Source organism: Frankia sp. BMG5.23 (assembly GCF_000685765.2).
Classification (GTDB): domain Bacteria; phylum Actinomycetota; class Actinomycetes; order Frankiales; family Frankiaceae; genus Frankia; species Frankia casuarinae.
The window spans coordinates 56,894-167,339 of the sequence record NZ_JDWE01000001.1; the positions used below are offsets into that span (position 1 = coordinate 56,894).

121 protein-coding genes, 4 tRNA genes and 1 riboswitch (2 of these 126 cut by a window edge) are annotated in these 110,446 nt (G+C 69.5%); of the genes, 89 read left to right on the forward strand and 36 right to left on the reverse strand.

Annotation, left to right across the window (positions count from 1 at the left end; translation table 11 throughout):
- Positions 1-368 carry the 3' portion of a demethylmenaquinone methyltransferase gene (locus BMG523DRAFT_RS00265; RefSeq protein ID WP_035940880.1) on the forward strand. The gene continues 355 nt to the left of window position 1, outside the view, so the window shows 368 of its 723 coding nt (coding positions 356-723); its start codon lies off the left edge, out of view; its stop codon occupies positions 366-368.
- 74 nt (positions 369-442) lie between these two features.
- Here the strand turns inward: BMG523DRAFT_RS00265 and BMG523DRAFT_RS00270 are convergent, their stop codons facing one another.
- A complete protein-coding gene (locus BMG523DRAFT_RS00270) occupies positions 443-1,162 on the reverse strand; it encodes a dienelactone hydrolase family protein (RefSeq protein ID WP_011434996.1) in 720 nt (239 codons plus the stop codon).
- A gap of 571 nt (positions 1,163-1,733) precedes the next feature.
- Here BMG523DRAFT_RS00270 and BMG523DRAFT_RS00275 point away from each other — a divergent pair.
- From BMG523DRAFT_RS00275 to BMG523DRAFT_RS00350, 16 genes are all read left to right on the forward strand, one after another.
- Positions 1,734-3,038 carry a geranylgeranyl reductase family protein gene (locus BMG523DRAFT_RS00275; protein ID WP_011434997.1) on the forward strand — a complete coding sequence of 435 codons (1,305 nt, stop codon included), beginning with the start codon at positions 1,734-1,736 and terminating at the stop codon, positions 3,036-3,038.
- 118 nt (positions 3,039-3,156) lie between these two features.
- Positions 3,157-3,519 (forward strand): NADH-quinone oxidoreductase subunit A, encoded by a 363-nt coding sequence (locus tag BMG523DRAFT_RS00280; RefSeq protein ID WP_011434998.1) that lies wholly within the window; start codon positions 3,157-3,159, stop codon positions 3,517-3,519.
- Positions 3,510-4,325, forward strand: a complete 816-nt coding sequence (locus BMG523DRAFT_RS27140; protein WP_011434999.1) for an NADH-quinone oxidoreductase subunit B family protein — start codon at positions 3,510-3,512, stop codon at positions 4,323-4,325. The genes BMG523DRAFT_RS00280 and BMG523DRAFT_RS27140 overlap by 10 nt, the downstream gene beginning before the upstream one ends.
- Before the next feature lie 3 nt (positions 4,326-4,328).
- A complete protein-coding gene (locus BMG523DRAFT_RS00290) occupies positions 4,329-5,039 on the forward strand; it encodes an NADH-quinone oxidoreductase subunit C (RefSeq protein ID WP_043590055.1) in 711 nt (236 codons plus the stop codon).
- Positions 5,040-5,127: 88 nt separating this feature from the next.
- Positions 5,128-6,576 (forward strand): NADH-quinone oxidoreductase subunit D, encoded by a 1,449-nt coding sequence (locus BMG523DRAFT_RS00295; RefSeq protein WP_043590057.1) that lies wholly within the window; start codon positions 5,128-5,130, stop codon positions 6,574-6,576.
- A complete protein-coding gene (nuoE, locus tag BMG523DRAFT_RS00300) occupies positions 6,576-7,364 on the forward strand; it encodes an NADH-quinone oxidoreductase subunit NuoE (RefSeq protein WP_011435002.1) in 789 nt (262 codons plus the stop codon). Before BMG523DRAFT_RS00295 ends, nuoE begins: the two co-directional genes overlap by 1 nt.
- A 2-nt stretch (positions 7,365-7,366) precedes the next feature.
- Entirely contained in the window at positions 7,367-8,698 is a 1,332-nt protein-coding gene (nuoF, locus tag BMG523DRAFT_RS00305; protein WP_011435003.1) for an NADH-quinone oxidoreductase subunit NuoF, read from the forward strand.
- Between the two features lie 5 nt (positions 8,699-8,703).
- Positions 8,704-11,211, forward strand: coding sequence for an NADH-quinone oxidoreductase subunit G (locus BMG523DRAFT_RS00310; RefSeq protein WP_023839798.1), 2,508 nt, complete (start codon positions 8,704-8,706; stop codon positions 11,209-11,211).
- Positions 11,208-12,557, forward strand: a complete 1,350-nt coding sequence (nuoH, locus tag BMG523DRAFT_RS00315; RefSeq protein ID WP_011435005.1) for an NADH-quinone oxidoreductase subunit NuoH — start codon at positions 11,208-11,210, stop codon at positions 12,555-12,557. Before BMG523DRAFT_RS00310 ends, nuoH begins: the two co-directional genes overlap by 4 nt.
- 3 nt (positions 12,558-12,560) lie before the next feature.
- On the forward strand, positions 12,561-13,214 hold the full coding sequence (nuoI, locus tag BMG523DRAFT_RS00320) for an NADH-quinone oxidoreductase subunit NuoI (RefSeq protein ID WP_011435006.1): 654 nt from the start codon (positions 12,561-12,563) through the stop codon (positions 13,212-13,214).
- The gene (locus tag BMG523DRAFT_RS00325) at positions 13,211-14,014 is read left to right on the forward strand and encodes an NADH-quinone oxidoreductase subunit J (RefSeq protein ID WP_011435007.1); all 804 of its coding nucleotides are present in this window, start codon (positions 13,211-13,213) and stop codon (positions 14,012-14,014) included. The genes nuoI and BMG523DRAFT_RS00325 overlap by 4 nt, the downstream gene beginning before the upstream one ends.
- Entirely contained in the window at positions 14,011-14,310 is a 300-nt protein-coding gene (gene nuoK / locus BMG523DRAFT_RS00330; protein ID WP_011435008.1) for an NADH-quinone oxidoreductase subunit NuoK, read from the forward strand. The genes BMG523DRAFT_RS00325 and nuoK overlap by 4 nt, the downstream gene beginning before the upstream one ends.
- A gap of 190 nt (positions 14,311-14,500) precedes the next feature.
- Entirely contained in the window at positions 14,501-16,486 is a 1,986-nt protein-coding gene (nuoL, locus tag BMG523DRAFT_RS00335; RefSeq protein WP_011435009.1) for an NADH-quinone oxidoreductase subunit L, read from the forward strand.
- 1 nt (position 16,487) lies between these two features.
- A complete protein-coding gene (locus BMG523DRAFT_RS00340; RefSeq protein WP_043590058.1) occupies positions 16,488-18,176 on the forward strand; it encodes an NADH-quinone oxidoreductase subunit M in 1,689 nt (562 codons plus the stop codon).
- Between the two features lie 41 nt (positions 18,177-18,217).
- Positions 18,218-19,753: an NADH-quinone oxidoreductase subunit NuoN gene (nuoN, locus tag BMG523DRAFT_RS00345; protein WP_011435011.1), complete on the forward strand. Its 1,536-nt coding sequence runs from the start codon at positions 18,218-18,220 to the stop codon at positions 19,751-19,753.
- 7 nt (positions 19,754-19,760) lie between these two features.
- Positions 19,761-20,777: a polyprenyl synthetase family protein gene (locus BMG523DRAFT_RS00350; RefSeq protein ID WP_011435012.1), complete on the forward strand. Its 1,017-nt coding sequence runs from the start codon at positions 19,761-19,763 to the stop codon at positions 20,775-20,777.
- Positions 20,778-20,866: 89 nt separating this feature from the next.
- Here the strand turns inward: BMG523DRAFT_RS00350 and BMG523DRAFT_RS00355 are convergent, their stop codons facing one another.
- From BMG523DRAFT_RS00355 to BMG523DRAFT_RS00365, 3 genes are all read right to left on the reverse strand, one after another.
- Positions 20,867-22,063: a hypothetical protein gene (locus tag BMG523DRAFT_RS00355; RefSeq protein ID WP_051623720.1), complete on the reverse strand. Its 1,197-nt coding sequence runs from the start codon at positions 22,061-22,063 to the stop codon at positions 20,867-20,869.
- Positions 22,064-22,470: 407 nt separating this feature from the next.
- Positions 22,471-23,532: a 2-oxoacid:ferredoxin oxidoreductase subunit beta gene (locus BMG523DRAFT_RS00360; RefSeq protein ID WP_011435014.1), complete on the reverse strand. Its 1,062-nt coding sequence runs from the start codon at positions 23,530-23,532 to the stop codon at positions 22,471-22,473.
- On the reverse strand, positions 23,529-25,415 hold the full coding sequence (locus tag BMG523DRAFT_RS00365) for a 2-oxoacid:acceptor oxidoreductase subunit alpha (protein ID WP_011435015.1): 1,887 nt from the start codon (positions 25,413-25,415) through the stop codon (positions 23,529-23,531). Before BMG523DRAFT_RS00365 ends, BMG523DRAFT_RS00360 begins: the two co-directional genes overlap by 4 nt.
- A gap of 561 nt (positions 25,416-25,976) precedes the next feature.
- Here BMG523DRAFT_RS00365 and BMG523DRAFT_RS00370 point away from each other — a divergent pair.
- Together BMG523DRAFT_RS00370 and htpX are read left to right on the forward strand one after the other, a co-directional pair.
- Positions 25,977-27,053 (forward strand): Rossmann-like and DUF2520 domain-containing protein, encoded by a 1,077-nt coding sequence (locus BMG523DRAFT_RS00370; RefSeq protein WP_011435016.1) that lies wholly within the window; start codon positions 25,977-25,979, stop codon positions 27,051-27,053.
- Positions 27,054-27,093: 40 nt separating this feature from the next.
- A complete protein-coding gene (gene htpX, locus BMG523DRAFT_RS00375) occupies positions 27,094-27,966 on the forward strand; it encodes a zinc metalloprotease HtpX (RefSeq protein ID WP_011435017.1) in 873 nt (290 codons plus the stop codon).
- 214 nt (positions 27,967-28,180) lie between these two features.
- Here the strand turns inward: htpX and BMG523DRAFT_RS00380 are convergent, their stop codons facing one another.
- Positions 28,181-28,669, reverse strand: coding sequence for a YajQ family cyclic di-GMP-binding protein (locus BMG523DRAFT_RS00380; protein WP_011435018.1), 489 nt, complete (start codon positions 28,667-28,669; stop codon positions 28,181-28,183).
- Positions 28,670-28,855: 186 nt separating this feature from the next.
- On the opposite strand from BMG523DRAFT_RS00380, the gene BMG523DRAFT_RS00385 reads away from it, so the two are divergent.
- Positions 28,856-28,940 (forward strand) — tRNA-Tyr (locus tag BMG523DRAFT_RS00385).
- Positions 28,941-29,068: 128 nt separating this feature from the next.
- Here the strand turns inward: BMG523DRAFT_RS00385 and xerC are convergent.
- The 20 genes from xerC to BMG523DRAFT_RS25095 form a co-directional block, all read right to left on the reverse strand.
- Positions 29,069-30,568, reverse strand: coding sequence for a tyrosine recombinase XerC (xerC, locus tag BMG523DRAFT_RS26080; RefSeq protein WP_235462769.1), 1,500 nt, complete (start codon positions 30,566-30,568; stop codon positions 29,069-29,071).
- Complete coding sequence (locus BMG523DRAFT_RS26085) at positions 30,565-30,867, reverse strand: AlpA family transcriptional regulator (RefSeq protein ID WP_235462770.1); 303 nt, start codon at positions 30,865-30,867, stop codon at positions 30,565-30,567. The genes xerC and BMG523DRAFT_RS26085 overlap by 4 nt, the downstream gene beginning before the upstream one ends.
- Positions 30,868-30,950: 83 nt before the next feature.
- Complete coding sequence (locus BMG523DRAFT_RS00400; protein ID WP_051623721.1) at positions 30,951-32,261, reverse strand: DUF3631 domain-containing protein; 1,311 nt, start codon at positions 32,259-32,261, stop codon at positions 30,951-30,953.
- On the reverse strand, positions 32,258-33,190 hold the full coding sequence (locus BMG523DRAFT_RS00405; RefSeq protein ID WP_043590061.1) for a bifunctional DNA primase/polymerase: 933 nt from the start codon (positions 33,188-33,190) through the stop codon (positions 32,258-32,260). The genes BMG523DRAFT_RS00400 and BMG523DRAFT_RS00405 overlap by 4 nt, the downstream gene beginning before the upstream one ends.
- An 85-nt stretch (positions 33,191-33,275) precedes the next feature.
- Complete coding sequence (gene ssb, locus BMG523DRAFT_RS00410; protein ID WP_043590062.1) at positions 33,276-33,755, reverse strand: single-stranded DNA-binding protein; 480 nt, start codon at positions 33,753-33,755, stop codon at positions 33,276-33,278.
- A gap of 207 nt (positions 33,756-33,962) precedes the next feature.
- Positions 33,963-34,241 (reverse strand): hypothetical protein, encoded by a 279-nt coding sequence (locus BMG523DRAFT_RS00415; RefSeq protein ID WP_043590064.1) that lies wholly within the window; start codon positions 34,239-34,241, stop codon positions 33,963-33,965.
- 71 nt (positions 34,242-34,312) lie between these two features.
- Complete coding sequence (locus BMG523DRAFT_RS24030) at positions 34,313-34,510, reverse strand: hypothetical protein (RefSeq protein ID WP_043590066.1); 198 nt, start codon at positions 34,508-34,510, stop codon at positions 34,313-34,315.
- A 44-nt stretch (positions 34,511-34,554) separates the two neighbouring features.
- Positions 34,555-34,797: a hypothetical protein gene (locus BMG523DRAFT_RS00425; protein WP_043590068.1), complete on the reverse strand. Its 243-nt coding sequence runs from the start codon at positions 34,795-34,797 to the stop codon at positions 34,555-34,557.
- A 60-nt stretch (positions 34,798-34,857) separates the two neighbouring features.
- Positions 34,858-35,124 carry a hypothetical protein gene (locus tag BMG523DRAFT_RS00430; RefSeq protein ID WP_051623722.1) on the reverse strand — a complete coding sequence of 89 codons (267 nt, stop codon included), beginning with the start codon at positions 35,122-35,124 and terminating at the stop codon, positions 34,858-34,860.
- Positions 35,125-35,147: 23 nt separating this feature from the next.
- Positions 35,148-35,387, reverse strand: coding sequence for a hypothetical protein (locus BMG523DRAFT_RS22385; protein WP_083494690.1), 240 nt, complete (start codon positions 35,385-35,387; stop codon positions 35,148-35,150).
- Between the two features lie 142 nt (positions 35,388-35,529).
- A complete protein-coding gene (locus BMG523DRAFT_RS00435; protein ID WP_235462772.1) occupies positions 35,530-37,827 on the reverse strand; it encodes a cell division protein FtsK in 2,298 nt (765 codons plus the stop codon).
- A gap of 92 nt (positions 37,828-37,919) precedes the next feature.
- Positions 37,920-38,126, reverse strand: coding sequence for a hypothetical protein (locus tag BMG523DRAFT_RS00440; protein ID WP_043590071.1), 207 nt, complete (start codon positions 38,124-38,126; stop codon positions 37,920-37,922).
- Complete coding sequence (locus BMG523DRAFT_RS00445; protein WP_043590072.1) at positions 38,126-38,479, reverse strand: hypothetical protein; 354 nt, start codon at positions 38,477-38,479, stop codon at positions 38,126-38,128. The genes BMG523DRAFT_RS00440 and BMG523DRAFT_RS00445 overlap by 1 nt, the downstream gene beginning before the upstream one ends.
- 76 nt (positions 38,480-38,555) lie before the next feature.
- A complete protein-coding gene (locus tag BMG523DRAFT_RS00450; RefSeq protein ID WP_043590073.1) occupies positions 38,556-39,740 on the reverse strand; it encodes a hypothetical protein in 1,185 nt (394 codons plus the stop codon).
- A complete protein-coding gene (locus tag BMG523DRAFT_RS00455; RefSeq protein ID WP_043590074.1) occupies positions 39,737-39,928 on the reverse strand; it encodes a hypothetical protein in 192 nt (63 codons plus the stop codon). The genes BMG523DRAFT_RS00450 and BMG523DRAFT_RS00455 overlap by 4 nt, the downstream gene beginning before the upstream one ends.
- Complete coding sequence (locus BMG523DRAFT_RS00460; protein WP_043590075.1) at positions 39,925-40,365, reverse strand: hypothetical protein; 441 nt, start codon at positions 40,363-40,365, stop codon at positions 39,925-39,927. The genes BMG523DRAFT_RS00455 and BMG523DRAFT_RS00460 overlap by 4 nt, the downstream gene beginning before the upstream one ends.
- A complete protein-coding gene (locus BMG523DRAFT_RS00465) occupies positions 40,362-40,877 on the reverse strand; it encodes a hypothetical protein (protein ID WP_043590076.1) in 516 nt (171 codons plus the stop codon). Before BMG523DRAFT_RS00465 ends, BMG523DRAFT_RS00460 begins: the two co-directional genes overlap by 4 nt.
- Positions 40,878-41,016: 139 nt before the next feature.
- On the reverse strand, positions 41,017-41,217 hold the full coding sequence (locus BMG523DRAFT_RS00470) for a DUF6284 family protein (RefSeq protein WP_152987800.1): 201 nt from the start codon (positions 41,215-41,217) through the stop codon (positions 41,017-41,019).
- Positions 41,218-41,291: 74 nt separating this feature from the next.
- Positions 41,292-41,708, reverse strand: coding sequence for a hypothetical protein (locus BMG523DRAFT_RS00475; protein ID WP_152987801.1), 417 nt, complete (start codon positions 41,706-41,708; stop codon positions 41,292-41,294).
- 169 nt (positions 41,709-41,877) lie between these two features.
- Positions 41,878-42,018 carry a hypothetical protein gene (locus BMG523DRAFT_RS25095; protein WP_160323692.1) on the reverse strand — a complete coding sequence of 47 codons (141 nt, stop codon included), beginning with the start codon at positions 42,016-42,018 and terminating at the stop codon, positions 41,878-41,880.
- 289 nt (positions 42,019-42,307) lie between these two features.
- On the opposite strand from BMG523DRAFT_RS25095, the gene BMG523DRAFT_RS22390 reads away from it, so the two are divergent.
- Complete coding sequence (locus BMG523DRAFT_RS22390; RefSeq protein WP_235462774.1) at positions 42,308-43,582, forward strand: XRE family transcriptional regulator; 1,275 nt, start codon at positions 42,308-42,310, stop codon at positions 43,580-43,582.
- Here BMG523DRAFT_RS22390 and BMG523DRAFT_RS22395 read toward each other — a convergent pair.
- Both BMG523DRAFT_RS22395 and pyrE read right to left on the reverse strand, forming a co-directional pair.
- Positions 43,535-43,921 carry a GntR family transcriptional regulator gene (locus tag BMG523DRAFT_RS22395; RefSeq protein WP_160323693.1) on the reverse strand — a complete coding sequence of 129 codons (387 nt, stop codon included), beginning with the start codon at positions 43,919-43,921 and terminating at the stop codon, positions 43,535-43,537. The genes BMG523DRAFT_RS22390 and BMG523DRAFT_RS22395 overlap by 48 nt on opposite strands.
- Positions 43,922-44,306: 385 nt before the next feature.
- Positions 44,307-44,843: an orotate phosphoribosyltransferase gene (gene pyrE / locus BMG523DRAFT_RS00480; protein WP_011435019.1), complete on the reverse strand. Its 537-nt coding sequence runs from the start codon at positions 44,841-44,843 to the stop codon at positions 44,307-44,309.
- A gap of 91 nt (positions 44,844-44,934) precedes the next feature.
- On the opposite strand from pyrE, the gene BMG523DRAFT_RS00485 reads away from it, so the two are divergent.
- Entirely contained in the window at positions 44,935-45,387 is a 453-nt protein-coding gene (locus BMG523DRAFT_RS00485) for a gamma-glutamylcyclotransferase family protein (protein ID WP_011435020.1), read from the forward strand.
- 33 nt (positions 45,388-45,420) lie between these two features.
- Here BMG523DRAFT_RS00485 and BMG523DRAFT_RS00490 read toward each other — a convergent pair whose 3' ends face one another.
- Both BMG523DRAFT_RS00490 and BMG523DRAFT_RS00495 read right to left on the reverse strand, forming a co-directional pair.
- Positions 45,421-45,978, reverse strand: a complete 558-nt coding sequence (locus tag BMG523DRAFT_RS00490; RefSeq protein WP_011435021.1) for a hypothetical protein — start codon at positions 45,976-45,978, stop codon at positions 45,421-45,423.
- Positions 45,979-46,156: 178 nt separating this feature from the next.
- Positions 46,157-47,647, reverse strand: a complete 1,491-nt coding sequence (locus BMG523DRAFT_RS00495) for a GH25 family lysozyme (RefSeq protein WP_011435022.1) — start codon at positions 47,645-47,647, stop codon at positions 46,157-46,159.
- A gap of 417 nt (positions 47,648-48,064) precedes the next feature.
- Between BMG523DRAFT_RS00495 and BMG523DRAFT_RS00500 the strand changes: the two genes are divergently transcribed.
- The 5 genes from BMG523DRAFT_RS00500 (at position 48,065) to BMG523DRAFT_RS00520 (ending at position 49,805) form a co-directional block, all read left to right on the forward strand.
- Positions 48,065-48,140: transfer RNA gene (locus BMG523DRAFT_RS00500), tRNA-Thr, on the forward strand.
- Between the two features lie 99 nt (positions 48,141-48,239).
- Positions 48,240-48,316, forward strand: a tRNA-Met gene (locus BMG523DRAFT_RS00505).
- 127 nt (positions 48,317-48,443) lie between these two features.
- Positions 48,444-48,575, forward strand: a complete 132-nt coding sequence (gene rpmG / locus BMG523DRAFT_RS00510) for a 50S ribosomal protein L33 (RefSeq protein WP_070131962.1) — start codon at positions 48,444-48,446, stop codon at positions 48,573-48,575.
- A gap of 230 nt (positions 48,576-48,805) precedes the next feature.
- On the forward strand, positions 48,806-49,267 hold the full coding sequence (locus BMG523DRAFT_RS00515) for a MaoC family dehydratase N-terminal domain-containing protein (RefSeq protein ID WP_011435023.1): 462 nt from the start codon (positions 48,806-48,808) through the stop codon (positions 49,265-49,267).
- Positions 49,268-49,376: 109 nt separating this feature from the next.
- The gene (locus BMG523DRAFT_RS00520; RefSeq protein WP_011435024.1) at positions 49,377-49,805 is read left to right on the forward strand and encodes a MaoC family dehydratase; all 429 of its coding nucleotides are present in this window, start codon (positions 49,377-49,379) and stop codon (positions 49,803-49,805) included.
- Positions 49,806-49,849: 44 nt separating this feature from the next.
- Here BMG523DRAFT_RS00520 and BMG523DRAFT_RS00525 read toward each other — a convergent pair whose 3' ends face one another.
- On the reverse strand, positions 49,850-51,058 hold the full coding sequence (locus tag BMG523DRAFT_RS00525; protein ID WP_011435025.1) for a pyridoxal phosphate-dependent aminotransferase: 1,209 nt from the start codon (positions 51,056-51,058) through the stop codon (positions 49,850-49,852).
- Positions 51,059-51,369: 311 nt separating this feature from the next.
- Between BMG523DRAFT_RS00525 and BMG523DRAFT_RS00530 the strand changes: the two genes are divergently transcribed.
- The 10 genes from BMG523DRAFT_RS00530 to BMG523DRAFT_RS00575 all read left to right on the forward strand — a co-directional run bounded on the left by BMG523DRAFT_RS00530 (position 51,370) and on the right by BMG523DRAFT_RS00575 (position 65,070).
- Positions 51,370-51,442: transfer RNA gene (locus tag BMG523DRAFT_RS00530), tRNA-Trp, on the forward strand.
- 61 nt (positions 51,443-51,503) lie between these two features.
- Entirely contained in the window at positions 51,504-51,752 is a 249-nt protein-coding gene (gene secE / locus BMG523DRAFT_RS26090; RefSeq protein ID WP_011435026.1) for a preprotein translocase subunit SecE, read from the forward strand.
- A gap of 155 nt (positions 51,753-51,907) precedes the next feature.
- On the forward strand, positions 51,908-52,723 hold the full coding sequence (gene nusG / locus BMG523DRAFT_RS00540; protein WP_035908458.1) for a transcription termination/antitermination protein NusG: 816 nt from the start codon (positions 51,908-51,910) through the stop codon (positions 52,721-52,723).
- 35 nt (positions 52,724-52,758) lie between these two features.
- Entirely contained in the window at positions 52,759-53,193 is a 435-nt protein-coding gene (gene rplK, locus BMG523DRAFT_RS00545) for a 50S ribosomal protein L11 (protein ID WP_011435028.1), read from the forward strand.
- 137 nt (positions 53,194-53,330) lie between these two features.
- Positions 53,331-54,047 (forward strand): 50S ribosomal protein L1, encoded by a 717-nt coding sequence (rplA, locus tag BMG523DRAFT_RS00550; protein WP_023839793.1) that lies wholly within the window; start codon positions 53,331-53,333, stop codon positions 54,045-54,047.
- 386 nt (positions 54,048-54,433) lie between these two features.
- Positions 54,434-54,997 carry a 50S ribosomal protein L10 gene (gene rplJ, locus BMG523DRAFT_RS00555; RefSeq protein WP_011435030.1) on the forward strand — a complete coding sequence of 188 codons (564 nt, stop codon included), beginning with the start codon at positions 54,434-54,436 and terminating at the stop codon, positions 54,995-54,997.
- Positions 54,998-55,100: 103 nt separating this feature from the next.
- Positions 55,101-55,493 carry a 50S ribosomal protein L7/L12 gene (gene rplL, locus BMG523DRAFT_RS00560; protein ID WP_011435031.1) on the forward strand — a complete coding sequence of 131 codons (393 nt, stop codon included), beginning with the start codon at positions 55,101-55,103 and terminating at the stop codon, positions 55,491-55,493.
- Positions 55,494-56,376: 883 nt separating this feature from the next.
- The gene (gene rpoB / locus BMG523DRAFT_RS00565) at positions 56,377-59,802 is read left to right on the forward strand and encodes a DNA-directed RNA polymerase subunit beta (RefSeq protein WP_011435032.1); all 3,426 of its coding nucleotides are present in this window, start codon (positions 56,377-56,379) and stop codon (positions 59,800-59,802) included.
- A 105-nt stretch (positions 59,803-59,907) separates the two neighbouring features.
- Positions 59,908-63,795, forward strand: a complete 3,888-nt coding sequence (locus BMG523DRAFT_RS00570) for a DNA-directed RNA polymerase subunit beta' (RefSeq protein WP_011435033.1) — start codon at positions 59,908-59,910, stop codon at positions 63,793-63,795.
- Between the two features lie 348 nt (positions 63,796-64,143).
- Positions 64,144-65,070, forward strand: a complete 927-nt coding sequence (locus BMG523DRAFT_RS00575; protein WP_051623725.1) for an RluA family pseudouridine synthase — start codon at positions 64,144-64,146, stop codon at positions 65,068-65,070.
- Here the strand turns inward: BMG523DRAFT_RS00575 and mug are convergent.
- The gene (gene mug / locus BMG523DRAFT_RS00580) at positions 65,047-65,634 is read right to left on the reverse strand and encodes a G/U mismatch-specific DNA glycosylase (protein ID WP_043590082.1); all 588 of its coding nucleotides are present in this window, start codon (positions 65,632-65,634) and stop codon (positions 65,047-65,049) included. The two genes, BMG523DRAFT_RS00575 and mug, sit on opposite strands and share 24 nt — an antisense overlap.
- Positions 65,635-66,187: 553 nt before the next feature.
- On the opposite strand from mug, the gene rpsL reads away from it, so the two are divergent.
- From rpsL to truA, 36 genes are all read left to right on the forward strand, one after another.
- Positions 66,188-66,562, forward strand: a complete 375-nt coding sequence (rpsL, locus tag BMG523DRAFT_RS00585) for a 30S ribosomal protein S12 (protein ID WP_009740532.1) — start codon at positions 66,188-66,190, stop codon at positions 66,560-66,562.
- Positions 66,562-67,032: a 30S ribosomal protein S7 gene (gene rpsG / locus BMG523DRAFT_RS00590; protein WP_011435036.1), complete on the forward strand. Its 471-nt coding sequence runs from the start codon at positions 66,562-66,564 to the stop codon at positions 67,030-67,032. Before rpsL ends, rpsG begins: the two co-directional genes overlap by 1 nt.
- A gap of 6 nt (positions 67,033-67,038) precedes the next feature.
- Positions 67,039-69,135: an elongation factor G gene (fusA, locus tag BMG523DRAFT_RS00595; protein WP_011435037.1), complete on the forward strand. Its 2,097-nt coding sequence runs from the start codon at positions 67,039-67,041 to the stop codon at positions 69,133-69,135.
- 73 nt (positions 69,136-69,208) lie between these two features.
- Entirely contained in the window at positions 69,209-70,402 is a 1,194-nt protein-coding gene (gene tuf, locus BMG523DRAFT_RS00600) for an elongation factor Tu (protein ID WP_011435038.1), read from the forward strand.
- 298 nt (positions 70,403-70,700) lie between these two features.
- Positions 70,701-71,009: a 30S ribosomal protein S10 gene (gene rpsJ / locus BMG523DRAFT_RS00605; RefSeq protein ID WP_007514815.1), complete on the forward strand. Its 309-nt coding sequence runs from the start codon at positions 70,701-70,703 to the stop codon at positions 71,007-71,009.
- Positions 71,010-71,026: 17 nt separating this feature from the next.
- Positions 71,027-71,734: a 50S ribosomal protein L3 gene (rplC, locus tag BMG523DRAFT_RS00610; protein WP_011435039.1), complete on the forward strand. Its 708-nt coding sequence runs from the start codon at positions 71,027-71,029 to the stop codon at positions 71,732-71,734.
- A complete protein-coding gene (gene rplD, locus BMG523DRAFT_RS00615; protein ID WP_011435040.1) occupies positions 71,731-72,468 on the forward strand; it encodes a 50S ribosomal protein L4 in 738 nt (245 codons plus the stop codon). The genes rplC and rplD overlap by 4 nt, the downstream gene beginning before the upstream one ends.
- Positions 72,465-72,761, forward strand: coding sequence for a 50S ribosomal protein L23 (rplW, locus tag BMG523DRAFT_RS00620; RefSeq protein WP_011435041.1), 297 nt, complete (start codon positions 72,465-72,467; stop codon positions 72,759-72,761). Before rplD ends, rplW begins: the two co-directional genes overlap by 4 nt.
- 46 nt (positions 72,762-72,807) lie before the next feature.
- Positions 72,808-73,641 (forward strand): 50S ribosomal protein L2, encoded by an 834-nt coding sequence (rplB, locus tag BMG523DRAFT_RS00625; protein WP_011435042.1) that lies wholly within the window; start codon positions 72,808-72,810, stop codon positions 73,639-73,641.
- Positions 73,642-73,734: 93 nt separating this feature from the next.
- The gene (gene rpsS, locus BMG523DRAFT_RS00630) at positions 73,735-74,016 is read left to right on the forward strand and encodes a 30S ribosomal protein S19 (RefSeq protein WP_011435043.1); all 282 of its coding nucleotides are present in this window, start codon (positions 73,735-73,737) and stop codon (positions 74,014-74,016) included.
- Complete coding sequence (rplV, locus tag BMG523DRAFT_RS00635) at positions 74,009-74,434, forward strand: 50S ribosomal protein L22 (RefSeq protein WP_011435044.1); 426 nt, start codon at positions 74,009-74,011, stop codon at positions 74,432-74,434. Before rpsS ends, rplV begins: the two co-directional genes overlap by 8 nt.
- A complete protein-coding gene (rpsC, locus tag BMG523DRAFT_RS00640; protein WP_043590087.1) occupies positions 74,434-75,360 on the forward strand; it encodes a 30S ribosomal protein S3 in 927 nt (308 codons plus the stop codon). The genes rplV and rpsC overlap by 1 nt, the downstream gene beginning before the upstream one ends.
- Before the next feature lie 2 nt (positions 75,361-75,362).
- Positions 75,363-75,779: a 50S ribosomal protein L16 gene (gene rplP / locus BMG523DRAFT_RS00645; RefSeq protein WP_009740521.1), complete on the forward strand. Its 417-nt coding sequence runs from the start codon at positions 75,363-75,365 to the stop codon at positions 75,777-75,779.
- Positions 75,779-76,045 carry a 50S ribosomal protein L29 gene (gene rpmC / locus BMG523DRAFT_RS00650; RefSeq protein ID WP_011435046.1) on the forward strand — a complete coding sequence of 89 codons (267 nt, stop codon included), beginning with the start codon at positions 75,779-75,781 and terminating at the stop codon, positions 76,043-76,045. The genes rplP and rpmC overlap by 1 nt, the downstream gene beginning before the upstream one ends.
- Before the next feature lie 5 nt (positions 76,046-76,050).
- On the forward strand, positions 76,051-76,359 hold the full coding sequence (gene rpsQ, locus BMG523DRAFT_RS00655; RefSeq protein ID WP_011435047.1) for a 30S ribosomal protein S17: 309 nt from the start codon (positions 76,051-76,053) through the stop codon (positions 76,357-76,359).
- Between the two features lie 76 nt (positions 76,360-76,435).
- Positions 76,436-76,804, forward strand: coding sequence for a 50S ribosomal protein L14 (gene rplN, locus BMG523DRAFT_RS00660; protein ID WP_009740518.1), 369 nt, complete (start codon positions 76,436-76,438; stop codon positions 76,802-76,804).
- Positions 76,805-76,806: 2 nt separating this feature from the next.
- Positions 76,807-77,133: a 50S ribosomal protein L24 gene (rplX, locus tag BMG523DRAFT_RS00665; RefSeq protein ID WP_011435048.1), complete on the forward strand. Its 327-nt coding sequence runs from the start codon at positions 76,807-76,809 to the stop codon at positions 77,131-77,133.
- Positions 77,134-77,174: 41 nt separating this feature from the next.
- A complete protein-coding gene (gene rplE / locus BMG523DRAFT_RS00670) occupies positions 77,175-77,774 on the forward strand; it encodes a 50S ribosomal protein L5 (protein WP_011435049.1) in 600 nt (199 codons plus the stop codon).
- 4 nt (positions 77,775-77,778) lie between these two features.
- On the forward strand, positions 77,779-77,964 hold the full coding sequence (locus BMG523DRAFT_RS00675) for a type Z 30S ribosomal protein S14 (RefSeq protein ID WP_011435050.1): 186 nt from the start codon (positions 77,779-77,781) through the stop codon (positions 77,962-77,964).
- 153 nt (positions 77,965-78,117) lie between these two features.
- Positions 78,118-78,528 (forward strand): 30S ribosomal protein S8, encoded by a 411-nt coding sequence (gene rpsH, locus BMG523DRAFT_RS00680; RefSeq protein WP_011435051.1) that lies wholly within the window; start codon positions 78,118-78,120, stop codon positions 78,526-78,528.
- A 12-nt stretch (positions 78,529-78,540) separates the two neighbouring features.
- The gene (rplF, locus tag BMG523DRAFT_RS00685; RefSeq protein ID WP_011435052.1) at positions 78,541-79,077 is read left to right on the forward strand and encodes a 50S ribosomal protein L6; all 537 of its coding nucleotides are present in this window, start codon (positions 78,541-78,543) and stop codon (positions 79,075-79,077) included.
- 10 nt (positions 79,078-79,087) lie between these two features.
- Complete coding sequence (gene rplR, locus BMG523DRAFT_RS00690; protein WP_011435053.1) at positions 79,088-79,462, forward strand: 50S ribosomal protein L18; 375 nt, start codon at positions 79,088-79,090, stop codon at positions 79,460-79,462.
- Positions 79,463-79,533: 71 nt separating this feature from the next.
- Positions 79,534-80,142, forward strand: coding sequence for a 30S ribosomal protein S5 (gene rpsE / locus BMG523DRAFT_RS00695; RefSeq protein WP_011435054.1), 609 nt, complete (start codon positions 79,534-79,536; stop codon positions 80,140-80,142).
- Positions 80,142-80,327 carry a 50S ribosomal protein L30 gene (rpmD, locus tag BMG523DRAFT_RS00700; RefSeq protein WP_011435055.1) on the forward strand — a complete coding sequence of 62 codons (186 nt, stop codon included), beginning with the start codon at positions 80,142-80,144 and terminating at the stop codon, positions 80,325-80,327. The genes rpsE and rpmD overlap by 1 nt, the downstream gene beginning before the upstream one ends.
- Positions 80,328-80,329: 2 nt before the next feature.
- The gene (rplO, locus tag BMG523DRAFT_RS00705; protein ID WP_011435056.1) at positions 80,330-80,860 is read left to right on the forward strand and encodes a 50S ribosomal protein L15; all 531 of its coding nucleotides are present in this window, start codon (positions 80,330-80,332) and stop codon (positions 80,858-80,860) included.
- 261 nt (positions 80,861-81,121) lie between these two features.
- Positions 81,122-82,414, forward strand: coding sequence for a preprotein translocase subunit SecY (gene secY / locus BMG523DRAFT_RS00710; RefSeq protein ID WP_043590090.1), 1,293 nt, complete (start codon positions 81,122-81,124; stop codon positions 82,412-82,414).
- On the forward strand, positions 82,414-83,067 hold the full coding sequence (locus tag BMG523DRAFT_RS00715; protein WP_011435058.1) for an adenylate kinase: 654 nt from the start codon (positions 82,414-82,416) through the stop codon (positions 83,065-83,067). The genes secY and BMG523DRAFT_RS00715 overlap by 1 nt, the downstream gene beginning before the upstream one ends.
- 141 nt (positions 83,068-83,208) lie before the next feature.
- The gene (gene map / locus BMG523DRAFT_RS00720; RefSeq protein ID WP_011435059.1) at positions 83,209-84,045 is read left to right on the forward strand and encodes a type I methionyl aminopeptidase; all 837 of its coding nucleotides are present in this window, start codon (positions 83,209-83,211) and stop codon (positions 84,043-84,045) included.
- Positions 84,046-84,345: 300 nt separating this feature from the next.
- A complete protein-coding gene (gene infA, locus BMG523DRAFT_RS00725; protein ID WP_006541558.1) occupies positions 84,346-84,567 on the forward strand; it encodes a translation initiation factor IF-1 in 222 nt (73 codons plus the stop codon).
- Positions 84,568-84,646: 79 nt separating this feature from the next.
- Positions 84,647-84,760, forward strand: a complete 114-nt coding sequence (gene rpmJ / locus BMG523DRAFT_RS22400) for a 50S ribosomal protein L36 (protein WP_003956441.1) — start codon at positions 84,647-84,649, stop codon at positions 84,758-84,760.
- Positions 84,761-84,960: 200 nt separating this feature from the next.
- Complete coding sequence (rpsM, locus tag BMG523DRAFT_RS00730) at positions 84,961-85,341, forward strand: 30S ribosomal protein S13 (RefSeq protein ID WP_011435060.1); 381 nt, start codon at positions 84,961-84,963, stop codon at positions 85,339-85,341.
- Between the two features lie 78 nt (positions 85,342-85,419).
- Positions 85,420-85,824, forward strand: coding sequence for a 30S ribosomal protein S11 (gene rpsK / locus BMG523DRAFT_RS00735; protein WP_011435061.1), 405 nt, complete (start codon positions 85,420-85,422; stop codon positions 85,822-85,824).
- A gap of 95 nt (positions 85,825-85,919) precedes the next feature.
- On the forward strand, positions 85,920-86,549 hold the full coding sequence (gene rpsD / locus BMG523DRAFT_RS00740; RefSeq protein ID WP_011435062.1) for a 30S ribosomal protein S4: 630 nt from the start codon (positions 85,920-85,922) through the stop codon (positions 86,547-86,549).
- 175 nt (positions 86,550-86,724) lie between these two features.
- Positions 86,725-87,774, forward strand: coding sequence for a DNA-directed RNA polymerase subunit alpha (locus BMG523DRAFT_RS00745; protein ID WP_011435063.1), 1,050 nt, complete (start codon positions 86,725-86,727; stop codon positions 87,772-87,774).
- A gap of 132 nt (positions 87,775-87,906) precedes the next feature.
- Complete coding sequence (rplQ, locus tag BMG523DRAFT_RS00750) at positions 87,907-88,527, forward strand: 50S ribosomal protein L17 (protein WP_011435064.1); 621 nt, start codon at positions 87,907-87,909, stop codon at positions 88,525-88,527.
- 208 nt (positions 88,528-88,735) lie between these two features.
- A complete protein-coding gene (gene truA, locus BMG523DRAFT_RS00755; RefSeq protein WP_035940875.1) occupies positions 88,736-89,566 on the forward strand; it encodes a tRNA pseudouridine(38-40) synthase TruA in 831 nt (276 codons plus the stop codon).
- Between the two features lie 112 nt (positions 89,567-89,678).
- Here truA and BMG523DRAFT_RS00760 read toward each other — a convergent pair whose 3' ends face one another.
- Positions 89,679-91,139 carry a hypothetical protein gene (locus tag BMG523DRAFT_RS00760; RefSeq protein WP_051569455.1) on the reverse strand — a complete coding sequence of 487 codons (1,461 nt, stop codon included), beginning with the start codon at positions 91,137-91,139 and terminating at the stop codon, positions 89,679-89,681.
- Between the two features lie 295 nt (positions 91,140-91,434).
- Between BMG523DRAFT_RS00760 and rplM the strand changes: the two genes are divergently transcribed.
- The 4 genes from rplM to glmS all read left to right on the forward strand — a co-directional run bounded on the left by rplM (position 91,435) and on the right by glmS (position 95,900).
- On the forward strand, positions 91,435-91,878 hold the full coding sequence (rplM, locus tag BMG523DRAFT_RS00765; RefSeq protein WP_011435067.1) for a 50S ribosomal protein L13: 444 nt from the start codon (positions 91,435-91,437) through the stop codon (positions 91,876-91,878).
- 93 nt (positions 91,879-91,971) lie between these two features.
- Positions 91,972-92,379 carry a 30S ribosomal protein S9 gene (gene rpsI, locus BMG523DRAFT_RS00770; RefSeq protein ID WP_011435068.1) on the forward strand — a complete coding sequence of 136 codons (408 nt, stop codon included), beginning with the start codon at positions 91,972-91,974 and terminating at the stop codon, positions 92,377-92,379.
- 109 nt (positions 92,380-92,488) lie between these two features.
- On the forward strand, positions 92,489-93,856 hold the full coding sequence (gene glmM, locus BMG523DRAFT_RS00775; RefSeq protein ID WP_011435069.1) for a phosphoglucosamine mutase: 1,368 nt from the start codon (positions 92,489-92,491) through the stop codon (positions 93,854-93,856).
- 121 nt (positions 93,857-93,977) lie between these two features.
- A complete protein-coding gene (gene glmS, locus BMG523DRAFT_RS00780) occupies positions 93,978-95,900 on the forward strand; it encodes a glutamine--fructose-6-phosphate transaminase (isomerizing) (protein WP_043590091.1) in 1,923 nt (640 codons plus the stop codon).
- Positions 95,901-96,098: 198 nt separating this feature from the next.
- Here the strand turns inward: glmS and BMG523DRAFT_RS00785 are convergent, their stop codons facing one another.
- Positions 96,099-96,659 carry an SWIM zinc finger domain-containing protein gene (locus BMG523DRAFT_RS00785; RefSeq protein WP_011435071.1) on the reverse strand — a complete coding sequence of 187 codons (561 nt, stop codon included), beginning with the start codon at positions 96,657-96,659 and terminating at the stop codon, positions 96,099-96,101.
- Between the two features lie 142 nt (positions 96,660-96,801).
- On the opposite strand from BMG523DRAFT_RS00785, the gene BMG523DRAFT_RS00790 reads away from it, so the two are divergent.
- The 4 genes from BMG523DRAFT_RS00790 to alr all read left to right on the forward strand — a co-directional run bounded on the left by BMG523DRAFT_RS00790 (position 96,802) and on the right by alr (position 101,075).
- Entirely contained in the window at positions 96,802-97,695 is an 894-nt protein-coding gene (locus tag BMG523DRAFT_RS00790; RefSeq protein WP_368671081.1) for a PadR family transcriptional regulator, read from the forward strand.
- 178 nt (positions 97,696-97,873) lie between these two features.
- Positions 97,874-98,230, forward strand: coding sequence for a holo-ACP synthase (locus BMG523DRAFT_RS00795; protein ID WP_011435073.1), 357 nt, complete (start codon positions 97,874-97,876; stop codon positions 98,228-98,230).
- An 81-nt stretch (positions 98,231-98,311) separates the two neighbouring features.
- Positions 98,312-99,916: an NAD(P)H-hydrate dehydratase gene (locus BMG523DRAFT_RS00800; protein WP_011435074.1), complete on the forward strand. Its 1,605-nt coding sequence runs from the start codon at positions 98,312-98,314 to the stop codon at positions 99,914-99,916.
- Between the two features lie 4 nt (positions 99,917-99,920).
- Positions 99,921-101,075 carry an alanine racemase gene (gene alr / locus BMG523DRAFT_RS00805; protein WP_011435075.1) on the forward strand — a complete coding sequence of 385 codons (1,155 nt, stop codon included), beginning with the start codon at positions 99,921-99,923 and terminating at the stop codon, positions 101,073-101,075.
- 61 nt (positions 101,076-101,136) lie between these two features.
- Here the strand turns inward: alr and BMG523DRAFT_RS00810 are convergent, their stop codons facing one another.
- On the reverse strand, positions 101,137-101,460 hold the full coding sequence (locus BMG523DRAFT_RS00810; protein ID WP_011435076.1) for a hypothetical protein: 324 nt from the start codon (positions 101,458-101,460) through the stop codon (positions 101,137-101,139).
- A gap of 278 nt (positions 101,461-101,738) precedes the next feature.
- A riboswitch (ZMP/ZTP riboswitch) is annotated at positions 101,739-101,825 on the forward strand.
- A gap of 27 nt (positions 101,826-101,852) precedes the next feature.
- Here BMG523DRAFT_RS00810 and glyA point away from each other — a divergent pair.
- From glyA to rimI, 5 genes are all read left to right on the forward strand, one after another.
- A complete protein-coding gene (gene glyA / locus BMG523DRAFT_RS00815; RefSeq protein WP_011435077.1) occupies positions 101,853-103,115 on the forward strand; it encodes a serine hydroxymethyltransferase in 1,263 nt (420 codons plus the stop codon).
- Positions 103,116-103,275: 160 nt separating this feature from the next.
- Positions 103,276-104,547, forward strand: a complete 1,272-nt coding sequence (locus BMG523DRAFT_RS00820) for an alpha/beta fold hydrolase (RefSeq protein ID WP_011435078.1) — start codon at positions 103,276-103,278, stop codon at positions 104,545-104,547.
- Positions 104,544-105,017, forward strand: coding sequence for a tRNA (adenosine(37)-N6)-threonylcarbamoyltransferase complex ATPase subunit type 1 TsaE (gene tsaE / locus BMG523DRAFT_RS00825; protein ID WP_011435079.1), 474 nt, complete (start codon positions 104,544-104,546; stop codon positions 105,015-105,017). The genes BMG523DRAFT_RS00820 and tsaE overlap by 4 nt, the downstream gene beginning before the upstream one ends.
- Positions 105,018-105,120: 103 nt before the next feature.
- On the forward strand, positions 105,121-105,894 hold the full coding sequence (gene tsaB, locus BMG523DRAFT_RS00830; protein WP_035729597.1) for a tRNA (adenosine(37)-N6)-threonylcarbamoyltransferase complex dimerization subunit type 1 TsaB: 774 nt from the start codon (positions 105,121-105,123) through the stop codon (positions 105,892-105,894).
- A 56-nt stretch (positions 105,895-105,950) separates the two neighbouring features.
- Positions 105,951-106,478: a ribosomal protein S18-alanine N-acetyltransferase gene (rimI, locus tag BMG523DRAFT_RS00835; protein ID WP_023839783.1), complete on the forward strand. Its 528-nt coding sequence runs from the start codon at positions 105,951-105,953 to the stop codon at positions 106,476-106,478.
- Between the two features lie 117 nt (positions 106,479-106,595).
- Here rimI and BMG523DRAFT_RS00840 read toward each other — a convergent pair whose 3' ends face one another.
- Positions 106,596-107,231, reverse strand: a complete 636-nt coding sequence (locus BMG523DRAFT_RS00840; RefSeq protein WP_011435082.1) for an FMN-dependent NADH-azoreductase — start codon at positions 107,229-107,231, stop codon at positions 106,596-106,598.
- A 151-nt stretch (positions 107,232-107,382) separates the two neighbouring features.
- On the opposite strand from BMG523DRAFT_RS00840, the gene BMG523DRAFT_RS00845 reads away from it, so the two are divergent.
- The gene (locus tag BMG523DRAFT_RS00845; protein ID WP_035940864.1) at positions 107,383-107,982 is read left to right on the forward strand and encodes a MarR family winged helix-turn-helix transcriptional regulator; all 600 of its coding nucleotides are present in this window, start codon (positions 107,383-107,385) and stop codon (positions 107,980-107,982) included.
- Positions 107,983-108,092: 110 nt separating this feature from the next.
- Here the strand turns inward: BMG523DRAFT_RS00845 and BMG523DRAFT_RS00850 are convergent, their stop codons facing one another.
- Positions 108,093-108,368 carry a hypothetical protein gene (locus BMG523DRAFT_RS00850; RefSeq protein WP_011435084.1) on the reverse strand — a complete coding sequence of 92 codons (276 nt, stop codon included), beginning with the start codon at positions 108,366-108,368 and terminating at the stop codon, positions 108,093-108,095.
- A 307-nt stretch (positions 108,369-108,675) separates the two neighbouring features.
- Here BMG523DRAFT_RS00850 and groES point away from each other — a divergent pair, with 307 nt between their 5' ends.
- Positions 108,676-108,984 (forward strand): co-chaperone GroES, encoded by a 309-nt coding sequence (gene groES / locus BMG523DRAFT_RS00855; RefSeq protein WP_035729604.1) that lies wholly within the window; start codon positions 108,676-108,678, stop codon positions 108,982-108,984.
- A 124-nt stretch (positions 108,985-109,108) separates the two neighbouring features.
- Positions 109,109-110,446, forward strand: partial view of a chaperonin GroEL gene (gene groL / locus BMG523DRAFT_RS00860; RefSeq protein WP_011435086.1) — the 5' portion only. It continues 303 nt past the right edge of the window; only the first 1,338 of its 1,641 coding nucleotides appear in the window; it begins with the start codon at positions 109,109-109,111; the stop codon falls past the right edge of the window.

The following is a 110,446-nucleotide window of genomic DNA, read 5'->3' on the forward strand; positions in this document are numbered from 1 at the left end:
ACGAGACCTTTGACCGGACGACGATCTCGTTCGGTCTGCGCAACGTCGCCGACACGTTCGGCTGCCTCACCGAGCTGCGTCGGGTGACCCGTCCGGGCGGGATGCTCGTGGTGTGCGAGTTCAGCCGCCCGGTCTGGGCGCTCTGGCGGACGGTCTACGTCGAGTACCTGATGCGGGCCTTGCCGGCCGTGGCCCGCGCGGTGAGCAACAGCCCGGACTCGTATGTCTATCTCGCCGAGTCGATCCGGGCCTGGCCCGCCCAGGCGGAGCTGGCTGGCCTGCTGCGGGAGGCGGGCTGGTCCCGGGTCGGCTGGCGCAACCTCACCGGCGGCGTGGTGGCGTTGCACCGGGGTCACGCCCCGGACTGACGGTCCTGGACCGGTCATGGTGCTGGACCGGTCATGGTGCTGGACCGGCCGGCGCCACGGCAGGCGGGGTGGGCTCAGCCGGGAACATGCGAGTCGAACCAGGTCAGCATGCGTGACCAGGCGTCCTTCGCCGACGGGCCGTGGTAGGCGCCGGCGCGGGCGTCGTTGTGGAAGCCGTGCCCGGCCTGTGGGTAACGGACGATCTCGGCGGGCACGGACGCCTTCCGTGTCGCCGCCCGCAGGTCCTCCACCTCCGAAGCGAGGATGCTCGGATCCTGGTCGCCGTACAGGCCGAGCCACGGTGCCTGCAGGCGGTCGGCGAGATCCAGCTGGGCGGGTTCCCCGAAGCGGCGCATGGTGATCCCGCCACCGTAGAAGGTGCTCGCGGCGCCGAACGGCCGGGCCACCGCAGCCTGGAAGGCGATGCTCCCGCCGACGCAGAAGCCCACGACGGCGCAGCGGTCGATGGCGGTGCCCTCCTCGGCGAGGATGGCCAGCGCGGCGTCGATGTCGGCGAGAAGGTCGGTGCCGTTGAGCTCATCGAGGATCTTCACCGCGGAGGCGAGGTCGTCGTAGTCGAAGACGGGCGAGCCCGCGCGGTGGAACAGGTCGGGGGCGATGGCCCGCCAGCCCGCGCGCGCGAACCTCGAGCAGACATCGGTGATGTGCTCGGTGAGGCCGAACGCCTCGTGGAGGACGACGACGCCGCCGCGTGCGGGACCATCGGGTTCGGTGAGCGTGGCCGGGGCGGGCCCGTCGGGGGTGGGGATGACGACGGTCTCTGCGGTGGTCATCGCGTTCTCTCGTTCCCAGTCCGTGCTGCTTTGGGTGACGGTGTTCGGGTGACGGCGTTCGGGTGATGATGCGTCCGTGTCGTCGGGACACCGGCGGCGACCGCGGACGAGCCACCGCGTTTCGGGTGACCTGTGGAGGGACTACCCCGCACGGGCGCTGATCCCACCCCGGGGGCGAATATGGGCCACCGGCGGGCGGTGGGGCCCGGCTTCGTGGTTTCTCCGTTGCGCTTCACGCTCCGGGCGAGTGTTGCGGACCGACACCAGGCGGGTGAGCTGGCCTGATCCAGGCTGATCGGGCGAAGATTTTACCCGCCGCTCACGATGGCGATCGGCGGCCGAGCCCCGGCGGCGGGCGTCCGGCGCCGCGAACTATCGCTCACGGTAACGATAGGGTGTACGAAATCAACCCGTCCGTTCTTCGCAGCATCCTGGTTGGTGCGATTGACCTGTGCAAGGCCTACACTCGCCGGGAACGCTCGTGAAGAATTTCACGAGCACACAGGTGGAGGGCCCCCGGTGGGGCGCCCCCGGGACGAGTGGTCTAGCAGATCCGGAGCAATTCGTGACCATGGCGACGACAAGGGCTGATGGTGCGGCCGGCCGGTCGAAGGCCGACGCCGACGTCATCGTGGTCGGCGCGGGTCCGGGTGGCTCCTCGGCCGCCTACCATCTCGCCAGCGCCGGGCTCGACGTGCTCCTGCTGGAGAAGACGACCTTCCCCCGCGAGAAGGTCTGTGGCGACGGGCTGACCCCGCGGGCCGTCCGCAGCCTCGTGGACATGGGTGTCGACACCTCGCCCGTGGCCGGATGGGCCCGTAACCGGGGGCTTCGCATCATTGGCGGCGGCGTCCGCCTGGAGTTGCCCTGGCCGGAGCTGGCGAGCTGGCCCGACTACGGCCTGGTCCGTCCGCGGCTTGACTTCGACGATCTGCTGGCCCGCCACGCGGTGAAGGTTGGTGCCCGGCTGCACGAGGGGACCGCCGTGACCGGTCCGCTGCTCGACGAGCGCACCGGACGGGTCGTCGGCGTGCACGCCAGGACCGGCACTGACCGGGCACCTGTGACGTTCCGGGCGCCATTGGTCGTCGCGGCGGACGGTAACAGCGCCCGCATCGCGCTCGCCCTCGGTATCCGCCGCCGGGAGGACCGGCCGCTCGGGGTCGCGGTCCGCCGCTACTACCGCAGCCCCCGCACGCACGACGACTTCCTCGAGTCCCATCTGGAACTGTGGGAGGGCAGGCCGCGCGAGAGCCGACTGCTGCCCGGCTACGGCTGGATCTTCGGGGTCGGTAACGGCACGAGCAACGTGGGCCTCGGCCTGCTGAACACCACGGACGCCTTCCAGAACACCGACTACCGGGACCTGTTGCGCCGCTGGCTCGCCGCATTGCCGCCGGAGTGGGGATACACCGAGGACAACGCCATCGGCCCGGTGCGTGGCAGCGCCCTGCCGATGGGCTTCAACCGGACCCCCCATTACCGCGACGGCGTGCTGCTGGTCGGTGACGCGGGCGGGATGGTGAATCCCTTCAACGGCGAGGGCATCGCCTACGCGCTCGAATCCGGTCGGTACGCCGCCGAGATCGCCGTGCAGGCCCTCGCCCGCCCGGATGGTCCGGCGCGGGAGCGGGCACTCGGCCAGTACCCGGAACTCATGCGGGCCCGGTACGGGGGCTATTACACCCTGGGCCGGTTCTTCGTCCAGCTCATCGGCAATCCGACGATTATGGCGTTCGGTACCCGCTACGGGTTGCCGAGACCGGTCCTCATGCGTTTCGTTCTCAAGATCATGGCAAATCTCACCGACCCCCGGGGAGGGGATGCGATGGACCGGCTGATCAACGCGATGACCCGGCTCGCTCCCGCGGCCTGACGTGTCCGAAATGGCCACTGGTTCCGCGGACCGAGTCCGGACCGTTTGCGGTCCGTTCACCGGCGAGCCGTTTCACCCCAACGTCCGGTAACAAACTCTCGAAGGAGAGGAGTTCGGCATGCTCTCGAACTATGTGCCGATCCTCGTTCTGCTCGTGATCGCGGCCCTGTTCGCGGTCGGTTCGGTCGCGGCCGGTGCGCTGATCGGCCCGCGCCGGTTCAACCGTGCGAAGATCGACGCATACGAGTGCGGGATCGAACCCTCCCCGGCCCCGGCCGGACCGCAGCGTTTCCCGGTGAAGTACTACAACACCGCGATGCTCTTCATCGTCTTCGACATCGAGATTATCTTCCTCTTCCCCTGGGCGGTCGCCTTCGACAGTCTGGCGGTATTCGGTCTCGGCGCGATGGCGTTGTTCATGGCGACCATTTTCGTCGCGTACGCCTACGAGTGGCGGCGTGGAGGTCTGGAATGGGACTAGAGGAGAAGCTGCCGGGCGGTGTGCTTCTCGCCAGCGTCGAGAAGCTCGCCAACTGGTCACGGCGCTCGTCGCTGTGGCCGGCGACCTTCGGGTTGGCCTGCTGCGCGATCGAGATGATGTCGACGGGAGCCGGCCGCTACGACCTGTCCCGATTCGGCATGGAGGTCTTCCGGGCCAGCCCGCGCCAGGCCGATCTCATGATCGTTGCCGGCCGGGTGAGTCAGAAGATGGCGCCGGTGCTGCGGCAGATCTACGACCAGATGCCCGAGCCCAAGTGGGTGCTGTCGATGGGTGTCTGCGCCAGCAGCGGCGGCATGTTCAACAACTACGCGATCGTGCAGGGTGTGGACCACATCGTCCCGGTCGACATGTACCTCCCCGGCTGCCCACCGCGGCCGGAGATGCTCATGGATGCCATCATCAAGCTGCACGAGAAGATCCTCGCCGGCCCGATCTCTGGCCGGATCGAGCACACGAAGATCGGCTCCTCGCCGTATCCGAAACCCATCGAGGTGGCCACCGCCCGGGCCGGTCTGCCGGAGGGCGCGTTCGACACCCGGACCCTCTCGGTGAACGACCGCAAGCGCTTCTCGATCCCGGCCGGGGCGCCGGCGCCGACGGGTGGCGGGGCGGTCGAACCCGCCCTGGACACCCGCCGCCCCGCCGCCCTCGCGCCGCCGTCGGTGTTCGGGCGCGCCAAGCGGATACCGGTCGACCCCAAGCCGAGTGACGAGGCCCGGGCGCACGGGCCCGGTCCAACCACCGAGAGCATCGGTGATGTCGACGGCCCGGATCGGGGGATCTAGGCAGTGAGCGACGAGAGCACAGCCTCCGCCGACCTGATACCGGGCGCCGCCGGCGTGCCCGGCGGTCCGGGTGGGCAGCGCCGGGACGCGTTCGGCGCCGGTGACAGCGGTGACACCTCCGGGTTCGGCGGGCTCGTCACGCCCGTTCCGATCCTGAGCTCCACCGCCCGCCCGTTCGGTGACGCCGACGCCGACGCCGTCTACGACGCGCTCGAACGTGCCTTCCCCCAGCTCGGCGACGCCGTCGAACGGGTGGTGGTGGACCGCGGGGAGCTGACCGTCCACGTGCGCCGGGAGAGCCTCGTCGCCGTCGGGCAAACCCTGCGCGACGACCCCGACCTGCGGTTCGAGCTGCTGTCCTCGCTGTCCGGCGTGGACTACCCGGACGACGTCACCGGCCGTCGCCTGCACTCGGTGGCCCACCTGACCTCGATGACGCACCGTCGCCGGGTCCGGGTCGAGGTGTCCGTCACCGACGCCGATCCCACCGTGCCGAGCCTGACCTCGGTGTGGCCCACCGCGGACTGGCACGAGCGCGAGACCTACGACATGTTCGGCATCGTCTACACGGGTCATCCGGGCCTGACCCGGATCATGATGCCGGACGACTGGATCGGGCACCCGCAGCGCAAGGACTACCCGCTGGGGGGCATCCCCGTCGACTACAAGGGTGTCACGATCCCGCCGCCAGACGAGCGCCGGAGCTACTCGTGACCCCGCGTCCGGCCCCGGCCGGCCGGCGGCACCGCCAAGGCGATATCCCACGAGGCGACATCCCACGAGGCGACATCCGAGGTTCGCTATGACGACCAACACGTCGACTTCCTCCACCACGGACGATCTGACCACCGGGGCTCCCAACGGCACCGGGGCCCCCGACGGCGCGAACGGCGTCGGGGGCCCGACCGGGACCGTCGGCGGACTCGGGGAGCATCCGGCCTACGAGGCCGGCTTCACCGAGTCGGCGAACGGGCGGGTCTACACCGTCACCGGCAGCGACTGGGAGCAGATCCTCGGCGTCGGCGAGGAGGAGAACGAGCGGATCGTCGTCAACATGGGGCCGCAGCACCCGTCGACCCACGGGGTGCTCCGCCTGGTCCTGGAGATCGAGGGCGAGACGGTCACCGAGACCCGCCTCGTCATCGGCTACCTGCACACCGGCATCGAGAAGAGCTGTGAGTACCGCACCTGGACTCAGGCGGTCACCTTCCTCACCCGGGCGGACTACCTCTCGCCGCTGTTCAACGAGGCGGCCTACTGCCTGTCGGTGGAGAGGCTGCTGGGCATCACCGAGCAGGTACCCGAGCGGGCCACGGTGATCCGGGTGATGGTGATGGAGCTCCAGCGGATCGCCTCGCACCTGGTGTGGCTCGCGACCGGCGGCATGGAGCTCGGCGCCACCACCGCCATGATCTTCGGTTTCCGGGAGCGGGAGAAGGTCCTCGACCTGCTCGAGCTCATCACCGGGCTGCGGATGAACCACGCCTACATCCGGCCCGGGGGCCTCGCCCAGGATCTCCCCGACGGCGCCGAGCGGGCCATCCGGGCGTTCCTCGCGGACATGCCGAAGCGGATCAGGGAGTATCACGCGCTGCTCACCGGCCAGCCAGTCTGGAAGGCCCGGATGGTCGACGTCAACGTTCTCGACGCGGCCGGCTGCATCGCGCTGGGGACCACGGGCCCGGTGTTGCGCGCCGCGGGCCTGCCGTGGGACCTGCGCAAGACCATGCCCTACTGCGGCTACGAAACCTACGAGTTCGACGTGCCGACCGCGCTGGAGGGCGACTCCTTCGCCCGCTACCTGGTGCGGCTGGAGGAGATGGGCGAGTCACTCAAGATCGTTGATCAGTGTCTGGACCGGCTGCGTCCCGGCCCGGTCATGGTCGCCGACAAGAAGATCGCCTGGCCGTCCCAGCTTTCTGTCGGGTCCGACGGGACGGGCAACTCACTCGCGTACATCCGGAAGATCATGGGGACCTCGATGGAGGCCCTGATCCATCACTTCAAGCTGGTGACCGAGGGATTCCGCGTCCCGGCCGGTCAGGTCTACACCCAGATCGAGTCGCCGCGCGGAGAGCTCGGCTACCACGTGGTCAGCGACGGCGGCACGAGACCCTTCCGCGTCCACGTGCGGGATCCAAGCTTCGTCAACCTGCAGGCCGTCCCGGCGCTGACCGAGGGCGGCCAGGTGGCGGACGTGATCGTCGGGGTCGCCTCAGTCGACCCGGTGCTCGGGGGAGTTGATCGTTGATGGCGTTCTCGCCGGAGACCCATGCGGCCGCGCAGGAGATCATCGCCAGGTACCCAGCCGGCCGATCCCGTTCGGCCCTGCTCCCGCTGCTGCACCTGGTACAGGCCGAGCAGGGATGCGTGACCGCGCAGGGCGTCGCGTTCTGCGCGGACGTGCTGGGCATCACCCGGGCCGAGGTCGGCGCGGTGGCGACCTTCTACACGATGTACAAGCGGCATCCGGTCGGGGACTACCTCGTCTCGGTCTGCACGAACCTGTCGTGCGCGCTGCTCGGTGGCGAGGACGTCTACGAGCGGGTCTCGAAGCTCCTCGGGGTCGGCCATGACGAGACGACGCCGGACGGGTCGATCACCCTCGAGCACGCCGAGTGCCTCGCGGCCTGCGACTACGCACCGGTCATGACGGTGAACTACGAGTTCTACGACCAGGTCGACCCCGACTCCGCCCAGGCGATCGTCGAGGACCTGCGAGCGGGGCGGCGGCCGGCGCCGACCCGCGGCGGTCCGCTGTGCTCGTTCGCCGAGGTCTCCCGCCAGCTCGCCGGGTTCGGCGATCCGAGACCGGAGGGCGTCGCGGGCCCGGGGGTCGGCGAGCCGTCGGTCGTGGGTCTCCTCGTGGCCGAGGCGGCCGGCTGGAGCGCCGAGCAGGCGCCCGCGCCGCTGGTCACCCACGGCGTGGTGGCCGACGCGGCGGCGCCGCGGCCCGCCGCCCCACCGCCTGCCGGGCCGCCGCCCGCGGTGGTTCCAGCGCCGACGACCCCGGCCTCCTCGGAACGGAAGGGGAGCTGACAATGCCCGTCACCCCGGTCCTCACCCGGCGCTGGAACACGCCGGAGTCGTGGACGATCGAGACCTACACCCGCCTCGACGGCTACACCGCGCTGCGCACCGCCTTCGCGATGGCCCCGGACGACCTCATCAAGCTGGTGAAGGACTCCGGGCTGCGGGGGCGCGGCGGCGCCGGCTTCCCCACCGGGATGAAGTGGGGCTTCATCCCGCAGGGCGACGGCAGGCCGCACTACCTCGTCATCAACGCCGACGAGGGGGAGCCGGGCACCTGCAAGGACGCGCCGCTGATGATGGCGGACCCGCACTCGCTCATCGAGGGGATCATCATCGCGGCCTACGCGGTGCGGGCCGGCCGGGCGTTCGTCTACCTGCGCGGCGAACTGATCCACGCGGCCCGTCGGCTGCAGGCCGCCGTGGCCGAGGCCTACCGGGCCGGCTACCTCGGCCGGGACATCCTCGGCAGCGGCTTCGACCTCGACCTCGTCGTGCACTCCGGCGCGGGCGCCTACATCTGCGGCGAGGAGACAGCCCTGCTCGACTCCCTGGAGGGCCGTCGCGGCCAGCCGCGGCTGCGCCCGCCGTTCCCCGCGACGCACGGCCTGTACGCCTCCCCGACGGTGGTCAACAACGTCGAGACGATCGCGTCGGTGCCGTACATCGTGAACTACGGCGTGGACTGGTTCCGGTCAATGGGCCGGGAGCGCTCGCCGGGGCCGAAGATCTACAGCCTGTCCGGGCACGTGACCCGGCCCGGCCAGTACGAGGCCCCGATGGGCACCACGCTGCGGGAGCTGCTCGACTTGGCCGGCGGCGTGCGGGGCGGTCACGGGCTCAAGGCGTGGACCCCGGGCGGGTCGTCCACTCCGATGCTGACCGCCGAGCACCTCGACGCGCCGCTCGACTTCGAGGGCATGCAGGAGGCCGGGTCGCTGCTTGGCACGGCCGCACTCATGATCATGGATGACACGGTCGACATGCTCAAGGTCGTCCGCCGGCTCACCCAGTTCTACGCGCACGAGTCGTGCGGCAAGTGCACTCCGTGCCGCGAGGGCACCACCTGGATGGTGCAGATCCTGTCCCGGATGGAACGGGGCCAAGGCGACGCCGAGGACGTGGACACCCTCGTCGACGCCTGCGACAACATCTTCGGCCGGGCATTCTGCGCGCTGGCCGACGGGGCCACCTCCCCGATCGTCTCGGGGATCAAGTACTTCCGGGACGAGTTCATCCCGGTGAGTGCGGTGACCACGAAGCCGAACCCCACCCCGGGAGACGCCACGGCCGGCGACGGCTCGCCCGCGTCCGCCCCGGGTGCCTACGCGGGAGCGCACTGACCATCATGACCGTCGCCCCATCCAGGCCTCGCGCCTCCGAGCCGGCCCAGCCGGCCGCACCCGACCTCATCACCCTCACCATCGACGGGCTGTCGGTGAGCGTGCCCAAGGGCACCCTCATCATCCGCGCGGCCGAGCTGCTCGGCATCGAGATCCCGCGGTTCTGCGACCATCCGCTCCTCGACCCCGTCGGAGCCTGCCGGCAGTGCATCGTCGAGGTGGAGGGCCAGCGCAAGCCGGTCGCCTCCTGCACCACGACGGTGGCCGCCGACATGGTCGTGAAGACCCAGCTGACCTCGCCGGTCGCCCGCAAGGCCCAGGCCGGCACGCTTGAGTTCCTGCTCCTCAACCATCCGCTCGACTGCCCGATCTGCGACAAGGGCGGCGAGTGCCCGCTGCAGAACCAGTCGATGGCGAACGGCGGCGCGGTCTCCCGGTTCAAGGAGACCAAGCGGGTGTACCCGAAGCCGCTGGCGATCTCCACCGAGATCCTGCTGGACCGGGAGCGCTGCGTGCTGTGTGCCCGCTGCACCCGGTTCTCCGCCCAGATCGCCGGGGACCCGTTCATCGAGCTGTTCGAGCGGGGCGCCGCCGAGCAGGTCGCGGTGAGCGACGGGCAGCCGTTCTCCTCCTACTTCTCCGGCAATACCGTGCAGATCTGCCCAGTGGGGGCGTTGACCAGCGCCGCCTACCGCTTCCGGGCCCGGCCCTTCGACCTGGTCTCCACGCCCACGGCGTGCGAGCACTGCGCGTCGGGCTGCTCCCTGCGCACCGACCACCGCCGGGGCAGGGTGACCCGTCGCCTCGCCGGCGACGACCCGGCGGTGAACGAGGAGTGGAACTGCGACAAGGGCCGGTTCGCCTTCACCTACGCGCGCGCGGCCGATCGGCTCACCACCCCGCTGATCCGCGACGACGACACCGGGCAGCTCGTCCCGGTCTCCTGGAGCGAGGCGCTCAAGTACGCCGCGCGGGGGCTGGCCGAGTGCCGGGACCGGCGCGGGGTCGGGGTGCTCACCGGCGGGCGGCTGACCCGCGAGGACGCCTACGCCTACGCGAAGTTCACCCGGGTGGCGCTGGCCAGCAACGACGTGGACTTCCGGGCCCGGCCGCACTCCGCCGAGGAGGAGCAGTTCCTCGGGTATGCCGTCGCCGGTACCGGCATCGGCGTCACCTACGCCGATCTCGAGGCCGCCCCGGCCGTGCTCCTGGTGGCCTTCGAACCGGAGGAGGAGTCGCCCATCGTCTTCCTGCGGCTGCGTAAGGCCGTGGACAAGCACGCCGCGGCCGTGCACGCGCTCGCCCCCCTGGCGAGCCGGGGGCTGACCAAGCTCGCCGGCACCCTCGTGCCGACGCGGCCGGGCGAGGAGGCGGCCGTCCTCGACGCGCTCGCCGCCCCCGACCGGGGCGGGCCGGAAGCACCGACCACGCGGGCCCTGCGGGCGCCGGGGGCGGTGATCCTGGTGGGCGAGCGGGCCGCGGAGTTCCCCGGGGCCCTGTCCGCGGCCGTCCGGCTGGCCGAGGCGACGGGTGCCTCGCTCGCCTGGGTTCCGCGGCGGGCCGGTGACCGCGGCGCGGTCTCGGCCGGACTGCTTCCCTCGCTGCTGCCCGGCGGTCGCCCGGTCACGGATGCCGCCGGGCGCGCCGAGGTCGAGGAGGTCTGGGGGGGTCCGCTGCCCGGCGCGCCCGGCCGCGACACCGACGGCATGCTGGCTGCCGCCGCGGCCGGGCGGCTCGACGGGATGATCGTCGCCGGCGTTGACGCGGAGGACCTGCCGAATCCGGCGAGTGCGCTCGCGACGCTCGCCCGGATGCCGTTCTGCGTCTCGATCGAGCTGCGCCGGTCGTCGATCGCCGAGGTCGCGGACGTGGTTCTGCCCATCGCCCCGGTGGCGGAGAAGGCCGGCTCGTTCGTCGACTGGGAGGGCCGGCTGCGACCGTTCCAGCGGGCCCTGGACACCCCGGCCCTGCCAGACGTCCGGGTGTTGCACCTGCTTGCCGCCGAGATGGGCCTCGACCTCGGCCTGCCCGACGCCGGCGCGGCCGCCCGCGAGCTGCGCGCCCTGGGTCGGGCCGGCGACGGCGTGAGCCGGGTGCCCGCACCGTCGGAGCCGATCGCCGAGCCGCCCGTCGCGGGGGTGGGTGAGGCGGTGCTCGCGACCTGGCACCAGCTCGTCGACGACGGCGCTCTGCAGGCCGACGAGCCCTACCTGGCGGGCACCGCGCGCCCGGCGGTGGCCCGCCTGTCCGCCGCGACCGCCGCCGAGATCGGCGCCGTGGCCGGGAGACGGGTGACCATCACGGCCTCCCGTGGCTCGATCACCCTGCCCGTCGAGGTCACGGCGATGCCCGACCGGGTGGTCTGGGTGCCGACCCACTCGCCGGGCTCGCACGTGCGCCGGGCGCTCGCCGGGGACGCCGGGGTCCTCGTCCGGGTGGGCCCCGCCGAGGACGATCCCCCTGCCGAGGACGGCACCCCCGCCGGGGACGACACTCCCGGAGGCCGCGCATGAGCGCCACCCCGTCCACGCTCGTCTGGGCCGCGGCCGCGGATCCGGACCTGCACGCGTTCGCCGACGACCCGTTCTGGCTGATCCTGCTCAAGGCCGTGGCGGTGTTCGCCTTCCTGCTGCTGATGACGCTGTTCGCGATCGTGTTCGAGCGCAAGGTCGTCGCGAAGATGCAGCAGCGGGTCGGCCCGAACCGCCACGGCCCGAGGGGCTGGCTGCAGAGCCTCGCCGACGGCGCCAAGCTGATGCTCAAGGAAGACCTCATCCCGGTACTCGCCGACAAGCCGATCTTCATCCTGGCGCCGATCGTCTCCGCGGTGCCGGCGTTCCTCGCCTTCGCGGTGATCCCCTTCGGCCCGGAGGTCTCGATCTTCGGGGAGCGGACCACGCTGCAACTGGCGGACCTGCCGGTGAGCGTGCTCTACCTGCTGGCAGCCGCCTCCCTCGGCGTCTACGGGCTCATTCTGTCGGGCTGGTCGAGCGGGTCCACCTACCCGCTGCTCGGCTCGCTGCGTTCGGCCGCGCAGATCATCTCCTACGAGGTCGCGATGGGGCTCGCGTTCGTCGCGGTGTTCATCTACGCCGGCACGCTGTCGACCTCCGGCATCGTGGCGGGCCAGTCGGGTCGCTGGTACATCGTGCTGGTGCCGTCGTTCGTCCTGTACTGCATCTCGATGGTCGGCGAGACGAACCGGACCCCCTTCGACCTCCCCGAGGCCGAGGGCGAACTGGTCGGCGGGTTCCACACCGAGTACAGCTCCATCAAGTTCGCGTTCTTCTTCCTGGCCGAGTACATCAACATGGTCACCGTCTCGGCGATCGCGACGACCTTGTTCCTCGGGGGCTGGCAGCCTCCGCCCATCCCCGGCCTGTCCGGTCTGAACTCCGGCTGGGTTCCGCTGATCTGGTTCGTCCTCAAGCTGCTGGCGTTCCTGTTCTTCTTCATCTGGCTGCGCGGGACGCTGCCGCGGCTGCGGTACGACCAGTTCATGAGCTTCGGCTGGAAGGTGCTCATCCCGGTCGGTCTGGTCTGGGTGCTGGCCGTCGCGACCTTCCGCGTCTACCAGAAGCACGTGGACGACCGCACGCCCTGGCTCGTCGGGTTTGGCGTGGTCGTCGGCATCCTGCTGATCGTCGCGCTCATCGATCCCGGCGGCGCGAGGCACCAACGGGAGCTGGAGGAGGCCGAGCAGCGCAAGCTGGCCGAGGCGCCGAGCCTCGACCGCATCCCGTGGCCCCCCCCACCGCAGGCCGCTGGACGGGGTCGTCCGGCGGTGTCCGCCGGTGCCTCGGCCAATGGGTCGTCCACTGTCATCCCCGCGGACCCCGGTCCGCGTCAGGAGCGTTGAGTCATGGGGATCCTCGACCCGTACAAGGGGTTCGGCGTCACCTTCGGGACGATGTTCAAGAAGCCGACGACCGAGCAGTACCCGGAGGAAAAAAAGGAGACCGCTCCGCGTTTCCACGGCCGTCACCAGCTCAACCGGCATCCCGACGGCCTGGAGAAGTGTGTCGGGTGCGAGCTGTGCGCCTGGGCGTGCCCGGCCGATGCGATCTATGTCGAGGGCGCGGACAACACCGAGGCCGAGCGGTACTCCCCGGGCGAGCGGTACGGCCGCGTTTACCAGATCAACTACCTGCGGTGCATCCTGTGCGGGCTGTGCATCGAGGCCTGCCCCACCCGGGCGCTGACGATGTCCAACGACTACGAGCTCGCCGACGACAGCCGACAGGATCTGATCTTCACCAAGGAACAGCTGCTCGCTCCGCTGCGCGAGGGTATGGAGGCGCCGCCGCATCCGATGCGGCTCGGCTCCAGCGAGACCGACTACTACACTCGCGACCCCGACGCCCCGCTGCCCTGGCAGGCCTCGGGGCAAGAGCAGGTCGCGGGGCAGGCCGCGGAGCTGGAGGCAGCAGACGTCATTGCCCGGCGGACGGCGGGCGAGCACTCCCGGGCGGATGAGGTTCCCGCCCACGGCGCCGGTTCGGAGCGACCACGATGAACCACGAGATCCTCGCCGCGGCGGGGGACATCACCAGCACCTCCACCGGTGAGGCCGCGACCTTCTGGATTCTCTCGCCGGTCGCGGTGCTGGCCGCACTCGGCATGGTGATGGTCCGCAGCGCCGTGCACTCGGCGTTGCTGCTGGTGGCCAACCTGTTCTGCGTCGCGGTGTTCTACCTGATTCAGGAGGCACCGTTCCTCGGGTTTGTGCAGATCATCGTCTACGCGGGCGCGATCATGGTGTTGTTCCTGTTCGTGCTGATGCTCGTCGGGGTCGACTCGTCCGACTCGTTGGTGGAGACCATCCGTGGTCAGCGCCTCGGCGCGATCGTCTTCGGCCTCGGCTTCGCGGGCCTGCTGGCCTTCCCGATCGGTTCGGCGATCGACGGCGGGAGCGCCAAGGGCCTGTCCGAGGCGAACACCGGCGGCAACGTCCAGGCGATCGGCCGTCTGCTGTTCACCGACTACGTCTTCGTCTTCGAGGCGATCTCGGCGCTGCTCGTCGTCGCCGCGATCGGCACGATGGTCCTCGGCCACCGGGAACGTGAAGGCGGCCGGATCAGCCAGCGGGAGTGGATGCGGCGGCGCTTCACCGAGGGCCGTCAGGTCACCCCGTTGCCCGGGCCGGGCGTCTTCGCCCGGCATGACTCCGCCGACACGCTAGGGCTGTTGCCGGGCGGCGGGCGCGCCTCGGGCATCGGGGGCGTCCCCGGGACGCCCGACGAGCCGGGCGGCGGCATCTCCCGGGACGCGGACGGCTCGGCGCCCGTCGGCGCCGGTAAGGGGGACGGTCGATGAACCCCGCGAACTATCTGATCCTCTCCGCGCTACTGTTCACCATCGGCACGGTCGGGGTCCTCGTCCGGCGCAACGCGATCGTCGTGTTCATGTCGGTGGAGCTCATGCTCAACGCCGTGAACCTGACCCTGGTCACGTTCTCCCGCATTCACGGGACCCTCGACGGGCAGATCATGGCCTTCTTCGTCATGGTCGTCGCCGCGGCCGAGGTCGTCATCGGCCTGGCCATCATCCTCAGCATCTTCCGAACCCGTCGCTCGGCGTCGGTGGATGACGTGAACCTGCTGAAGTACTAGATCCCAGCCAAGCACGAGTACGAGCGCGAGCACCAGATCTTGACCAGCACTCCCACCGCGGACCGGGTCGGGTGGACTCTCCGGTCCGCTCCCGCCGCCGGAACGCGGCTGCGACCGGCCGTCGGCCACGGAAGAACGGACGACACTGCAGTGACGCATTATCGCCAATGGCATCCGCGGCGGAGTCGCGATGAACGCTGACCCGCTTCTGCTCGCTGCCGCCGAACATGGCGGCAGCAAGATCCATTATGCGGCCGCGTCGGGGGTCTTCTCGCTGACCTGGCTGCTCATCGCGCTTCCATTGGCCGGAGCCGCGGTGCTGTTGCTCGGCGGTCGGCGGACCGACGGGTTCGGGCATCTGCTCGGCACACTGACCTCCGCCGCCAGCTTCGTGATCGGTCTGGTGCTGTTCGCCGGCCTGCTCGACCGCCCCGGTGACGACCGGGCGCTGTCCCAGCAGCTGTACTCCTGGATTCCGGTCAACGGTTTCCGGGTGGACGTCGGTCTGCTGGTCGACCAGCTCTCGGTCGTCTTCGTGCTGCTGATCACCGGGGTCGGGACACTGATCCACATCTACTCGATCGGCTACATGGCGCACGACCCGGCCCGGCGGAAGTTCTTCGCCTACATGAACCTCTTCCTGGCGTCGATGCTGCTGCTCGTCCTGGGCGACAACTTCCTGTCGCTCTATGCCGGCTGGGAGCTGGTCGGGCTGTCGTCCTTCCTGCTCATCAAGTTCTGGGAGTACAAGCCGGCCGCCGCCACCGCGGCGAACAAGGCCTTCTACATGAACCGGGTCGGGGACGTCGGGCTGGCGCTCGCGATCATGTTCATGTTCGCCACCGTCGGGTCGACGAGCTACGCCGACGTGTTCGGCTCGGCCGCCGCGGGCGTCATCGGTTACGGCACGATCACCGCGATCGCGCTGCTGCTCCTGCTCGCTGCGTGCGGCAAGTCCGGCCAGTTCCCGTTGCAGGCCTGGCTGCCGGACGCCATGGAGGGCCCGACCCCGATCTCCGCGCTCATCCACGCGGCGACCATGGTCACCGCCGGGGTCTATCTCATCGTGCGGGCCGGGCCGATCTTCAACGAGACGCAGGCCGCCCGTACCGTCGTGGTGATCATCGGGGCGGTCACGATCCTGATCGGCTGCGTCATCGGCTGTGCCTACGATGACATCAAGAAGGTGCTGGCCTACTCGACAGTCAGCCAGATCGGGTACATGTTCCTCGCGGTGGGGCTGGGACCGGCCGGCTACGCGATCGGCATCATGCACCTGCTCGCCCACGGCTTCTTCAAGGCCGGTCTGTTCCTCGGATCCGGCTCGGTGATCCACGCGATGAATGACGACCAGGACCTGCGTCACTACGGCGGGCTCTGGCGGTATATGAAGATCACCTGGGTGACCTTTGGTGTCGGCTACCTGGCGATCATCGGGTTCCCCGGGTTCTCCGGCTTCTTCACCAAGGACCGGATCATCGAGACCGCCTTCGACAAGGGCGGGACGTCGGGATACCTGCTCGGCTCGATCGCGCTGCTGGGCGCGGGCATCACCGCCTTCTACATGTCCCGCCTGTTTCTGATGACCTTCCACGGCAGGCCGCGCTGGACGACGGAGGGCGAGCACGCTCGGCATCCGCACGAGTCCCCGGGGTCGATGACCGGTCCGATGATCCTGCTGGCCGTCGGCTCGCTCCTCGCCGGTGGCCTGTTCGTCCTCGGCCATTCGCTGCAGGACTGGCTCGAACCGGTCGCCGGGGCGGGGGTCGAGGGTGTCCACACCTTCTCGCCGCTCGTCCTCACCCTGCTCACGCTGGTGGTCACCGCCGGCGGCTTTGCCGGGGCCTATGTGCGCTACCAGCTGCGCCCGGTCGAGGCGACGGCCCCGCCGGACTCCGAGGTCACCCTGGCCACCGTCGCCGCCCGTCACGACCTGTTCGCGAACACCTTCAACGAGACCGTCGCGATGCGGCCCGGCCAGTACCTGACCCGTTTCCTGGTCTGGCTGGACCTCGTCGGCGTTGACGGGCTCGTGCGGGGCAGCGCCGCCGCCATCGGCGGCCTGTCGGGGCGGATGCGCCGCCTCCAGACCGGCTTCGTCCGGTCCTACGCTCTGTCGATGTTGGGAGGTGCCGTCCTCGTGGTCGGCGCGCTGCTGCTGGTGAGGGCGGGCTGACATGCACACAGTCCCCTGGTTGACGATCATGTTGATCGTCCCGGCCGCGGGTGCGGTGGTCGTCGCCGCTCTGCCCCGCCGGCTGTCGACCCTCGCCAAGCAGCTCACCCTCGGGCTCTCGCTGGCGGTTCTGGTGCTCGCGGTCCTTGCGACCGCGGCCTACAACCCGGACAAGGCCGGCTTCCAGTTCGCCCAGTCCTACGACTGGATCAAAACCTTCGGCATCTCCTACTCGGTGGGGGCCGACGGCATCTCGCTGGTGCTGATCCTGCTTGCCGCGCTGCTGGTGCCGGTCGTGGTCCTGGCGTCCTGGGACGAGGCAGGCGCGGATGGCGGGACGACCGGTGCGACGGATCCGACCGGCGCGGCCGCCGTCGGGGTGGACGGCGCCGGGGTGGACGGCGCCGGGGTGGACGGCGCCGGGGTGGACGGCGCCGGGGTGGACGGCGCCGGGACGCGGAGCAGGCGGTCGGTCCCGGCGTTCTTCGCGCTGCTGCTGGCGCTGGAGGCCGGGATGATCGGCGTGTTCGCCGCTACCGACGTCTTCCTGTTCTACGTCTTCTTCGAGGCGATGCTCATCCCGATGTACTTTCTCATCGGGAGCTACGGCCCGGTCCGGGAGCAGGCCCAGCGCTCCTACGCGGCGGTCAAGTTCCTGCTCTACAGCCTCTTTGGCGGCCTGCTGATGCTCGCTGCCGTGATCGGACTGTACGTCGTCTCCGCCGACAACCTCGGCAGCGGAACCTTCGACTTCGCCACCCTGCGGCAGATGGACATCACCCCCGGGGTGCAGAAGCTGCTGTTCCTCGGTTTCTTCCTGGCGTTCGCCATCAAGGCCCCCCTGTTCCCGTTCCACACCTGGCTGCCCGACGCCGGCGCGCAGTCGCCCACCGGCGGCGCGGTGCTGCTGGTCGGGGTGCTGGACAAGGTGGGCACGTTCGGACTGATCCGGTACTGCATCCCGCTGTTTCCCGACGCGGCCGACTACTTCGCCCCGCTGGTGCTTGGTCTGGCGGTGATCGGCATCTTCTACGGCGCCCTGCTCGCCATCGGGCAGCGGGACATGAAACGGCTGGTCGCCTACACCTCGCTGGCCCACTTCGGCTTCATCGCGCTGGGCACCTTCGCCTTCACCTCCCAGGCGGGCAGCGGCGCGGTGCTTTACATGGTCAACCACGGCCTGTCCACCGGCCTGCTTTTCATGGTCGTGGGCTTCCTGGTGGCGCGCCGCGGCACTCGTGACGTCGGTGCTTACGGCGGCCTGGCCAGGGTGACGCCGGTGCTTGCCGGGGTGTTCCTCGTCGCCGGACTGTCGTCGTTGGCGTTGCCTGGAACGAACAGCTTCGTCAGCGAGTTCCTGGTGCTGGTGGGGACGTTCACCCGGAACAGGCCGCTGGCGATCGTCGCGACCACCGGCATCGTGCTGGCCGCGATCTACATCCTGTACCTCTACCAGCGGACGATGACCGGACCGGTGGTGCACGAGGAGAACAAGGTCCTGGTCGACCTCAGCCTGCGCGAGAAGCTCGTCGTCGCCCCGATGGTCGCGCTCATCGTCGCGCTCGGGGTCTACCCCAAGCCGCTGCTCGACATCATCACGCCGACGGTGACGGCGACCTACGCCGATATCGGCAAGTCTGACCCGGCTCCGACGCACTCGGTGGCCGCGGAGTCCGGAGGCCACTCGTGAGCGCCACACCCGACCTTCTCCTGGCGCAGGGATCGAACCCGATGATCACACCGCCGTCGATCGAGTACTCCTCGCTCAGCCCGATCCTGATCGTGTTCGGGGTCGCGCTCGTCGGGGTGCTCGTCGACGCCTTCGCCACGAAGCGGGCCCGGCGGACCTTCCAACCGATCCTGGCGGGTGCGGGCTTCGTCGCCGCGCTCGTGGCCGTGGCGGTGCTGCACGGCCGGCAGGCCATCCTCGCCTCCGGTGCGCTGGCGATCGACGCGCCGACCTTGTTCATGCAGGGCACGATCCTGGTCTTCGCCCTGCTGTCGGTGCTGCTGGTGGCCGAACGCCAGCTTGACTCGTCCGGCGGGGCTATTGTGGCCTCGGCCGCGATCACCCCGGGCTCGAAGGGATCGACGGCGCAGCAGACCTCGGCAGACGTGCAGACCGAGGCGTATCCGCTGATGGTCTTCTCGGTCACCGGGATGATGCTCTTCGTCGCCTCGAACAACCTGCTAGTGATGTTCGTGGCGCTGGAGATCCTCTCGTTGCCGCTGTACCTGCTGGCCGGGCTCGCCCGGCGCCGTCGGCTGCTGTCGCAGGAAGCGGCGATGAAGTACTTCCTGCTCGGGGCGTTCTCCTCGGCCTTCTTCCTCTACGGCGTCGCGTTCGCCTACGGATTTGCCGGCAGCGTGGAGCTCGGGGCGGTCGCGGACGCGGTCAGCAACGCCGGTGCGAACGACACCTACCTCTATCTGTCGCTCGCGCTGCTGGCGGTGGGGCTGTTCTTCAAGATCGGCGCCGTGCCGTTCCACTCCTGGACGCCGGACGTCTACCAGGGCTCGCCGACGCCGGTTACCGCGTTCATGGCGGCGGGGACGAAGGTCGCCGCGTTCGGTGCCCTGTTGCGGGTCTTCTACGTCGCCTTCGGAGGGCTGCGCTGGGACTGGCGACCAATCCTGTGGACGATCGCCATCCTCACCATGGTGGTCGGCGCGGTGCTCGCCCTGACCCAGCGTGACATCAAGCGTATGCTGGCCTACTCGGCGATCGCGCACGCCGGGTTCCTGCTGGTGGGCCTCGCCGGCACCAACACCGACGGCCTGCGCGGCTCGATGTTCTACCTGGTGACCTACGGCTTCACGACGATCGCCGCCTTCGCCGTGGTCTCCCTGGTCCGTACCGGCGACGGCGAGGCCGGCGACCTGTCCCAGTGGCGGGGGCTCGGCAGGACCTCGCCCCTGCTGGCCGGGACGTTCTCGTTCCTGCTGCTCGCGCTCGCGGGGATCCCGCTGACGAGCGGGTTCACCGGGAAGTTCGCGGTGTTCCAGGCCGCGATCGCCGGGGACGCCACCCCGCTGGTAGTCGTTGCACTGGTGTGCAGCGCCATCGCCGCCTTCTTCTACGTGCGGGTCATCGTGCTGATGTTCTTCTCCGAGCCGCTTGCCGAGGGACCGGTGGTGGTGACCCGCCCGACGCTGACCTTCGCCGCGGTCGCCATCGGTACCGTGGCTACTCTTGTACTGGGAGTAGCGCCACAGCCACTCCTGGACCTCGCGACGACCGCCGCGACGTCCGGCTTCGTACGCTGACGGTGGTATGAGCGCTATCGGGCTGGACGTCGTGGGGATCAGGACCGATCCTGATCTGGAAAAGGCCGTGCGGGTGGGTCTCGCCCGGGTGGAGGATCTGCTGCGCGAGTCGGTGCGCAGCGAATCCGCCTTCGTGACCGAGACCTCCCGCCATCTTGTCGACGCGGGGGGGAAACGTTTCCGTCCGATCGTCGTGCTGCTGGCGGCGCAGTTCGCCGATCCCGAGGCCGTCGGCGTGGTGCCGGCGGCGGTGGCGATCGAACTCACCCATCTGTCGACGCTCTACCACGACGACGTGATGGACGAGGCGCCGCGGCGGCGGGGAGCGGCCTCCGCGAACACGCGGTGGACGAACACGGTCGCCATCCTCACCGGGGACTACCTGTTCGCCCGCGCTTCCGACATCACGGCGGACCTCGGCCCGGAGGCGACCCGCATCCTCGCCCGGACGATCGCGACCCTGTGCGAGGGGCAGATCCGGGAGACCGTGGGCCCGGCGCCCGGGCAGGACCCGGTCGAGCACTATCTGCGGGTCATCACGGACAAGACCGCCTCGCTGATCGCGACCTCGGGTCGGCTCGGTGCCATGCTGGCGGGCGCGGACCCGATCACCGTCGATACCCTCGCGACCTTCGGGGAGCTTTTCGGGGTGGCTTTCCAGCTGTCCGACGACATCATCGACGTTGCCTCGGACCCGGTGGACTCCGGCAAGACGCCCGGCACGGATCTGCGGGAGGGAATCCCGACCCTGCCGGTGCTCTACGCGCTGCAGGCCGACGACCGGGCGGCGGGACGGCTCCGGGAGCTCATCACCACCGGATTCGCCCCCGGCGACGGGAACACGGAGGACCGGGTGGGCGAGGCTCTCGATCTGCTACGCGGCCACGTGGGCATGGCCCGGGCCCGGGCGGAACTTATCTCCTGGTCGAGCCGGGCGCGGGAATGCCTCGCGTCGTTGCCGGACAACCCGGCGAAGACCGCCTTGGAGTCCCTCGCGGACTTCGTGGTTGACCGCACCGGCTGAGCGTGGTGTGGGGAGCGCCCGGAAATCCGGCGACCTGGCCGCATCTGGTGAGATCCGGCCAGGTCGCGAGGTCGCCAGGTCGTCCTGGGTCAGTGTCCCGACGCGACCGCCGCCGTGGCGGTGCTCGCGGACTGCGTACAGGTGTATGTGGTTCTGGCTGGGTCGGCGTGGCCCTTCGTGGCACCGGTCTGCGTATCGAAGAATGTCTCGAGCAGCGGAGTGACGTCGATCGGCGTTGGATGGAACGGCAGGGAGCCACCGGCCGAAGTCGGCGTCGGGCTCGTTGAGGGGGTCGGGTCGCCCCACGGCCACGAGTCGGTCGGCGACGGCGATGTCGTGGCCGCGCCGGCGCTCTCCGTCGGACTGGGCGCGATGGTACGCAGGTCGGTGGGGCTCGTGCTGGGTGAGCTGAGCTCGTCCCGCGGCGTCAGTGGCACGATCGGGATCGGCGAGGTGCCGGGGCCCAGATAGGCCTCGCCGGTGGCGTGGGAGGAACCTGACCGCCCGGACGGACTACCGGGGTGGGCGCCCAGGCCGGACTGGCTCGTGCTCGGCGCCAGCAGCGCCTGGGACGGAGTGGGCAAGGCGGCCTGCGGACGGTCGCGGGAGGCCTGCGTCTGGGAGGAACCGAAGGCGGTCCCGCCCGTGTACTGGACCCGAGGCGCCTCGCCGGCGTTCGGGCCGGTCGTGGCGCCCGTCGGATCGCCGCCCAGGGCTACGCCGGCGACCAGCGCGGACAGCCCGGCGAGCGAGACGGTTCCCGCCGCGGCGAGCCGCACCCGCCCGCTGCTTCGCCGATCGGCTGGTGCCCGGTGCGCGCCGGGCATCCGGCCGGGGCTCCCGGCGGACGGGTTCGTCGGATGGACGTCGGCGGGCCGGTGGCTCGCGGCGGGGGAGGCGGGCCCGGGAACGTGGAAGGGATTGTAGAGGGTGCCGAGGGTGCCGCCGGCTTGCACCCCGGCGGCGGCTGTCGTGGCTGTCGTGGCGAACCGTGGCCGGCCGGTCCGGGACAGCGTGTCCAGCGGCCGGCGACGCTGGGCGGCATCGCCGACCCGGCTGGCCGTGGCCTCCCGGGCCCGGCGGGCGGAGGTGCTCACCGACAGCGGGCCGGTAATCGTGTCGAGCTCGCCGGGTGGGGCGACCGGGGGCCGTGGCGGGGTCGGCGGTGGGAACGACGCGGCCGCCGCGGTGGAGGTCGTCGGCGCCGCGGCCGAATGGCGGCCGGTGGCCTGCCTGGCGGCTCCCTGGCGCTGGCGTGAATGCCGACCGGCCGAATGATTACCCACGGCGACCTCCGGGAGCGGTCCGGACGACGACGCCGACCGAGCCGCGGGGTTGCCCGGCGCGACCGGCCGTGATCGGAACGGTCATGTTGATGGTGCCCCTGGGCGAACGCGGACTCGCCACGGACCGCGGGCATAGGGCTCGATGAACCCGCACTGCGCCTCCGGCTGCATCGGTGTTGTGAGCCCCCCCGGGCCACACGGCACCCCCACGCGCGATGTCACCTTACCGGAAGGTGCCGGAGTGGCGCACTCCCCGGCAGATAGCTGCCAAGCGGCATTATCAATGACATAGTTCTGTGGTAATGCGGGCTCTGCCCGGCCGTCTGGGGCGCGGGGCCGCGCGCACGCCCCGGCCGGCCGGGCCACGGGCTGTGGAGTGCTGATCAGATCAGCGGACGGCTTTCAGATCACTCGATGGTCCAGGTCTCCCCACCAGCGACCAGCGACATCAGGTCCCCGTCGCCCTGGCGGGTCTTGGCGTCGGCGATCTGGGCGTTCAACGCCTCGTCGTAGGTCGGCGCGTCGACGTCGCGGAAGATGCCGATCGGGGTGACGCCGTGCGAGTCACCGGTGAGCCGGGACAGCGCGAACGCCTGGCTCGGATCGGCCGCCCAGGCGTCGTGGACGAGGACGTCCGGGCTGCCCGCCGGGACCACCTCGAGGCTGCCGTCCGGCGCCCGTCGAATGGCCTTGTCGCCCTCGGTGCCGAAGACGAGGGGCTCGCCGTGGGCCAGCTTCAGCGTCACGTCGTCCCGGCTGGTCCGGTCCTTGAGCGGGTCGAAGGCGCCGTCGTTGAAGATGTTGCAGTTCTGGAAGATCTCCACGAAGGCGGTGCCGGGGTGCTCCGCGGCCGCGCGCAGCACCGAGGTCAGGTGCGCCCGGTCGGAGTCGATGGACCGTCCGACGAACGTGGCCTCCGCCCCCAGCGCCAGCGACACGGGGTTGTACGGCCGGTCCAGCGAGCCGAACGGCGTCGACTTGGTGATCTTGCCGATCTCGGACGTGGGGGAGTACTGCCCCTTCGTCAGTCCGTAGATCCGGTTGTTGAACATGAGGATCTTCAGGTTGACGTTGCGGCGCAGCGCGTGCAGCAGGTGGTTCCCACCGATCGACAGGGCGTCGCCGTCCCCGGTGACGACCCAGACCGACAGGTCGGGACGGGAGGCGGCGAGCCCGGTGGCGATCGCCGGTGCCCGGCCGTGAATGGAGTGCATCCCGTACGTCTGCAGATAGTACGGGAACCGTGAGGAACAGCCGATTCCGGAGATGAAGACGATGTTCTCCCGGGCCACCCCGAGATCAGGCAGGAACCCCTGGACGGTGGCGAGAATGGCGTAGTCGCCACATCCCGGGCACCACCGCACTTCCTGGTCGGAGGTGAAGTCCTTGCGGCTCTGCTGGGCCGGCGCGGCCGGCACCAGGTCGAGCAGCCGGTTACTGATGCCGCTGCGATTCGTCGTGACGGTCACTGGTTGATCACGTCCTCCAAGACGCCCGCCAGCTCCGCGGCCTTGAAGGGCAGCCCGCGAACCTGGTTGTAGCCGATCGCGTCGACGAGGTACTCGGCCCGGATCAGGGTCCTTAGCTGCCCGAGGTTCATCTCGGGAATCAGCACCTTGTCATACGACCGCAGGATGTCCCCGGTGTTGGCGGGGAAGGGGTTGAGATGACGCAGGTGTGCCTGAGCGACGTGCATGCCCTTGGCGCGGACCCGGCGGCAGCCGGCCGCGATCGGGCCGTAGGTGGAGCCCCAGCCGAGGACGAGCAGCCGGGCCTGCCCGGACGGGTCCTCCACCTCCAGTGGCGCGACATCGTTCGCGATACCGTCGATCTTCGCCGCGCGCAGCCGCACCATCCGGTCGTGGTTGGCCGGATCGTAGGAGATGGCACCCTGGCCGTCCGACTTCTCGATGCCGCCGATGCGGTGCTCCAGGCCCGCCGTGCCGGGGACTGCCCACGGCCGGGCGAGGGTCTCCGGATCACGCAGGTAGGGCCAGAACTCCGGCCCCTTCGGCCCGGTGTGGTTCGGCTCGGTGGCGAAGGCGACGCTCAGGTCCGGCAGCTCCGAGCGGGTCGGCAGCAGCCACGGCTCCGAGCCGTTCGCCAGGTAGCCGTCGGAGAGCAGGAACACCGGCGTGCGGTACTTGGTAGCCAGGCGGGCGGCCTCGATCGCGGCGTTGAAGCAGTCCGCCGGGGAGCGCGGCGCGACGATCGGAACCGGAGCCTCGCCGTTGCGGCCGAACATCGCCTGGAGTAGATCGGCCTGTTCGGTCTTGGTGGGCAGGCCGGTGGACGGGCCGCCGCGCTGGATGTCGACGATCACGAGCGGCAGTTCGAGACTGACCGCGAGGCCGATGGTCTCGCTTTTGAGCGCGACACCCGGGCCGGAGGTCGTCGTCACGCCGAGTGATCCGCCGAAGGAGGCACCGAGCGCGGCGCCGATGCCGGCGATCTCATCCTCGGCCTGGAAGGTCCGCACGCCGAACCGCTTGTGCCGGCTCAGCTCGTGCAGGATGTCCGAGGCCGGGGTGATCGGGTAGGAGCCGAGGAACACCGGCAGGCCGGTCAGCTCGCCGGCGGCGATCAGACCGTAGGACAATGCCGTGTTCCCGGTGATCCGTCGGTAGGTACCAGCCTTCATCCGGGCCGGCGCCACCTCGTAGGTGACCGAGAAGGACTCGGTGGTCTCGCCGTAGTTGAAGCCGGCACGGAAGGCCGCGACGTTCGCCGCGGCGATCTCGGGCCGTTTGGCGAACTTCTTCTCCAGGAAGCCGACGGTGCTCTCGGTCGGCCGGTGGTACAGCCAGCTCATGAGGCCCAGGGCGAACATGTTCTTCGCTCGTTCGGCCTCCTTCTTGTTGACCCCGGCGCCGACACCCTCGGCGGCGTGCACCGCGTTGATGGTCATCGAGGTGAGCGGCACCCGATGCACCGTGTAGGCATCCAGCGTGCCGTCGGTCAGCGGATCCGTCGTATAGCCGGCTTTCTTGAGGTTGCCGCCGGTGAATGCATCGGTGTTGACAATGAGATTGGCCCCCGGCGGCAGATCCTTCAGATTCGCCTTCAGGGCCGCCGGGTTCATTGCAACCAGTACGTCCGGTGCGTCACCCGGGGTGAGAATGTCGTGATCGGAAAAATGTAGCTGGAAGCCGGACACACCGGCCGGCGTGCCGGCTGGGGCGCGGATTTCGGCAGGGAAGTCCGGAAGCGTCGACAGGTCATTGCCGAATGCTGCCGTCTCGCTGGTGAACTGTTCTCCGGTGAGCTGCATACCGTCGCCGGAGTCGCCCGCGAAGCGCACGACGACCCGGTCGAGCCGGCGGGTCTCCCTCTCCCTGACCTGCTCTGACACCTTCAGTGACCTCCTCGGGTACCGTTCCAGCCTACCGGCCGTATCAATGATGCGCGCGCACCGTGCCGCCGAGTTCGATCGCTCCATCCTCGTCGACGATCGACGATCGACCTCGGTCTCCGTAGCCGTCGCGCCGTATGGTGATTGTTTGCCAACTCTACGTATATAGTCTTTGTCGTTGCGATCGTCCGGCTGGCGTGTCTTGACCCTGATATCGCTGGTCAGAAGGGGTGTACCGCCCGATGGAGGTGATCGGCCGGATCCGGTTCAATGCGCTTCCGGTAATGCTTTCCACAATTTCGGGGGAGGCCCGGCCTGTCAGGGAATCGACAGGGTGATCTTTACGTCGGGCGCCCGGAGTGGTGAGCTCGCTCTTGCCGGCGACCTGGCCCGATCCGCGATGTTACCGATTGTAGCTATTTGGTGGCTTGTGGCTGTATGTCCGGTGAGGCCCGGCATCGGGGCATGCTGGCTGTGCGGGCGGCCGGGGTCGGCGGGTGGTCAGGTATCAGGGGCGGCCCCCTCGGAAGCGGCCGGCTCCGGAACGGGGAGCATCGGGACATGACGCATCGCCCGCACGAGCAGTCGGATGCCGCGAGCGGCCCGGATGACGGTCGACCCGACGCCGCACCTTCGTCCACGGCGGCGAGTGCCGGGCCGCGGGAGGCCGGGCCGCGGGAGAAGGTGGGAATCGTCGGGCCGGGCCGGGCCGGCACGGCGCTGGGCCTCGCTCTGGCAGCGGCCGGATATCCGGTGGTGGCCGTGGGAGTGCGCTCGCCGCGGCACCGATCGAGGGCCGTGAACCTGTTTCCGGACGCGGGGGTCGGCGGGGTGGCCGAGGTCGCCGGGCGGGCCGAGGTCCTCCTCGTCTCCGTGCCCGATGACGCGATCGGGCCGGTCGTCACGGACCTGGTCGCGGCGGGAGCCGTCGGACCCGGCCGGACACTCGTGCATCTCAGTGGGCGCCACGGCCTGGGCGTCCTGGCGGCAGGCGGTGACGTGGGCGCGGCCCGTATCGCGCTTCATCCGATCATGACCCTGCCGGGGATCATCGAGGACTCCGGTCTCCTCGTCGGTGTCCCGTTCGGGATCACCGCCGATCCCGTGGCCGAGGGGCTGGCCCGCCGCCTGGTCACCGACGTCGGCGGCATCGCTCTGCCCGTCGCGGATGACCGGCGGGATCTCTACCACGCCTCTCTCGTGCTCGGCGGGAACTTCCTGACCACCCTGGTGGCAGCTGCCGGCGAGGTGCTGGCCGCGGCGGGCGTGCCGGATCCGGCCGCGGCGCTCGGTCCGCTGCTGCGGGCATCGCTGGCGAACACCCTGACCGACGGCTGGTCGGCGTCGACCGGACCGGTGCGACGCGGTGATCTCGGCACCGTCGTGGCACATCTGACCGCGCTCGACCGGCTGGATCCACAGATCGCCGCCGTGTACCGACGATTGGCGATCTTCACCGCGGAGGAGCTCGAACGGGTCGGGCTGCTCGCCCCGGCCGTGGTCGCACGCCTGCGCGAAGCCGTCCCGGACGAGCCCGGCGACCGACCGGGCGAGGCCCGCCGCGGGCCGGCAGCCGTACGGGTCGGGGGCGGCGGCCACACGTCCGACGGGAACGTTCGGCCAGCGCCGTCGCGTTGAGACAGGTGTACCGGTTCGACAGGACGGACACTCGATCGCCATGCCACACCGCCACTTCAACGGTCTGAAGACCGCGCTGCTGCTGGGCGTGCTGTCCGCCGCCATCATCGTGGTGGGTTCGCTGTTCGGGCGCGGAGGTCTGGTCATCGCGCTCGTGCTCGCGGTCGGTATGAACGGCTTCGCCTACTTCTTCTCTGACCGGATAGCCCTGCGGGCCATGCGGGCCTATCCCGTGACGCAGGTCGAGCAGCCCCGGCTCTACGCGATCGTCGGGGATCTCGCCCGCAATGCCCGGATGCCCATGCCGCGGCTGTACCTCAGCCCGACCCGGGCGCCCAACGCCTTCGCTACCGGCCGTAACCCGCGAAACGCGGCGGTCTGTTGCACTGAGGGCATCATGGAGATTATGGACGATCGTGAGCTACGCGGCGTTCTCGGTCACGAGCTCAGCCACGTCTACAACCGGGACATCCTGATCGCATCGGTGGCCGGTGCCCTCGCCAGTGTTATCGTCTATCTGGCGAACATGGCCCAGTTCCTGGCTATTTTCGGTGGGCGGAACGATGAGGACGGTCCCGGCATCTTCGAGCTTCTGCTGCTGATGATCCTGGGTCCCGTCGCGGCGACGATCATCCAGCTCGCGATCAGTCGGTCCCGGGAGTACCAGGCCGACGAGTCCGGCGCGACGCTCACCGGTGACCCGATCGGGCTGGCGAACGCGTTGCGCAAGCTGGACGCCGGCACCGCGGCGCGGCCCCTGCCGCAGACCTCCAAGCTCGGTCCCGCCGCCGCGCTCATGATTGCAAATCCGTTCCGGGGTGGGGGGGTCGGGAAGCTGTTCTCCACCCATCCGCCCATGAACGAGCGGATCGAGCGTCTCGAACAGATGTCACGCATGAATCCGTATCGGTGACCGGGCCCGATGGCCACGATGTTGTCCGCGGCGCGTCGTCGCGGTAACACCCCGAAGTACTCGGAGTACGCTTTAACCGCGAACTGCCGGCCGAAACGGCGTCGGTTCACAACCAGGACCGCGGCGGAGCAAACCCCCCAGGTTCCGCCGCAAGCACCCCGCCCGAAACCCCCCATCGGGCGGGGTGCACCCTGTCTCCAGCTTTTCCGTCGCGTCAGCGGTAGTTGACGAACTGGAGGGGAACTTCGAAGTCCTCGGTTTTGAGTATCTGGATCACGCGCTGCAGGTCATCGCGCTTCTTCCCGGTCACCCGTAGCTGATCACCCTGAATCTGGGCCTGTACCCCCTTCGGGCCATCCGTCCGGATCTTCTTGGCGATGGCCTTGGCCTTGTCCTCCGCGATGCCCTGCTGAACGGTGACGGGCAACCGGAACTCCTTGCCCGACGGCTTGGGCTCGTCGAAGGTCAGGGCCTTGAGGGAAATGCCGCGTTTGACGAACTTCTCCTGCAGTACGTCGAGCACCGCCTTGACCCGCTCGTCCGTGTTCGCTACAAGCAGAATCGACTCGCCGGACAGCGTCGCGGATGCGCCGGTGTCACGGAAGTCGAAGCGGGTCCGGATTTCCTTGACCGTCTGGTTGACGGCGTTGTCTATCTCCTGGGCGTCAACTTTGCTGACGATGTCGAAGGATGGATCTGCCACGTGTGCGGACCTCCTGGTCGGTTCGATGTGGGTGAGGATCGTGTGGAGTCGAGTGCTGTGCGTGATCGTGGTGCGCGGCCTTCGTTTCGTGAGCCGCTACTCACCGTTGTAATCGATCGTCGGCGGCCGCAGCGGGGCGGTGCGGCATCACGATGCTCCGTCGGGACCGGTATGCTCCTCTACGACGGCAGGTTGCCCGAGCGGCCAAAGGGAGCGGTCTGTAAAACCGTCGGCTCAGCCTACGATGGTTCGAATCCATCACCTGCCACCACCCCGACCTACTTGCATAGCAGCAGGTCACAGGCCCCGGAGCGATCACCGGGGCCTTTTCCATACCCACGGCCGGTCCCGGCTGATCACGGTCGTTCCCGGCTGACCGTGGACAATGCATGGACGCGATCATCGGCCGTTCTCCAGGGTCTGCGCCGCCTCGATCCGCTTGCGGGCCGCGACATCATCGCCATCCACGCACTTGGCGTAGACCTTCAGCAGGACGGCCACGCTGTGCCCGGCCCACTCGGCGACCTGCTGAGCCGAGACCCCGTCGTTCAGCCAGCCCGACAGGCAGGCGTGCCGTAGGTCGTAGACCCGCCGGGCAAGCGGGCCGGCGGCCTGTGCCGGGGTCAGCGCCTCAGTCCGCGCCGCGGCCCACGTCCGGCCGATCACCGAGTCGCTGATCTCCCCACCCCGCACACCACTGAACAGCCGGCCGTCAGGAGCGAAGCCGAACTCCGCGACATGCGCGCGGAGGATCGCCACCAGCAGCGGGCACGCCGGCACGGGACGGGTCTCGCCGACCGCCCGATGCTTCAACTGGCGGGCCGGCGTGAGCGCCTCACCGTCGGGCTCCGGTTCGTCCAGCCAGCCGGCGCTGGTCGCCGGCCGAGAGACCGCCAGGCGCAGCACACCCCACTGCTCTTCGGCGTCTTCGGCCGGGAGTTCGACCGTGTCCTTGTCCAGGGCGTTGATCTCCCCGGGACGGCATCCGGCGTAGTAGGCCACCGCGAAGTAGGCGACCAGGCGGCGGCCAACGTCGCCTTGCCGGCCGGCGGCATCGAGGAGCGCCCGCGCCTGCTTGTGGTTGCACACCACCCGGCGGTCGACCTGCTCCACCTGCTTCGGCGCCGTCCACTTCAGGCCGGTGAGTGGGTTCGCGGCCAGGTCGCGCCGCTCCACCGCGTAGTCGAGCGCACCGAAGAACACCGCCCGCTTGCGCGCCACCGTGTTCGCCGCGGCCGGCCGACCGTCCAGCTTGCGCGCGATCCGATCCAGCGCGGCCCGCGCGATGTCCGGTTTGGCGAGGTCCGCCACCGGCCGGGAGTGCTTGGCGAGCCATACGAGCGTGGCGGCCAAGTGCGCGGGCGGCTCCAGCTCGATCCGGGGGCGATGCGGCCCGGCGTCCGCAGTCCGGGTCCCCGTGCGGAACACCCATGAGTAGAGCGCCTCCCGGACGAGTTCGGCGTGCACGGCCGGCGGGTCGGCGGTCAGAAGTGCGGGGGTGACGGTCGCCAGCGCGTCGGCGATCGCGGCCCGCGACTTCGGCGCCGCGCTCCACCATTTCAGGTCGGCGAAGTCGCGGGCGTGCTCCAGCCACGTGCGCGCCGGTTCCAGCTCGGGTTCGGGTTCCGGCAGGGCGGCGCGCACCTCCGAGACGGGGATGCCCAGTTTGATGTCGAACGCCTCACCGCGACGGGCCGCGGCGAGCAGCTCGCCGCGGCGTGCGTCCGCCAAGTTGAATGTCGCGAAATTGCTGCCGAACTCCTTCTGCGCGACCCGCCCGCGAACCCGGTAGGTGGTCTTCCGGCCTCGGATCTCCTTGATGGCCCAGATGCGAACGTCGAAGGAGGTGGGCCGGCCGTCCATGTCGGGACGGCCGGTACCGGTCCGTGGTGTGGTCATGCGGCGGGGTCCTGGGTTCGGCTGTCGAGCCAGACGTTCAGGTCATGGCGGTCGATGCGAAGCTGCCCGTTCGGCAGCTTGATGATCTTGGGTGCGACCCCGCGGGCCCGCCAATCGTCGAACGTGCTGCGGGCGAGCGGGCTGTGCTCGTCTCCGAGCTCGGCGAGGACCTGTGCGAGGGAGAGCAGTTCGCGGAAGCCGGGCCGGGGTGGCGCGGTGGCAGACTTCCTCTGTCTCGTGACGTGTCCTGGCGTGGTCTTCGTCGGAATGGTGTCCGGGCGGGTGGTGCGTGGGGTCATGCTGGTCACGCTCCTTGTCGGGAGTGCGGTCCCGGCGGGTTGCTTGGTCGGCGGGTCGCCGGGGCCGCTTCGGGTGGTGGTTTTCAGGCGGTGTTGCGCCGGTTGAGAGGGGCGCACGTGGCGGGGTTGGGCGGGGTATGCGTCCCATCCGTACCAAGCTCGTTTTCGCTGGTCAGGGGTGGTACGGATTGCTCGGCTGGTACGGATTGATGCGTACCGGGGTGGGGTTCTGGTACGGATCGATCCGTACCGCTGTTTCGATCCGTACCGGGGTTGACCTGCGGTTTTACGTTTGGTACGGCTGGTACGGATACCTCGGGTGGGGTGGGGGTGTAGCGGTGCCAGGCGTCGGTGAAGGCGTCGCGGCGGTAGCCCTTGGCCTGGCCGACGGGGAAGCGGATGGTTTCGCTTTTGATCTCGAAGTCGCGGAGGATGTCGCCCATCCGTTTGCCGGTCAGTCCGGTGGGTCCGCTGCTGGCCCAGGGGGCTTCGGGGTCGCTGTTGAGGGCTTTGAGGAGCTGTTCGGTTGGTGCGGCGGGTGGGTTACCGAGGGTGGTGAACGCGGCGCGGATGTCGGTGAGCAACCGGATCCGGGTGGAGACGTCGGCGGCGTCGGCGGCGGCTTCGGTGAGGACGATGACCGCGCGGCGGGCCCGGTCGGGCCAGGGGCCGTCGGCGTGGTCGGCGACGGCGACGAGGGGTTCCCAGGTGTCGGCGGCGCGGTCTTCGACGGGCATGGCCGGTTCGGCTTTTTCCAGGCCGGTCAGGTCGCGCCGTAGCCATGTGGCGAGTTGGGTGGCGAGGGTGTGTAGGTGGGGGCGGTCGCGTTTGTGCCGGTAGGGGGCGACGGTTTCGCCGGGGGCGCGGCGGCGCATCCGGATGACCACCGCGCGGTCTTCGATGGTGTCGGGCATGGCGCCGATGCCGGCGAGGGCGGCCATGGCGAAGGTGGGCAGGATTTCGCGGGTGCGGATGGTGTTGTCCCAGCGGATCGCGGGGCGGTTGCGTTGGTGGCCGGCGTTGAGTAGTCCGCGGAGGTCTTCGTTCGCGTCGGCGTTTTTTCCTCCGAAGATCGCGTCGGCTTCGTCGACCAGCAGGGTGGGCGGGTCGTCGTCGATGGAGCGGTAGACCGCGGCACTGCTGGTGTTGACGGTGATCAGCGGGTTGTGACAGGTGGCCTCGACCACGTCCAGCAGCCGGGACTTGCCGCAGCGTTTCTCCGGGCCGCGGATGACCAGCCTGGGCGCATGCGCCCAGGCTGGTTGGGCGTGGGTCGCGGCGATCCACAGCACGACCGCGTCTGCGGCTTCCGGGGTGGGCAGGACGACGTAGCGGATCAGGGCGACGCGGACGGCGTCGAGGATCGCGGCGCCGTCGATCGGCGGGCGGGTCATGCGGGAATCTGCCGGGGCCGGCGGGCTCCGGCGCGTAGGCCGGATCGGATGGTGGCTTCGGCTTCGGTCCAGGTGAAGCCGTCGGTGCCGATGTGGATTGCCGCGGCCTGTTTCAGCCTGTCCGTCACTTCGTGTTCGGTGAGGGCGCCGCCGGCGACGAGTTGTCCGAGGTTCTGCGCGGCGATGTAGAGGGTGTTGTTGCGGTGGCTGGTGGCGTTTTCGACGTAGGCGGCTTGCCGGTCCAGGGCGGCGTGTAGGTAGGCGGCGCGCCGTCCGGCGGGGAGGCGCAGCGGGGCGGGCCGGGCGGCGGGTCGGGGTGGGGTGTGCAGGGGCTGAAACAGGTGGGGGGGCAGGGGGGCGACGGGAAGGTCACGGACGGTGGTGTATGGGCGGCCGGCGACTGACGTGCCGGCGGCGACGACTTGTCCGCCCCAGCCGCGGGTGTCGATCCACGGGCCGAGGGTGCCGCCGGTGTTGACCATCCTGGTGTCGGGGGGTGGGGTGTAGTAGAGGTGCCAGCCGCCGTGGCCGGTGCGCACGGTGTAGGTGGGGGGGATCGTCCAGTCGCCGCGGCGGGCGAGGACGGCCAGGACGTCCGCGCCGTGGCGGACCCCTTCGGCCGTCCAGCCGGGGGGTAGCGGCTTGTCGCCGGGTTTGGGGACGTCCAGGTCGACGACCACGAGCCCGGACGGGCCGGTGGCGATCCCAACGCCGTGGTGGGGGTGGGCCTGCCAGTGGCGCTCGATGAGGGCCGGGTCGGTGGTGGCGCGCTGTTCCCAGGTGCGATGCCCGTCGGTGCAGAGGCCGGTGGCCGGGCAGCGGTCGGCACGGTGCGCGAGAGGGATCTTCTCGCCGGGGCGGAGCGGCAGGACATGCCAGCCGCGGCCGGCGGCGGCCAGGGCAGCGGCGAGGTTTCCGGATGTGATCATGGGGTCTCCAGGGGCGGGCGGGGCAGGGGCAGACCCTCCGGGGTGGGGTGGTCTGCCCCTGTCTGCGCCGTGGGCGGGGCGGGGTCTAGAACGGCGGTTCGTCGCTGTGGCCGGGGTCCTTCTGGCCGTCGGCGGCGGCCGTAGGCTGACCGCTGGTGGCGGTGGACCAGGGGTCGTCGCCGGTGCGGCTGGTGCCGCGGGAGGTGCGGGTGACGGTGGCGGTGGTGAACAGCAGCGACGGGCCGACGTCGTCGACGTCGAGGCCGAACATGCTGCGGTGCTGGCCGGTTTCCTTGTCCTCCCAGTGGTGTTGGCGTAGCCGGCCGGTGACCAGGACCCGCATACCCCGGGCGAGGGTTTCGGCGGCGTTCTCCGCGACCCCCCGCCAGGCGGTGCAGGTCAGGAACATCGCCTCCCCGTCCTCCCACTTGCCGGTGTTCTTGTCGTAGCGGCGGGGGGTGGAGGCGACGGTGAACCGGCACAGCGCGGCGCCGTTCGGGGTGAACTTCAGCTCCGGGTCGCCGGTCAGGTTGCCGGTGATGGTCAGCGGGGTTTCGTTCGCCACAGGGGTGTCCTCTCGGATACGGGGATGGGTGATGCCGGGAGTCAGGGCCGGGTGGTCATGCCACCGTGGCGTGGCCGTGCCGTCTCGGGTCGCACGGCGCTCAGGCAGCGTCGCAGCGGCGGCGGATCAGCAGCACGTGCAGCGCGTTGGCGTGGTCGTGGCTGAACGCCACCGCATCGGCGGTTAGCCGGACGGTTTCGCGGATGCTCATCGTTGTGCCCTTCGGCCCTGTGCCGTGTCGATGTCTCGTTGGATGACGGCGGGGGTGATCCCGGCGTCGGTGGCGGCCTGCACGGCGCCGTCGAGGGCGGCTTGGGCGTGGGTGAGCCGGTCGGTGTGGGCACGGCCACCCCCGGCCCGGCGGCCGGCCTGGTCGAGGTCGTGGACGTGCCGGGCGGCGCGGAACAGCGCCAGTCGCGGCGAGGGTCCCCCGGACTGCCGGCCGGGGATCGGGGCGGTGGTTTCGCTGCCGTCGCGGATCGCCATGTCAGTGCCTCTTCTGGGTGGGCGGGGTGCGGGTGAGCATTCCGGTCTCAGTCCCTTCGACATCGGGATATTCAGCCGCCGAGTTCAGCGACCCTGTTAGCGAGTTCGGCGGCTTGTTCCCTGCGTTCGGCGGAGTGGTGGAGGACGTCGCCGTGCATTTCCATGTACTTTTCCAGGTCTTGAATGGCCAAGGCGAGGTTTTTCTTACGCTTCTTTTCGGCGGCCTTCGTCTGGGCGTCGGCGAGGATCTGTTCCGGGGTGCGGGCCATGGGTGCGCTTCTTTCTCTCGGTGCGGATGTGGGTGGGTGGGTGGTTATCGGGCGGCGGTGTTCGGCTTCCAGCGGATGCCGACCCGGCCGCGGGTGGACATCCGGTCCAGGGAGCGGTCGCGGCCTTCCTGGACGGTGTCCTCTTCGCCGATGCCGGCGAGGTTGTTGTCCCAGGCGGCGTTTTCCCGATCTTTGGTGATCAGGGTCTGCTTGATGCGGCCCGCGCGGCGGGCCTTGCGGTGGATGTGGCCTGTTGGCGGCTTCGGCTTTCGAGCCTTGATGGTCATGTCTTCTCCGGTTCTGGCGGTGGTGATCTGCCGGGCGGCGGCCGGTGCGGGGGTGGGTGGTTATCGGGTGGCGGTGTCGAGGTCGGCGTCGGTGGGGTCGAGGGGGGCGGGGTGGCGGGTGAGGGTGATCGCGGCGATGGCGGTGAGGACGGCGGTGGTGGTTGCGGTGAGGGCGAGGGCGGTGGGCCATTGGTGGATCGCGACCGCGGCCGCGGTGAGGACGGCGGCGGGGCGGCGTAGCTGGGGGCCGTGGGTGGCCAGCCAGGCCAGGGTCCGGCGGATGGCCCAGAAGGCGGTGAGGGTGAGCAGGAGGAGCAGGAGAGTCATGGCGGGTTCCGTCCGTGGTGGGGTCAGCGGAGTCGGCGTAGGGCGTTGGTGAGGTGCCGTCCGGCGCGGAGTTTCAGGCCGGTGTGGTCGCAGTGCCGGCAGGGCCGGGAGCGGGCACGGCCGCGGCGGGGGGGTGTGTGGCCGGTGCCGTCGCAGTGCCGGCAGGGCCGGAACGGCCGGACCCAGCACAGAAGGCTGTAACCGAGCGTGACGGAGAGGAGGGTGAGGGCGGGGAGGGCTAGCAGGGTGGGGTGGGGGGTCACGACACGGCTCCTGGGCCTGGTTTCGGGCAGGGTCGGCCGGGGGCTGCTATCTGCTAAGGCCCTGGCCAGGGATGGGAGGGGGTGCTAGCGGATCTGCTAGCGCTAGCAGGTCGGGCTGCTAGCGCTAGCAGCCCGGTGCGGGCTACTCCGCCTTCCGCTTTCGGTCACGTTCCGCTATCGCGGTGAGGATGTCGGTGTGGGCGATGCCGCGGCGGGTGGTGGGTCGGCCGTCGATACGCCGGCCGACATCGGCGACGGTGATCCGGTGGGGTTTGAGGGCGGCGGTGAGTTGCGCGGACTCCCAGCCGGTGTAGACGTCGGGGCGTAGGTCGGCCAGACGGCGCACAAGGGTCTCGTTCCACTCCTTGTCCTCGCCGGCTGGCCAGACCGCGGCGATATCGGCGAGTAGATCGACGGTGGGCGCGGCCTGGCGGGTCTGCTCGGTGGGGGCGGGTAGGGTCCCGGCGCCGGTGCGCAGCTCGATGGCGCGGTCGACGATCCGGGTCAGCTTCGGGCCGGCGACGGGGAACGACCGGTCGGCGGCGGGCTTCCCGAACCCGGCGAGGATGCCCCACCCGGCCTCTGTGACCGGCTCGAACACGGTGGCCCGGTAGCCGTTCTTGTAGGCGGACGTACCGAGGATCATGTCGTTGGCGACCTGGTCCGCGACGGACAGGCAGAACCGGCTGTTGACGTTGCGGGTGATCCCCGTGGGCAGGCTGTCCTTGTCCGGGATCTGGGTACCCAGCAGGATGATCACACCGAGGGCGCGGCCGAGTTTGATGGCCCGTTCCAGCATCTCCCCGGCCTGCTTGCCCCACTTCGACATGAACAGTTCCTGGGCTTCGTCGATCCACACCACGAGCGGGTGCAGCCCAGAGCCCTTCAGGGAGGCCAGTTCGGGGGTGACCTTGTTCTCCGGGGCCTTGCCGGCGGCGGCGTAGAACGCGATGCGCTCGGAGCGCCGCCGGCATTCGGCGAACACCCAGTCGATCATCGCGGCGCAGCGTTCGAGGGTGTCGTCGTCGAAGCCGTTGCCGTACTCGGACATGACCGGTTGAAGATCGGCGAAGTCCCCGACGCCCTTGAGTTCGTAGCCGCGGATCTCCACCCGAGGGTCGAGGGCGGCGGCGAGGACCAGCAGCCGCAGCGCGAACGACTTACCTGACCCGGGCTGGCCACCGAACAGCCAGTTCCGGAACATCAAACTGACTGTGATCACGTCCATGCGCGGGTTGGTCGCGAACGGGAACGGGGCGAACACGTCGACCTGACCGGTGCGGATCAGCGGCCAGTCGGGTTGGCGCATCGTGGACGCGGGTTCCTGACCGACCCACAGAGCAAGCCGGCCGGTGTGCCCGGGGGCGGTGTCCGGCCACACCTGGTCCAGTGGCAGGCGTAGCGCGGACGCGAGCCGGCCGCGGCGGGCGATGACCTCGGCGGCTTCCACCCCGTAGGGCAGATCGACGATCGCGAGGTGACCGGGGCCGTCGCGGTGGATCTCCTGCGGAAACGAGATCGCGCCGGGGTTCTTCGCTACCGCGGAGGTGATCCCGGCGATCCCCAGACTCGTCAGGCCGCGGCGGACCAGCTCGGCGGTGAGCTTGCGATACCTCGACCCGGTGGACACCCGGTCGAGGATCGGCCGGTCCTGCGGCCGTCCCGCGCGGGCGAGCACCACCACCCCGGCGAGGAGGGCGGCCAGCCGTAGCGGCCAGGGAACCGGACCGAACAGCACCACCGCCGCGGCGAGGAGGGCGGCGAGGGTGGCCAGGATGAGGATCGGCCAGCGGACCACGGTTTGCCGCTGGCGGCGTAGGTCCAGCTTCAACCACGTCTCCGGGTCGTTACGCCGGGCGGCGTCCTGCCGCAGCGCCCAGTTCCCTTCCTCGGCACTGGCCCAGCGGACCGACCGGCTGGCCCCGCGGACCAGGCCGACCGGCGCCCACACCGCGACCTTCCCGGCATATTTCGGGGTGCGGGCGGCGTGGAACGCGACGACATAGCCGGCGTAGCGGACCGCCTGGCGGACGCTCGCCCGCGCCGTCGCCCGACTCGCCAGCCACGGCGGGATGATCGGCGTCTGGCGGCGTTCCAGGAACGCCCACGGCCGGACCGGATCGTCCGCCTGGTCGACCGGTGCCCCCGGGGCCGGCGGGGTGAGGTCAACCGACTCGGCGTCGTCATCGTCCGCGCTGTCGTCCGCGCTGTCGCTGTCCTGGTCAGGGGCGGGTGGCACGGCCGGGCGGCGGCCACGCGCCTTATCCAGGTCCACGACCGTCGCACCACCACCACCGTCGGTGCCGTCCCGGTCAGCGCCGTCAGTGCCATCGGAGTCGTCGGGGTCGGTGGGGTCGAAGCCGGAGACGTCCGGGACCCAGCCGGACGGGTCGTCACCCGGCCGGGCCGGATCCGGCCCGGTGTGGTCGGGAGTCGTCATGATGGGAGCTACCTCCTGTGAGGGGAGGACCGGGGTGCGGCGACGTCTTGGCGGGCTGCGCCGCACCCCGGGCCAGGAGAGTTGGCGACGGGTCAGGCCGGATGGCGATCGGCGTCGGTGGCCAGTCGGACGATGACCTCCAGGTCGGGGCGGGTCCTCGCGTCGGCCAGGCGGGCGTCGAGGTCGGCTTTGCCGTACACGGCGATCCGGGTGCAGGGCTGCCCCCGGTCGAACGGGAACCCCGTGAGCGCGGACCCGTCCTTGGTGCGGACGGTGAGGATGTGCGTCAGGCGGGCCATCACGCGGCCTTCCGCGGCGTGGGCGTGCAGCCGGCCAGGCAGACCGCACCCCTGCTGGTGATCTTCAGTGGTCGGGTGGTCTGGTGGCAGCGGTCGCAGGACAACGCCGCGGCCCGCTTCCCGGGGGGAAGCATGCCGTCGGGTAGGGCGGTGACGGTCGTCCGCCCGCGGCGGGTGGAGACCACCCCCCCGCCGGTGATCCGCATCGACCGGCCGGTGGCCCGGTCGACGAGCCGCTGTCCGGCGCCGACGATGCGGTCCCCGATCGCCCCGGACGGGTTGCAGGCCTGGCACAGGTTCTCGCCGATGAATCCGCTGCCCTGGCAACGCGGGCAGATCTTTATCTTTCCCATGGGGATTCTCCTGTGGGGTGAGGGGAGGACCGGGGTGCGGCGGTGTGCTGGCGGGCTGCGGCGCACCCCGGTGGGGTTAGGACTTCTTGCCGTACAGGTCGGCGTTGACCCGGTCGCGCAACACCCGCGCCCGGTCCTTGCCGATGGGTAGGGCGGCCATGAGGGCGGCGACGGTGACCCGCCGTCCCTGGGTTCGGGCGAGGGTGACGGCGGTGGTGTAGGCCGTGTCGTCGTCGATCCGGACACGGGCTTTCGGGTTGATCGGCCGGCCGGCCCGGGCCGGTGCCGGCCGGCCCGGCGGGGGCGGGTCGAGGACGGCGACACCGCCGGACCCGGTGTCGGACTGGCCGTCGTGGTCGTGCACGTCGGGCTCGTTAGTCCGCTCCTGCCGGTCCTCTCCCTTCAGGTCGGTGCCGGCCGGCCCGGCGGGGGCCGCGTCGGGGGCGTGCTCGATGAGGTCGGCCAGGGCGGTGTCCCATCCGTCGTCCGGGTCGACGGGCAAACCCGGGACGACCGCGGGCATCAGCCGGCGGCGGTGCGGGGTGTACCGGCCCGGCGCGTAGACGAGGGTCGCGCCGCCGTCGGCGGCCAGCTCGACCACCGCCCGGCGGATCGCCAACCGGCGGGCCCGCTCCACCCGCCGGGCGACGAGACGGGCATGCCGGGAGGCGGCCCGTTCCGCCCGGGAACGAGGCGGGGCAGCTACCGCAAGCTGGTGGGCGCCGACCCCGGCGACGGAGACGACGGCCATCACCAGACCGGCGACCGGCCCGCGGCTGGTGGCGCCGTGCGCGAAGTTCAACGCGGCCCCGACCCCGGCGAAGACGACGATGCCGACGGTCAGCCACCGGGTGGGCCGGTCCGGGGTCCGGCGCCGGGAGACCAGCACGGCAAGGGCGAACGCCCACGCCCCCAACTCGGACAGGGCGGGCAGCGCAACACCGGTGACCCCGCCGTACAGCTGGAACCCGTAGTAGGCCATCGCGGGGATCGCCATCCCCGCGCAGACCACTGCCAGCGGGTAGACCAGCAACTCGACGGTGTGTTCGGAAGCCCACCCGGCCAGCTCGGCGCGGCGGGCTTTCCGGATGTTACGGCGCCGGGTACGGGACGTTTCCCGCTCGGCGCGCCGCTTCTCGGCCCGCCCGTCGGCCTCGGCCCGCGCCTTCGACCGGCGTGCGGCGGCGGCGTCCAGGTCGAGACGGGCCTGTTCCCGGTCAGCGGCCCGGTCCGCGCGCCGCTGATCAGACCAGATGCTCATCGCCGGCCACCTCCTTCGGCGCGGGGATTCGTGGTGGGGGTGAGGGCAACGCCGCGGATCAGCCCGCCGGAACGGCGTAGCGCATCGTGATGGCAGTCCGGGCAGACGGTGAGCCGGTCACCGGTCCGGTCGGCGATGACCACAACCGCCGGGGCGGTGCAGCCGTCCACCTCGCATATCCCGGTCATCCGGCCACCACCCGGGCGTAGATCACATACTCCTGTTGGGTGCCGCCCGGCCCGTAGGGCGCGGACCAGCCTTCGGCCATGTCGACCACCCGGCCGGCGGACACCCGCTCTACCCAGGGACGCATCCACCCCTCGACGTCGGCGAGGCGGAGCCGGTCGTGGTCGCCGCCGAACCGGTCGTCGGCCACGTGGGTGGAGGCCCATGTCGCACCCTGGTAGGGGTAGGGGCCGCCGGTCGGCGCGCCGGGGGCATACAGCGTCCACAGGCCATCCCCGCACGGCGGGGTGACCGCCCACACGTCCCCGGAAGGGTCGCGGTGCGCGGGATGCCAGCCGGTCAAGTCGTCGCCGTCCCACGCCACGCGCAGACGGCGGCGTAGCCCGATCACTATGACGACGGCCAAGGCGACCGCGAGCAGGACAAGACCGATCCTCATCGGGCCACCGCCTGTCCGACGACCCCGGCGGCGGCGAGGAGGACCAGGGCTGTTCCGAGGAGACGTAGACCGGTCCGGTTCCAGGCCCATTTGGAGACGACGACATCAGCGATGGCGGTGACCTGACGGTCAGCGGCATCAAGCGCGGTCGGGGTGCGGTCCAAGACGGCGCCCAGCACACCCGCCTCCGCGGCGGCGCGAACATGCCAGCAGTGGTATGCACCGGCCGGGGGTGCGCTGCGGCGGGGGATAGCCGGGCACAGCGCCCGGCCCAACACGGCGATACCGGCGACAGCGGCACCCACCCCAGCCCACCACAGAGCGGCGACGGGCGGCGGCAGGCCGGCCGGGGGCCAGGAGGTGACAACGAAACCCACCCCGGCGGTCGCCCCGGCGAGGATGATCCCGACCTGGCTGTCGCAGCGCGCCGCTTCGGCGCGCATCGAGGCAATCAGATCGGTACGGGTGTGCATCCGGGTCGCGGCCGTGGTGTGGGGTGCCTGGTGGGTCACGAGGGGTCTCCTGTCCGTCTCACGGTCCTGCGGGCGGTGGGCTGGGGGGCCGCGGGGTGGCGCATCCGCCGGGGCCGGCGGTGCGGACGCATCGGCGCGCGGGTCGGGATGTCCTCGGCGAACCGGTCGCGGCGGGCCATCACGCGGCCTCCCGCCAGCCGGTGGGACGGGCGGTGAGGGGCAGAACCCCCGCGGCCGCGGGGGTGTCGGCGGTGAGGATCGCGGCGATCTCGGCGTCGAGGGCGGCGAGGTCGGCGGCGATCGCCGGCCACTCCCGCTCGATCGCGGCGAGCTCGGCGCGGGTGGGATCTCGCCAGGTGTCGGCGGACCGGCGGCTCATCGGATGTCCTTGGAGGTCGCGGGGGGTGGAGCCGGCCAGCGGGGTCACCGCCGACCGGCCTCCATAACGGACGGTCACCTGTCGGCCGATGTGTCGAGGTCGGCACACAGGGCGCGGGCGGCCGCGATGACCTCCGGATCGCCCAGGTAGGTGTAGATCTCCACCCGGACACCCGCGACGGTGACCCCGGTGACCTCCAGGATCAGCCAGTCGGGCCCGTCCACGCTGGCGGTAAGAGTGCCGTCGAGGATCGCGGCGACGGCACGGATCCCGGCCAGCTTGGCGGTGTCCAGGTCCGCCTCCGCAGCGGTGCCGGGGGTGACCTGGACGTGGAGAGACAGCGGAAAGCGCGGGGCGTAGGCCGGGGACACCGTCAGGTAGAGGGCGGCGGCATCCCCGACCCGGGACAGCAACTCGATACCGGCCCGGAGCACGGCGATCTGCCGGCCGACAGCGGCCGACACCCCCGGCGTCGGAAGCAGGGTGGTCATGGCCCTCACCGACCCGACATACGGTCGGCGGTGCTGGTGCTGGTGACCTGCGTGCGCACAGTCCGGGCCGCCGTCGTCCCGGCCCGGCACCCCGGGTGCCCCCGTTCCGCGCTGTAGCTCGCGCTGCACCTGGTGCAGGTACGCCACTCAACCCGAGCGAACCGCGACATCAGCGGCCACCACCCTTCGGCTTGCCGTTGCCATCGACGATCACGACCCACTTCTTCGGCTCCGGGTCGTCCGGCAACGTCGGCCACGGCCGACCGTTGTCATCACCCGGCATCGGCCGGGACAGGGCATGCTTGAACAAGGTCTCCTCCTGCATGAGTGGGACTCAGGACCCCCGCCGCATGTGCTTGGCGGCTGAGCGGCGGGGGTCCGCGTCTGACATGGGCCATACTGCATTGGCATAGGCCGTATGTCAAGCGGCGGCGTGCTCGATCAAGCAGTACGTTGCCGCACCCCGGGCAGGCACAAAAGGTGACGACCTGGTGACAGGTATGGGGGCGACCTTGGGGACAACCCGTGTCCCTCCCGACGCATCGGCCCTCACGACGTCGCACACTGAGAGGGAGGATCCGTTCTGAAGGGGTGGTCTTGTGACCGACGAACCAAGGACTGACGGTCAGCGCCCAGCGTGGGCACGCCGAATCCGGGAAGAGCGAGACGCGCGCGGCTGGTCTCAAGCCGAAGCTGTTCGAGCGCTACGCGGACATGCCGGCAGCGTCGCACTACCCAGCGATAGCAACTTGATTCGAAATTGGAAGCGATGGGAAGCGGGTGATGCGTTTCCCGACGAGTTTTACCGTCCCTTGCTGGCCAAGGCTTTCGGGACCGTCACAGGAGCCCTATTCCACGCGCCAAAGCTACCTTCGCCCGAGAGAGATCTGCTCGTGGCAACAGGAATGGATACTCTTGAAATTGTTTCCCGATTGAGGCTGTCCGATGTTAGTCAAGGAACTCTTGATGCTCTGACGATAACAACCGAGAGGTTGTGTTGCGAATATGCTTCGTCGCCATCCCTCCAACTGCAAACGGAAGGACGTTCCTGGCTGAAGAGAATCATTCGCATATTGGATCAGCGTCTAACTCTTTCCCAGCATCGTGAACTACTCGTGCAGGCGGGATGGATCGCGCTTCTGGTGGGATGTGTTGAATATGATCTAGGAGATAAGAGGGCTGCGGAGGCCACTCGCAGGGCAGCGTTGTCGCTCGGCGACGAAGCGGGTCACGGGGAAATCATTGGGTGGGCCCATGAGATGCAAGCCTGGTACTCGCTTACTCAGGGCGACTACCGTGGGACCATCGTGGCCGGCGAGACCGGGCAGTGCATCGCGCCAAACGCGGGCGTATCGGTACAGCTCGCGGCACAGAGAGCAAAAGCTTGGGCGAGGATCGGTGACCGGCGGCAAGTGGAGGTAGCCCTTGACCAAGGGCGGTCAATGCTTGAAAAGCTGCCTTACCCTGAAAACATTGACAACCATTTCGTGGTCGACCCTACGAAGTTCGATTTCTATGCGATGGACTGCTATCGGATATTGGGCGAAGATAGGCTTGCCGAAAATTACGCCCGTCACGTGATCGAAGCCGGCACGGACTTTAGTGGGCACGAGCGGTCCCCGATGCGTAACGCTGAAGCGCGTATAACACTCGGTGTCGTGGCGGCGCGAGGGGGCGACGTAGATCAAGCTGTAGCTTATGGTCAGCGCGCCTTGGTTGGCGACCGAAAATCACTTCCATCTCTGCTGATGTGCTCTCGAGAGCTGTCGGCAGTTCTGCAGGAGACTCATACCACTCACCCGGATGTAGACAGCTACCTTGATCAGCTACGCAACATCGTTACCACTCCGGCGCAGATGAATAACCAGGATTGAACTATTGGCGGCTACCTTGAGTTGCCGTGCAACATTCTCTGAAGCTGTAACGACTTCAGTGGAAATAACTTCTATCTGATCGTCTAGTGCGATCGCAACCGTCGACTCACCGTCCTCTTCGCCGCGGACGACGGTTCCACCCCGGCCTGCCGTGTAGACGAGGCCCTCGGCTTTGAGAATCGAGATCGCCTTGTCGACTGTGGGCCGGGCGACCTTCCAATGCTGAGCCAGTTCACGGACGGTGGGGAGATGTTCGCCAGGCAGGAGCCGACCGTGCGCGATCTCCGCTCGGTAGTGATTGGCGATCGCTGCGGAGCCACTCCGTTCCAGGTCTGGCACTCGATCCCCCTCCGATGGACAGACGATGGTCACGATCGTAACTGGGTCGGATGCCGGTCTCCTCAGCATGACGTCGACCGACCCCCCAAGCTGGCCCAGAAGATCCCGTCGAGTGATCAACAGGCAGCGGTGTGGACAATACGTGGATCCGATCATGATTGGACACGAAAACGCGACCGTTTTCCCAGCTAGAGGCCATGATCACGATCCGTGAAGGGTGGTCTGTAAAACCGTCGGCTCAGCCTACGATGGTTCGAATCCATCACCTGCCACCATCCCGGAGTTCCCGGGGATCATGCTTCTACACAGGCTCGGATCCACAGGCCCGGAGCATCGCTCCGGGCCTGTGGATGTGCGGCCGCGGATGGTCCTCGTCGCCGGGCGGTCAGGTGTCCGCGGCTGCGGCCTCCAGGTCCGCCCGGGTCAGGACGGGATGCAACGTCAGACCGAGCTCGGCGAGTCTCTCCCGGCCGCCCTCCTGCCGGTCGATCACACAGAGCACGTGTTCCACGACCGCTCCGGCATCCCGCAGTACCCGGGTCGCGTCGAGCACGGCACCACCGGAGGTGACCACGTCCTCGACGAGGGCGACGTGGCGTCCGGTGACGTCGCCGCCCTCCGCGATGCGTCGGGTGCCGTATTCTTTGGCCTTCTTCCGGACGAACCGGGCGGGCAGACCGGTGCGCTGGGAGAGCAGAGTCACGAGGGGCACTCCGCCGAGTTCGAGTCCGGCGAGGATCTCCGCGCCGGGCGGCACCAGTTCGGTGAGCCCGGCCACCACCGCAGCGAGCAGCGCCGGGTCGGCTTCGAAGAGGTACTTGTCGAAGTACTCGGTGCTTGTCCGGCCCGACCGGAGCAGGAATGTCCCGGTCAGCTGGGAAGCAGTCCGAACCTGGGCGGCCAGCGCCGCGTTGTCGTTCACGTCTGCTCACTCTAGGACCGGTTCCCCGCCGGGATGCCGGCCGTGGACGGTCACCCATGGGCCGCCATGGCCGGGGCACTACCGTTGCCTCATGTCATCGGCTGAGGCGGAGCGCGCGGTCCCGCTGTTCGTCTACGGGACGCTGCTGTTCCCCGAGGTCGTGCGGGCGCTCATCGGACGCGTACCCGAGGTGGGGCCCGCCACGGTCACCGGCTGGCGGGCCGCCCGGCTGCGTGGTCGGCTCTATCCGGGCCTCGTGCCCACGGCCGAGGCGGACGGGCCGGATCGGGCCACCGCCGGCCTCGTCCTCCTGGGGCTTGCCGCACGGGAACGGGCGATCCTCGATGCCTTCGAAGGCGAGGCCTACGAGACCCGTCCGCTGCTCCTGACCGACGGGCTACCCGCCATGGCCTACCTTTGGCGTGATCTCGCCGAGGCGATGCCGGAGAACTGGGACGCCCGGGTCTTCGCCGACCGTCATCTCACCGACTACGCCCTGCGGTGCGCCACCTGGCGGGCGGGGCTGGCCGATCCGGCACCCTAACCGCGAGCTGACCGCCTGACCGCGAGCCGCCGTTCAGCCGGTGGTGGGCGGCCGCGGACCCTCTTCGCGCCGGACGCCGCCCCCGGAGGTCACCCGGGTGCCACCGGTCTCGGTGAGGCGACCGACTCCGGCCTCACGCCCGGCGGAGACCCCGGCCTGGTCGCTCGGATACGGCTCCTCGTACCCGGCTCTGGCCCGAGGAGCATCGTAGGTGCACAGTACGTAGATGACGACTACGTCGATCGCGATGATGACGACGGACCAGACCGGGAACGCCGCAAGGAACGCCAGCTGCCCGATGGCGTTGATCGTCGCGATTGCGACCCCTCCCCAGCGGGCGGCCTCGTTACGGGCCGCGATGCCGAAGGCGATCAGTATCTCGACGACGCCGACCACGATCCACAACCAGCCCCAGAAGGTGGTGTCGGCGTAGATCACGCTGGTCCCGCCGTTGAGGTTGTTCACCACGACGGTGTAGTCGCGCAGGGACGCAATGCCGTAGATCAGGTTGTGGAAGCCGACGATGAACATGATGACGGCGGCGAAGGTGAGCCATCCGTTCAGCGGGCGTGCCACCCGTGTTCCTGCCATCTCATCCTCCCCGGTCGTACTCGCGGCGGATCGCTCTGCCCGCATGGTGCGGTCCGTCGTTGTTCGGTAGTCATACGACCACCTCTCCGCCGCGTAGGTGCGATACCCACGGTAGGCCGCCGTCACCCATCGTTGTGTCCGTCGGGCCGGAGGCGGTTCTCTCCGGCCCGGGACACGATCAGGGAGCGGTGCCGGCGCCACCCGCCACACCCACGCCACTCTTGCCGGTGCCGTTCTTGCCGGCCGGCAGTGTCGTGACCGCGTTCGTCGCCGCGCTCCAGCGGAGCTTGCCGAACTGAAAGGTGCTCTCCCGTCCGCCCGGGACCGAGTACTCGTCGGTGATCGGAAGCCCGAGGCTCGACGTCGTGCCACCGAGGCCCAGATAGGTCCGCAGGATGCGGCCGTGGACCTCGTGCGCGCCGATGGCCGGGTGCCAGTAGATCCAGCCACCCTGGAACTTCGCCTGAAGCGTCTCCGGGGCCGTGGCGTACTCGACACCGCTCACCGGCCGGCGCAGGAAGCTGTTCGTTCCGCCCAGCTCCAGGAACTTCGTCGCGATGGATCCGTGCAGGGCCTGTACGCCGGTCGCCACGGACCAGAAGGCCAGGCCGTTGGAGTAACGCTGCCAGCGACCGCCACCGCCGGCGGGCAGTTCGCTGTCGACGGGCGTCCCAACGGCCAGGCGGGTCAGCCCGGCGGTCGCGTACCACTTCTCGATCTCGCTGCGGGTGCCGTCGGCCTGTGCGGCGAGCGCGGTCAGCGTGCAGCACAGCACGTTCAGATCGACATTTCCCATGATCCCCGGGACATTTCCACTCGAGGTGTACTGCCACAGCGCCCACTTGGTCCAGCCGCCGGGCAGCCAGCCCGGGGTCGCCTTGTTGTTGTAGATGGCGAACCAGAACGGATACCGGGCGAAGCTGTGGTTGTCCGCCAGCTTCTTGGTCCAGAACGAGCGGTACGTGTAGAGGATGGGCGCCCGGCCGGTCTCGGTCTCGATCTTCTCGAGGAACGCCCGCGTCCAGGCGGCCAGCGCGGCGGGATCGAGTCCTCCGTCGTCCTCGAGGTCGAGCACGGGGGCCAGCTGCCCGGCGGCGCGGGTCAGCCCGCTCACCGTGATGAAGCGCTGTGCCTGGTCCACCGCGGTCGAGATCGGCCGCGCCGGCCGCGCGTAGTGATAGGCCCCGACCACCAGACCGGCTTTGGCGGCCGCGTCCCGGTCCGCGGCAAAGTACGGATTGGTGTAGTTCGGTCCTTCGGTGGCCTTAATGATCGCAAAGCTCAGGCCGGAGCCGCGCGCTGCGGTCCAGTCGATGGGGCCGCCGCCGGGATGCTGCCAGGAGGCCACGTCGATCCCCCGTGGCCAGGTCGGGGACGGCACCGCGCCCTGGGCGACTCCGGTGGTCGCGGTCAACGCCCCCGCGGTGATGGCCAGCGCCGCGATGCTCGTCACCCGCCGGGGGAGGGGGATTGGCAGCAGGGACGGGCGGGTGTCGACCCGCCGCCGCGTCGACCCCGGAGGAGGGCCGTGGCCTTCTTCATCCGGGTGGCCAGACGTGGGGGTGGTGGTCGGCAGGGTGGTGGTCGTAGGCACGGTGTCGCCGGCGGTGGGACCGGGCCGGACCTCGCGTGTCGTCGGATACCGGCTGGAACGGTGCATAGGACGCATGGGCAACCCTCGATGCTCGGGAGGCGATGCTGGGGAGGCTCGCCAGGCGGTTGGCCACGCCGGCAGCGGCGCACCAACGGGTGCTCCACACGCTAAGCATCGAAGGGATTACTTACAGCTATCAGTGTGAGTGGCGTCCAGGTAGGTCGCTACGGATAGTTGTTCCCGTCGGCAATCTCCGCATGTTTCGATGGAACGGAGTGAGGGTCGGGCGTACTGGCGTGTCATGGGGCGGACCTGGCGGTCAGGGCAGGGGGGTCGTTTCCGGCCGGCGTAGCGCCGACGGGGCCAGCGGGGGCCCTCACGCCGGTCGCCGGGAGGACCGGTCGCCGGGAGGACCGGCGGGTTCGGGGACGAAGTGGGTGAGGGGGTCACCCAACCCCGCCTGTCGTCGTGTAACCTGAGCTCCGCGGCCTCGCCCCTTTAGCTCAGTCGGCAGAGCGTCTCCATGGTAAGGAGAAGGTCTACGGTTCGATTCCGTAAAGGGGCTCCACGTTCCGCCTTCGGGTGGGTTCGTGTCCGGGGGGATGTCCGCCGGTCCTCCCGCGGGGTAAGATGTTGGTCGGGCCGCCGCAAGCAGGTGGACCATCCTAGCGGTGTAGCTCAGTCTGGCAGAGCAAGCGGCTCATAATCGCTGTGTCGCCGGTTCAAGTCCGGCCACCGCTACCAGCAGTGTGCGGCCTACCGCGGAGCCCGTGCGGGATCGCGGTTCGCCGCGCCGCCTGACCTGTTCAGCAACCGACTTAGGAAGAGGCATCACGCCGTGGCCGCCACTGACGTACGCCCGAAGATCACGATGGCGTGTCAGGTGTGTAAGCACCGGAACTACATCACGCGCAAGAACCGTCGCAACGACCCGGACCGCCTCGAACTGAAGAAGTTCTGCCCGAACTGCGGCAAGCACACGGAGCACCGCGAGACGCGCTGACGTTGCTCCGGCGGCTGCCCATCGGCGCGTCCGGGCGCCCGTCCCCACCTGGACGGGCGGGGTCGCTGAATCCTCCGTGCACGTATCTACGTTCCGCACCGGTAGCCGGTCAGGGAAGTCCTTGGCCGGCTTCCTGGCATGCCAGCCAAGATTATCGACCGATGGCGGGCGATGTGGTAACCACGTAGAGACACCCTGGTCATCCCGCTGATGGCGCGATCGGAGTTGCGATGCCGCTCAATCAGGACTTCGTGGGACGAAGCTCGGTTTCCCCCGCCCCGTTCCAGGTCGGGCGCGAGCACATCCGGAGGTTCGCCGAAGCGATCGGGGACGACAACCCGCTGTACCACGATCTGGAGGCCGCGAAGGCCGCTGGTTATCCCGATCTCGTGGCTCCACCCACGTTCCTCATCACAGTGATCCCCGGAACCCTCGGGGTGCCCACCGACGATCCGGAGCTCGGCCTCGACTTCTCTCTGGTCGTCCACGGCGAGGAACGTTTCGTGTTGCTTCGGCCGGTGGTGGCCGGCGACGAGCTGATCTGCACCTCGACCCTGACCGGCATCCGGTCCGTGGGGACCAACGAGGTGCTCGTCGTCAACTACCAGTTCGCCACGATCTACGGAGAGCAGGTCGCCACCGGCGTGTGTGGGCTGGTCTCGCGCGGGACGGCTCCGCCGAGGCGCCAATGACACCTTTGCCGACAGGGTTGTCGGAGTCCCACCGGCCCCGCTCGGCTCCGGCGACCGCGCGTTGCGCACGTTCCGGGCGACCCCGGGCGTCCTCACGATCTGGAGAACGATGACCGCCACGGTGAGCTACGACGACGTCGAGGTCGGCACCGAGCTGCCGGAGCGACTTTTCCCGTTGCGTCGGGATGATCTTGTCCGGTATGCCGGTGCGTCCGGCGACTTCAACCCCATTCACTGGAGCGATCGGGCGGCCGCCGAGGCCGGCCTACCGGGAGTGCTGGCGCACGGCATGCTGACCATGGCGACGGCCGCGCGGTTGGTCACGGACTGGCTCGGGGACCCGGGCGCCGTGGTCGAGTTCGGGGTGAAGTTCTCCTCCCCGGTGATCGTGCCCGACGACGGCGCCGGCGCGACGGTGTCCGTGCGTGGCATGGTCGAGAAGAAGCTCGACGACAACCTGGTGGTGGTGAATCTCACCACCCGATGCGACGGAAAAAAGGTCTTGATGGCGGCCCGGGCGACCGTCCGGCTGCGCTGAGGCCTGCCGCGCGGCAGGTCCGGCCGCTGAGCCGCCCGGCGGCCTCAGGCCGCCTCGGCGAGCAGGGCGGAGAGGCGGCTGACTCCCTTGACGAGATCGTCGTCGCTCAGCGCGTAGGACAGCCGGGCGAAGCCGGGAGTGCCGAAGGCCTCACCCGGCACGATCGCGACCCCAGCCTCCTCGAGGATCAGCTGGCACAGATCCGCGGACGTGGTGGGGATACGGCCGCGCAGGGTGCGCCCGAGCACGTCCCGCACCGACGGATAGCAGTAGAACGCCCCGTCGGGCAGTGGGCAGCGGATCCCGGGCGTCTGCGACAGCAGGCGGTGCATCGTCTGCCGGCGGCGGTCGAAGGCGGTGCGCATCGTGGCGACCGCATCCAGCGGGCCGGCGACCGCGGCAAGCGCGGCGGCCTGGGCGACGTTCGAGACGTTCGACGTCGCGTGGGACTGGAGGTTGGTCGCGGCGGCTACGGCGTCCGCCGGCCCGACCAGCCAACCGACCCGCCATCCCGTCATCGCGTAGGTCTTCGCGACCCCGTTGACGATGATGCAGCGTTCGGCGAGCTCAGGTACCTCGGCGAGAACGGAGGCGAACCTTGTCTCGCCGTAGACCAGATGCTCGTAGATCTCGTCGCTGATGACCCAGATCCCGGCCTGCTCGGCCCACCGTCCGATCGCGCGGACCTCCTCGGGGGTGTGGACGGCGCCGGTCGGGTTCGACGGGGAGTTGAACAGCAGAACCTTGGTCCGCGGGGTGCGTGCCGCCTCCAGTTGTTCCACCGTCACCCGGTACCCGGCTTCCGGACCGGTGACGACGTCGACCGGGACACCCCCGGCCAGCCGGATCGACTCCGGGTAGGTCGTCCAGTACGGGGCGGGCAGGAGCACCTCGTCCCCCGGGTCGAGCAGCGTCGCGAACGCCGCGTAGACAGCCTGCTTGCCGCCGTTGGTCACCAGGACCTGGCTCGGCGAGACGATCACCCCCGAGTCTCGGGCGGTCTTCTCGGCGATGGCCTGCTTCAGCTCCGGCAGGCCCGCGGCCGGGCTGTAGCGGTGCATGCGGGGCTCACGGCATGCCTTCTCGGCGGCGGCGACGATGTGGTCCGGGGTTGGGAAGTCCGGCTCCCCGGCGCCGAACCCGATCACGTCGCGGCCCGCGGCGCGCATCGCCTTGGCGGTGGCGTCGACGGCGAGCGTTGCGGAGGGGGCGATTCCCCCGATGCGGTGCGAGATCCTGCTCATGGCCGCCATGCTGCCACGGCTGTCACACGCGTGTCGGATGCACGTCGGACGTACCGTGGGATCCGTCCGGACCCTCCGGCAACGGTCCTCCGGCCCGTCCGGCCGCATCCATTCGAACCTCCGTGACAGGCTGCCAGCCCCCTCGCCCCCCGCTACCCCCTCGACGCGATCGCCGTACGCGGAGTCCAGGCGGCAAAGGGGTATGCTCGATCCGCTCGGGTACCCATTCCGGTACATCGCCGTGCGGCTGGGCTATGCGCTACGTAGCGCATAGCCGGGGTATGGTGGCGTAGCGGTCGCAAGGATCCGGGTGTGTGTCTAGGGGCGTGGCTCAATTGGTAGAGCACCGGTCTCCAAAACCGGCGGTTGCAGGTTCGAGTCCTGTCGCCCCTGCGCTGTTCGACAGTTGGCTGGTTCGATGACGCTGGTTCGATGACGGAGTGGGTGGAGTTGAGTGGCGACCGATACCCGTGACGCGGCACCGCGCCCCAAGCGGGCTACGCGTGCCGCGGGTCGACGTCGGTATCGGCCACTTGTGTTCATCCGCGAGGTCATGGCGGAGTTGCGGAAGGTCGTCTACCCCGGGCGGAGTGAGCTGATCACCTATGTGCTGGTCGTGCTTGTCTTCGTCAGCGTGATGACGGCGTTCGTGGCTACCCTCGACTTCGGCCTCACGAAGGCGGTCCTCGCGATCTTCGGCTGACGGGTCCCACCGCCGGACAGGCCGGGGCCGAAGCAGGCGGTGGTCGCTGGAGCTGCCCATCGGCGAGCTGGCTGCCCGTCCGGCCCCACGCCCGCGCAGCGCCGCTTCGCGGGTCCACAGCAGCAGAAGTGTTCACGAGAGTAAGGATCGTCCGCGTGTCCCAGTCGCCCGAGCACGCCTCCTCCGAGCAGGGGGAGGCCCTCGCCCGTCTCGATCCCCTCGCGGCGTTCGAGCACGACGAGGTGGCGAGCACGGACGCCGGCGCCGAGCTCGGCGACGTCTACGCCACCGCCGAGGCCGATCCCACCGCCGAGGCCGATCCCACCCCCGAGGGTGCTTTCCCGGTCTCCCCGGCGGTCGGGACGGTGCCGCCGGCCCTGACCGACGACGATGCCGACGACGACGATGCCGACCTGCGGCGGGCGATCGAGGACGCGCCTGGCGAGTGGTACGTCGTGCACTCCTATGCGGGGTACGAGAACAAGGTCAAGACCAATCTCGAGACCCGGATCTCCAGCCTCAACATGGAGGACTACATCTTCCAGATCGAGGTGCCCACCGAGGAGGTCCCGGTGGTCAAGAACGGCAAGCGGCAGCTTGTCCAGCAGAAGAAGTACCCGGGTTACATCTACGTCCGGATGGATCTGACCGATCAGTCGTGGTCGGCGGTCCGTAACACCCCGGGTGTGACCGGGTTCGTCGGGCTCACCAACCGGCCCTCCCCGCTGCGCCGGGAGGAGGTCCTCTCGATCCTCGCCCCGGTTGTGCCGAAGGAGAAGAAGGTCGAGACCGTCCGGGTGCAGGAGTTCGAGGTCGGCGAGTCCGTCACCGTCATGGACGGCCCCTTCGCCACGCTCCCGGCGACCATCAGCGAGATCAACCTCGACGCCCAGCGACTGAAGGTGCTGGTCTCGATCTTCGGTCGGGAGACGCCCGTCGAGCTGCAGTTCAATCAGGTCGCGAAGATCTGATCCGCTCCGTAGAACCCCGGTAGGAAGACGAGCACATGCCTCCCAAGAAGAAGAAGATCACTGCGATCATCAAGCTCCAGATCAACGCCGGCAAGGCCACCCCGGCGCCGCCGGTCGGCCCCGCGCTGGGTCAGCATGGCGTGAACATCATGGAGTTCTGCAAGCAGTACAACGCGGCGACCGAGTCGCAGGCCGGCAACGTCGTGCCGGTCGAGATCACCGTCTACGACGACCGGTCCTTCACCTTCGTCACGAAGACCCCGCCGGCCGCGCGGCTCATCCTCAAGGCCGCGGGCGTGGAGAAGGGCAGTGGCACCCCGCACCGGGACAAGGTTGCCAAGCTCACCACGGCGCAGATCCGCGAGATCGCCCAGACCAAGCTCCCGGACCTCAACGCCACCTCGATCGAGGCCGCCGAGAAGATCATCGCCGGCACCGCTCGATCCATGGGTATCACGGTCGGCGAGTAGTACGCCCTCGCGTTCCCCCCACCACCGGACCGACCAGTGGGAGGGCGGCCGGGCGCAGGTGCCGGGTGGACAGGATGTGTCCACGTCGCCGCGTCCCTTCGACGGCCGTCCGCCATCACCACGAGGAGACAGACAGTATGAAGCGCAGCAAGGCCTACCGTGCCGCGGCCGAGAAGATCAACCCGGAGAACTTCTACAGCCCGCTGGAGGCGGTCCGCCTCGCGCAGCAGACCTCGACGACGAAGTACGACGCGACGGTCGAGGTTGCGATCCGGCTCGGGGTCGACCCTCGCAAGGCCGACCAGATGGTCCGTGGCACGGTCAACCTGCCGCACGGCACCGGGAAGTCCCCCCGCGTCGCTGTCTTCGCAGCCGGGGAGAAGGCCGCTGAGGCGAGCGCGGCCGGGGCCGACATCGTCGGTAGCGATGACCTGGTCGCCCGGATCCAGGAGGGCTTCCTGGAGTTCGACGCGACCGTCGCGACGCCCGATCAGATGGCGAAGGTTGGTCGGATCGCTCGGGTCCTGGGCCCCCGCGGCCTGATGCCGAACCCTAAGACCGGCACCGTGACGCTGGACATCGGCAAGGCCGTCTCCGACATCAAGGGCGGAAAGATCAACTTTCGGGTGGACAAGCAGGGTAACCTGCACATCGTCATCGGGAAGACGAACTTCACCGACACCCAGCTGATCGAGAACTACACGGTTGCCCTGGATGAGATCGTCCGGGTGAAGCCGTCCGCGGCCAAGGGCCGGTATCTGAAGAAGATCACCTTCACGACCACCATGGGCCCGGGTATCCCGGTCGACCCGAACCGCACCCGCAACCTTCTCGACGAGGGTGCCGCCGCCTGATCCGAGCCGTCCGGCGGCTCTCGCTCGTCCGGAGGCATCGCCGCACGAAGCCATGCGTGCGGCCGCCGGGCGAGCGAACAGGGGCGAGAACAGCGACGAACAGTCGCGTACACTGATATCCAGTTCCACACCGAAGACCGCTGGTTGCCGTCTCCGTTCCCGTCGAGGGCCACTCCTCGTCCGGTTCGACCGACGGCCGAAGGCCCCGGGTTCCCCGGGCGGCCCGCGCAGGTGACGGACGGGAAGTTCCGTGACGGATGCACGCAGCCGGGTGACACACCCGGTAGCGCCACCGCCGCCCTTCACGCCCCGTGCGCCTGCGCCGGGGCGTTCGTCATGTTCCAGGGGCGTTTCCGTATGACCAGCCGACACCCCGAAGGAGCCCCATGGCGAAAGCTGAGAAGACCGCCGCGGTGGCGGAGATCGTCGAGGAGTTCCGTGGCTCGACCGCTGCGGTGCTCACGGAGTACCGCGGTTTGACGGTGAGCCAGCTCACCGAGCTGCGGCGTGCCCTCGGCGAGGGCACGCGCTACTCCGTGGTCAAGAACACCCTGACCAAGATTGCGGCGGAGCAGGCCGGGGTCACCGGACTCGACGACCTGTTCGTCGGGCCGACCGCCGTCGCCTTCGTCAGCGGCGACCCGGTCGAGGCGGCCAAGGGCCTGCGCGACTTCGCTCGGGCGAACCCGGCACTGGTGCTCAAGGGCGGCTTCGTCGAGGGCAAGCCGATGACCGCCGACGAGATTCGCAAGCTTGCGGATCTTGAGTCCCGCGAGGTCCTGCTGGCGAAGCTGGCCGGGGCGATGAAGGGCACGCTGGCCGGGGCCGTCGGGCTCTTCGCCGCTCCGCTGTCCCAGGTGGCCCGGCTCGCCGAGGCGCTGCGCGAGCAGCGCGAAGGCCAGTCCGCCGGCGTCGCCGAGCAGCCGGCCGCCGAGGCTGCCGCCGAATAGCCGAGCGGCGCCACCATGGTGCCGCTCCGAGATCACAATCAGGTCGCTCGCAGTCACGAGCAGGCCACCCCGAATCAGGCATGACGAGGAAGGAACCGCCACCATGGCGAAGCTGTCGACCGAAGAGCTGCTGGACGCCTTCAAGGAACTGACCCTGCTGGAGCTCTCGGAGTTCGTGAAGCAGTTCGAGGAGACCTTCGGTGTCACCGCCGCGGCTCCGGTCGCCGTGGCCGCCGCTCCGGCCGCCGGTGGTGCGGGCGGCGAGGCGCCGGCCGCCGAGGAGCAGGACGAGTTCGACGTCATCCTTGAATCCGTCGGTGACAAGAAGATCCAGGTCATCAAGGAGGTCCGCGCGCTGACCAGCCTCGGGCTGAAGGAGGCCAAGGACCTCGTCGACGGGGCTCCGAAGCCAGTCCTGGAGAAGGTCGCCAAGGAGGCGGCGGACAAGGCGAAGGCGGCCCTCGAGGGCGCCGGCGCCACGGTCACCGTCAAGTAAGTACCGGCAGTCCGAGCAGTACTGGCAGCACCCCGCTGCCCTGGACGCCCCGTCCGGCGATGCCCGTCGCCGGACGGGGCGTCCCTTGCGGCCACCCGGCGTGGCCGTGGCGGACACCCCCGTGCCGGGGCACCCCTCTGCGGTGCCCCGGCACGTGCTGTCTGGAAGGCCCGAAAGGTCCACCGCAGGCGGCCCGATGCACAGATGGGCAGGTCGGGTCCGTTCGTGACGTTTTCCGAAGGGGGTTGACGGCCTCTGTGGATCGGAGTTCCATCAAGTTTGCGAACCCTCGTCGGGAGCGGATGCGGTGCGCTACGTCCTCCCTGCGTGGTCCCATCACGCAGGTCCTTGCCAGCGGTGTGCCCTTCGGCTACACTGCTAGTTTGCGCTGCCCTTCTCGTTGTATCGGCCTCGTCGACGTCGTGCCGTTGGTGATGGTCGGCCCTGTTCGGGGGCTGGTATGCACCGCGAGGCGGTTCCGGTTACGTGGTCCGGAGCGGTACTCGCGGTCAGTCCGGGACGATGTGGGGGCGCGCTGGTCGTGCCGGAGTGTGGCACGGCTGTACGGCTGCCACACCGAGGACCCTGAGCGAGACCCTTGCCCATACACCGATCCGTTGTTCTCAGCGGACACTCGTGTCGCCGCGCGCACATGCCGTGGCGAGGCTTCCGCGTGCCCGTTGTCGGCTTGTCGGCCGCACATCCGCTACGCAGGACTCCCGGGGGTCGGCCTCCACGTCCCGCGGCCATCATCTCACCGGTGGGGCACCCCCCGCCGCCGTTCCTGACAACCGTAGCGAGACACTGATCACCTGACCATTCCCCGACGGATACTTGACGTCCGCGACGCCAGCCCGACGATCAGGCCACCGGAAGGACCACCTTGGCCGCCTCGCGCTCTTCCTCCCGCATCTCGTTCGCTAAGATCATCGAGCCCCTCGAGGTCCCGGATCTCCTTGCTCTTCAGACGCAGTCCTTCGATTGGCTGATCGGTAGTGACGCCTGGGCGGAGCGGGTGCAGGAGGCCATCGATTCCGGCCGTGACGACGTTCCGATCACCTCGGGTCTCGAGGAGGTCTTCAAGGAGATCTCCCCGATCGAGGACTTCTCCGGCTCGATGTCACTGTCCTTTCGGGACCACCGGTTCGAACCGCCCAAGTACTCCGTGGAGGAGTGCAAGGACAAGGACATGACCTTCTCGGCCCCGCTGTTCGTCACGGCCGAGTTCACCAACAACAACACCGGCGAGATCAAGAGCCAGACGGTGTTCATGGGTGACTTCCCGCTCATGACCCCGAAGGGCACCTTCGTCATCAACGGCACTGAGCGCGTGGTGGTCAGTCAGCTCGTGCGCTCTCCGGGGGTCTACTTCGAGCGCAGCCTCGACAAGGCTTCCGACAAGGACCTGTACTCCTGCAAGGTGATCCCCTCCCGGGGAGCCTGGCTGGAGTTCGAGATCGACAAGCGCGACACCGTGGGCGTGCGGATCGACCGCAAGCGCCGTCAGTCCGTCACGGTGCTGCTCAAGGCGCTCGGCTGGGACGAGGCCCGCATCCTCGAGCGGTTCGGTGACTTCCCGTCGATGCGGATCACCCTGGAGAAGGACCACACCGCCGGCCAGGACGATGCGCTGCTCGACATCTACCGCAAGCTGCGCCCGGGTGAGCCGCCGACACGGGAGTCGGCGCAGACCCTGCTGGAGAACCTCTTCTTCAACCCGAAGCGTTACGACCTCGCCAAGGTCGGTCGCTACAAGGTCAACAAGAAGCTTTCCCTGGGTGTTGCCCACGACGTCGGTGTCCTCACCGAGAACGACATCGTGCGCACGATCGAGTACGTCGTCAAGCTGCACGCGGGTGCCGACCCGGCCGAGTACGAGGTCGACGACATCGACCACTTCGGCAACCGGCGCATACGCACCGTCGGCGAGCTTATCCAGAACCAGGTCCGCCTCGGCCTGGCCCGGATGGAGCGTGTCGTCCGCGAGCGGATGACGACCCAGGACGTCGAGGCGATCACCCCGCAGACCCTGATCAACATCCGGCCGGTCGTCGCCTCCATCAAGGAGTTCTTCGGCACCAGCCAGCTCTCGCAGTTCATGGACCAGACCAACCCGCTCGCCGGTCTGACCCACAAGCGCCGCCTGAACGCGCTCGGCCCCGGTGGTCTGTCCCGGGAGCGGGCCGGCTTCGAGGTCCGTGACGTGCACCCCAGCCACTACGGCCGGATGTGCCCGATCGAGACGCCGGAAGGCCCGAACATCGGCCTGATCGGCTCGCTGTCGACGTTCGCGCGGGTCAACCCGTTCGGCTTCATCGAGACCCCGTACCGCAAGGTGGAGAACGGCCGGGTCACCGGCCAGATCGACTGGCTGACCGCGGACGAGGAGGACCGGCACGTCAAGGCGCAGGCGAACACCCCGCTGCGGCCCGACGGCTCGTTCGCGGAGGACCGTGTCCTGGTCCGCCGCAAGGGCGGTGAGGTCGAGTTCATCCCGCCGGACGAGGTCGACTACATGGACGTCTCGCCGCGGCAGATGGTGTCCGTGGCGACCGCGATGATCCCGTTCCTCGAGCATGACGACGCCAACCGCGCGCTGATGGGCTCCAACATGCAGCGCCAGTCGGTGCCGCTGCTGCGCTCCGAGGCGCCGCTGGTCGGCACCGGGATGGAGGCCCGCGCGGCCAAGGATGCCGGCGACGTGGTCGTCTGCGCCCAGGCGGGGGTGGTCGAGGATCTCTCGGCCGACTACATCACCGTCATGCACGACGACGGCACCCGGCGCACCTACCGGCTGGCGAAGTTTCGCCGGTCGAACCAGGGCACCTGCATCAACCAGAAGCCGATCGTGAACGAGGGCGACCGGGTCGGGGCCGGCCAGGTCATCGCGGACGGCCCGTGCACCGACAACGGTGAGATGGCGCTCGGCAAGAACCTGCTGGTCGCCTTCATGCCGTGGGAGGGGCACAACTACGAGGATGCGATCATCCTGTCCCAGCGTCTCGTCCAGGACGACGTGCTGTCCTCGATCCACATCGAGGAGCACGAGGTCGACGCCCGCGACACCAAGCTCGGCCCGGAGGAGATCACCCGGGACATCCCGAACGTCGCCGAGGAGGTTCTCGCCGACCTCGACGAGCGGGGGATCATCCGGATCGGCGCCGAGGTCTCGCCCGGCGACGTCCTGGTCGGCAAGGTCACGCCCAAGGGCGAGACCGAGCTGACCCCCGAGGAGCGCCTGTTGCGCGCGATCTTCGGGGAGAAGGCCCGGGAGGTCCGTGACACCTCGCTGAAGGTGCCGCACGGTGAGTCCGGCAAGGTCATCGGCGTGCGGGTGTTCTCCCGCGAGGACGGCGACGAGCTCCCGCCCGGGGTCAACGAGCTGGTCCGGGTCTACGTCGCCCAGAAGCGAAAGATCACCGACGGGGACAAGCTTGCCGGCCGGCACGGCAACAAGGGTGTCATCGCGAAGATCCTCCCGGCCGAGGACATGCCCTTCCTCGAGGACGGGACCCCGGTCGACGTCGTGCTCAACCCGCATGGTGTGCCTCGGCGGATGAACATCGGCCAGATCCTGGAGACCCACCTCGGGTGGGTGGCCAAGACCGGCTGGCAGGTCGACTCCGGCACCGAGGACTGGAAGGAGCGGCTGCGTGGCATCGGCGCGGACGCCGCCTCGGCCGGCACCAATGTGGCGACCCCCGTCTTCGACGGTGCCCGCGAGGAGGAGATCACCGGTCTGCTCGACTCCACCCTGCCCAACCGCGACGGCATCCAGCTGATCGGCTCCTCCGGCAAGGCCAAGCTGTTCGACGGCCGGACCGGTGAGCCGTACCCCTACCCGGTGGCGGTCGGCTACATCTACATCCTCAAGTTGCTGCACCTGGTCGACGACAAGATCCACGCTCGGTCGACCGGTCCCTACTCAATGATCACCCAGCAGCCCCTGGGTGGTAAGGCGCAGTTCGGTGGCCAGCGGTTCGGCGAGATGGAGGTGTGGGCGCTGGAGGCCTACGGCGCCGCCTACGCCCTGCAGGAACTACTGACCATCAAGTCCGACGACGTCGTGGGCCGGGTCAAGGTCTACGAGGCGATCGTCAAGGGCGAGAACATTCCGGAGCCCGGTATCCCGGAGTCGTTCAAGGTGCTCATCAAGGAGATGCAGTCGCTGTGCCTCAACGTCGAGGTGCTCTCCAGCGATGGCGTGCAGATCGAGATGCGTGACACCGACGAGGACGTCTTCCGTGCGGCGGAGGAACTCGGGATCGACCTGTCCCGGCGTGAGCCGAGCAGCGTCGAGGAGGTCTGACGGACGCCGGGGGTCCGACGCACCCGCCCTGATGGGCGGCGAGGCCCCCGGCGGCTCCATCCGACTCCAGCGTCCCGACCGAGAAAGAGAGAGCAGGCGACAGTCTTGCTGGACGTCAACTTCTTCGACGAACTGCGCATCGGTCTCGCCACCGCGGATGACATCCGCCAGTGGTCGCACGGTGAGGTCAAGAAGCCCGAGACGATCAACTACCGCACCCTGAAGCCGGAGAAGGACGGGCTCTTCTGCGAGAAGATCTTCGGTCCGACCCGGGACTGGGAGTGCTACTGCGGCAAGTACAAGCGGGTCCGGTTCAAGGGCATCATCTGTGAGCGCTGCGGCGTCGAGGTGACCCGGGCCAAGGTCCGCCGTGAGCGCATGGGCCACATCGAGCTGGCTGCGCCGGTCACCCACATCTGGTACTTCAAGGGTGTCCCGAGCCGCCTCGGCTACCTGCTGGACCTCGCGCCGAAGGACCTCGAGAAGGTCATCTACTTCGCCGCGTACATGATCACAAAGGTGGACACGGACGCCCGCCACCGCGATCTGCCGACCCTCGAGGCCCGCATCGGCGTCGAGAAGCAGCAGCTCGAGGACAAGAAGAACGCCGACGTGGAAGTCCGGCAGAAGCGGCTCGAGGCCGACCTCGCACAGCTCGAGGCCGAGGGCGCCAAGGGTGACGCGCGACGCAAGGTCCGCGAGTCGGCCGAGCGCGAGATGCGCCAGCTCCGGGACCGGGTGCAGCGTAAGATCGACGATCTCGACCGCGTCTTCGACCGGTTCAAGAACATGAAGGTCCAGGACCTGGAGCCGGACGAGCTGCTTTATCGCGAGCTGCGCGACCGCTTCGGTGCGTACTTCGACGGCGGTATGGGCGCCGAGGCGCTGCAGCGGCGGCTGGCCGACTTCGACCTGGCCGCCGAGGCCGAGTCGCTGCGCGAGACCATCCGCAGCGGCAAGGGGCAGAAGAAGGCCCGCGCGCTCAAGCGGCTCAAGGTCGTCTCCGCGTTCCTGAACACCCGCAACTCCCCGATGGGGATGGTGCTCGACTGCGTCCCGGTGATCCCACCCGATCTGCGCCCGATGGTGCAGCTCGATGGTGGCCGGTTCGCCACCTCGGACCTCAACGACCTGTACCGCCGGGTGATCAACCGGAACAACCGGTTGAAGCGGCTGCTCGACCTCGGCGCGCCCGAGATCATCGTCAACAACGAGAAGCGGATGCTGCAGGAGGCCGTCGACGCGCTGTTCGACAACGGCCGCCGCGGCCGGCCGGTCACCGGCCCGGGTAACCGCCCGCTGAAGTCGCTGTCCGACATGCTCAAGGGCAAGCAGGGCCGGTTCCGCCAGAACCTGCTGGGCAAGCGGGTCGACTACTCCGGCCGTTCGGTCATCGTCGTCGGTCCGCAGCTCAAGCTGCACCAGTGCGGTCTGCCCAAGCAGATGGCGCTGGAGCTGTTCAAGCCGTTCGTGATGAAGCGCCTGGTGGACCTCAACCACGCGCAGAACATCAAGTCGGCGAAGCGGATGGTCGAGCGGGCCCGCCCGGTCGTGTGGGACGTGCTCGAGGAGGTCATCACCGAGCACCCCGTGCTGCTCAACCGGGCGCCGACCCTGCACCGCCTCGGCATCCAGGCCTTCGAACCGCAGCTCGTCGAGGGCAAGGCCATCCAGATCCACCCGCTGGTCTGCACGGCGTTCAACGCCGACTTCGACGGTGACCAGATGGCGGTGCACCTGCCGCTGTCCGCCGAGGCGCAGGCCGAGGCGCGGATCCTGATGCTGTCGAGCAACAACATTCTCTCGCCCGCATCGGGCCGGCCGCTGGCGATGCCGAGCCTCGACATGGTGACCGGGGTGTTCCACCTGTCCCGCCTGGCCGAGGGGGCGCTCGGCGAGGGGCGGTCGTTCTCCAGCGTCGCCGAGGCGCAGATGGCCTTCGACGCCCGGGAGGTCGCCCTTCAGGCGAAGATCAGGGTGCGGTTGCGGGACACCACCCCGCCGTCGGACTGGGTCCCGCCCGCCGACTGGGTCACCGGGGACGTGTTCACCCTGGAGACCACGTTCGGTCGTTGCCTGCTCAACGAGGCGCTGCCGGAGGGCTACCCCTTCATCAACGCCCAGCTGAACAAGAAGGCCCAGGCCGCGATCGTCAACGACCTGGCCGAGCGGTACCCGAAGATCCAGGTAGCGGCGACCCTGGACGCCCTGAAGAGCGCCGGTTTCTACTGGGCCACCCGGTCCGGGGTCACCGTCGCGATCGAGGACGTCGTCGCGCCGCCGAACAAGGCCGAGATCCTCGACGACTACGAGCAGCGTGCCGACCGGGTCCAGAAGCAGTTCGACCGCGGCTTCCTGTCCGACGAGGAGCGCCGCAGCGAGCTGGTCCAGATCTGGACCGAGGCGACCAACAAGATCGCCGAGGCGATGGAGGAGAACTTCCCGGAGACCAACCCGGTCTACGTGCTGGTCAACTCCGGAGCCGCTGGAAACATGATGCAGATCCGGCAGCTCGCCGGCATGCGTGGTCTGGTCTCCAACCCGAAAGGTGAGATCATCCCGCGGCCGATCAAGGCGAACTTCCGCGAGGGCCTGACCGTGCTGGAGTACTTCATCTCCACCCACGGTGCCCGTAAGGGACTCGCCGACACCGCCCTGCGCACCGCGGACTCGGGGTACCTGACCCGGCGGCTCGTCGACGTCAGCCAGGATGTCATCGTCCGCGAGGAGGACTGCGGCACCGAGCGCGGCATCCTCACTCGGATCGCCCGCAAGGGCGCCGACGGGGTGCTGGTCCGGGACCGGTATGCCGAGACCTCGGCGTACGCGCGGACGCTGGCCTCCGACGCGATCGACGCGAACGGCGAGGTCATCGTGCCCGCCGGCACCGACGCCGGGGACGTCGCGATCAGCCAGATCATCGAGGCCGGCATCGAGCAGGTGCGGGTCCGCTCGGCGCTGACCTGCGAGTCCCGGATGGGGGTGTGCGCCCAGTGCTACGGGCGCTCGCTCGCCACCGGCAAGCTGGTTGACGTCGGTGAGGCCGTCGGCATCGTCGCCGCGCAGTCCATCGGTGAGCCCGGCACCCAGCTGACGATGCGTACCTTCCACAGCGGTGGCGTCGCCGGCGACGACATCACCCAGGGTCTGCCGCGTGTCGTCGAGCTGTTCGAGGCGCGCAGCCCGAAGGGCAAGGCCCCCATCACCGAGGTCTCCGGCCGGGTGAAGATCGAGGAGACCGAGAAGACCTTCAAGGTCGTGGTGGTGCCGGACGACGGCAGCGACGAGATCGCCTACCCGGTCTCGCGGCGTTCGCGCCTGCGGGTCCGCGAGGGCGACCACATCGAGGTCGGCAGCCAGATTGTCGACGGTGCCGTCGACCCGCACGAGGTGTTGCGCATCCTCGGGCCGCGCCAGGTCCAGCTCCACCTGGTGGACCAGGTCCAGGAGGTCTACCGGTCGCAGGGTGTGTCGATCCACGACAAGCACATCGAAATCATCATCCGCCAGATGCTCAAGCGGGTGAACGTTCTCGAGTCGGGCGACACCACCCTGCTGCCCGGTGAGCTCTGCGAGCGGGCCCGGTTCGAGGCGGAGAACCGTCGGGTGGTGGAAACCGGTGGCCAGCCGGCCTCGGCCCGCCCGGTCCTCATGGGAATCACCAAGGCGTCGCTGGCGACCGAGTCGTGGCTGTCGGCGGCCTCCTTCCAGGAGACGACTCGGGTGCTCACCGACGCGGCGATCAACGCCCGGTCGGACTCGCTCGTCGGCCTGAAGGAGAACGTCATCATCGGAAAGCTCATCCCGGCCGGCACCGGGATCTCCCGGTACCGCAACATCCGGGTCGAGCCGACCGAGGAGGCACGTGCGGCGATGTACTCCGTCGGTGCCTACGAGGACGGCGGCGTCGAGTACGGTGCGTTCGGCACGGGCTCCGGCCAGGCGGTCCCGCTGGACGAGTTCGACTACCGCAGCTCGGGAGACTTCCGCTGAGCAGGCCGCGCGTAAGCAGGTCGCGAGGCTGACCGAGCGGAGCTGACCAGAGCCCGACCGAAGCCCGATCGATCAGGACCGGCCCGGCGCCCTCACCAGGGTGCCGGGCCGGTTGCGCGTCCAGGTCCGAAGCCCGCTGGTGGGACAGCGCGCAGAGGCGAAAATCGGCAGGACAGGGGCAGGTACATGCGGTGGCGGTGGAAGGTGGCGGCGGCGTGATTCTGACCGGCGACCACGACGACCTGAGTCGGTTGGCCGCGCCTTATCGGACAGTGGTCATCGAAGCGCTCCCCGGCAGTGGACGTGACCGGGGCTGACCGCGAGTGGACCGAGATTCGCCGGGAACGAATGATCTACGAGGATGAGGCCATTCTCGTGCTCGACAAACCCGTCGGCATCTCGGTCATGGGAGAGCGGCACGACACCGATCTCGTCACCCTCGCCGGGGATGACGGCGAGGAGCTGTTCCCGGTGCACCGCATCGACAAGGTCACCTCGGGCCTGGTGCTCTTCGCCCGGCAGTTGCGGTTCCACGGTGATCTCACCCGGCAGTTCCAGCGCCGCACGGTGGACAAGCGCTACCTCGTCCTGACCCGCACCCGCGGACTGCCCGCCTCGGGGACCGTCGACCTGCCGCTGAGTGTGGGGCGCAAGAGTCGGGTCCGGGTGGCGGCGAACCGGGCCGACATCATGGCCGACCTGGCGGAGGTGGCCCCCTTGGCGGAGGTGGCCGACCTGGGGGAGGNGGCCCCCTTGGCGGAGGTGGCCGACCTGGGGGAGGCGGCCCCCTTGGCGGAGGTGGCCGACCTGGGGGAGGCGGCCCCCTTGGCGGAGGCGGCCCGGGCAGAGGTTGGCCCGACCGGCGCCGGCGCCGGCGTCGGACGCTGGACGGTTCCGCCCGCCGCGGTGTTTCCCCACGTCCGGACATACCCGTCCGTCACGACCTTCATCCGGGTGTGGGAGGGCGGTGAGTACACCCTGCTCGCGGTCACGCCGGTCAGCGGGCGGCGCCACCAGATCCGGGTGCATCTGGCCTGGATCGGGCACCCGATCGAGGGCGATCCGCTGTTCGGCCGCGATGCCACCGCCCGCACCCTGCTGCACTCGTGGCGGCTCGCCTTCGATGCGGCTTGGGCCGGCGGCTCCCGCATCGAGGTCGAGGCGCCCCCCGGAGCCGACTTCTGGGCCCCGGTACGCACGCATCTGCCGGCCGGCCTGGCGGCGACCCTCCTCGGAAACGTGGCGGGTGGGTCAGGAATAGGCGGTTTCGCGTAGCTCGCCGTAGACCCGGACCAGGTCGGGCAGCTGGTAGTGCGCGTTCAGGCCGCTCGGATTGGGCAGGAGCCAGACGCCGGCGGATCCCAGGGTCTCCGCCTGGCGGCCGACCTTCGCGCCGCGGCGTCCGAACCCGATCCGGTAGGCGGCCAAGCCGAGGAAGGCCACCCACCGGGGTGCGACCCGTTCGACGAGTTCGGTGAGCCGGGGCACGCCGGCGCGGACCTCGTCATCGCTGATCTCGTCGGCGCGCGCGGTGGAGCGGTGGACGAGATTGGTGATGCTGATGCCCCGGCGGACCAGTTCGTCGGTCTCGCTGGGATGCAACCGGCGTGGGGTGAAGCCGGCGAGGTGCAGCACCGGCCACAGCCGGTTGCTCGGCGTGCCGAAGTGAAAGCCGGTGGCCCCGGACTCGAGGGACGGGTTGATCCCGCAGAGCAGCACGACGGTGGCCGGGGCGACCAGGTCCGGGACGGTGGTCCCGTAGGCCGCGAGCAGCGCGTCCCGGCTCGGCCGGCGTCGGGTGGAGGCGGCCGCGAATCGTGCGCCGGCTGCGTCAGACATGTCCTCGCGGGCCCTCCGATGCCGGTATCGTGCTGTCCCGTACAGCGTGCCAGTAGGTACAGCGTGCCAGTACGGGGGGCCGTGCTGGTGCCCGCCTGTGCCGCCCGTCGAGTGCGTACGCCCGTCGAGTGCATAGTGCGCGTGGGGTCTGCGTGGGATTTCGCCGGACACCCCCGTTCGACACCTGGCGCGGGCGTGGAGTACTGTTGAGCCCTGTGGTCGGAGTCCACGTGGCTCCGGCGTGCGTCCTGCACTTCGATGTGGCGCCGTGGTGCTCGCTAGGTTGACGTAAAGTCACTGTTCGGGTATCCGTCGGCGACTGTCGAGCTCGGTTCCGCAAAGCGGACGGGCGGGCTGGCGTGCTCCTCACCGGAACTGGATCATCGCATCGAGGTTTCGGTCGAATGGCGCGACACGCCCGACCGCGTGGGTCGGAGAAGCCGCTCGAGGACACTCCGGTGGATCGGGTGCGGACCACAGCAGCAGGTAGGCCGGCGTACCGGTCTGGTTGCCCAAGGCAGTACGACGAGGCGTGACAGGAACGGGAGCGGCGTTGCCCACGATCCAGCAGCTGGTCCGCAAGGGCCGGCAGGACAAGGTCGAGAAGACCAAGACCCCGGCACTCAAGGGAAGCCCTCAGCGTCGTGGTGTGTGCACCCGCGTCTACACGACCACCCCGAAGAAGCCGAACTCGGCCCTGCGCAAGGTGGCCCGGGTCCGGTTGAACAGCGGGATCGAAGTCACCGCCTACATCCCCGGGGTCGGCCACAACCTGCAGGAGCACTCGATCGTCCTGGTTCGCGGTGGCCGAGTGAAGGATCTTCCGGGTGTCCGGTACAAGATCGTCCGAGGCGCTCTCGACACGCAGGGCGTCCGTAACCGTAAGCAGGCTCGTAGCCGCTACGGCGCGAAGAAGGAGAAGGGCTGATGCCGCGCAAGGGGCCTGCGCCCAAGCACACCGTGGTGGTCGACCCGGTGTACGGGTCGCCGCTGGTGACCGCGCTGGTGAACAAGGTGCTGTTGAGCGGTAAGAAGTCGGTCGCGGAGCGCATCGTGTACGGCGCACTCGAGGGTGCGAAGAACAAGACCGGCAACGACCCGGTCGTCACGCTCAAGCGTGCGCTGGACAACGTCAAGCCGACGCTGGAGGTGCGCAGCCGCCGGGTGGGTGGTGCCACCTACCAGGTTCCGGTCGAGGTTCGCGCCGGCCGGAGCACTACCCTCGCGCTGCGCTGGATCGTCGGCTACTCCCGGGCTCGTCGCGAGAAGACGATGACCGAGCGGCTGATGAACGAGCTCATCGACGCAAGCAACGGCCTCGGCGCCAGCGTGAAGCGCCGGGAGGACACCCACAAGATGGCGGAGTCCAACAAGGCCTTCGCCCACTACCGCTGGTGATCCGACATGCCATCTGACGTACGTTCCTTGCTGGCCGGGACCCGCAACATCGGGATCATGGCCCACATCGACGCGGGCAAGACCACCACCACCGAGCGCATCCTCTTCTACACCGGTGTGAACTACAAGATCGGTGAGGTCCACGAGGGCGGCGCCACGATGGACTGGATGGAGCAGGAGCAGGAGCGGGGGATCACCATCACCTCCGCGGCCACCACCTGTCTCTGGCGCGACCACACCATCAACATCATCGATACCCCCGGCCATGTCGACTTCACCGTCGAGGTGGAGCGCTCGCTGCGGGTCCTTGACGGTGCGGTCGCGGTCTTCGACGCGGTCGCCGGAGTCGAGCCGCAGAGCGAGACGGTCTGGAAGCAGGCCGACCGTTACAACGTCCCGCGTATCGCCTTCGTCAACAAGATGGACCGGGTCGGTGCCGAGTTCCACCGCTGCGTGGAGATGATGATCGACCGGCTCGACGCGACGCCGGCCGTGATCCAGCTCCCGTGGGGCGTGGAGGCCGACTTCCGCGGTGTCATCGACCTGGTCCGCATGAAGGGCCTCCTCTGGAAGACCGAGGACAAGGGCGCCTCTTACGAGACCGTCGACATCCCGCGGGATCACCTTGAGGCCGCGCAGGAGTGGCGCGACAAGCTCCTCGAGACCGTCGCTGAGAACGACGACGAGCTCATGGAGCTCTACCTCGAGGGTGAGGAGCCCTCCACGGAGCAGCTCGTCGCAGCCCTGCGCCGCGCGACCCTGGCGAGCAAGGTCAACCCGGTGCTGTGCGGTTCGGCGTTCAAGAACAAGGGCGTCCAGCCCATGCTCGACGCCGTCGTCGACTTCCTGCCGAACCCGCTGGACATCGGCGCCACCGTCGGCCATGCGGTCGGTGACGAGGAGACCGAGGTCCGCCGGGAGCCGAGCGAGGACGAGCCGTTTTCCGCGCTCGCCTTCAAGATCATGAGTGACCCGTACGTGGGTAAGCTGACCTACATCCGGGTGTACTCCGGCAAGCTGACTGGTGGTTCGCCGGTGCTGAACTCGACGAAGGACCGCAAGGAGCGTGTCGGCCGCATCCTGCAGATGCACGCCAACCACCGGGAGGACCGGGAGGGCGTCGGCGCGGGACAGATCGTGGCCGTGGTGGGGCTGAAGAACACCACCACGGGTGACACGCTCTGCGACCCGAACGCCCCGGTGATCCTGGAGTCGATGACGTTCCCGGCGCCGGTCATCCACGTCGCGATCGAGCCGAAGACCAAGGCCGACCAGCAGAAGCTGGGCACCGCCATCCAGCGGCTCGCCGAGGAGGACCCGACCTTCCAGGTCCGCACCGACGAGGAGACCGGTCAGACGATCATCGCCGGCATGGGCGAGCTGCACTTGGATGTGCTGGTCGACCGGATGCGCCGCGAGTTCGGTGTCGAGGCGAACGTCGGCAAGCCGCAGGTGGCCTACCGGGAGACGATCCGCCGCAAGGTGGAGAAGGTCGACTACACCCACAAGAAGCAGACGGGTGGATCCGGCCAGTACGCCCGGGTGATCATCAACCTGGAGCCCTCCGGCGGCGACGGCGGTGGCTACGAGTTCGAGAACAAGGTCACGGGTGGTCGCATCCCCCGGGAGTACATCCCCTCGGTGGATGCGGGCTGCCAGGAGGCCATGGAGTTCGGCGTGCTCGCCGGCTATCCGCTGGTGGACGTCAAGGTCACCCTGCTCGACGGCCAGTTCCATGACGTCGACTCGTCCGAACTCGCATTCAAGATCGCCGGTTCGATGGCGTTCAAGGACGCGGCCCGCAAGGCCGACCCGGTGCTGCTCGAGCCCCTGATGGCCGTCGAGGTCACCACCCCCGAGGACCACATGGGTGACGTGATCGGCGACCTGAACTCCCGCCGTGGGCAGATCCAGGCGATGGAGGAGCGGGGGGGCTCCCGGATCGTACGGGCGCTGGTGCCACTGTCGGAGATGTTCGGCTACGTTGGTGATCTTCGCTCGAAGACCTCCGGCCGGGCGAGCTACTCCATGCAGTTCGACTCCTACGCCGAGGTTCCCGCGAACGTCGCCAAGGAGATCATCGCCAAGGCCCGGGGAGAGTGAGCGCCCTCACGGCGTGAGCAATACCCCTACCTGACTACACAGCACGACACCACCCGTCCTTGGAGGGACACCCGTGGCGAAGCAGAAGTTCGAGCGGACGAAGCCGCACGTCAATATCGGCACCATTGGTCACATCGACCACGGCAAGACGACCCTGACCGCGGCGATCACCAAGGTCCTGCACGACGCCTACCCAGACCTCAACCCCTTCACGCCGTTCGACCAGATCGACAAGGCGCCGGAGGAGAAGGCCCGCGGCATCACGATCTCGATCGCCCACGTCGAGTACCAGACCGACACCCGGCACTATGCGCACGTCGACTGCCCGGGACACGCTGACTACATCAAGAACATGATCACCGGTGCCGCTCAGATGGACGGCGCGATCCTGGTCGTGTCCGCCACCGACGGCCCGATGCCGCAGACGAAGGAGCACGTGCTCCTCGCCCGCCAGGTCGGCGTGCCCTACATTGTCGTCGCCCTGAACAAGGCCGACATGGTCGACGACGAGGAGATCCTCGAGCTCGTCGAGCTGGAGGTCCGGGAGCTGCTGAGCTCGTACGAGTTCCCGGGCGACGACGTTCCGGTCGTCCGGGTCTCCGCGCTCAAGGCGCTGGAGGGCGACAAGGAGTGGGGCGCCAAGCTCCTCGAGCTCATGGCGGCGGTCGACGAGTCGATCCCCGAGCCGCAGCGTGACATCGACCGGCCGTTCCTCATGCCGATCGAGGACGTCTTCACGATCACCGGTCGTGGCACCGTGGTCACCGGTCGCGTCGAGCGCGGAATCGTCAAGGTCAACGAGACCGTGGAGATCGTCGGTATCAAGCCGGAGACCACCTCCACCACCGTGACCGGTGTCGAGATGTTCCGCAAGCTGCTCGACGAGGGGCGTGCCGGCGACAACGTCGGTCTGCTCCTGCGCGGTATCAAGCGGGAGGACGTCGAGCGCGGCCAGGTCATCGTCAAGCCGAAGTCGATCACCCCGCACACGGTGTTCGAGGCTCGCGTCTACATCCTCAACAAGGATGAGGGCGGACGGCACACGCCGTTCTTCAAGAACTACCGCCCGCAGTTTTACTTCCGCACCACCGACGTGACCGGCGTCGTGACCCTCCCCGAGGGCACGGAGATGGTCATGCCGGGGGACAACACCGAGATGACGGTCGAGCTGATCCAGCCGATCGCCATGGAGGAGGGTCTGCGCTTCGCCATCCGCGAGGGTGGCCGGACCGTCGGCGCGGGCCAGGTTACGAAGGTTCTCAAGTAGTAGCCGTGGGCGGTGGGTCCGGGCGTGTGTACGGACCCACCGCCCACTGCGCTGCCTGACCAGGCAAGGCTCTCGCGAGACTCGGCTGCCGAGGACAACCGGCCGCCGGCAAGGGACGCAGCCCGGTCCCGGTCGACACGTCGAGCGGGACCGGCACGAGACAGCGGTACAACCGGCAGGTTCTTTCCGCCGGCGGCGGGGCGCCAGGCTCGCCGCGCGGCCGGCGGTGAGGATCTACGGGCGGTGACCCGGTAGCGATACCGGCCGGACGAGACAGACAGGACAGGCGAAGCCCACCATGGCGGCACAGAAGATCCGCATCCGGCTCAAGGCCTATGACCACGAGGTCATCGACAGCTCGGCGCGGAAGATCGTCGAGACGGTGACGCGGACGGGCGCGCAGGTCGCGGGACCGGTGCCGCTGCCGACGGAGAAGAACATCTACTGCGTCATCCGGTCGCCGCACAAGTACAAGGACAGCCGCGAGCACTTCGAGATGCGGACGCACAAGCGGCTGATCGACATTCTTGACCCGACGCCCAAGACGGTCGACTCGCTTATGCGCCTCGACCTGCCCGCCGGCGTCGATATCGAGATCAAGCTGTAAGAGGGGCCGGCGCAGTCATGCTCATCCGCAACTACAGAGGGCTCCTGGGCACCAAGCTCGGGATGACCCAGGTATGGGACGCGAACAACCGCGTCGTGCCGGTCACCGTCATCAAGGCCGGACCCAACGTCGTCACGCAGGTCAAGACGCCTGACTCGGACGGCTACTCGGCCGTTCAGCTCGGTTACGGCGAGGTCGACCCGCGTAAGATCAACAAACCCGCCCGCGGCCACTTCGCCACCAGCGGGGTGACGCCCCGGCGCCACCTCGTCGAGCTGCGGACCGCCGATGCCGGCAACTACCGGCCCGGCCAGGAGCTGACCGGCGAGGTGTTCTCCGCCGGGACCGTCGTTGACGTCACCGGCACCTCGAAGGGCAAGGGGTTCGCCGGTGTCATGAAGCGTCACGGGTTCAAGGGTCTGGGCGCGGGGCACGGCGTCGAGCGCAAGCACCGCTCGCCGGGGTCGGTCGGCGGCTGCGCCACGCCCGGTCGCGTGTTCAAGGGCCTGCGCATGGCCGGCCGGATGGGTCACGTGCGCACCACGACCTCGGGGCTGACGATCCACGCCGTCGACACCGAGCGTGGCTATCTGCTGGTCAGGGGTGCGGTGCCCGGCCCGGATGGTGGTCTGGTCCTCGTGCGCAGCGCGGCCAAGCGCCCGGCGCCCGAGGCCATCGCCCCGGCGGCCGAGCTGGCCGGTACCGGTGAGGAGGTCTCGGCATGAGCCGGGTGGCCACATCCGACCCGAGCGTCACCGCGCGCACCGTCGCGGTGCACGCGCCGAACGGGGGCGAAGGCGGCAGCGTCGAGCTGCCCGGTGGCGTGTTCGACGTGCCGCTCAACATCCCGCTGATCCACCAGGTCGTGGTGGCGCAGCTCGCGGCGGCCCGCCAGGGCACGCACGACACGAAGACCCGCGGCGAGGTCCGCGGCGGTGGCCGCAAGCCGTATCGGCAGAAGGGCACCGGCCGGGCCCGGCAGGGATCGCTGCGGGCTCCGCAGTTCACCGGCGGTGGCACCGTACACGGCCCCACACCGCGCAGATACGACCAGCGGACCCCGAAGAAGATGAAGGCCGCCGCGCTGCGCGGCGCGCTGTCCGACCGGGCCCGCAACAACCGGGTGCACGTGGTGTCCTCGCTGGTCTCCGGCGAGACGCCGTCGACGAAGAGCGCGGTCACCGCGCTGCGGACGATCGCCGACACCCGCCGGGTGCTGGTGGTGGCGAGCCGTTCGGACGAGCTGACCTGGAAGAGCCTGCGCAACGTCGCGGCGGTGCACCTGCTCGACCCGGGCCAGCTCAATACCTATGACGTGCTGGTGAGCGACGACGTGGTCTTCATCGAGGATGCGCTGGCCGCGTTCCTTGCTCGTGACACCCGTCCGGCAACCTCCACCGCCGGGACCGAGGCTGCCGCGGGCACCGAAGGTGTGGCCGGGGCGGAGGAGAACAAGTGATTCCCGACCCGCGTGACGTGATCCTGCGGCCGGTCGTCTCCGAGAAGAGCTACGGCCTGCTCGACGAGAACGTCTACACCTTCATCGTGCGTCCGGACGCGAACAAGACCCAGATCAAGCTCGCGGTCCAGCAGATCTTCAATGTGCGGGTCCTGCGGGTGAACACCATCAACCGGCAGGGCAAGCGCAAGCGGACCAAGCACGGCTGGGGACACCGGTCCGCCTCCAAGCGGGCCCTGGTGAGCCTGGCTCCCGGTGACACGATCGAGATCTTCGGAGGCCCCGGTGCCTGAGCGCGTGCGCTCCGCGGCGGCGGTGGGTCCAGGACGGTAGGAAGCCATGGGTATTCGTAGGTACAAGCCGACGACGCCGGGGCGTCGTGGTGCGAGCGTGGCCGACTTCGTCGAGATCACTCGTGACCACCCGGAGAAGTCGCTGGTCCGCCCGCTGCACTCCAAGGGCGGGCGCAACGTCCACGGCCGGATCACCACCCGGCACCAGGGCGGCGGGCACAAGCGGGCGTACCGGGTCATCGACTTCCGGCGGGACAAGGACGGGGTGCCGGCCAAGGTCGCGCACATCGAGTACGACCCCAACCGCACCGCCCGGATCGCGCTGCTGCACTACCTCGACGGCGAGAAGCGCTACATCCTCGCGCCGGTCAAGCTCAGGCAGGGCGACACGGTCAGTTCCGGCGTGGGCGCCGACATCAAGCCCGGCAACGCGCTGCCGCTGCGCAACATCCCGACCGGCACGGTGGTGCACGCCATCGAGCTGCGTCCCGGCGGTGGTGCGAAGATCGCCCGTAGCGCCGGCACGAGTGTGCAGCTCGTCGCGAAGGACGGCCCCTACGCTCAGCTGCGGATGCCCTCCGGTGAGATCCGCAACGTGGATGTGCGCTGCCGCGCGACGGTCGGCGAGGTCGGCAACGCGGAGCAGAGCAACATCAACTGGGGTAAGGCCGGCCGGATGCGCTGGAAGGGTCGCAGACCCACCGTGCGCGGTGTCGCGATGAACCCGGTCGACCACCCGCACGGTGGTGGTGAGGGTAAGACCTCCGGCGGTCGTCACCCCGTCAATCCCAAGGGCCGTCCGGAGGGGCGGACCCGGGCGACCCGCAAGTCGTCCGACGCGCTCATTGTGCGTCGTCGCAAGCAGAACAGGCGGCGGTAATGGTGATCTCCAGGCCCCGGGCCGCGTCGGCCACCAGCGCGCCGCCGACCAGCCGTACCCATCGGATCTGAGCAGGAAGGAGGAGACACAGCCATGCCACGCAGTCTGAAAAAGGGCCCGTTCGTCGACGACCACCTGCTCAAGAAGGTGGATCTGCAGAACTCCAAGGGCACCAAGCACGTCATCAAGACCTGGTCGCGCCGGTCGACCGTGATCCCCGACATGCTGGGGCACACGATCGCCGTGCACGACGGCCGCAAGCACGTCCCGGTCTTCATCACCGAGGGCATGGTCGGGCACAAGCTCGGCGAGTTCGCCCCGACCCGGACCTTCCGTGGCCACGTCAAGGAGGACCGGAGGTCACGCCGTGGCTGACGATCTCGTTGACGGCCTGACCCGGGCCGGTCTTCCCGGGGCGAAGGCCTCGGCCCGCTATGTCCGGGTCTCGCCGACGAAGGCCCGCCGGGTCGTCGACCTGGTGCGCGGGCGCTCGGTCGGCGAGGCGCTGGACATCCTCCGGTTCGCTCCGCAGGCGGCCAGCGAGGACGTGTACAAGGTTGTCGCCAGCGCTGCGGCGAACGCCGAGAACAACCACAGCCTCGATCCGGCCACCCTGTGGGTCGGCGAGGTCTACGTGGACGAGGGGCCGACGCTCAAGCGCATCCGGCCCCGAGCTCAGGGCCGGGCCTACCGGATCCGCAAGCGCACCAGCCACATCACCGTCGTGGTGGAGAGCCGGGAGCCGGTCTCCGCGGCCGGCCGGGGCGCGAAGACGACAAGGAGGGCCCGGTAGTGGGGCAGAAGGTCAACCCGCACGGGTTCCGGCTTGGCATCACCTCGGAGTTCACCTCCCGTTGGTACGCCGACAAGCAGTACAAGGCGTACGTCGGCGAGGACGTGAAGATCCGTAAGATGATGTCGCGGGGCATGGAGCGGGCCGGCATCAGCCGGGTCGACATCGAGCGGACCCAGGGGCGGCTGCGGGTGGACATCCACACCGCGCGCCCGGGCATCGTCATCGGTCGCCGTGGCGCCGAGGCCGACCGCATCCGTGGCGACCTGGAAAAGCTCACCGGCAAGCAGGTGCAGCTCAACATCCTCGAGGTGAAGAACCCCGAGGTCGACGCCCAACTCGTCGCCCAAGGGGTGGCCGAGCAGCTCTCCAGCCGGGTCAGCTTCCGCCGGGCGATGCGCAAGGCCATGCAGACCGCGATGAAGGGCGGCGCGAAGGGGATCCGGGTGCAGTGCTCGGGTCGTCTCGGCGGCGCCGAGATGAGCCGGTCGGAGTTCTACCGCGAGGGTCGGGTGCCGTTGCACACCCTTCGCGCGGACATCGACTACGGCTTCTATGAGGCTCGGACGAACTTCGGCCGCATCGGCGTGAAGGTCTGGATCTACAAGGGCGACATCGTCCAGAGCCGGGCCGAGCGTGAGGCGCAGGAGGCGCTGCAGCGCCAGACCCGCCGGGAGCGCCCGCGCCGCGGGCCGCGTTCCGGCTCGTCCGGCACGACCCAGGGCGGGACCGAAGCGGGCCGGGCGGCGGCCCGCGGCGAGCGCCGGGGCCGTGGTGGTGGCGGCGGGAACGCCCCGGCTGAGACTCCGGCGGGCGAGGCCGCGGCGACCGAGCCGACGGCACCCGTCGCGGAGCCCGCCACCGCGGCGGCGAGTGCGCCGGCCGAGGCGGCCGTGGCGAACACTCCGGAGAAGGCGGAGGAATAGACATGCTGATTCCCCGGAAGGTCGCGCACCGCAAGCAGCACCACCCCGGGCGGACCGGTGCCGCCAAGGGCGGAACCCGGGTCACGTTCGGTGAGTACGGGATCCAGGCCTTGGAGTCGGCCTACGTGACGAACCGGCAGATCGAGTCGGCCCGTATCGCGATGACCCGGCACATCCGTCGTGGTGGAAAGGTCTGGATCAACATCTACCCGGACCGTCCGCTGACCAAGAAGCCGGCCGAGACCCGGATGGGTTCTGGTAAGGGCTCGCCCGAGTGGTGGGTCGCGAACGTCAAGCCGGGCCGGGTCCTGTTCGAGCTGTCCGGGGTCGCGGAGCCGGTGGCCCGCGAGGCGATGCGGCGGGCTATCCACAAGCTGCCGATGAAGTGCCGTTTCGTGGTCCGTGAAGGTGGTGCGTAATGGCTATCGCTACCGCGGACGAGCTGCGGAGCCTGTCGGGCGAGGAGCTCGTCGACAAGCTTCGGGAGGCCAAGGAGGAGCTGTTCAACCTCCGGTTCCAGGCGGCGACCGGGCAGCTGTCGAACAACCGCCGGCTGCAGGCCGTGCGGCGCGATATCGCCCGGATCTACACCGTCATGCGCGAACGGGAGCTGGGTATCACCGACGATCCGGCGGTGGCGGCCGGCGCGGCGGACGATGACGCGACGCAGTCGGAACGGGCGTGAGGACAGTGACAGACGAGACGGCCTCCCAGGAGGCTTCGCAGAGCACGGACGCGGCGGCTCCCGCCCGCGGATTCCGCAAGGTCCGCGAGGGCCTCGTGGTCAGCGACAAGATGACCAAGACCGTCGTGGTCGCGGTCGAGGACCGGGTGCAGCACCCGCTGTACGGCAAGACGATCCGTCGTACCAAGAAGGTCAAGGCGCACGACGAGAGCGGCACCACCGGTGTCGGCGACCGCGTCCTGCTGATGGAAACGCGGCCGTTGTCGGCGACCAAGCGGTGGCGGATCGTTCAGGTCTTGGAGAAGGCGAAGTAGTGAAGTAGTTCTGGCCCGGACGCCGGGGCCGGGCAGGACCGGGTGATCAGTAGTACCGGGTGATCAGGAGCGGAAAGTGATTCAGCAGGAGTCGCGACTTCGGGTCGCCGACAACACCGGAGCGCGGGAGATTCTCTGCATCCGGGTGCTCGGCGGCTCTGGGCGTCGTTACGCGGGGATCGGCGACATCATCGTCGGCACGGTGAAGGACGCCCTGCCCGGCGCCGGCGTGAAGCGCGGCGACGTGGTCAAGGCGGTCGTGGTGCGTACCACCAAGGAGCGCCGGCGGCCGGACGGCTCCTACATCCGCTTCGACGAGAACGCGGCGGTGCTCATCCGGGACGGTGGTGACCCTCGGGGCACCCGCATCTTCGGGCCGGTCGGCCGGGAGCTGCGTGACAAGAAGTTCATGAAGATCATCTCGCTGGCGCCGGAGGTGCTGTGACCGTGGCCACTTTGAAGATCAAGAAAGGCGACACGGTCCAGATCATCACCGGCAAGGACCGTGGGCTCAAGGGTAAGGTCATCCGCGCCTATCCGGAGCAGAACAAGGTCCTCGTCGAGGGCGCGAACCGGATCACCCGGCACACCCGCGTCCAGCAGGGCACACGCGGCTCGCAGTCCGGGGGCATCATCACCCAGGAGGCGCCGATCCACGTGAGCAACGTGATGATCGTCGACCCGTCTGACGGGAAGCCGACCCGGATCGGTTACCGCATCAACGACGACGGCACCAAGGTGCGTGTCTCGCGGCGCACCGGTACCGAGCTGTAGGCCGAGCGAGCAGTCGAGCAGTTGGGAAACGAGATTAGACCATGACTGTGACCACCGAGGGCCGGACCATCGAAGGCCGGCCTATTGGCGCTCGCCCGGTCCCACGGCTCAAGCAGCGGTACCGCGACGAGATCGCCCCGGCGCTGCGGGAGCAGTTCTCCTACCGCAACGTCATGCAGATCCCCGGCGTCGTCAAGGTCGTCGTCAACATGGGGGTCGGAGACGCCGCCCGGGACGCGAAGCTGATCGATGGCGCTGTGCGGGATCTTGCGGCCATCACCGGCCAGAAGCCCGCGGTCCGGCGCGCGAAGAAGTCCATCGCCCAGTTCAAGCTGCGCGAAGGGATGCCGATCGGCGCCAAGGTGACGTTGCGTGGTGACCGGATGTGGGAGTTCCTCGACCGCCTCGTCACCATCGCGCTGCCGCGTATCCGTGACTTCCGCGGGCTGTCGCCGAAGCAGTTCGACGGTGCCGGCAACTACACCTTCGGGGTGACCGAGCAGTCGATCTTCCACGAGATCGACATCGACCGGATCGATCGGGTTCGGGGCATGGACATCACGGTCGTCACCACCGCGACCACCGACGACGAGGGCCGGGCGCTCCTGCGGGCGCTGGGCTTCCCCTTCCGGGAGAACTAGAGAGATGGCCAAGAAAGCACTGATCGAGAAGTCGAACCGTAAGCCGAAGTACGCGGTCCGGGGTTACACCCGATGCCAGCGCTGCGGCCGCTCCCGCTCGGTGTACCGGGGCTTCGGGCTCTGCCGGGTATGCCTGCGGCAGATGGCGCACCGCGGCGAGCTGCCCGGCGTCACCAAGAGCTCCTGGTAGGCCGGTACCGCGCCCCGGACCGGGGCCGGAACGGCGGCACCGGCAGCACGGTTCCACCGCACCACCACCGCACCTCCACCCGATCGCGGTAGGCCCGGCGGCCGAGGACGACCTCGGCACTGGCGGGAACCGCCGTGAGAAAGGCGTCAAGCCATGACGATGACCGATCCGATTGCGGACATGCTCACGCGTGTCCGTAACGCCAGCCGGGCGTACCACGACCGCGTGGTGATGCCCCACAGCAAGATCAAGACGCACATCGCCGAGATCCTCCAGCAGGAGGGATACATCTCCGGCTGGCACGTCGAGGACGCGACCTCGGCTGGCGGCGTCGGCCACACCCTGGTCATCGATCTGAAGTACGGCCCCAACCGGGAACGCTCGATCGCCGGGATCAAGCGCATCAGCAAGCCGGGTCTGCGGGTCTATGCCAAGGCGACGAACCTCCCGAAGGTCCTCGGGGGCCTGGGCGTCGCCATCATCTCCACCTCGTCGGGTTTGCTGACCGACAAGCAGGCGGGCAAGCGGGGCGTGGGCGGGGAAGTCCTCGCCTACATCTGGTAAGGAGGGCGAGCGATGTCACGGATCGGGCGCCTGCCCATTCCCGTCCCCAGCGGTGTCGATATCACCGTCGAGGGAGCCACCATCACCGTCAAGGGGCCCAAAGGGACCCTGAGCCACGTCGTGGCCGAGCCGATCGTGGTGAACACGGAGGACGGTCGGCTCCTCGTGACCCGGCCCGACGATGAGCGTCGCTCCCGGTCGCTGCACGGCCTGACTCGCACCCTGGTCTCCAACATGGTCACCGGCGTCACCGCCGGATACTCGAAGACCCTGGAGATCGTCGGCGTCGGTTACCGTGTCCAGGCCAAGGGCTCCGACCTGGAGTTTGCCCTCGGGTACAGCCACCCGGTGCCGGTCAAGGCCCCGGAGGGCATCCGCTTCGAGGTGCAGACCCCGACCCGCTTCGTGGTCCACGGGATCGACAAGCAGCTGGTCGGTGAGGTCTCCGCGAAGATCCGCGGGCTGCGCAAGCCTGACCCGTACAAGGGCAAGGGCGTGCGCTACCAGGGCGAGGTCGTCCGCCGCAAGGTCGGGAAGACCGGGAAGTAGGAGATAGATCATGGCAGTGAGCCTCGGCGCCAGCTCGCGTCGACGGACCGCGAAGCTCCGTCGGCACGTCCGGGTGCGCAAGAAGGTGGCGGGCACCCCGTCTCGCCCACGGCTCGTCGTCACCCGGTCCTCGCGGCACATCTACGCCCAGGTCATCGACGACGTCGCCGGCCACACGCTGGCGTCGGCGTCCACCCTGGACGTGTCGCTGCGCGGCGGCGAGGGGGACAAGACCGAGCAGGCCCGCAAGGTCGGCGCCCTGGTCGCCGAGCGCGCGAAGGCGGCCGGGATCGCCGCGGTCGTGTTTGACCGCGGCGGGCGGACCTACTCCGGCCGCATCGCCGCGCTCGCGGACGCGGCGCGGGGGAACGGGCTGGACTTCTGATGACTGCCCCCAGCCTTTACAGTCAGTCCAGCCTTTACCGCCAGTACAGCCAGAACAGGGAGATGTTGTAGATGCCAGGCCAGCAGCGCCGCGGCGGCGGCTCCGGCGGCTCGGACCGTCGGGAACGCCGGGACCGGTCGGGCAGCGGCCCGGCGCAGGAGAAGAACGCCTACGTCGAGCGGGTTGTCGCGATCAACCGCGTGGCGAAGGTTGTCAAGGGCGGACGCCGGTTCAGCTTCACGGCGCTCGTTGTGGTCGGTGACGCGGACGGGACCGTGGGCGTCGGCTATGGCAAGGCCAAGGAGGTTCCGGCCGCCATCGCCAAGGGCGTCGAAGAAGCCAAGAAGCACTTCTTCAAGGTGCCCCGGATCGGTTCGACGATTCCGCACCCGGTGCAGGGCGAGGAGGCGGCCGGCGTCGTGCTGCTCAAGCCCGCCTCGCCCGGTACCGGGGTCATCGCCGGTGGTCCGGTCCGTGCCGTGCTGGAGTGCGCCGGTGTGCACGACGTGCTCTCGAAGTCGCTCGGCTCATCGAATCCGATCAACATCGTGCACGCGACGGTCGCCGCTCTGCGTGGCCTGATGCGTCCCGAGGAGATTGCCGCCCGTCGCGGCCTGCCGCTGGAGGATGTCGCTCCGCCGGCCATGCTGCGCGCCCGTGCGGCGGGAGCCAGCGTCTGATGGCCAAGCTGCGCATCACGCAGATCCGGTCGGGGATCGGTGGTACCTCGAACCAGCGGGCCACGCTGCGTACCCTTGGTCTGCGGAAGATCAACGCGACGACCGTCCGTGATGATCGTCCCGAGATTCGCGGGATGATTAGAACTGTGACCCATCTTGTCCGGGTCGAGGAGGTGGACTCCTAGCCATGGCCGAACTGACGAAGACCGACGCCGGTGACGACACCGGCGCCACCGGCGTGGGCACCGAGGCCGGCTCGGCGCCGGTCGTCCGTGGCCGCGGTCTGAAGGTGCACCACCTCCGGCCAGCCCCCGGCGCCCATAAGTCCAAGATCCGCGTCGGTCGCGGTGAGGGTTCCAAGGGCAAGACCGCCGGACGGGGCACCAAGGGCTCGAAGGCCCGCAAGCAGGTGCCCGCCCGGTTCGAGGGTGGCCAGATGCCCCTGCACATGCGCCTGCCCAAGCTGAAGGGCTTCCGCAACCGGTTCCGCGTCGAGTACCAGGTCGTGAACGTCGCCACCCTCGCGGAACTGTTCCCGCAGGGTGGTGAGGTCACCAAGGCCGACCTCGCGGCCAGGGGCGCGGTGCGGGGCAAGTCGCCGGTGAAGGTGCTGGGCAACGGTGACATCAACGTCGCGCTGCACGTGAGCGCGGACGCGTTTTCGGCCTCCGCGAAGGAGAAGATCGCCGCTGCCGGCGGGAGCGTCACACAGAGCTGAGAGCATGGGTGGGGGTGTGGGCCATGTCACCCCGCTCCCACCCCGGCCCCGCCCGTCCGGACCCCTCGCCAGACGGCCGTGCGCCTCGGCGTCAGCCGTCTCTTGCCGTCCACCATCGCTTACCCATGGTGATGTCGGGACGAGTGGGCCGGGTGTCCTGTTACAGTCGCCTAACCGACCTCGGCGACCGGCCGGGGGAGGCGATCCGCACCGGGCAGGATGTCCACTTCCCGTCGGTCCGCAATCCCAGCAGGAGGAGCCGTGCTCACCGCCTTCACGCGGGCATTCCGCACGCCTGACCTGCGCAAGAAGCTGCTGTTCACCGTCGGTATCGTGATGCTGTTCCGGTTCGGCAGCGTCATGCCGTCGCCGGGTGTCTCGACGTCCGCAGTGAACACCTGCCTGGACTCGGCGAGTGCCGACAGCAGCAACGTCTACTCGCTGATCAACCTGTTCAGTGGTGGGGCTCTGCTGCAGCTGTCCATCTTCGCGCTTGGCATCATGCCGTACATCACATCGAGTATCATCATTCAGTTGCTCGTTGTGGTGATCCCTCGGCTGGAGCAGCTGAAGAAGGAGGGCAGCTCGGGCGAGCAGAAGCTTACGCAGTACACCCGGTACCTGACGATCGCCCTCGGTCTTCTGCAGGCCACCGGCATCGTGGCGCTGGCCCGCAGCGGCCGGCTGTTTCCCAGCTGTTCGGCCGCCATCATCCCGGACACGAGCCTGTTCCGGATCGCGACGATTGTCATCACGATGACGGCGGGTACCTCGGTCATCATGTGGATGGGTGAGTTGATCACCACCCGGGGGGTCGGTAACGGCATGTCGCTGCTGATCTTCACCTCGATCGCGGCAAGGCTTCCCTCCGAGGGCGGACGCATCCTCCAGGTCGCCGGCGGTGTGGTGTTTAGCCTGGTGCTCCTGCTCGGTCTCGCGATCGTCGTGTTCGTCGTGTTCGTCGAGCAGTCTCAGCGTCGCATCCCGGTCCAGTACGCCAAACGCCTGATCGGGCGGCGGATGTACGGCGGGACGTCGACCTACCTGCCGATCAAGGTCAACCAGGCCGGGATCATCCCCGTCATCTTCGCGTCCTCGCTGCTGCAGCTCCCTCAACTCGCCGGGCAGGTATGGAGCAACCGGAGCTTCCAGGACTTCGAGCAAAGATATCTCTCCAGGGGAGACCATCCACTCTATCTGGTGACATACTTCGCACTCATCATCTTCTTCACCTATTTTTATGTTGCGATCACCTTCAACCCAACGGAGGTCGCGGACAACATGAAGAAGTATGGTGGGTTCATCCCCGGGATCAGGCCGGGGAACCCGACGGCGGAGTACCTCAAACATGTACTCGACCGGATCACGCTCCCGGGATCGCTGTTCCTTGGCATGATCACGGTCCTTCCGTTGGCACTGTTGAACCTGACCAAGGACCAGCCGTTCCCCTTCGCGGGCACGTCGGTCCTGATCATGGTGGGGGTTGGGCTGGAAACCGTGAAGCAGATCGAAAGCCAGCTCATGCTCCGCAATTACGAAGGTTTCCTCCGGTAGTGCGCCTCGTACTGGTCGGGCCGCCCGGTGCCGGAAAGGGCACCCAGGCCGCGTTCATTGCCCAGGCGCGGTCGATCCCTAAGATCTCCACCGGGGACATCTTCCGGGCGAACGTGCGACAGGGAACCGAACTGGGCGTCAAGGCCAAGACCTTCATGGATGCCGGTGATCTCGTACCGGACGAGATCACCATCGGTATGGTCCGCAACCGCTTGGCCGAGGACGACGCGGTCAAGGGATTCCTGCTCGATGGTTTTCCTCGTAACGTCCCGCAGGCCGAGGTGCTCGGGCAGATGCTCGATGGCATGGGGACCCGTCTGGACGTGGTGCTCGAGCTCGTCGTCGACGACGACGAGGTGGTGCGCCGGCTGTCCGGTCGGCGCACCTGTCGGAACTGCGGTCACATCTGGCACATCGACTTCGACCCGCCGTCGGTCGAAGGCGTCTGTGACCGGTGTGGTGGCGAGCTGTTCCAGCGCGACGACGATCGGTCGGAGACGGTCCGCCATCGGCTCGAGGTCTACGCGGACCAGACGGCGCCGCTGGTGGCCTACTACGCCGAAAAGGGCATCCTGATCGGTATCGACGCCACCGGACCGGTGGATAACGTCACCGACCGCGCGCTCGACGCCCTGCGGCACTACGGCGACTGAACCCGTCGGCCTGGTCCGGGCGCGGACCAGGCCGAACGTGACTCCCGTGCTTTTCGCGGAAGATCGTTGGAGTACGTCCTGCGGGGTCGGCGGCTAGCATCGGAAACGGACACAACACGAACACGGACCGGGGCGACGAGCGTGGCGCGACGAGAGCACGTCCAGATCAAGACGGCGGCAGAGATTGCCAAGATGCGGGTTGCTGGCCTGCTCGTCGCGAAGACGCTGGCGCGGCTGCGTGAGGCGGTCGTCCCCGGGGTCACCACGGCCGAGCTGGACGCCCTTGCCGAGAAGACGATCCGGGACGACGGCGGTATCCCGTCCTTCAAGGGCTATGCCCAGCCGCCGTATCCGGCCTCGATCTGCAGCTCGGTCAACAACGAGGTAGTGCACGCCATCCCCACCCGCAAGCGGGTGCTGCGCGAGGGCGATATCATCTCGATCGACTGCGGGGCGATCGTGGACGGCTGGCACGGGGACGCCGCGATCACCGTGCCGGTCGGTGAGGTCGCCCCGGAGGTTCTCGCGATGATCGACACGTGCGAGGGCGCGCTGTGGGCGGGCCTCGCCGCAGCCCAGCTCGGCGGAAAGCTCACCGACATCAGCGCCGCCGTCGAGCGGCATGTCCGTCCACATGGCTACGGGATCGTCGACCACTACGGCGGCCACGGCATCGGCAGCGAGATGCACCAGCCCCCCCACGTGCTCAACCACGGCCGGCCTGGCCGTGGCATCCGGCTGATCGAGGGCCTTGCGCTGGCCATCGAGCCTATGATCACTATGGGGTCGCCGGACACGGCCGTGCTCCCCGACGACTGGACCGTCGTGACCCGCGACGGCAGCCTCGCCGCCCACACCGAGCACTCGGTGGCAATCACTCCCCGTGGGCCGTGGGTGCTAACGGCGCCGGACGGCGGAGCGGCGAAACTCGCCGAGCTCGGGGTCGTCTGCGGGCAGCCGGCTGACGCCCCGTCCTGAACCGGCTGAACCGGCTGAGGTCGCGTCGGTCGCGTCGGCCCTTGACGGGGGTCGTGTTGACCCTTGACGGGGGTCGCAGCGTACACTCTTTAGCTGGCGGTCTTCTCACGCCGGTGTGCTCCACCGTGTCGATAGCAGTCCTGTCCATGGCAGTTGCGGTCGGTGGCAGTGTGGTTGGTGGGTTCGGGCTCCTCTCGGGGTAGTTCAAGCCTCTGACCTGGGCTTTTCCGGACATTTCGGGGGGCCGACCGGTCGCGGCCGAGCCGCCGTCCCATAGTCGACGTCAGGACAGCGGAGGACATGCCGAAGAAGGACGGGGCCATCGAGATCGAAGGCCGTGTGGTGGAGCCGCTCCCGAACGCGATGTTCCGGGTGGAGCTCCAGAACGGTCATCGTGTTCTCGCCCACATCAGCGGGAAGATGCGCCAGCACTACATCCGGATCCTGCCGGAGGACCGCGTCGTGGTCGAGCTCTCGCCCTACGACCTGTCCCGCGGCCGCATCGTCTACCGCTACAAGTAGTCGATCTTTTCTCACTCGCCCGTAGCTCCACTCAATCGCCACGCGCGGCCCGCGGCTGCGCAGGAGGTCCGCAACAGCCGTGAAGGTCAAGCCCAGCGTCAAGAAGATCTGCGACAAGTGCAAGGTGATCCGTCGCCACGGGCGAGTCATGGTCATCTGCGACAACCTTCGTCACAAGCAGCGTCAGGGCTGATGTCCTGACGGGTGCGCCTCGTCCCGGCGGGTGGCACAGCACGTGCCGCCCGCCGAGATGCGGCCCACCGCATCCAAGCGATGCCAGGCGTCCTCTTCGGGACGACCCACCCCCGGTCGGAGGCCGGGGCCCGCCCGGCCCGGCGCCGGCCGGGACGGCATCGCCCGAGACCTCCGGCCGCAGGAAGGAAACATCCGTTCATGGCACGCCTCTCCGGCGTCGACCTTCCCCGCGAGAAGCGGGTTGAGATCGCTCTGACCTACATCTTCGGAATCGGCCGCAGCCGCTCCCGAGACACCCTCGCCGCCACCGCGGTCAACCCGGACACGCGTGTTCGTGATCTGAGCGAGGAAGAGATCGTCAGGCTGCGCGACTGGATCGACGCGAACTACCGGGTCGAGGGTGACCTCAACCGGGAGATCAAGCAGGACATCCGCCGCAAGATGGAGATCGGGTGCTACCAGGGGCTCCGTCACCGGCGTAACCTGCCCGTCCACGGCCAGCGCACGCACACCAACGCGCGCACCCGCAAGGGCCCGCGCCGCGCCATCGCCGGCAAGAAGAAGGCTGGCAAGAAGTAGTCAGGGTCCCCGGCGGACCGTTCGGGTCCGCCGCCGACCACTGATCGACGACCTCGTACACGGAGACCACACGCGAATATGCCTCCCAAGACGCGCGCAGCCGGCGCCAAGAAGGTCCGGCGCAAGGAAAAGAAGAACGTCGCCCACGGACACGCTCACATCAAGAGCACGTTCAACAACACGATCGTCTCCATCACCGACCCGTCCGGGAACGTGATCTCCTGGGCTTCGGCGGGTCATGTCGGCTTCAAGGGCTCCCGCAAGTCCACGCCCTTCGCCGCCCAGATGGCGGCCGAGAACGCGGCCCGCAAGGCGCAGGAGCACGGGATGCGCAAGGTCGACGTCTTCGTGAAGGGCCCGGGTTCCGGCCGGGAGACCGCGATCCGTTCCCTGCAGGCCGCGGGGCTCGAGGTCGGTGCGATCCAGGACGTCACCCCGACCCCGCACAACGGTTGCCGCCCGCCCAAGCGGCGCAGGGTGTGACCATGCGGCGAGGCGGCCGTGGCCGGGGCTCCACGCCGGCCGGTGTCGTGGCGTCGTGTTCGAGTTCGCGCCAGGAAACGAGAGAGAAGGATTAGATGGCCCGTTACACCGGCGCGGACTGCAAGCGTTGCCGCCGCGAGAAGACCAAGCTGTTCCTCAAGGGCAGCAAGTGCGACACCCCGAAGTGCCCGATCGAGATCCGGCCCTACCCGCCGGGCGAGCACGGCCGTGGCCGCACCAAGGACTCCGAGTACCTGCTGCAGAAGCGCGAGAAGCAGAAGTGCGCCCGGATCTACGGCGTGCTGGAGAAGCAGTTCCGGGGCTACTACGACGAGGCGAATCGCCGGGCCGGCAAGACCGGTGACGAGCTGCTGAAGATCCTTGAGTCGCGGCTCGACAACGTCGTGTACCGGGGTGGCTTCGCACCCTCGCGGGACGCCGCCCGTCAGGCTGTCCGGCACGGCCACGTCCAGGTGAACGGCCGCAAGGTCGACATCCCCAGCTATCGGATCAGCGAGAACGACATCGTCGAGATCGCGCCGAAGGCCCGGGAGCTCACCCCGTTCATCGTGGCCCGGGAGACCGCGGGTCAGGGTCGGGCCGTTCCAGCCTGGCTGGAGGTGATCCCGAGCCAGCTGCGGATCCTGGTGCACTCGCTGCCGGCGCGGCAGGTGATCGATACCCAGGTGCAGGAACAGCTGATCGTCGAGCTTTACTCCAAGTAAAATCTACCGGCGTCGTCCCCGCAGCCAGGGGCGGAGCACACTGGAGTCCGGGCGGGCCTCCGCCCGGACACCACCCGTGGGTGGAATGGACCGATGTTCCGCCCACCGGCTCCCGTCAGGGGGCCCGCACCACACGGCGTCATATGGCGGTCGCCGTGGTCGGAAGGACGTTCTCATGCTGATCGCTCAGCGTCCCACCCTCATCGAAGACCCGATCTCCGAGTTCCGTTCACGCTTCGTGATCGAGCCGCTGGAGCCGGGCTTCGGCTACACCCTCGGTAACTCGTTGCGCCGGACCCTGCTGTCCTCCATCCCAGGTGCCTCGGTCACCAGCATCCGCATCGACGGCGTGCTGCACGAGTTCTCCACCGTGCCCGGCGTCAAGGAGGACGTGACCGACCTGATCCTGAACCTCAAGGAACTGGTCGTCAGCTCCGACAACGACGAGCCGACCGTGATGTACCTGCGCAAGCAGGGCCCCGGCGAGGTCACGGCGGCGGACATCGCCCCGCCGGCGGGCGTCGAGGTGCACAACCCCGAGTTGCGGCTCGCCACTCTGAACGACAAGGGCAAGCTTGAGATCGAGCTGACCGTCGAGCGGGGGCGCGGGTATGTCAGCGCGGCCCAGAACAAGCAGGCCGGCCAGGAGATCGGGCGGATCCCGATCGACTCGATCTACTCGCCGGTGCTGAAGGTGACCTACAAGGTCGAGGCGACCCGCGTCGAGCAGCGGACCGACTTCGACCGGCTCATCGTTGACGTCGAGACCAAGCCGTCGATCTCCCCGCGAGACGCGATGGCCAGCGCCGGCAAGACCCTGGTCGGCCTGTTCGGGCTGGCTCAGGAGCTCAACGCCGAGGCGGAGGGCGTCGACATCGGCCCGTCCGCCGCGGACGCGGCGCTGGCGGCCGACCTTGCGCTGCCCATCGAGGAGATGGACCTGACCGTCCGCTCCTACAACTGCCTCAAGCGCGAGGGCATCCACACGATCGGCGAGCTGGTCTCCCGTAGCGAGGCCGACCTGCTCGACATCCGTAACTTCGGGCAGAAGTCGATCGATGAGGTCAAGACGAAGCTGGGCGCGATGGGCCTGCAGCTCAAGGACTCCCCGCCCGGGTTCGACCCGCGCCAGGCGGTGGACACCTACGGCACCGACGCGTACAGCCCGTCGTTCTCCGACCCGTCCGACGACGGCGCGGAGTTCATCGAGACCGAGCAGTACTGATCTCCACGAGGGCCTCCGCTTCCGGCGGGGGCCCTCGGCGACCCTCCGGTGGCGAGAGCCGCGTCCTTCGGGCGGGCAGCCTGGCTAGGCCGGTGACCAGCAGGACAGTGAAAGGAACGAGGAGCACTCATCATGCCCACGCCAACCAAGGGCGCCCGGCTCGGCGGCAGCCCCGCACATGAGCGGCTGCTGCTGGCCAACCTCGCCACCGCGCTGTTCGAGCACGGCGGCATCACCACCACCGAGGCGAAGGCCAAGCGGCTGCGTCCGTACGCCGAGCGTTTGGTGACCTTCGCCAAGCGGGGGGACCTGCACGCCCGCCGGCGTGTCATGCGCCAGGTACGCGACAACTCGGTCGTGCACACCCTGTTCACCGAGATCGGTCCGCGCTACGCGAACCGGAACGGTGGCTACACCCGGATCGTCAAGATCGGCAACCGGAAGGGTGACAACGCCCCGCTGGCCCGGATCGAGCTGGTCGAGGCGCTGACCGTCGGCCAGCAGGCCGTCAGTGAGGCCGAGCGGGCGCGGGGCACCCGTTTCGAGGCTCGTCGCAAGCCCACCGGTGCCACCGTGGAGGCTGCGGAGGAGCTGGCCCAGGAGTCGCCAACCGCGGCTGCTGTGGCAGTCGAGGCCGCGGAGCCGGCGGAGACCCCCGCCGAAGGGGCCGCCGGCAAGCCGACGACCGCGCAGACGGACGACTCCGGCATCGGGGACGACTCCGGCGCCGGGGAGCAGAACTCCGCAAACTGAGATCCGGGCCGAAGGCCGAAATCTTTGGCCGAATCTCGCGTCCTGGAGTAGATCCGCGCAGGCCCGCCGCCCATCATGGGCGGCGGGCTTTCGTTTTAGTGCCGCCGCACCGCCGCGTCGTCGCTTGCACGGGGGAGAGGCAGATGTCCGATCCGGGAGTTTCCGCGGGACGTCGTCCCGCGGGTCGCGAGGCGGCTGCCCGCCGGTGATGATGATGACCGACGGGCTGGTTCGGCTGCGGCTGGACCTCTCTTATGACGGGACGCCGTTCGCGGGATGGGCCCGCCAGCCCGGCCAACGCACCGTGCAGGGCGATGTGGAGGACGCCCTCATGCGGGTGGCGCGGTTGCCGGCGGTACGGCTCACCGTCGCCGGACGGACCGATTCGGGTGTCCACGCCGTCGGTCAGGTAGCGCACGTTGATCTCCCGGACGACGTGCCGCTCGGCGGCCTCGCGCGGCGGCTGAACGGTGTCCTGGACCGGGCCGTGCGGATCATCGGGCTCGCCCCGGCACCGCCCGGCTTCGACGCCAGATTCTCCGCGCTCTCCCGCCGCTACGTCTATCGGATCACCGACGCTCCGTATGGAGCCGAACCCCTGCGGCGCTTCGACACCCTGGCCTGGCCTCGTCCGCTCGACGTGCCCGCGATGGCGGCGGCGGCGCTGTTCCTGGTCGGCGAGCATGACTTCGCCGCGTTCTGCCGGCGCCGGGAAGGCGCGACGACCGTCCGTACGCTGCTGCGCCTCGATGTGCTCCGCCGGCCTGAGGGGGTCGTCGTGGCCGACGTCGAGGCCGACGCCTTCTGCCACTCCATGGTCCGGGCGCTGGTCGGCGCCCTGCTCGCCGTCGGGGAGGGCCGCAAGCCGCCCCAATGGCCCGCGGCGGTGCTGCACCGAGGTGTCCGGGACCCCGCCGTCACCGTGGCGCCGGCACACGGCCTGACGCTGGTGGACGTGCGTTACCCGCCCGATCCTGAGCTGGCCGCCCGGGCCGAGGTCACCCGGGCCGTCCGGATTCCCCCCACGCCGTCCGGTTGAGGGGGCCCCGGTCGCCGGTGAGTCAGTGGTCGCCGGTGAGTCAGTGGTCGCCGGTGAGTCAGTGGTCGCCGGTGAGTCAGTGGTCGCCGGTGAGTCAGTGGTCGCCGGTGAGTCAGTGGCGCGGACCGTGGCCGAGTACTGCTCGGTCTCCGATGGGCTCGGTCGCGAGCGTGCTCAGATCGGTCTGGGCGTTCCGCAGCGCGGGATCGATCCCCGCACCCTGGGTGCCGTCGGTGTAGGCGACCTGCGTGTAGATGAGGTAGTGCCCGCGGGTGATCGCGCCCCGCCACGAGTTGTTCCCACCCGGGCCGGTGATCCGCGCGTTCGGAATCGAGTTGGCCGGGACGGGGAGGGGCACGATGCCACCGCGTCCCTGGTTGAGGATGTCCGCGGTGGCGGTGGCGGTGGCGAGCTTGTCGAGGACGAAGACGGTGACGCCGGCCAACACCTGGCGTTCGCCGTCCCTCGGGGTGCTGAGGAACAGCGTCCGCACCACCTGCCGGCAGCGCCGGTCCTTGAGCTGTGTGACCAGATCACCAGTGAGATCCGGGCAGCTGTTGTCCAGTTTGCGGGCGAGCCGTCGGTAGTTCCGTCCTTCGGCCTCGACCTGCTCGTCGGAGAAGAACTCGTTGGCGGTCACCGGATCGGAGTCGAGGGTCGCGCTGTCGAGGAAGCCTGCCGGGATCGGTGGGAGCGTCTGCCGGGTGGTGGGCGTCTTGTTCCCGTTGTCCCCGCTGCGCCCGTTGTCCCCGCTGCGCACCGCCACGACCGCGACCGCCGCGATGAGGACGAGGACGGCCCCGGCGACGCCGGCCAGCAGCCGCCGAGCGCTGCGGACCCCACGGTCCCCGGCCTGGTCCTGAGTGCTCCGCCCCCACCTCGGCGGGTACGCGCCACGGGCGCTCGATGCGGCGGTGGCGGACGGTGCCGACCCGTTGATCGGATCGCCGTCGACCGGATCGCCGTCGCCGAATCCGCTGTCAGCCGCGGGGGGTGGGTGGGATTCGCCGGTTTCACCGATGAGGGTGGGACCGCCGGTAACGGCATCCGTGTCGGGGAAGACACCCGGGCGTGGGGAGACACCCGGATAGGCCGGCGTGTCCGAGTCCCGTGGACGGGATGCCGGGCGCTCATAGCGGGTCGGACCGGACGGCGGCACGGATGCGGCGCCGGTCCCGGCTGGCCCCGTGCTCAAGCTCGTGGTGGTCGGGGACGGTGTTACGTCGGGCGGCGTGGTGTCGGGCGGCGTGATCCGCAGGGAGGTCGGCTTCGGCGAGAACGAGTACGTCCGGGACCCCCCGAACAGGGGATCGTCGGCCGGGGGAGTCCAGCCGTCGAGGTCGGGGTGCGCGCCACCCGGGCGGGGAATCGTCGCCGCTGTCGGGCCCGTGGTGCCTCCCCGGCAGGCCGGACCGCCGCCCTCCGACGCGCCCTTCGACGCGCCGGCCGACCGACGGCCCTCGGCAGGCGCGGGAGACGCCCGATCATGGCAGGCGCCTCCGGACAGCGGGGTCGGCCCCTCGTGCCCGGGGGCCCCGGGCCCCTCGCGCCCGTCAGATCGCCCGCTGCCCATCTCCGTCATCCTGGTGAGAATAGCCAGGTTGTCGGCGGGATTCAGCGCGGTCAGGTGTCCATGGTCGGTGGCCGGACCGACTGCATGTCCGTACTCCCGGTGCTCTCCCGTACTCCCGTACTCCCGATACTCCAGCCTTCCGTGCCCCCCCCGGTGGACCGCTCCGATCGCCTGGTAACCTCAAAGACTGCTGCGCGTGACACGTCCCGTCTGCGCGCTCCACATTCTTGACGAGATCCGCGAGAGGCCCCTTGGGAGTCTCCTGGCGGGATCGTCCGAACGAGAAGGCAGACCTGTGCGCACGTACCAGCCCAAGCCCGCGGATGTCCAGCGTGTGTGGCACGTCATCGATGCCACCGACGTGGTGCTCGGTCGGCTGGCGACCCAGGCCGCCACGCTCCTGCGTGGAAAGCACAAGCCGTACTTCGCTCCGCATATCGACACCGGCGACTTCGTCGTCGTGATCAACGCGGGTAAGGTCGCCCTGAGCGGGAACAAGCGGGAGCAGGCCCAGTACCACCGGCACTCCGGCTTCCCGGGCGGTCTGCGCAGCACCTCCTACGGGGAGCTGCTCGACACCCGTCCGCAGATCATCGTCGAGAAGGCGATCAAGGGCATGCTGCCGAAGAACAAGCTCGGCCGAGCCCAGGGGACCAAGCTGAAGGTCTATGCGGGTCCGACTCACCCGCACCAGGCGCAGCAGCCCACCCCGTTCGAGATCATCCAGGTCGCGCAGTAGCCGCGGACCTCCTGAGCCGGTCGCCGGGCGGGCTCTTCCCGCCCGGCGGTATCGGCCCCGGGAACCACGCATCAACCGAGGAAGGAACGCGACGTGGCTGTCGTGACCGACGTACAGGGCAATCCCCGCGCCACCGGGCGGCGCAAGGAGGCGGTCGTCCGGGTGCGTCTGCTCCCGGGGACCGGGCAGTGGACGCTCAACGGGCGCACGCTTGAGCAGTATTTCCCGAACAAGGTGCACCAGCAGCTCGTCAACGAGCCGCTCAAGGCACTGGATCGGATGGAGTCGTACGACATCGTCGCCCGGCTGCACGGCGGCGGCGTCTCCGGGCAGGCCGGTGCGCTGCGGCTCGCCCTCGCCCGCGCGTTGACGCTGGCGGAGGAGGAGTCCCGGCCTACCCTGAAGAAGGCCGGCTTCCTGACCCGTGACGCTCGGGTCAAGGAGCGTAAGAAGTACGGGCTCAAGAAGGCCCGCAAGGCTCCGCAGTACAGCAAGCGCTGACCTTGGATCCCCTTCGCGGGCGTGCCCCCGGAGGCGTGCTCCCGGAGGGGATCGGTGCCACCGGTGCCCCCCTCGGTCTCCGCCACGATCTTCGACGAGGGAGACCTCAATGGTGAGGCTCTTTGGCACCGACGGCGTCCGAGGTGTCGCCAACATCGATCTGACCGCGGAGCAGGCGTTGTCGCTGGCTTCCGCGGCGGTCGAGGTCCTCGCTGGGCCGAACCGGACCAGCGGGCCCTCCGGCCGCGGTAAGCCGGTAGTGGTCGTCGGCCGGGACACGCGGCCCTCCGGGGAGTTCCTGGAGGCCGCGGTGGTCGCCGGGCTCGCGGCCTCCGGTGCCGACGTGGCCCGGATCGGGGTGGCACCCACGCCCGCGGTGGCTCACGCCGTCGCGGCCAGCGGCGCGATGTTCGGCGTCATGCTCTCCGCCAGCCATAACCCGATGCCGGACAACGGCATCAAGCTGTTCGCCGCCGGCGGCCTCAAACTGCCCGACGAGGTCGAGGATGCCATCGAGCGGCGGATGGCCCTACCTCCCAGCCGCCGTCCCGTCGGCGCCGACGTCGGTCGGGTCCGCGACGAACCGGTTCTCCTCGACCGGTATGCGGCGCATCTGCTGGCCACGCTGCCGGTGCCGCTCGACGGCCTGCGGGTCGTCGTCGACTGTGCCCAGGGCGCCGCCTCCACCTTGGCCCCTCGGGTGCTGCGGGCGGCCGGAGCCGACGTCGTCGCGCTGCACGCCGACGGCGACGGGATAGCGATCAACGACGGCAGCGGTGCCACCCATCTCGACAGCCTGCGTGCCGCGGTCGTGGCGCACGGCGCCGACGTCGGCATCGCCCATGACGGCGACGCGGACCGTTGCCTCGCCGTGGACGCGACCGGTGAGGTCGTCGACGGCGACCAGATCCTGGCGATGTGTGCTCTGGCGCTGGCCGAGCGGGGTGAGCTGGTCGACGACACGGTGGTGGTCACCGTGATGTCGAATCTGGGCTTTCACCACGCGATGCGGGAGGCCGGTATCACCGTCGTCACTACACCCGTCGGAGATCGGTACGTGCTGGAGACGATGCGCGCCGGAGGCTACGTGCTCGGCGGTGAGCAGAGCGGGCACGTGGTGTTCCTGGACCACGCGACGACCGGCGATGGGTTGTTGACGGCGTTGCGGATCCTGGGCCGGGTCGCCGAGACCGGACAACCGCTCGGCGAGCTCACCAAGGCGATGACCCGGCTGCCCCAGGTGTTGGTGAACGTGCGTGGCGTCGACCGGACACAGGTGGACACCAATGAGGAACTGCTGCGGGCCGTCGCCCTGGCCAAGGCGGAACTCGGTGACGAGGGTCGGGTGCTGCTGCGGTCGTCCGGCACCGAACCCCTCGTGCGGGTGATGGTCGAGGCGGGCACCGACGCCGCCGCGCGGGCGGTCGCACAGCGGCTCGCCGCCGTCGTGCGCACCGCGTTGCCGCCGGCGCGCTGACCGATCCCGCCGCTGACCGATCCCGCCGCTGACCGGTCCCGCCGCGGCCACAAGCGGACACCTTGCCCCGAGCCTCCCCCGGTACGCTCTCACCCCCGGGAACCTGCGTACGCTGAGCCGCATGTGCGGGATCATCGGTTACGTCGGCGACCAGGCGGCCCTGGATGTCGCGTTGAACGGTCTGCGGCGGTTGGAGTACCGCGGTTACGACTCGTCGGGTGTCGCCGTGGTCGGCGCCGGGGCACTGCGGACGGCGCGTCGTGCCGGCAAGCTGTCCAACCTCGAGAAGCTGCTCGCCGAGAATCCGGATTCCAGGCCGATGCCCGGCACCACAGGCATGGGGCATACCCGGTGGGCCACGCATGGTGGACCAACCGACGCGAATGCCCATCCGCACACCGACTGCACCGGCGCCATCGCCGTCATCCACAACGGGATCATCGAGAACTTCGCCGCGTTGCGGGTCGAGCTGGAGACGGTCGGCCACGAGCTCGCCAGTGAGACCGACACGGAGGTCGTCGCCCATCTCCTCGAAGTCGAGCTTGCCGGCACCGGCACCGGCACCGGCACCGGCACCGGTGCTGGTGCTGGTGCCGACCGCGGGTACGACGGGGGCGCGCATCCGCTGACCGTCGCGCTGCGACGGGTCTGCCGGCGGCTGGAAGGCGCGTTCACCCTGGTCGTGCTGCACCGCGACTTCCCGGAGGTGGTTGTCGGGGCCCGGCGTAACAGCCCGCTGGTCGTGGGGCTCGGTCAGGGGGAGACCTTCCTCGCCAGCGACGTCTCGGCCTTCATCGCCCACACCCGGGAGGCGCTGGAGATCGGGCAGGATCAGGTGGTCGAGGCCCGCCGGGACGGTGCGACGGTGACCGACTTCGGCGGCCAGATCATCGAGGGTCGGCGCTACCACGTCGACTGGGATGCCAGCGCCGCCGAGAAGGGCGGCTACCCGTACTTCATGCTCAAGGAGATCAGCGAGCAGCCGACCGCCCTGGCAGACACGCTGCGCGGTCGGCTTTCCGCCGACGGTGCGATCGTGCTCGACGAGGAGCGGCTGTCTGGCCAGGATTTCCGGGACGTGGACAAGGTCTTCATCGTCGCCTGCGGCACCGCCTACCACGCCGGCCTCATCGCGAAGTACGCAATCGAGCACTGGACCAGGCTGCCCTGCGAGGTCGAGATGGCTTCGGAGTTTCGCTACCGCGACCCGGTGCTCGACCGGTCCACCCTCGTCATCGCGATCAGCCAGAGCGGCGAGACGCTGGACACGCTGATGGCGGTCAAACACGCGCGCGAGCAGAAGGCGCGGGTGCTGGCCATCTGCAACACCAACGGTTCTACGATCCCTCGGGAGTCCGATGCGGTGCTGTACACCCGCTGCGGCCCGGAGGTGGGGGTCGCGTCCACCAAGACCTTCCTCGGGCAGGTCGCCGCGTGCCTTCTCGTCGGCCTGTTCTTGGCCCAGGTGCGCGGCGTGCTCTACGGCGACGAGGTCGCCGCGTACGTCGAGCGGCTCCAGCGCATGCCCGAGCTGATCGAACGGACGCTGGGAACGGTCGAGCCGGTGCGGGAGCTCGCCCGCGCCCTGGCCGACGCGAAGGCGGTGCTATTCCTCGGTCGTCATGTGGGGTACCCGGTGGCCCTGGAAGGGGCCCTCAAGCTCAAGGAACTCGCCTACATGCACGCCGAGGGGTTCCCGGCGGGGGAGCTCAAGCACGGGCCGATCGCGCTCATCGAGCCCGGCCTGCCGGTGTTCGTCGTTGTGCCGTCCCCGCGGGGTCGTGCCAACCTGCACGGAAAGATCGTTTCCAACATCCAGGAGGTCCGGGCGCGTGGCGCCCGCACGATCGTGATCGCGGAAGAGAGCGACACCGCCGTCGAACCGTTCGCCGATCATCTCATCCGCGTGCCCGCGACCGCGTCGCTGTTCGCGCCCCTGGTCACGACGCTACCGCTGCAGGTCTTCGCGTGCGAGCTGGCGCTTGCGCGCGGCCTCGATGTCGATCAGCCGCGTAACCTGGCGAAGTCGGTGACAGTCGAGTAAGCCCTTCCCCACACGGCGCCTTCCCCACACGGCGCCTTCGGCGCAGTGTGGGGGCCCCTGGCATCGGGCGCCGTTCGGGGTTTCTGTCAGCTCGCCTTCGGCGAGCTTCCTGGGGTAGTCGACGGCGCCTTCGGCGCAGTGTGGGGCCCCTGGCATCGGGCTGCGGGGGCTCGGGCCTGCGGGTCAGGGGCCTGCCGGTCAGGTGGACGGCGTCGCTCCGTGCTGACGGCCGTGCCAGGCGACCGTCGCCTCCCACAGCGCATCGGCGACGGCGTCGTTGTCGTCGGCGGCGTCGAGCAGGGTCTCGACAAGTTCGGCGCGAGGGGCGCGGCTGAGGAAGACGCGCATCGCGGCGTGGACCGGGTCGTCGGTGAAGAGGGTCTCCTCGCCGAGGATCGTGCCGTCCTCCCCCTCGTCGTCCTCGGCGAGCCCCGCCGAGCCGGTGGCCACGAGGGCGACCGCGACCGCGTGCCGGCAGAACGAGCCGGTGGATCCCTCGGTGCAGGTACAGCCCGTCCGTGGCCCGTCGTCGGCCGCCTCCAGGCGGACCTCGTACGAACCGTCGTCGTCCACCGTGCCGGATGCGTTGGTGGGGCGGATACGGAGTTGTTCGACTCGACCGAGAAGAGCCAGATTCACCCCTTCCATGAAGACGTCGGTGCCGGCGTGCTGTGCGCAGGCGCGTTCCTCGAAGGCTGCCTCGAGCGGGGTGACGGCGTCTCCGCCGTGCCCGTTCTCCCCGGACCCCGAAATGATCACTGCTCAATCCTACGGAATTCGCGCGGTTCGGGGATGCCTAGCCGAGTAGGTCTTGTCATCGATTGCATCGCGATATATCGTGAGCCTACGTGATGGAGCGTGAGCGGATTGCTCCGGTCGCGCCGATTCGAAGGGAATGATCATGGTTTCACAGGTGATGCCGGGCCCATGGGGCCACTGGGGATGCGAGGCCGGGTTCGGCCCGTCCCGGCTGCGGGACTTCTTCGAGGCGATGAGCGCTTGGGGGCAGTGTGGTGGCCGGTCGGAGGCGGTGGCCGGCGAGCAGGACCACCCCGAGAGCGGTCGGGCCGGTCGCGTCGGCCGTGGCGGCCACGGTGGGCATCGTGAGCACGGTGGGCATCGTGAGCACGGTGGGCACGCGGGAGGCGGGCCGAGAGGCCGCCGGGGCGGACCGGGCTGGCCGTTCGGCGGCTTTCCCGGTCCGGGGTTCGGTCCGGGCTTCGGCGGCCCCGGCTTCGGTGGCCCCGGCAGCTTCGGCGGCCGTGGGCCGAAGGTGGGGCGGGGCGACGTCCGGGAGGCGCTGCTCGCGCTGCTGGCCGAGGAGCCCATGCACGGCTACCAGATGATCCGCGAGCTTGCGGAGCGCAGCGGTGGCATCTGGCGGCCGAGCCCGGGGTCGGTCTACCCGGTCCTGTCACTGCTGGCCGACGAGGGTCTCGTGCGCGCGGAGGAGGCGGAGGGCAAGCGAGTCTTCCATCTCACCGACGCCGGGCGGGCGCACGTCGAGGCACGCGCAGGGGAGCGCAAGCCGTGGGAGACTGCTGCGGCGGCGGTCGATGACGATCTCACCAGTTTGCGAACGCTGGCGTTCGCCGTCGGTGCGGCCATCGTCCAGGTGGCCCAGGCCGGAGACGAAGCGCAGATCGCCGCGGCGCGGTCCCTGCTCGCCGAGACCCGCCGTGGTCTCTACCGGATCCTCGCCGGGGACGACGTCGAGCCCCCGATGAGACCGGAGGGTGCCGCCACGGGCACCGGCGCGGACAAGGGCCGCACCGCTCCCGATGGCGACAGCTAAGGACGACGGCAACGGCGGATCGGCCCCAGGGCGGGCTGCGACGCACTGATCGACGAAGCGTTGATCAGCGGGGCGCGGGCGCCCTCGGCGAGATGGGCGTGAACCGGCTGGCGGGGACCTCACCGGCCACCCCGGTGCCGACGGCGGCGCAACACCGCGTTTGTGGGAACCTTTCCGGGTGGCGGTGGTGGGCGTCGGAGTGGACGTGGTGGATGTCGACCGGTTCGCCGCGACGCTGGCGCGCACGCCGGGCATCGCGATGAGGCTGTTCACCGCGACCGAACGCGGCCTCGCCCGGCCTGAGCGGTTGGCTGCCCGGTTTGCGGCGAAGGAGGCGGTCGCCAAGGTTCTCGGCGCACCCCCCGGTCTCGAGTGGCACGACACCGAGGTTGTTCTCGGTACCGGGGGGCGACCGTCGTTACGGATCATCGGCACGGTGGCCGCCGCGGCGGCCCGGCTCGGCATCGCGTCCTGGCACCTCTCGCTCACCCACGACGGCGGCGTGGCCGTGGCGATGGTCGTCGCCGAGACCTGAGCACGGTCGGGTCCGGTGGGTCCGGTGGGTCCGTGCCGGCCTGTCGGGCGCCCGCGGATCGGAGCGGGGCAGCATGTCGGCATGCGCAATGCCCATACGGTCGAACAGGTTCGAGGTGCCGAGGCGCCGCTGCTCGCCTCGCTGCCCCCCGGCGCTCTGATGCAGCGGGCGGTGCACGGGCTCGTCGCGCACGCCGCACGACGCCTCGGGCGGGTCTACGGTGCCCGCGTCGTCGTGCTCGCCGGCGGTGGCGACAACGGTGGTGACGCCCTCTGGGCCGGAGCGCGGCTGGCCGCCCGAGGGGCGCGGATTGATGCGGTGGCACCCGGCCGCACCCACCCGGAAGGCACCGCAGCCCTGCTTGCGGCCGGTGGCCGACTGCACCATCCGGGTCCGGTGGTGGGCGCGGGCGGTCCGGCGGGTGCGGGGCAGCCGATCGACGATGAGCGGCTGCGTATCCTGTTCGCCGCCGCCGATCTGGTGCTGGACGGGTTGCTCGGCATCGGGGGCCGGGGCGGGCTGCGCGAGCCGTACGCCCGGCTCGCCGTTCTGGCACCCCCCGAACGGACGGTGGCGGTCGACGTCCCCAGCGGGGTGGACGCGGACACCGGGGCCGTCGCGGGGCCGGCGGTCCGGGCGAGCAGTACCGTCACCTTCGGTACCCGCAAACGCGGCCTGTGGCTCATGCCCGGTGCCGCCCACACCGGCCCCGTCGAGCTGGTCGACATCGGACTGGACCTGCCTGAACCCGACCTGTGCGCTCTCGACGACGCCGACGTCGCCGCGGCATTGCCCGTTCCCAGCCCGACGGCGTCCAAGTACAGTCGCGGGGTCCTCGGCCTCGTCGCCGGCAGCGACGCCTATCCGGGCGCCGCGGTGCTCGCGGTCGGCGGCGCGCTGCGTGGTGGCGCCGGGTACCTGCGGGTAGTGACCGCGGGGCACGCCGAGAAGGTCGCGGGCGAGGCCGTCGGCGCGGTCGTGAGCAGGGCCGGCGATTTCGTGCGGATGGCGCATCCCGAGGCCGTCGTGACCGTCATCGAGGCCGGTGACGCCGACACGATGCTGGCCGCCGGCCGGGTCCAGGCCTGGGCGATCGGCCCAGGCCTGGCGCCGGGACCCGCGGTCCGTACCCTGCTGACGGCGTTGCTGGCGACGGACCTTCCGGTCCTGGTCGACGCGGGGGGCCTCGACCCGCTTGCCGAGATCATCGCGGCGCGGCCCGCCGTCGCCGAGCGGGCGGCGCCGGTGCTGATCACACCGCATGAGGGCGAGTTCCAGCGGTTCGTCTCGGTCGCCCTTGGCCGGGACGCGCAGGCCACCGTCGCCGAACTCGCCGACGATCGGCTCGCTGTTCTCCGGCGGGCCGCGGCGGCGACGGGAGCGGTGATCCTGCTCAAGGGCGCCCGCACACTCGTCGTGCGGCCGGATGGATCGGCGCTGGTCAACACGACCGGATCGGCATGGCTGGGGACCGCCGGGACCGGTGACGTGCTGACCGGCCTGATCGGCTCGCTGCTCGCCGCCGGGCTCGCCCCCGCGACGGCCGGGGCGGTCGGCGCCTATCTGCACGGCCGGGCCGCCGAGCGGGCCCCGGCGCCGCTGGCAGCGAATGATCTGCCCGCCCTCCTGCCCCAGGTCATCGGCGACCTGCTTGACCGGCGACGGATGCCACGCGGAGTAGCGTGACGGCGTGACCGAACAGCGAGCCGGTTCTCCGGCCGGGAATGATCTTCGTTCCTGTGCCGTCATCGATCTCGACGCGGTCCGCACGTCGGTGACCGCCCTCGTCGCCCGGGCAGGCGACGCCGCCACCATGGCGGTCGTCAAGGCTGACGGCTACGGCCACGGCATGATCCCGTGCGCACGGGCGGCCCTGGAGGGCGGGGCCACCTGGCTCGGCACGGCGTTCCTTGAGGAGGCGCTCGCCCTGCGCGCGGCCGGGTTCACCGTCCCGGTGCTGTCCTGGCTCGCGGCGCCCGGTGAATCGTTCGCCGCCGCCATCGCCGCGGATGTCGACCTGTCCGCGTCCGCGGGCTGGGCGCTCGAGGAGGCCGCCGCCGCGGCCCGGCGGACCGGCCGTACCGCCCGGGTGCACCTCAAGGCGGACACGGGCCTCGGCCGGGCGGGAGCCACGGAGGCCGACTGGCCGGCGCTGTGCGACGCCGGGGCGGCACTCGAGGCCGAGGGCGTGATCGAGGTGATCGGTGTGTGGAGCCACTTCGCGTTCGCCGACGCCCCCGGGCATCCCACGGTGCAGGGTCAGATCGGGCGTTTCCGGGATGCGATCGACATCGCCACGAAGGCGGGGCTACACCCGTCCGTGCGGCATCTGGCGAACTCGGCGGCTACCCTGGTCAGCCCGGAGGCGCATTTCGACCTGGTTCGACCGGGAGTGTCCGTTTACGGACTGTCCCCGGGTCCGGAGATCGGGCCGCCGGCGGCCTTTGGCCTGCGCCCCGCGATGACGCTGACGACGCACGCCGCGTTGACCAAGCGGGTACCGGCGGGAACCGGCGTCTCCTACGCGCACCGGTACACGACAACACGCGAGACGACGCTCGCCGTGGTGCCGCTGGGCTACGCCGACGGCATCCCCAGGTCCGCGACGAACACCGCGGAGGTGCTGTTCGGCGGGCGGCGCCGACGCATCGCCGGCACGGTCTGCATGGATCAGTTCGTCCTCGACGTGGGTGACGACCAGGTGGCGGCCGGCGACGAGGTGCTGCTCTTCGGCCCCGGCGACCGCGGCGAACCGACCGCGGACGACTGGGCCGCGGCGCTGGGCACCATCAACTATGAGATCGTCAGCCGGGTCGGGGCTCGGGTCCCCCGCCGCTACGTCTGACGGCCCGCCGGGCGGCGCCGGACGAGTCGAAGATGCGGGATGCGGGATGCGGGATGCGGGCTCAGCCGCAGCCGCCGGGGCCGCAGGCACCGCCGGAACCGTGACCGCCGGTGGGCGACACGTGGCCGCCGAGCGAGCCGCGCTCCATCCGCCGACGCACGGGACGGGAGACGGCGGCCTCGCGCTCGGCCTCCTCGAGGCGGGAGCGGGTGGTCAGTGTCAGCATCACCGGCCCGGCCGGCACCGGAGCCGGAGCCGCGGCGCCGGGGCCCTCGGCCGGCTCGGTGTCGTCCGGCACCCCTAGTGCGGCGGCGCGCTCCGGGCCCGTCAGACGACGGCCTGCGCTCGCCGGGATGTCCTTGCTCCTGTGCCACCTCAGCCGCACGATCTCCGCCTCCGGTCCACACTCGCTGATCGATCTGATCCCACTGGATCCGTCCGCTCCCGGCTTCTCGATCCAGCCGATCCAGCCGATCCAGCCGGGGCGGCACTTCCACGGTAGTCGGCCCGCTCCCACCCGGTCCGGTGGACGTCGGTGCTGTGGCCTGCGCCCGGCTTGTCGTCTTCACGACATTTGTCGTCTTCGCGACGCCCGGTGCCGTCGCGACGCGTCGCACCGGCGTGGATCCGGTGCTGTGGGGCGGGGCTCATCCCCTAGACTCGGCCCGGAGTCGTGACTGGCGCATCGAGGTGGAACTGACCACCGGGGAGCGATCGAGCGGAACGGTGCCGCGCGCCTGGGCACCCCCGGCCGGATCAGACCTGCCGGAGGTCAAGGTGCATCAACCACCGATTCCCCACCTCGCCGTCGCCGATCCCGAACTCGCCGGTCTCGTCGAGGCCGAAGCCACGCGCCAGTTCTCGTCGATCAGGCTGATCGCGTCGGAGAACTACGTCTCTACCGCGGTGCTGGAGGCGTCCGGCTCCGTGCTGACCAACAAGTACTCCGAGGGCTACGTCGGTCGGCGTTACTACGAGGGCCAGCAGGTCATCGATCCGATCGAGACGCTTGCGGTCGACCGTGCCAAGGCGCTGTTCGGGGTCGAGCACGCCAACGTCCAGCCGTACTCGGGTTCCCCGGCGAACCTCGCCGTCTATCTGGCCTTCGCCGAGCCGGGGGACACCGTGATGGGCCTGTCGCTGCCGATGGGCGGCCATCTGACCCACGGCTGGAGCGTCTCCGCGACCGGCACGTGGTTCCGCAGTGTCCGGTACGGCGTGCGCGCCGACACCGGCCGCATCGACCTGGACGAGGTGCGCGACCTCGCTCTGGCCGAGCGTCCCAGGATTATTTTCTGCGGCGGTACGGCGATCCCTCGGACGATCGACTTCCCGGGGTTCGCCGCGATCGCGCGGGAGGTCGGGGCGGTGCTCGTCGCGGACATCGCGCACATCGCCGGGCTGATCGCGGGTGGGGCACACCCCTCGCCGGTGGGGCACGCCCCGGTGATCTCCACCACCACGCACAAGACGTTGCGCGGCCCGCGTGGGGCGATGCTCCTCTCCGACGCCGAGCACGCCACCGCGATCGACAAGGCGGTGTTCCCGGGCCTGCAGGGCGGGCCGCACAACCACACCACCGCGGCGATCGCCGTCGCACTGCGCGAGGCGGCGGCACCCGCGTTCCGCGACTACGCGCACGCGGTCGTGGCGAACGCCCGCGCGCTGGCCGAGGCCCTGGTGGAGCGGGGCTTCGACCTGGTCACCGGCGGTACCGACAACCATCTGATCCTGATCGACCTGACCAGCAGGGACATCGGTGGCAAGCCCGCGGCCCGGGCGCTCGACCAGGCCGGGATCGAGCTGAACTACAACGCGGTGCCCTTCGACCAGCGCAGGCCCTTCGACCCGTCCGGTATCCGGCTGGGAACCGCCGCCATCACCACCCGCGGTCTGGGGGTCGGTCACATGCCGGTGCTCGCCGGCTGGATCGACGATGTCGTCAAGGCCGCCGTGGTCGGCGACACCGCGACCATCACCCGGGTCCGGGAGCAGGTCACCGAGCTGACCGCAGCCTTCCCGATGCCGGGCTTCGCCTGAGCACGGGATCCGCGCACAGGACCGGTGATCTTCCCCGGCCGCGCATCCGACGTCCCCAGGTCCCGGCCGACGCCCCCCACGTCCCGGCCGGGGGGCCCGTCGGCCGGCGTGGCCGGGTGCATCATCGGTGCAGAAGAGGCACCGAGGAGAGGTGGCGCCGATGGCGAAGACCGTGGGTGCGATCGCGGGTTCCCGCACGGCTCGGGCCACGGGATCGCTCGGGGTGGTTGGTGCCGCCGCCGTCGCGGCGGGCCTGGTCGCCGAGCGGCGGATGATCCGCCGTCGGCGTGAGACGGCCGATCTCGCGTCCGACGCGCGGATGGGGCCGATCGGGGGCTGGGTCACCACCGTGATCGCGGGGGACGGTGTTCCGCTGTATATCGAGGAGACCGGCCCGTCGGACGCCCCGGTGACGCTGGTGTTCGTCCACGGGTTCTGCGTCACGGCCGATTCCTGGATCCTGCAGCAGCGGGCGCTGACAGACCTCGGCCGGATGGTCTTCTACGATCAGCGGGCGCATGGGCGTTCCGGGCCGTCCGAGGTCAAGAACTGCACTATCGACGCACTCGCCGACGACCTCTTCCGGGTGATCACCGAGCGGGTCCCCCGGGGGCCGATTATCCTGGTGGGCCATTCGATGGGCGGCATGACGGTGCTGGGCCTGGCCGACACCCACCCGGAACTGTTCGATGACCGCATCGTCGGGGTGGCCCTGCTCGCCACCAGCGCCGGTGAGCTGGCCCGGCTGACCTTCGGGCTGCCGGCGTCGGTGACCGGGGTGGTCCGCCGCGTTCTGCCGGGTTTCGCGGTTGGTATGCGGCACGCGCCGAGCCTGCTCGAACGTGCCCGGCGGCGGGGCAGCGACCTGTCGTGGGAGCTGACGCGGCGCATCGGGTTCGGATCGACCGAACTGCCGCCGTCGGTGGTCTCCTTCCTGGAGACCATGGTCGCGGACACCCCGATCCCGGTCATCGCGGCGTTCCTGCCCACCCTGCTCGACCACGATCGGCTCGCGGCGGCCGAGCGACTGGCGGAGATCCCGACCGTGCTCATCGTCGGGGACGTTGACCTGATGACCCCGCTCGCCCACAGCCGTACCCTGGCGGAGGCGTTGCCCCGGGCGGAGCTCATCGTCGAGGAGGGCGCCGGGCACGCCATCATGCTGGAACGCCCGGACGTGGTGAACGCCGCAATCCGGGAGATTGCGCGGCAGGCGACGGCGCCACGCGCCATGCCGCGCCCGCGGTCGGGGTCGGCACAGACAGGCCGGTCGGCGCCGGCACAGACAGGTCGGTCGGCGCCGGCACAGACAGGTCGGTCGGGACGGACCGGTCGGTCGGGGTCGGGACGGACCGGTCGGTCGGCGCGGTCCGAGACATTCTCCGTCTCCCCACGCGGGCCCCGGAGCGAGGCGACGACGGAAGGCGCATGAACACGGTCGAGGTGTCCACGGCGGAGCGCATGCGGGAGTTCGGGGCCTGGTTGGCTACCCTGCTGCGGCCCGGGGACCTGCTCGTGCTCTCCGGCCCGCTCGGCGCGGGCAAGACGGTTCTGGCCCAGGGGATCGCGGCCGGGCTGGGCGTGCGGGAAACGGTCACCTCGCCGACGTTCGTGCTTGCCCGGATCTACCCGGACGGGCGGATTCCCCTCGTGCACGTGGACGCCTACCGGCTCGGTGGGGTCGTCGAGGTCGACGATCTCGACCTCGACGCCGACGTCGACACCTCGGTCACCGTGGTCGAGTGGGGTGCCGGTCTCGCGGAACGTCTCACGCAGGATCATCTGGAGATCGTGATCTCCCGGCCACGTGCCGACGAGGTCGGGGAGACTCGGATAGTCCGCCTCGTCCCGTCCGGGGCCAGCTGGATCGAACGGCTGCGCGCACGTGCGCCGGTGAGTTGAGACTCCCCGCATCGACCCGCCGCGCGCGGCGTGACATCGGTGGCATCGTGGTGGTGGGGTGGGTGCCCGCCGTGGTCGGCGAGGCGATCCGTAGTCTGGACGAGTGCTGGTGATGGCTCTTGACACATCCACGGCAGCGTGCTCGGTTGCGCTCGCCGAGCTGACGTCGTCCGACCCCGCGCGGCCGGTGAGTGGGACGGGTGGTGAGCGCGCCGCGCCCGGGGTGCACGTGTGGCCGCGAGCGGTCATGGTCACCGTCGACGCCCGCCGCCACGGGGAGCTGCTGGCGCCGTCGATGCGCGCGGTGCTCGCCGAGGGGGGTGCCCGCCCTACCGATCTCGACGCCGTGGTCGTGGGCGCCGGTCCCGGGCCGTTCACCAGTTTGCGGGTCGGGATGGTGACCGCCGCCGCCTTCGCCGACGCACTAGGCGTGCCGGTGCACGGGGTGTGCTCGCTGGATGCCATCGGTGCCGCCACCGGCGGCTCCGTCGCCGTCGTGACGGATGCCCGTCGGCGCGAGGTCTTCTGGGCCTGTTACCGCGACGGGGTGCGGGTCGGCGATCCGGCCGTTGGCCGTCCGGCCGACGTCGTCCGGTTCCTGCGCGGCCTCGGTGTCGACCGCGTCGTCGGCCCGGGAACGGTGCTCTACCCGGAGATCTTCGCCGAACTCGCCGGTACCACGGCCGGTGCCACCGCCGGGGAGGTGCCCGCGCCCGGCGCAGGTCAGCCGGACGACGGCTATCCCCGGCCAGAGCTGCTCGTCGGTCTCGCCGGGGCCGACGTGCTGGCCGGGCGTGCTCCCCAGCCCCTCGTCCCGCTCTACCTGCGGCGGCCGGACGCGGCCGAACCGCACACACCGAAGCCGGTCACGGTTTGACGCAGCCGCGACCACACCCCGCCGGTCCGGATGGGCCGGATCTGCTCCTGGCTCCGATGCGCTGGTGGCACGTGGCGATGGTCGCCGAGCTGGAGCAGACGGTATTCGACATCGATCCGTGGACGGCCGAGCTGTTCTGGTCCGAACTCGCGCAGGGCGAGCAGCGGCGGTACCTGACGGCGCTGTGGCGTCCACAGGGCGTCCCGACGCACGACACGTCCGCGATCGTCGGTTATGCGGGGCTGGCGCTCGCCGAGGACGGCGCCTACATCCAGACGATCGGCGTCGTGCCCCGGATGCGCGGGCGGGGGGTGGGCGCCCGTCTGATGATCGCCTTGCTGCGCGACGCCCGGCGGGCCGGTGCCCGCAACTGTGGGCTGGAGGTCCGCACCGACAACCAGGCGGCCCGTGCTCTCTACAGCCGGCTTGGCTTTGTCGACATTGGGCTGCGCCGCGGTTACTACCAGCCTTCCGGTGGAGATGCCTACGTGATGCGGGTCCGGAAGATCGACACCGTTGGTTACGCGGAGCTGCTCGACCGCGTCGAGGCGACGTTGCTCATCACCTCTCGGGTCGAGCCCTGACACCCGTCTGACCCCACCGTCACCAGGCGGTACAGCCCGGCCAGCCGTCCTCTCCTCGTATCCCGCCGGCGTCCCGGCCTGTCTACGGCCGGGCGCGCGACGGGTGGGGCGGACGGCTCAGACGGAGGCGCGTAGCCGAGCCGCGGCCGCCGCCTCCGCCTTGGAGCGCTGGAACAGGTCGATGAACTCGGCCAGCGCCGGATTCACCGGGGCGAGCGTCATCTCGACGCGGATGAACTCGATGTCCGTGGCGCCGAGTGCCGCCAGGATGTGTGCCACGTAGGGCTGCTGGTGATCCCAGCCCTCCTTGGGTGTGCCTGGCCCGTAGGACCCGCCCTGGGCGGTGACCACCGTCACCTTCTTGCCGGTGAGGGCGCTGTCGTCCGGAGCCTGCCGCACCGTGCGTCCCATGACGATGATCTGGTCGATCCACGCCTTGAACGTCGACGGCACCGCGTAGTTGTACATCGGTACCGACAGCAGGTACTCGTCTGCCGCCTCCACCTCGGCGATCAGCTCCTCTCCTTTCTTGACCGCCTCGGCTTGCTCCGCCGAGAGCTGCTCGGGCGGGGTGAACCTCGCCGACACGGTCGCCCAGTCCAGGTGCGGAGGAGGGGTGACAGACAGATCACGATAGGTGATGATCCCGTCTGGGTGCGCCTCGCGCCAGGCCTCGGCGAAGATGGTGGCGATCGATCGGGACGTCGAGCTCTCGGTGGCGAGGCTCGAGTCGACGTGCAGCAGGTGCGGCATCGGGGGAACCCTCCATCATTATTCGATCATCAATATGATCGATCTTCTTTGACGGGAAGATCGGATTCATGGAACATCTTAACAGTAGATTGTCTACTTAAGCACTTATATCGCGGTAGATTATTCCTCTGTGGGCCTGTACCTTGTGAGGGTGAGCGACGCGGCGGTGGCCGCCGGGCTTCCCCCGGGGCTGGAGAGCCTCCCCGACGGCCCGGGGAAGGACCTCGGCTGGCTATTGGGGCAGGTGCGGTACGGCTATGCGGCCGCTTCGGCCGCCGCCGTCGGCCGGGTGCCCGGCGGGCTGCGTGGGCTGCACGTTCTCGGTGCCGCGGTCGAGGGTGAGGCGCGCAACCAGATCGAGGTGGCCCGTCGGTTCGGCATCGACCGGACGGTGATGGTCCGCCTGGTCGATGATCTGGAGCGGGCCGGCCTGGTTGAGCGGCACCCCGATCCCGCGGACCGGCGGGCCCGGATCATCACCGCGACGGAGCACGGGGTCCAGTTGTACCGGGCCAGCCAGGAGGATCGGCTTCTCGTCGATCAGCACGTGCTCTCCCCGCTGACTGCGGCGGAACGGGCGACCTTCATCGATCTGTTGCGGCGTGTCGCTGCCCACATGCTTGCCGTGGACCCCACGCACGGAGCGGCCGCCTGCGACGCCGCCAGGCGGGAGATCGACGCGCGGGACATTGGGATGGCGTGCGCACCGGACGGGACGTGCCCCGGTCAGTCGGCCCCGTCCGACGGGTAGTCCTGTTCCGCTTGGCGGTCCCTTTCCGATGGGTGGTTCGGCCTCCGGGTGATCCGGCCCTGGCCGGGTGCCGGACACGGCCCGGACGCGGCAGTGCCGGACGCGGCCGATCAGTGCGGCGGGTGTACCTGCTCGAACTGCCAGGTATGCGGATCGCCGTTCGCCAGCTCGGCCGGTGGCTTCGGCAGCGGACAGCGGGTGTCCCCGGTGGTCTGTACGGACATGCCCGCATCGGGCGGCGTCCGTAGCATGATGACGACGAGATCCTCGCCCCGTTGGCTGCTGACGTAGACCTCGCCGTCCCGCCCCGCGAGCGCATCGATCGCCCAGTCCCGCAGGCCGCTCGCCCGGCCGGGCGCCGCCTTGGCCTCCCACATCCAGATCATGTCCTCATGGTGCCCCCCATGTCCCCGGGTGCTCATGTGCTCATGTGCTCATGGGGCCTCGTGGCGCCGGGCGCCGACCGGCGGGAACGGGCCGTCGCGAAGGAGAGCCGGGCCTTGGCCAGGCCGGCTCGGGACGACCCGAATTCCCGCCGTCTTGACAGATCCGACCGTCTTGGTTGACGTCTGCGGCGCGGGTGCTAAGTTGGCACTCGGCACGTGAGAGTGCCAGCGACAACAGGCGCCTGTTCACCCGCGACGGCAGGCCGCCAGGGTCGCTCTCTCATCCAGCGCAGGAAGGGGGAGGTCGATCGTGACGACCGCCACCAAGGTTGCTATCAAGCCGCTCGAGGACCGCATCGTCGTGCAGCCCTCCGACGCGGAGCAGACCACCGCGTCCGGGATCGTGATTCCGGACACGGCGAAGGAGAAGCCCCAGGAGGGCATCGTTCTCGCGGTCGGCCCGGGTCGGTTCGAGGACGGCAAGCGCGTCCCGCTCGACGTCAAGGTCGGCGACGTGGTGCTTTACAGCAAGTACGGCGGCACCGAGGTCAAGTACTCGGGCGAGGAGTACCTCGTGCTCTCCGCTCGCGACGTCCTCGCGATCATCGAGAAGTAGGTCGCTCGCCGGTAGCACCAAGGGGCGCGTCCCGCTGGCGGCCGCCCGGTTTCCGCCGGGCTCGCCGGCGGGGCGCGCTCCTGCTGTTTTTCACCGGTATTCGGTGTCGGGAGGACAACCAGGTATGCCGAAGATTCTGACGTTCAACGAGGACGCCCGCCGCGCGCTCGAGCACGGGGTGAACGCCCTGGCCAACGCGGTCAAGGTGACGATCGGCCCGCGTGGTCGCAATGTCGTCATCGACAAGCACTACGGCGCCGCGACGATCACCAATGACGGGGTGACGATCGCGCGCGAGATCGAGCTGGAGGACCCCTACGAGAACCTGGGCGCCCAGCTCGCGAAGGAAGTCGCCACCAAGACCAACGACGTGGCTGGCGACGGCACCACGACGGCGACCGTGCTAGCCCAGGAGATGGTGCGCTTCGGTCTCAAGCAGGTGACCGCGGGGGCCGCCCCACTGACGCTGAAGCTGGGCATCGAGGCCGCCGTCGAGGCCGTCTCCGCGGCACTGCTGAAGCAGGCCATCGAGGTCAACTCGAAGGAGACCATCGCCCAGGTCGCCGCCATCTCCGCTCAGGACCCGCAGGTCGGGGAACTGATCGCCGAGGCGATCGACAAGATCGGCAAGGACGGCGTCATCACGGTCGAGGAGAGCCAGACCCTCGGGCTGGACCTTGAACTGACCGAGGGCATGCAGTTCGACAAGGGCTACATCTCGCCGTACTTCGTCACGGACGCCGAGGCCCAGGAGGCCGTGCTCGAGGACGCCTACGTCCTGCTCTACCCGGGCAAGATCTCGGCGCTGAACGAGATCCTGCCCGTGCTGGAGCAGGTCGTCCAGGAGCGCAAGCCGCTACTGATCATCGCCGAGGAGGTCGAGGGCGAGGCCCTGTCCACCCTGGTGGTGAACTCGATCCGCAAGACCTTCCAGGTCGTCGCGGTCAAGGCTCCCGGGTTTGGGGACCGCCGCAAGGCACTGCTGCAGGATATCGCCGTGCTCACCGGCGGCCAGGTGGTGGCCTCGGAGGTCGGTCTTTCCCTCGACGCGGTGACGTTGGCCGACCTGGGCCGGGCCCGGCGGGTCGTGGTGGACAAGGACAACACCACCATCGTTGACGGGGTTGGCGAGGCCTCCTCGATCGCCGATCGGGTGCGTCAGCTCAAGCAGGAGATCGAGGTCAGCGACTCCGACTGGGACCGCGAGAAGCTGCAGGAGCGGTTGGCCAAGCTCGCCGGTGGGGTCGCGGTCATCCGCGTCGGCGCCGCCACCGAGGTGGAGCTCAAGGAGAGGAAGCACCGCCTCGAGGACGCCGTGTCGGCTACCCGCGCGGCCATCGAGGAGGGCATCATCGCCGGCGGCGGTTCCGCGCTCACCCACGTGGCGTCCGTGCTCGATGACGGGCTCGGTCGCACCGGGGACGAGCTCGCCGGGGTGCGGATCGTGCGCCGCGCGCTCGAC

Excerpts from the sequence above, each read along its gene's own strand:
- BMG523DRAFT_RS00270 (WP_011434996.1), bottom strand. The coding sequence starts at position 1,162 with ATGACCACCGCAGAGACCGTCGTCATCCCCACCCCCGACGGGCCCGCC.
- BMG523DRAFT_RS00275 (WP_011434997.1), top strand. The coding sequence starts at position 1,734 with ATGGCGACGACAAGGGCTGATGGTGCGGCCGGCCGGTCGAAGGCCGAC.
- BMG523DRAFT_RS00280 (WP_011434998.1), top strand. The coding sequence starts at position 3,157 with ATGCTCTCGAACTATGTGCCGATCCTCGTTCTGCTCGTGATCGCGGCC.
- BMG523DRAFT_RS27140 (WP_011434999.1), top strand. The coding sequence starts at position 3,510 with ATGGGACTAGAGGAGAAGCTGCCGGGCGGTGTGCTTCTCGCCAGCGTC.
- BMG523DRAFT_RS00295 (WP_043590057.1), top strand. The coding sequence starts at position 5,128 with ATGACGACCAACACGTCGACTTCCTCCACCACGGACGATCTGACCACC.
- nuoE (WP_011435002.1), top strand. The coding sequence starts at position 6,576 with ATGGCGTTCTCGCCGGAGACCCATGCGGCCGCGCAGGAGATCATCGCC.
- nuoF (WP_011435003.1), top strand. The coding sequence starts at position 7,367 with ATGCCCGTCACCCCGGTCCTCACCCGGCGCTGGAACACGCCGGAGTCG.
- BMG523DRAFT_RS00310 (WP_023839798.1), top strand. The coding sequence starts at position 8,704 with ATGACCGTCGCCCCATCCAGGCCTCGCGCCTCCGAGCCGGCCCAGCCG.
- nuoH (WP_011435005.1), top strand. The coding sequence starts at position 11,208 with ATGAGCGCCACCCCGTCCACGCTCGTCTGGGCCGCGGCCGCGGATCCG.
- nuoI (WP_011435006.1), top strand. The coding sequence starts at position 12,561 with ATGGGGATCCTCGACCCGTACAAGGGGTTCGGCGTCACCTTCGGGACG.
- BMG523DRAFT_RS00325 (WP_011435007.1), top strand. The coding sequence starts at position 13,211 with ATGAACCACGAGATCCTCGCCGCGGCGGGGGACATCACCAGCACCTCC.
- nuoK (WP_011435008.1), top strand. The coding sequence starts at position 14,011 with ATGAACCCCGCGAACTATCTGATCCTCTCCGCGCTACTGTTCACCATC.
- nuoL (WP_011435009.1), top strand. The coding sequence starts at position 14,501 with ATGAACGCTGACCCGCTTCTGCTCGCTGCCGCCGAACATGGCGGCAGC.
- BMG523DRAFT_RS00340 (WP_043590058.1), top strand. The coding sequence starts at position 16,488 with ATGCACACAGTCCCCTGGTTGACGATCATGTTGATCGTCCCGGCCGCG.
- nuoN (WP_011435011.1), top strand. The coding sequence starts at position 18,218 with ATGATCACACCGCCGTCGATCGAGTACTCCTCGCTCAGCCCGATCCTG.
- BMG523DRAFT_RS00350 (WP_011435012.1), top strand. The coding sequence starts at position 19,761 with ATGAGCGCTATCGGGCTGGACGTCGTGGGGATCAGGACCGATCCTGAT.
- BMG523DRAFT_RS00370 (WP_011435016.1), top strand. The coding sequence starts at position 25,977 with ATGACGCATCGCCCGCACGAGCAGTCGGATGCCGCGAGCGGCCCGGAT.
- htpX (WP_011435017.1), top strand. The coding sequence starts at position 27,094 with ATGCCACACCGCCACTTCAACGGTCTGAAGACCGCGCTGCTGCTGGGC.
- xerC (WP_235462769.1), bottom strand. The coding sequence starts at position 30,568 with ATGACCACACCACGGACCGGTACCGGCCGTCCCGACATGGACGGCCGG.
- BMG523DRAFT_RS26085 (WP_235462770.1), bottom strand. The coding sequence starts at position 30,867 with ATGACCCCACGCACCACCCGCCCGGACACCATTCCGACGAAGACCACG.
- BMG523DRAFT_RS00400 (WP_051623721.1), bottom strand. The coding sequence starts at position 32,261 with ATGACCCGCCCGCCGATCGACGGCGCCGCGATCCTCGACGCCGTCCGC.
- BMG523DRAFT_RS00405 (WP_043590061.1), bottom strand. The coding sequence starts at position 33,190 with ATGATCACATCCGGAAACCTCGCCGCTGCCCTGGCCGCCGCCGGCCGC.
- BMG523DRAFT_RS00415 (WP_043590064.1), bottom strand. The coding sequence starts at position 34,241 with ATGGCGATCCGCGACGGCAGCGAAACCACCGCCCCGATCCCCGGCCGG.
- BMG523DRAFT_RS24030 (WP_043590066.1), bottom strand. The coding sequence starts at position 34,510 with ATGGCCCGCACCCCGGAACAGATCCTCGCCGACGCCCAGACGAAGGCC.
- BMG523DRAFT_RS00425 (WP_043590068.1), bottom strand. The coding sequence starts at position 34,797 with ATGACCATCAAGGCTCGAAAGCCGAAGCCGCCAACAGGCCACATCCAC.
- BMG523DRAFT_RS00430 (WP_051623722.1), bottom strand. The coding sequence starts at position 35,124 with ATGACTCTCCTGCTCCTCCTGCTCACCCTCACCGCCTTCTGGGCCATC.
- BMG523DRAFT_RS00435 (WP_235462772.1), bottom strand. The coding sequence starts at position 37,827 with ATGACGACTCCCGACCACACCGGGCCGGATCCGGCCCGGCCGGGTGAC.
- BMG523DRAFT_RS00440 (WP_043590071.1), bottom strand. The coding sequence starts at position 38,126 with ATGGCCCGCCTGACGCACATCCTCACCGTCCGCACCAAGGACGGGTCC.
- BMG523DRAFT_RS00445 (WP_043590072.1), bottom strand. The coding sequence starts at position 38,479 with ATGGGAAAGATAAAGATCTGCCCGCGTTGCCAGGGCAGCGGATTCATC.
- BMG523DRAFT_RS00450 (WP_043590073.1), bottom strand. The coding sequence starts at position 39,740 with ATGAGCATCTGGTCTGATCAGCGGCGCGCGGACCGGGCCGCTGACCGG.
- BMG523DRAFT_RS00455 (WP_043590074.1), bottom strand. The coding sequence starts at position 39,928 with ATGACCGGGATATGCGAGGTGGACGGCTGCACCGCCCCGGCGGTTGTG.
- BMG523DRAFT_RS00460 (WP_043590075.1), bottom strand. The coding sequence starts at position 40,365 with ATGAGGATCGGTCTTGTCCTGCTCGCGGTCGCCTTGGCCGTCGTCATA.
- BMG523DRAFT_RS00470 (WP_152987800.1), bottom strand. The coding sequence starts at position 41,217 with ATGAGCCGCCGGTCCGCCGACACCTGGCGAGATCCCACCCGCGCCGAG.
- BMG523DRAFT_RS00475 (WP_152987801.1), bottom strand. The coding sequence starts at position 41,708 with ATGACCACCCTGCTTCCGACGCCGGGGGTGTCGGCCGCTGTCGGCCGG.
- BMG523DRAFT_RS00485 (WP_011435020.1), top strand. The coding sequence starts at position 44,935 with ATGTCATCGGCTGAGGCGGAGCGCGCGGTCCCGCTGTTCGTCTACGGG.
- BMG523DRAFT_RS00490 (WP_011435021.1), bottom strand. The coding sequence starts at position 45,978 with ATGGCAGGAACACGGGTGGCACGCCCGCTGAACGGATGGCTCACCTTC.
- BMG523DRAFT_RS00495 (WP_011435022.1), bottom strand. The coding sequence starts at position 47,647 with ATGCGTCCTATGCACCGTTCCAGCCGGTATCCGACGACACGCGAGGTC.
- rpmG (WP_070131962.1), top strand. The coding sequence starts at position 48,444 with ATGGCGTGTCAGGTGTGTAAGCACCGGAACTACATCACGCGCAAGAAC.
- BMG523DRAFT_RS00515 (WP_011435023.1), top strand. The coding sequence starts at position 48,806 with ATGCCGCTCAATCAGGACTTCGTGGGACGAAGCTCGGTTTCCCCCGCC.
- BMG523DRAFT_RS00520 (WP_011435024.1), top strand. The coding sequence starts at position 49,377 with ATGACCGCCACGGTGAGCTACGACGACGTCGAGGTCGGCACCGAGCTG.
- BMG523DRAFT_RS00525 (WP_011435025.1), bottom strand. The coding sequence starts at position 51,058 with ATGGCGGCCATGAGCAGGATCTCGCACCGCATCGGGGGAATCGCCCCC.
- rplK (WP_011435028.1), top strand. The coding sequence starts at position 52,759 with ATGCCTCCCAAGAAGAAGAAGATCACTGCGATCATCAAGCTCCAGATC.
- rplA (WP_023839793.1), top strand. The coding sequence starts at position 53,331 with ATGAAGCGCAGCAAGGCCTACCGTGCCGCGGCCGAGAAGATCAACCCG.
- rplJ (WP_011435030.1), top strand. The coding sequence starts at position 54,434 with ATGGCGAAAGCTGAGAAGACCGCCGCGGTGGCGGAGATCGTCGAGGAG.
- rplL (WP_011435031.1), top strand. The coding sequence starts at position 55,101 with ATGGCGAAGCTGTCGACCGAAGAGCTGCTGGACGCCTTCAAGGAACTG.
- mug (WP_043590082.1), bottom strand. The coding sequence starts at position 65,634 with ATGTCTGACGCAGCCGGCGCACGATTCGCGGCCGCCTCCACCCGACGC.
- rpsG (WP_011435036.1), top strand. The coding sequence starts at position 66,562 with ATGCCGCGCAAGGGGCCTGCGCCCAAGCACACCGTGGTGGTCGACCCG.
- fusA (WP_011435037.1), top strand. The coding sequence starts at position 67,039 with ATGCCATCTGACGTACGTTCCTTGCTGGCCGGGACCCGCAACATCGGG.
- rpsJ (WP_007514815.1), top strand. The coding sequence starts at position 70,701 with ATGGCGGCACAGAAGATCCGCATCCGGCTCAAGGCCTATGACCACGAG.
- rplC (WP_011435039.1), top strand. The coding sequence starts at position 71,027 with ATGCTCATCCGCAACTACAGAGGGCTCCTGGGCACCAAGCTCGGGATG.
- rplD (WP_011435040.1), top strand. The coding sequence starts at position 71,731 with ATGAGCCGGGTGGCCACATCCGACCCGAGCGTCACCGCGCGCACCGTC.
- rplB (WP_011435042.1), top strand. The coding sequence starts at position 72,808 with ATGGGTATTCGTAGGTACAAGCCGACGACGCCGGGGCGTCGTGGTGCG.
- rpsS (WP_011435043.1), top strand. The coding sequence starts at position 73,735 with ATGCCACGCAGTCTGAAAAAGGGCCCGTTCGTCGACGACCACCTGCTC.
- rplP (WP_009740521.1), top strand. The coding sequence starts at position 75,363 with ATGCTGATTCCCCGGAAGGTCGCGCACCGCAAGCAGCACCACCCCGGG.
- rpmC (WP_011435046.1), top strand. The coding sequence starts at position 75,779 with ATGGCTATCGCTACCGCGGACGAGCTGCGGAGCCTGTCGGGCGAGGAG.
- rplE (WP_011435049.1), top strand. The coding sequence starts at position 77,175 with ATGACTGTGACCACCGAGGGCCGGACCATCGAAGGCCGGCCTATTGGC.
- BMG523DRAFT_RS00675 (WP_011435050.1), top strand. The coding sequence starts at position 77,779 with ATGGCCAAGAAAGCACTGATCGAGAAGTCGAACCGTAAGCCGAAGTAC.
- rpsH (WP_011435051.1), top strand. The coding sequence starts at position 78,118 with ATGACGATGACCGATCCGATTGCGGACATGCTCACGCGTGTCCGTAAC.
- rplF (WP_011435052.1), top strand. The coding sequence starts at position 78,541 with ATGTCACGGATCGGGCGCCTGCCCATTCCCGTCCCCAGCGGTGTCGAT.
- rplR (WP_011435053.1), top strand. The coding sequence starts at position 79,088 with ATGGCAGTGAGCCTCGGCGCCAGCTCGCGTCGACGGACCGCGAAGCTC.
- rpsE (WP_011435054.1), top strand. The coding sequence starts at position 79,534 with ATGCCAGGCCAGCAGCGCCGCGGCGGCGGCTCCGGCGGCTCGGACCGT.
- rpmD (WP_011435055.1), top strand. The coding sequence starts at position 80,142 with ATGGCCAAGCTGCGCATCACGCAGATCCGGTCGGGGATCGGTGGTACC.
- rplO (WP_011435056.1), top strand. The coding sequence starts at position 80,330 with ATGGCCGAACTGACGAAGACCGACGCCGGTGACGACACCGGCGCCACC.
- infA (WP_006541558.1), top strand. The coding sequence starts at position 84,346 with ATGCCGAAGAAGGACGGGGCCATCGAGATCGAAGGCCGTGTGGTGGAG.
- rpsM (WP_011435060.1), top strand. The coding sequence starts at position 84,961 with ATGGCACGCCTCTCCGGCGTCGACCTTCCCCGCGAGAAGCGGGTTGAG.
- rpsK (WP_011435061.1), top strand. The coding sequence starts at position 85,420 with ATGCCTCCCAAGACGCGCGCAGCCGGCGCCAAGAAGGTCCGGCGCAAG.
- rpsD (WP_011435062.1), top strand. The coding sequence starts at position 85,920 with ATGGCCCGTTACACCGGCGCGGACTGCAAGCGTTGCCGCCGCGAGAAG.
- BMG523DRAFT_RS00745 (WP_011435063.1), top strand. The coding sequence starts at position 86,725 with ATGCTGATCGCTCAGCGTCCCACCCTCATCGAAGACCCGATCTCCGAG.
- rplQ (WP_011435064.1), top strand. The coding sequence starts at position 87,907 with ATGCCCACGCCAACCAAGGGCGCCCGGCTCGGCGGCAGCCCCGCACAT.
- truA (WP_035940875.1), top strand. The coding sequence starts at position 88,736 with ATGATGATGACCGACGGGCTGGTTCGGCTGCGGCTGGACCTCTCTTAT.
- BMG523DRAFT_RS00760 (WP_051569455.1), bottom strand. The coding sequence starts at position 91,139 with ATGGGCAGCGGGCGATCTGACGGGCGCGAGGGGCCCGGGGCCCCCGGG.
- glmM (WP_011435069.1), top strand. The coding sequence starts at position 92,489 with ATGGTGAGGCTCTTTGGCACCGACGGCGTCCGAGGTGTCGCCAACATC.
- glmS (WP_043590091.1), top strand. The coding sequence starts at position 93,978 with ATGTGCGGGATCATCGGTTACGTCGGCGACCAGGCGGCCCTGGATGTC.
- BMG523DRAFT_RS00790 (WP_368671081.1), top strand. The coding sequence starts at position 96,802 with ATGGTTTCACAGGTGATGCCGGGCCCATGGGGCCACTGGGGATGCGAG.
- BMG523DRAFT_RS00800 (WP_011435074.1), top strand. The coding sequence starts at position 98,312 with ATGCGCAATGCCCATACGGTCGAACAGGTTCGAGGTGCCGAGGCGCCG.
- BMG523DRAFT_RS00820 (WP_011435078.1), top strand. The coding sequence starts at position 103,276 with ATGGCGAAGACCGTGGGTGCGATCGCGGGTTCCCGCACGGCTCGGGCC.
- tsaE (WP_011435079.1), top strand. The coding sequence starts at position 104,544 with ATGAACACGGTCGAGGTGTCCACGGCGGAGCGCATGCGGGAGTTCGGG.
- rimI (WP_023839783.1), top strand. The coding sequence starts at position 105,951 with ATGCGCTGGTGGCACGTGGCGATGGTCGCCGAGCTGGAGCAGACGGTA.
- BMG523DRAFT_RS00840 (WP_011435082.1), bottom strand. The coding sequence starts at position 107,231 with ATGCCGCACCTGCTGCACGTCGACTCGAGCCTCGCCACCGAGAGCTCG.
- BMG523DRAFT_RS00850 (WP_011435084.1), bottom strand. The coding sequence starts at position 108,368 with ATGATCTGGATGTGGGAGGCCAAGGCGGCGCCCGGCCGGGCGAGCGGC.